Source organism: Falsigemmobacter faecalis (genome assembly GCF_003863335.1).
GTDB classification, from domain to species: domain Bacteria; phylum Pseudomonadota; class Alphaproteobacteria; order Rhodobacterales; family Rhodobacteraceae; genus Wagnerdoeblera; species Wagnerdoeblera faecalis.
This window is the reverse complement of record NZ_RRAZ01000001.1, coordinates 1-106,717: the sequence shown is the minus strand read 5'-3', so window position 1 is coordinate 106,717 and position 106,717 is coordinate 1. Positions and strand designations below refer to the sequence as shown.

Below are 106,717 nucleotides of genomic sequence, written 5' to 3'. Positions count from 1 at the left end.
GCCCATAATGCCTGATGATTTTCTGATCCGCGCGGGCCTTGCAGGCGTCGGCGTGGCCCTGGCGGCGGGGCCGCTGGGCTCTTTTGTGATCTGGCGGCGCATGGCCTATTTTGGGGATGCGACCTCACATGCCGCTATCCTTGGTGTGGCCATGGCGCTGGCGCTGAATCTGCCGGTGCTGGCGGGAACGGCCATTGTGGCGCTTGCCATGGCGGGCACGGTCTCTGCGCTGGCGGGACGGGGCTGGGCGATGGACACGCTGCTGGGGGTCATCGCGCATTCGGCGCTGGCCTTTGGTCTGGTGGCCGCCTCAATGATCCCCGGCGCGCGCATGGGGCTGGAGAGCTGGCTTTTCGGCGATATTCTCGCGGTCAGCCGCAGTGATCTGGCGGTGATCTGGGGCGGAGCGGCATTGGTGGTGGCGCTGCTGGCCTGGCGCTGGCAGGCGCTGCTGACCTGCACGCTGCATGAAGACCTGGCCCAGTCATCCGGTCTGAACCCGGGGCGCGAGCGGCTGATCCTGACGCTGGCGCTGGCGCTGACGGTCTCGGTCTCGCTGAAGGTCATCGGGGCGCTGCTGATTGCGGCCATGCTGATCATTCCGGCGGCGGCGGCGCGGGTCGTGACCCGCACCCCTGAAGGCATGGCCATGGCAGCCTCCGGGCTTGGAGCCGCGGCCGCACTTGGCGGACTTTTCCTGTCGTTTCAGCAAGATACGCCTGCAGGACCCTCGATCGTAGCGGTGGCGGCGGTGATCTTTGCGGTGCTTCTCGCCGGCAGCGCACTGCGGCGGGGACGTTAAACGCCCAGACCCGGTCCGGGACAGCTTAAAGGCGCTGTGCTGCGCGAGACTTCCTGAAGCTGCCGGTTGTGGCCCAGGCCGAGAAACTCTGCCCTCAGCCCGCTGCCCCCGATTTCAAAGCGCCAGCATTGTCTGTCGTTGCCGTTGTCATAGAGAAAGCAGATCTGCCCCGGCTCAGGGTCGGACCAGGTGCCGTATTGGCAGGGGCCACCCTCAAACTGCCAGATCACCCGGCGGTCCGGCAGATATTGCTCTGCGCCATAGGGGATGCCGTGGTTTTGCCACTCCAGGGTCTGCCCGGTCACCGCAGCCTCAAAGCCCGCGCCATCCAGCGCGGCGGCGGGCGCGGCCAGCAGAAAAACCAGGGCTGCGGGCAGATGCATCAGAGCCTCCTGTCGCGGTTGGATCAGAGTGGCAGAGCCTTGGCCCCCATGACCAGTCACATTTCAGCGCGGCAGATGCGGATGCATCACCCGAAACCAAAGGCGCGGCACCAGGGCGAGGGCCGCCATGACCGGCAGGCTGTAAGGCAGCCGCAGCCCCCGCTCTGGCAGGGTCAGGCCGGGATAGGCCCTGAGGGGATTCGCGTGGTGATCGGAATGGCGCGGGGCGTTCAGCATCAGTGCAGATGAGGCCCACTGCGCCGCGTCCCAGGAGTGCTGCGGCCCCACCGCCTCCAGCCGGCCATCGGCAAGCCGCTCCCGGCGCAGGCCGTAGTGCTGGACGTAATCCGACAGCAAAAGCTGCAGCTGCGCATAAGCCGCAAGCCCCGCCCAGATCAGCACCCCGCGCCCGCCCGCAAGGGCAAAGGCCAGGGCCGCCGTGGCAAACGTCAGCCCTGCGTAAATCCGATAGGGTGTGACCGGGCCCTGACGCAGTTCCGCTTCGGCGGCGCGGCCGGCGCGGTATTCTGCGGGCCAGACCCGCAGCAGATAGCGCCAGAACCCTTCTCCGCGCCGCGCGGTATTGGGGTCGCGCTCACTGGCGACATAGCGGTGATGCACCAGCCGATGGGCCGAGGCGTGATGCCCGTAACCGATTGTCGAATAAAGAAGAACCCCAAGCGCGCGCAGGAAGCGGCTGTTGCGGTGGATCAACTCATGCGCGTTGGAATTGGAGACCTGCCCCAGCCAGAGCGCGAAGCCCAGAAACAGCGCCACCCTTGCACCGAGGCCAAGCGCAGGATCGGGACCCGACAGCCGCCAGATCAGCCAGGGCAGCAGCAGAAGATGCAGCCCCCCCAGCACCACACAAAGCGCCGGGGCCGCCGGAAATTCATCCGCCTCCGGCACGGCAGGGGCGGCGCGCGCGGCAAAGCGGTCAAGCACCGCCACCATGCCCGCGATAAAGGCCAGCGCCAGCACCGCCGCAGCACCGCCATAAGCTGCGCCAAACAGCAGCAGAGCCACGGGCAGAAGCGTCATCGCAGAAAACAGCGACAGCGCCCGGCGCGTGGCGGCACTCACAGCAGTCTCAGTCACGGCTTTCACTTTCTGACGGTCCCGGTCTGTTACGGAACCGTCAGTCTCGCAGTCAGTTCCTGCGAAAGCGTTACACGCAGGCCGGATCAGCGCAAGGTCGCGAGAATCCAGTCCAGGGTGACCGGCATGGCGATCATTTCGCTGGAGCCTGCGCGGCGCATCAGCGCCAGCCGCGAGGCGGGCCGCAGCCAGGCCAGCGCCTTCGCGCGTTTGACCAGCGCCTCTGCCATCCCCTCGGGGGCCACCGAAAGCCAGCCCTTCAGCGCCAGCCGCGCTTCCGCATCCCCTTCAAGGCGCAGCGAAAACAGCGAATGCAGCAGCACCAGCATATCCTGGGCCATCAGCTTTGGGCTGCTGTTGTCGCGGCGATAGCGCTCAAAGTCGATCAGCCGCGCCTGATCGCCATCCCAGCAGATGTCGCGCAGCTTGGGGCGGCCATGGACCACACCCGCGGCATGAAAGGCCCCGAGCGCGCGCCCCGCAGCCTCCAGCGCGGGGGCCAGCTCTTCTGCATTTTGCGCGCCGCGCAGCAGATGGGCAACCGGGGTGCCAATCTCGGTGGTGGCGAAGAAATCCGGGCCTTCAGCGCGGATGGCGGGCACCGGAAGCTGTTGACGGGCCAGATCTTTCAGCGCTAGGCGGTCGGCCTCAAAGGCGCGGCGGCTGTTGCCCTTCAGGATCCGCCACCAAAGCGACAGGCTGTCTTCCGTGCGCTTGAGCCAGAGCGCCTCACCGCCGCCACTGACCCGCTGCACCCGCTGGGGCGGCGCTTTCAGCGCCTGGGCCAGTGCCTCGCGCAGCGGGGCGGGAAGGGCGGGATCAAAATACTCGGACACGGGTTGCATAAAGACATCAGATCCAAAAGCAGCCACAAAGGGCCAGGGCCTGCGCCATATAGGCCGGACCAGCCCGATTTTCCACCACCTGCGTGGTTTGGGCCGCTTTCCACCGCGCCAGCCTTGCGCTAGCAGAAGAAAAGCCATCACGACTGAGGGGCAGGCCATGTCATTTTTCGGAAAGCTCAAGGAGCGTCTGTTCAAATCTTCCTCCCGCCTCTCGGACGGGCTTGATGAGATCGTCGCCGACCAGAGCAGCACGGCCGCAGTAGCCGAACCCACGCCCGCAGCCCCCCCGGCGCAGGCCGCGCCGCAGAGTGCCCCGGCAGAGCGCCCGGTCACTCCGGCGGCACCCGCAGCCCGGCCGGAACCTGTGGCTGTCGCTGAGCCCAAGCCTGAGCCGGAAGAGCCTGCTGCAAAGCCCGGCTTCTTTGCCCGTCTGGCCGGAGCCGTCATCCCGGAAGCCGAGCAGCGCCGTCTGGTCGATGATGAGATGCTGGAGACGCTGGAGGATCTGCTGATCCGTGCCGATATGGGGGTCGAGACCGCCGCGCGTGTCACCGCCAATATCGCCGAGGGCCGGTTTGGCCGCCGCATCAGCGCGCGCGAGCTGCGCGAGGCGCTGGCGGGCGAAGTGGCCCGCATCCTGGAGCCGGTGGCCAAACCGCTGCCGATCTATCCCCGGCGTCCGCAGGTGGTGCTGGTGGTGGGGGTCAATGGCTCGGGGAAAACCACGACCATCGGCAAGCTTGCCGCGCAGTTCCGCGCGGCGGGCAAGAAGGTGGTGATTGCCGCAGGCGACACCTTCCGCGCAGCGGCAGTCGAGCAGCTTCAGGTCTGGGGCAAACGCGCTGATGTGCCGGTGCTGACGGCGGCCCAGGGCTCGGACCCGGCTTCACTGGCCTTTGATGCGCTGACCCAGGCGCAGCGTGATGGCGCGGATCTTTTGCTAATCGATACCGCAGGCCGTCTGCAGAACCGTCAGGATCTGATGGAAGAGCTGGCCAAGATCGTGCGGGTGCTGCGCAAGGTGGACCCGGATGCGCCGCATAACACCCTGCTGGTTCTGGATGCCACCACCGGGCAGAATGCCCTGGCCCAGGTTGAGGTCTTCCGCCGCATCGCCGATGTGACGGGGCTGGTGATGACCAAGCTTGACGGCACGGCGCGGGGCGGTGTGCTGGTGGCGCTGGCTGATAAATTCGGCCTGCCGATCCATGCCATCGGCGTGGGCGAGCAGATCGACGATCTGGCGCCCTTTGATCCGGAAGATTTCGCCCGCGCCCTTGTGGGGGCTTCGGACTGAGTAAGCTGCGGCAGCCGCTGTTTTAATGTGCAGCGCCGGGGGCTTTGCGCCCCCGGACCCCCGCAGAGTATTTTGAAAAAGCCAAAGATCAGCCCCTCTGACGCGAAAGGATCACGCCTGTGACTGAGCTGATCCTTGCGCTGGAGGGCACCCCTGAGGGGCGGCAGATCGCGCTGTGGCTGGCGCTGCTGGCGGCCTTTTGTCATGCGCTGATGAGTGCGCTGCAAAAGGGCCGTTTTGACCCCTGGCTGATGCGCGGCGGGATGGATCTGACCTATGGGCTGATCGCTTTGCCGCTGGTGATTTTTGTGGCGCCCTTCCCGGCGCCGCATCTGTGGCCCTTTCTGATCGGGTCTTTTGTGCTGCACAGCCTGTTCAAGCTGGCCCAGGGCGCGGCCTTTTCGCGCGGGGCGTTCACGGTGGTCTATCCCACCAGCCGCGGCACCGGGGCGCTGGTCTCTGTGGCGCTTGCCTGGGTGCTTTTTGGCGAGACGCTGGCGGGCTGGCAATGGGCGGGGCTGGCGCTTTTGATCGCGGGGATCGGGGGTCTGGCGCTTTGGAACCTGCGCTATGTGGCGCTGAGCCGCGAGACCCTGGCCCCGGCCCTGGGTTTTGCGGGGCTGACCGGCGCGATGGTGGCGATTTACACCGGCTTTGACGCCTGGGGGCTGCGCGCTTCGGGCAGTGAGCCCTTCAGCTTCATCGCCTGGTTTTTCCTGCTCGACAGCCTGTTGATGCCCTGGCTTGCGCGGCACCGCTTTCGTGCCCTGCCGCGCGCCGATCTGCGCCCGTGGCTTTTGCGCGCAGTGGCCGGGGGCGCGACGGCCTGGATCAGCTTTGGCTCGATCCTGATCGCCACGCGGATCGGCAATGTGGCCGAAGCGGCGGTGGTGCGGGAAATCTCGACGGTTTTTGCGGCGCTGCTTGGCTTTGTGATCCTCGGCGAGCGCTCGCGCCCGGCGCAGATTGCGCTGATGGGGCTGATCGCGCTTGGGGCCATTGGCGTCAAGGTCTTTGCAACCACTCCGTGACAGCGCCCCCTGTGGGGCGTTATGGTTGAGGGAAAGTGATCGCCGCCCGCTTGTGCCGCCCCGCTGGGACTGCGAGAAAAGCTGCGATCCAGCCGGGAGTGCCATGAAGGATGTCTGAGACAATGTCGGAGAAACGCGCGGTCAGCCCGCTTGTCAAACTGGGGCTGGAGCTGGGTCCGGTGGTGTTGTTCTTCATCGCCTACAGCCGCTGGAAAGATCAGGTCTTCACCCTTGGGGGCACCGACTATTCCGGCTTCATCGTGATCACCGCCGGGTTTATCCCGCTGATGGTGCTTTCGACGCTGGTGCTGTGGAAGCTGACCGGCCATCTGAGCCGGATGCAGATGATGTCGACTCTGCTGGTGGTGGTTTTTGGCGGGCTGACGGTCTGGCTGAATGACGACACCTTCTTCAAGATGAAGCCCACGATCATCTATGCGCTTTTCGGCACCCTGCTGGGGATTGGTCTTTTGCGCGGCGAATCCTGGCTTGCCAGTGTGATGGAGAGCATGGTTCCCATGACCCATGCAGGCTGGATGGCGCTGACGAAGCGGATGTGCGGCTTTTTCTTTGGCCTTGCGGTGCTGAATGAAGGGGTCTGGCGCTTCATGTCGACCGATGCCTGGGTCAGCTTTAAGACCTTTGGGCTGCCGTTGGCGCTGTTTGTCTTCATCATGTCGCAGGGCGGGCTGATCGCGCGCCATCAACTGCCGAAAGATCCGGGGCAGTGATTGCCACCCTTGGCGCGCTCGGGACCGGATTTGCGCTGGTCTATTGGCTGAAAGGCCGCGGCGCTGAGGGCGAAAAGGGGCTGCCGCTGGTGGTGGCCAAGACCGCCTCAACCGCCTGTCTGGCGCTGGCGGGGCTGCTGGCGGGGATCAATCCCTTTCTCACCGCCGGTCTGGCCTTTGGTGCTCTGGGGGATTTTGCCCTGACGCAGAGGGGCCAGCGCGCCTTTCTGGCGGGGCTGGTGGCCTTTGCCATCGGGCATCTGCTTTATATTCCGGGCTTTCTCAGCACCTTCGGGCCCCCCGTGGCACCGCCCCTCTGGGCAGTGGCGCTGCTGCCGCTGTTTCTGAGCACGTTTTACTGGCTTTTGCCCCATGCCGGGGCTTTGCGGCTGCCGGTCATGGGCTATGCGGCGATCATCTGCCTGATGACACTGGCCGCCCTTTGCGCCCCGGCTGAGGGCCCCCGGGGGCTTTTGTGGCCGGGGGTTCTGCTCTTTGTCGCCTCAGATGTGATCCTGGCGCTGCGGCTGTTCCGGCTGAAAGCGCCGCGCGCAAGGCAGATCGCTTCGCTTGCCCTCTGGCCTTTGTATTTCGCAGGCCAGGGGCTGATTTTACTGGCGGGTCTGAACGCTTAATCGCGTTTGCCGAAGAGGGTCTTCTGCGCCTCTTTGCTCATCGGCGCGTTGGAGCGCCTGTCGGCGCCCACATCGCGCCCCGTCGCAAAGCCCGGCCGCGCGGCCAGAGCGTCCAGCCAGCGCTTCAGATGCGGCTTATCGGAGATGTCCTGCTCCTGACGCTCCCAAAGCACCGCCCAGGGCCAGATTGCCATATCGGCGATCGACAGGAAGTCTCCGGCCACAAACTCATGCTTCGCCAGCTGACGGTCGAGGACGCCGTGCAGCCGGTTCACCTCGCTGCGGTAGCGGTCTTTGGCATAGGGCAGCACCTGCGGCGGATCGAGCTGCGGCGCATAGCTGAGGAAGTGATGCGCCTGCCCCGCCATGGGACCCAGGCCGCCCATCTGCCACATCAGCCATTGCTCGACCGCGGCCTGTTCGCGCGCGGTCGAGCCGCCGAATTTCCCGGTCTTACGGGCGAGATACTGCAGGATCGCGCCGCTTTCAAAAAGGCTGATCGGCTGGCCGTCGGGGCCATCCGGATCGGTGATCGCGGGCATACGGTTGTTCGGCGCGATGGCAAGAAACTCCGGCGCGAACTGCTCTCCGGCGCCGATGTTGATGTATTTCACCTCATAGGGCAGCCCCATCTCTTCGAGCGCGATGGAGATTTTCCAGCCATTGGGCGTGGGCCAGTAATAAAGTTCAATGGGTTGAGCCATGGGACCTCCTGATTTGCGCCGGACCGGGAACCCGGCAGGGCCTCGCGGGCTTTTCCCCCGCAGTTCCGGCGTCAGTCAGAAGGAAAGGACGTCAAATGTCGATACTCAATTCTCTGGTCACAGCCCTGACCGGCGGAGGGGCGGGCGGCTCTTCCAAAGGCGGCACGCTGGCCAATATCGCGCGGGTCGCCATGCGAAATCCGCAGCTTCTGGCCGTGGCCGCCGCCATGTTCACCAGCGCCAATAAACACGGCGGCCTTTCGGGGATGCTTGATAAGTTCAAACAGCACGGCCTTGGCGATGTGGCGCAAAGCTGGGTGGGCCAGGGCGAGACCAAAGAGGTCAATGCCGAGCAGATCCGTGAGGTATTTGGCACCGAAGGCATCGAGCGGATCGCGCAGAAATCCGGGGCCTCGCCCCAGGAGACGCCGGATCTGCTGGCCTCGGTGCTGCCGGGTCTGGTGAATATGCTGACCCCTGAAGGCCGCACCCCGCCTCAGACTGAAGCCCCGAAAAGCAGCGAAGATGTGCTGGCGATGCTGCAGAACATGCTCAAAGGGCGCTGAGCCGGCTCAGGCGGGGGCGTGGAGACGCGCCCCGCTTGACCTTCCGGCATGAGGGGCGTAAGCGCGGCATGTGGCGCTTTGTTTCCGGATTGCGGGCCACGTTAAACAAACCGCTAAAGAGGAGCCATGGCCCCGGACAGAAACTGTCCCCGACCCGGCCCCCTCATCTTCCGGAGGCTTGTGTCGAAGGGGATACCTTATGAGCACCGACTGGAAAACGCGCACGAAACTCGTTCATGAGGGCGTTCGTCGCAGTCAGTTTAACGAAATGTCGGAAGCGATCTTCCTGACCCAGGGCTTTGTCTATGACAGCGCTGAGCAGGCCGAAGCCCGCTTCATCAATTCGGACCCGAACGAGTTCATCTACGCGCGCTACGGCAACCCGACCACCCGCACCTTTGAAGAGCGTGTCGCCGCCCTTGAGGGCACGGAAGACGCTTTCGCCTGTGCCTCGGGCATGGCGGCCGTCAACGGCGTGCTGACCGCGCTTCTGAAGGCCGGGGATCACATCGTGGCCGCCCGCGCGCTCTTTGGCTCGTGTATTTACCTGATGTCGGATGTGCTGGGCCGCTACGGCGTGAAGGTCACCTATGTGGATGGCACCGATCTGAACGCCTGGGCAGCGGCGGTGACCGAAGAGACGAAGCTCGTCTTCTTCGAATCGGTCTCCAACCCGACGCTGGAAGTGATCGACATCCGCGCTGTGGCTGAGATTGCCCATGCCAAAGGCGCGCTGGTTGTCGTCGACAACGTCTTTGCGACGCCGGTTTTCTCGGATGCGGTCGCCCAGGGTGCCGATATCGTGGTCTATTCGACCACCAAACATATCGACGGCCAGGGCCGTGCGCTTGGCGGTATCATCTGCTCAACCACCGAGATCATCCGGGGCAAAATTGAGCCCTATATGAAACACGCCGGGGCCGCGATGAGCCCGCATACCGCCTGGCTGATGATCGGCGGTCTGGTGACGCTGGATCTGCGCTGCCGGGCCATGGCTGAATCGGCGCTGACCATTGCCCGCGCGCTGGAAAACCACCCCAATGTCGGGCAGCTGATCTATCCGGGCCTCGAAAGCCACGCGCAGCATCAGCTTTCGATGGAGCAGATGAACGGCTCGGGCGGCACTTTGATCGCGATTGACGTGAAGGGCGGCAAGGAGGCGGCCTTTAAGGTGCTGAACGCACTGACCATTGCCAAGATCTCGAACAACCTTGGTGATGCGAAATCCATCGCGACCCATCCGGCGACCACCACCCACCAGCGTCTGCCGGAAGACCAGAAGGCGCTCCTGGGCATCACCCCGGGCCTGCTGCGCATCTCGATCGGGCTTGAGGATAAAGACGATCTGATCGCGGACTTCAAAGCCGCGCTCGACGCGCTGTGATGACGGACGGCTGCGGGAAACCGCAGCCGTTTCACTTTGCGGCTGCAGGCCTGCAGGTCAGCCCCTGCCCCTCCTCCGGCACAAGCCCGCCGTCTTTTTCGCGCAGCCGGAAGGCAAAAGTGATCCCCGGCCCTGAGGGAAAGGTGCTGCTGCCAGCGTAAAGAAAGATCACGCCATCCTTACGGCTTTCGGCCCTGCCCGCCCCCAGAAGCACGCCGCGCGGGCTTTGCAGGAGGAAGCTTCCGTCGCGGTCCAGGGTCAGGCGGATGTTGCGGCGGGTCTCGCCCTCCTGCCAGCGGCAGTCAAAGGCCCCCTCCGGCAGCGCCTCAGCCGAGAGAGGCCAGAGCAGCAGGAGAAGCGCCAGCGCTTTCATCTGAGGTTCAGCCCTTCCAGCGGATCCGTCAGCACAGCTTTCATCCGCGCCGCCACATAATCAATGAACAATCGCGTTTTCGGATCCTGCAGCTTGCGGTGCGGCGTCAGAACCGAAAGCTGCACCGGCAGCGGCGGGGTCTGTCGCGCCACCGGCACCAGGGTCCCTGCGCGCAGGTGATCGGCCACCTCAAAGATCGGCTTCATCACCACGCCACGGCCATCCAGCGCCCAGCCGGTCAGCACATCGCCATCGTCAGATTCAAAAGGCCCTGTCACTTCAAAGCGTTGCGGGCCTTCAGCGGTCACCAGGGTCCATTGAAACTCCCGCGCTCCGGGGTAGCGCAGGTTCAGACAGTCATGGCCCTGCGACAGCAGATCCGCACCGTTTTCCGGCAGGCCCCGTTTGGCGATATAACTAGGTGCCGCGCAGAGAATGCGCGGGCAATCGGCCAGCACCCGCAGTTTCAGATCCGAATCCTGCGGGATGCCGAGATGGAAGGCGAGGTCCAGCCCCTCAGCCGTGACATCAATCCCGCGATCCGAGAGCCGCAGGCGCACGTCGATCTGCGGCCATTCATCTTTGAACTTTGGCACCAGCGGCGCGATGAGCCGCCGCCCGACGCCTAAGGGAGCCGCGATAAACAGCGTCCCGCGCGGGTTGGCGCCCGCATCGGTGACCGCAGCCTCAGCCTCTTCAATGGCTTCAAGGATGCGGCGCGCGCCGTCATAGAAGATGCGGCCATTGCCGGTGGGTTGCAGCATGCGGGTGGTGCGGTTGAAAAGCCGCACGCCGAGATGCTTTTCCAGTTCCGAAATCCGCGCCGAGGCCACCGCCGGAGAGGTGCGCTGGTCGCGCGCCGCAGCCGACATGCTGCCCAATTCATAGACACGCACGAACATGCGGATGGTGCTGACATAGGACATCGGCAGGCCCCCCGGGCGTCGGTTACGTTTTTCGGTGATTTTTTGAAACTGCCTTGCGATTATCCAAGGTAACGAAAGGGTGTGCAACCGTATACCATCGGAAGCGAAGCGGAGAGGAATGACCATGTATGATCTGATGGTTTTTGGCGCCTGGGCGGAATTTGCAGTGCGCTGGCTGCATGTGATCACGGCAGTCGCCTGGATCGGCTCAAGCTTTTACTTCATTGCGCTGGATCTGGGGCTGCGCAAAGCGCCCGATCTGCCCGAGGGCGCGCATGGCGAGGAATGGCAGGTCCACGGCGGCGGGTTTTATCACATCCGCAAATATCTGGTCGCCCCGGCCTCGATGCCCGAGCATCTGACCTGGTTCAAATGGGAGAGCTATGCGACCTGGATGTCGGGCTTTGCGCTTTTGGTGCTGGTCTATTATCTCGGCGCGAATTTCTATCTGGTTGATCCCAATGTGCTGGATATTCCGGTCTGGGGGGCGATCCTGATCTCAATGGGGTCGCTGGTCTTTGGCTGGCTGGCCTATAACCAGCTCTGCAAAATCTTTGTGAACGCGAATCAGACCGTGGTCATGGTGGCGCTGTTTTTTGTGCTGGTGGCGATGGCTTACTTCTATACCAGCGTGTTTTCGGGTCGGGCGGCGCTGCTGCATCTGGGGGCTTTCACCGCCACCATCATGTCGGCCAATGTCTTTATGGTGATTATTCCCAACCAGAAGATCGTGGTGGCGGATCTGATTGCCGGGCGCAAACCCGATCCGAAATACGGCAAGATCGCCAAGCAGCGCTCGACGCATAACAACTATCTGACGCTGCCGGTGCTGTTTTTGATGCTCTCGAACCACTATCCGCTGGCTTTTGCGAGCGAGTATAACTGGATCATCGCGAGCCTTGTCTTCCTGATGGGCGTCACCATCCGGCATTATTTCAACTCAAACCACGCCCGCACCGGCAATCCGATCTGGACCTGGGGCGCGACGGCGGTGATCTTTGTGCTGATCATGTGGCTGTCCTCGGTGCCCTTCCGGGCGCAGGAGGAGGCCGCGCTTTCGCCGGCGGCGGCGCGGTTTGCGCAGGCCCAGGGCTTTGACCAGGTGGCGGAGATCGTCATGGGGCGCTGCGCCATGTGCCACACCGCCGAGCCCGCCTATGAGGGGCTGATGTGGGCGCCGAAAGATGTCCATCTCGACAGCCCCGAGCGGGTGGCGCATCACGCCCGCGAGATCTGGCTGCAGGCGGGGATGACCCATGCCATGCCGCCCGCCAATCTGTCTTTCATGGAAGACGAAGAGCGCGCTGCGATCCGCGCCTGGTTTCGCCGCGCGGCAGAGGGCTGAGGCGGCTGAAGGGGCCGCTGCGCGGCGGCCTCCGGCGGGAGTATTTTGAAAAAGCCAAAGCGTGCGGGCCTGCCCCCGGTCAGGGGCGGGCGCTTTCTTATTTGAAGCGGGCTTTGAACCTTTGCCAGCGCGATCCGGCGCGGGTGCGGGCGGCAGCGGCGCGGGCATCCATCGCATCCATGCGGTCGGTGACACGGTCGCTCATCGGGTCGATCACGCGTTCGCGGAATTGTGCCAGCATGCGCCAGATCAGGACGACGAACAGAGCGAGGGCGATCAGGATGGAGACGGCGGCCCAGGGGAAGATGGAGACATCGGGTCCGGCGACGGGTCGGATGGAGACCGCATTGGGGAAGATCGAGAAGAACTCATTGCGCCAGCCGTAGTGTTTGACGGCCACCCATTTGGGGTTTTCGGCGGTGGAGTTCAGCGAGGACGACAGCGCCTGAAGATCGAAGCTGTTGAATTTGAAATAGGGCGGCCAGCCCCAGGCGGTGTCTTCATTGCGGTAGACCATGGGTTTGCCGTTGGGCTGGATGGTCTCGATGAAGAAGACATCGCGGGTCATGCCATCGCTGGCCATGCCGCTTTCGGGGGCGGACCAGAAGAAGGAGTTCTCGCCAAAGTCGATGCGCTTGGTGCCGGCGCCGACGATGCGGACCACATCGGTCTGCGGCAGGTTGTAGTGGAGAACTGAGCCGATCAGCAGAACGACCACGAGCAGCAGGCCGCGCAAAAACCAACGCATCGCCAGATCCTTTCAGTTAAAGTTTGTCAGCCAGATCAATACAGCAATTGTCACCGGAGGCACGATCCAGATCGCCCCAAGGAGCCGGCGGCGGGCGGATTTGTCGTAGAGCCGGAGGCCTGCGGCGATGAAATCTTCGCGCCGTCCGGCATGGGGCTTTGCTTCCCAGCGTCGCTCCAGCCGCTCGCGGGCGAGGGAGCGGGCGTAAATTGCGACAAGGACATAGAGAACGCTGAGGACGATCAGCAGAAGGACGAGGAGCCGCAGAAAGCCGATCATGGCTGCCTTCCTTTGCGGCGCACAAACCTGACGGTGAGGACGGCGACTGCCGACCAGAGGGCCAGCCAGAGCAGAAGATCCGCGGCGAGGAAGGGCAAAAGCCCGCCGCCGAAGGCGTCAGATCCGGAGGGTTTGCTGAGCACCACATCTTCCCACCAGAAGACCATGGCGGAGGAAAGCGCGCCGAGAAAGACCAGCACCAGGGCCGGGGTGGTGACGCGCCCGCCCTTGCGGCCAGCGGCCTCAACAAGCGCGCGGAAGGCCGTGACGAGCATCATCAGCGGCATGGCGATGGCGAGAAATGATCCCATGGCGGAGCCTGCGGGGGCCATTGGTGGTCCTTTGCGAATGCGTGCCTTTGCAGCATAGACCCGGGCGGGCCTGCCGCGCCACGGCTTTCCGCAGCCTGCCCCGAGAGAAGGCTTGCCTTGCAAAATCACCTCGCGCATCGTTGCGCCATTATGACCGAAACACGCATCCTTTCCGAGATTACCGCGCGCCGTGACGATCTGATCGCGCTGACGCAGGGCCTTATCCGCATCCCGACGCTGAACCCGCCGGGGCGCAATTATCGTGACATCTGCGACTATCTTGCCGCGCGGCTGGAGCCGCAGGGCTGGAAGGTCGAGTTTATCCGCGCGCTTGGGGCGCCCGGGGACAGTGAGACTTATCCGCGCTGGAACCTTTTGGCCCGCTATGAGGGCGGGTTGCCGGGCGACTGTGTGCATTTCAACAGCCACCATGATGTGGTGGAGGTGGGCCACGGCTGGACGAAAGATCCCTTTGGCGGCGAATTGGAAGACGGCAAAATCTACGGGCGCGGCGCCTGCGATATGAAGGGGGGCCTTGCGGCCTCTGTCATCGCGGCGGAGGCGTTTATTGCCGCCTGCCCCAAATTTAAGGGCGCGATTGAGATTTCTGCCACCGCCGATGAGGAATCGGGCGGCTTTGGCGGCGTGGCTTATATGGCGCAGAAGGGCTATTTCAGCCCTGAGCGCGTGCAGCATGTCATCATTCCTGAGCCTTTGCACAAAGACCGCATCTGTCTGGGCCATCGCGGGGTCTGGTGGGCGGAGATTGAGACCAAAGGGCGGATTGCCCATGGCTCGATGCCTTTCCTTGGCGACAGTGCGATCCGGCATATGGGCGCGGTGCTGGAGGAGATGGAGCATGAGCTTTATCCGCATCTGACCACCAAACACACCGAGATGCCGGTGATCCCGCTGGGGGCGCGGCAGTCGACGATGAATATCAACTCGATCCACGGCGGCGAGGCCGAGCCGGAGCCGGGCTATACCGGCCTGCCCGCGCCCTGTGTGGCCGACCGCTGCCGGATGATCATTGATCGCCGCTTCCTCATTGAGGAAGATATCAACGAGGTGAAGGGCGAGATCACCGATCTGCTGGAGCGGGTAAAAGACAAACGCCCGAGCTTTGACTACTCTGTACGTGACCTTTTTGAGGTGCAGCCCTCGATGACCGATACGGAGGCCCCGGTGGTGAAAACCGTGGCGGGGGCGATCGCGAAAGTGCTGGGTACACAGGCAGAATATGTTGTCTCTCCCGGGACTTACGATCAAAAGCACATCGACCGTATTGGCAAGCTGAAGAACTGCATCGCCTATGGGCCGGGGGTGCTTGATCTGGCGCATCAGCCCGATGAATGGGTGGGCGTTGAGGATATGATCGACAGCGCCAAAGTCATGGCGCTGACGCTGCAGGAACTGCTTTTGTAACGATGCGCGGGCGGCAGGTTCCGCCGCGACCAACAGCAAAAGGGCCCCGGAGAGGCCCGTGAGGAGGATTGATGTTCAACCGTCTGAAGCTTTCCGTGGCCGCCCTGGCGCTGATGGCAGCGCCGGCTTTCGCCGCGAATGACAGCGTGATTATCGGTATTGCCCTGGAGCCGCCGACCCTGGATCCGACCAGCGGTGCCGCTGCGGCGATCCGTGAGGTGACCCAGGTCAATATCTATGAGGGTCTGACCCGCTTTGGGCCCGATGGCTCGATCCTTCCGGCGCTGGCAAAGTCCTGGGACATTGAGGAAAACGGCAAGGTCTGGGTGTTCCATCTCAATGAGGGTGTGAAATTCCACGACGGCACCGCCTTTGATGCGGATGACGTGAAATTCACGCTGGAGCGCACCACGGCCGAAGGCTCGACCAACGCACAAAAGCAGCTTTTCAACGGCATTGAGACCATTGAGGTGGTCGACCCGAAGACCGTGAAGATCACCCTCAAGGCGCCGGATGCGAATTTCGCCTTCAATATGGCCTGGGGCGATGCGGTGATGATGGCCCCGGAATCGGTGGCCGAAAATGCCACCAAGCCGGTCGGCACCGGGCCTTACAAGCTGGGCGAATGGATCAAGGGCGACCGCATCGATCTGGTGGCGAACCCGGACTACTGGGGCGCAAAACCGGCGATCTCAAAGGCGACCTTCAAGATCATCGCCGATCCGACCGCGGCGCTGAATGCCATGATGGCGGAAGATGTCGATGTCTTCCCGATCTTCCCGGCCCCGGAAACTCTGGCGCAGTTTGAGGGCGATTCGCGTTTTCAGGTGCTGAAAGGCACCACGGAGGGCGAGACGATCCTGGGGCTGAACAACAAAAAAGCCCCGCTGGATAACGTGAAGGTCCGCGAGGCGATTGCCCATGCGGTGAACCGTCAGGAGATCATTGACGGCGCGATGTTCGGCCTGGGCACGCCGATCGGCACCCATTTTGCGCCGCACCATCCGGCCTATGTCGATCTGACCGCGCAGTCGGCCTTTGATCCCGAGAAGGCAAAGGCGCTGCTGAAAGAGGCGGGCGTTGAGAACCTGAAGCTGCGCCTGGCGCTGCCGCCGCCGATGTATGCCCGCCGTGGCGGGGAAATCATCGCAGCACAACTGCGCAATGTCGGCATTGAGACCGAGATCTCAAACCTTGAGTGGGCGCAGTGGCTGGAGCAGGTCTTTAAGGGCAAAGACTTTGATCTGACGATCATTTCCCACGTCGAGCCGATGGATATCAATATCTATGCCCGTCCGGATTACTACTTCGGCTACGGCAAACCTGAGTTCGTAGCGCTCCTTGATGAGCTGGCGGTGACCGCAGATGACGCGAAACGCACCGAGCTGCTGCAGTCGGCGCAGAAGATGATCGCGGATGATTATGTCAACGTCTACCTCTTCCAGCTGGCAAAAGCTGGCGTGGCAAAGGCGGGCCTGAAGGGACTGTGGCAGAACTCGCCGGCACCGATTATCGACGTCGGCGCGCTGTCCTGGGACTAAGACACCCGCGTGAAAGATCAAAGGCCGGGGGAGACCCCGGCCTTTTCCTGTCCCCGGCCCCGCCTGCAAGGAGCAGCCATGCTGATTGAGAAACTGACCCGCGAGGGCATTGCCCCCGAGATCACCCGCCCCGATCCGGAGAGTGTCGTCTCAGGCGATCCGGTTCACACCACCTGGAACCGCGATGAGGCCGAGGGGCTTTATGCCGGTCTCTGGCAGTCCACCCCCGGGGCCTGGCGGGTGAATTATGAAGAGTGGGAATATATCCGCATCCATGAGGGCCATTCGGTCCTCACCGGCGATGACGGCAGCCGGGTAGAGCTGCGGGCCGGAGACAGCTGGCTGATCCGGCCCGGCTATTCGGGCGTCTGGGAAGTCCTTGAGACCACGCTCAAGGACTATGTGATCAGGCTCTGATCACACCCCGTTCATTCCTGGACTTTGCGCACGAATTCGGACTTCAGCCCCATCTGGCCGAAGCCCGGGATCTTGCAGTCGATGTCGTGATCGCCATGCACCAGGCGGATGCCACGCACTTTGGTGCCGACCTTCACCATATTGCTTGAGCCTTTGACCTTCAGGCTTTTGATCACCGTCACGGTGTCGCCGTCCTGCAGGATATTGCCCACGGAATCGCGGATCTCGCCCAGGGCTCCGGCCTCTGCGCCGGCGCCGGGCTGCCATTCATGGCCGCATTCCGGGCAGGCCAGCGCTTCGCCGTTTTCATAGGTGAAGTTGGATTTGCACTCCGGGCAGGGCGGCAGGTCTTCGGACATGATGGCTCCTTTCAGGGCGATCTAAAAAGAAACGGCACCGGGTTGCCCCGATGCCGCGAATATCGCTGTGAATGAGCTTACTCGATCACAGTGTTCGGGTCGAGCGCGAGAGCCGCATCGACCGCCTCATCGCCTTCCATCTGACGCGATTCCGCGACCGAGCGGATCCTGACGGTCGCGCGCGGGTCCACCTTGTCATGCAGATCAAGGATGTCCTGGTTATAAAGCCGGATGCAGCCCGCCGAGGTGGCATTGCCGATTGAGGTGAAATCCCCGGTCCCGTGGATGCGGAACATGGTGTCCTTGCCGCCGCGATAGAGATAAAGCGCACGCGCACCCAGCGGGTTCAGCGGACCCGGCTCCATGCCATTGACCTTATCGGCATAAAGCTCGGGCTGGGTGCGGATCATGTTGCGCGTCGGCGCCCAGCGGGGCCATTCGGCTTTGCGGCCGACATAGGTCGTGGCTTTCAGACCACGGCCCTCTTCGCCCACCGCGATGCGGTAGCGGTCTGCCGTGCCATCGGCGCGGACATGATAGAGATATTTGACTTGCGGATCGACGACGATGGTGCCGGGGCGCTCATCGCCGGAATAGGCCACATTGGTGCGGCGGTTCTCCGGGGGCACATATTGCGCGGGCACGGCCGGAATGGTGAAGCCACCGTCCTCGATAGCGCCGTATCCCGGCACCTCCTGAGGGGTAACGGAAGCCGGCGGGCCGCCACAGGCAGCCAGAAACGCCGCGGTGCTTAAGGCACAGACGGCTCGAATAAGAGTGACAGACACGTAATCTATTCCCCCGGGGAAATGAACGTTGGGCAACTGCGCCCATTGCACCGGCTCACACCGGCCCGGTCAAGGGTTGCAAAGCCGCAGCGGCGATGAAAGGCCACAGGCGTTACCCCCGAGCCGCAGCCCGGTTCCGCCGCCCCTCACGCCAGAGCGTGAAAATTCCCGAGGCCACAACGACCGCTGCCCCGAAAAGCGTCAGCGCATCGGGGAAATATCCCGAGATCACCCAGCTGAGCATCAGCGCCCACAAAAGCGCCGAATAGCGGAAGGGCGTGACGAAGCTGACATCCCCGGTCCGCATCGAGCGAATCACCGAGATATAGCCGGTCACAACCGCCAGGGCCGCCCCACAGAGCATCGGGATCGCCGCAACCGGCACCTCGCCCCAGGGCTCGCGGGCTGAGATCACCAGCGAAACCAGCAGGACCCCCGCCGCCGCAAGAAAGGCCACGCTGGCCGAGGGGATGTCTTTCGGCAGCCGCCGGGTGCTTAAATCGCGCAGCACCACAAAGCAGACCGAGATCAGCACAAAGACCGTCGGCAGACCAAAGCCGTCCGAGCCGGGCCGGATGATGATCAGAACGCCGCAGAACCCCGCGCAGATCGCCAGAAAGCGCGGCAGCCCGACCTTTTCCCCCAGAAAGAAGGCCGCCGCCGCCGTCACGGCCAGCGGCGTCGCCTGCAAAATGGCCGTCACAATCGCCAGCGGCAGCGCCACAAGGCCAAGAAAGAAGGTCACCGTAGAGGCCACTTCGGCAAAGGTGCGCAGCCCGGTCAGTTTGCGCTCACGCCAGATGCGGTCGAAATGCAGCCCGCCGCTGACTTTGCCGAGCAGCAGCAGCAGCGGCAGTGTCAGCAGCCCGCGCAGCGCAACAGCCTGATAAAGCGGCATCATCTGTGAGACCTGCTTCATCAGCGAATCGCCGATGGTAAAAGCGGCCATGGCCAGCAGCATGAAGCCGGCGCCCTTCAGATTGTCCCTGGACGCCAGACCTGCGCCTTCCGGACTGCCTCTGCCATTCATCTGCGGATCTTCCCCCTGCCCTCCGCTGAGGCCTAGCATGCCGCTATTTACCCGGCCAGAGCGGTCCCTTTCACAAGGCCGGACGGCGGTATTTCGGCAACGCTGTGGCCCCCGCCTCAGTCAAAGCGGAAGCATTTTTCGCGTGAGGTGGCACCGCGGATCAGCGTCAGGCGGCTCGGTGCCACGCCCATGGCTTTGGCCAGCAGACGCCGCACAGCCTCATTGGCTTTGCCGTCTTCGGGCGGGGCGGAGACGCGGATTTTCAGCCCCTCTGCGCTCTCTTCAAGGGCGTCGCGGCCGCCGCGCGGGGTGACGCGCAGGCGGATTTCGGTGCCAGGTTCAGCCAGGCGGGAAAGATCGGGCAGGCGCATGCCCGGGCATTTTGCCGCGCCTTTCATCTGCTGGCAAGAGAGCGGGTCTAAAATGACGCAACCGCGTTAACCCAAAGCGAGCAGGCGCGGCACCACGACAGCAGGATCAGACCGATGACAGCACAACCCTCCGGGCGCACGGCCCTTGTTCTCGGCTCCGGCGGGGCGCGGGGCTGGTGTCATATTGGCGTGTTGCGCGGGATTGAGGCGCTTGGCCTCAGGCCGGATATGCTGGTCGGCTGCTCGATGGGGGCGCTGGTGGGCGCGGCCTGGGCGGCGGGGCAGCTGGACGCGCTGGAAGATTTTGCCCGCGGCCTGACCCGCAGCCGGGTGCTGCGGATGCTGGATCTGCGCCCGGGCTCTGGCGGGCTGATCGGTGGCGGCGGGATCACGCATCTGCTGCTGGGGGAGCTGGGCCTCAGCGGCAGTTTTGCAGATCTGCCGCTGCCCTTTACGGCTGTGGCTGCGGATCTGGACCTGGGCCAGGAGATCTGGTTGCAGCGCGGCGATCTGGCCCCCGCGATCCGCGCCTCTGCCGCCATGCCGGGCATTCTGGCCCCGCAGTGGCTGGAGGGGCGCTGGCTGATCGACGGGGCTGTGGTCAATCCGGTGCCGGTCTCAGTGGCGCGCGCCATGGGGGCGGCGAGTGTGGTGGCGGTCAATCCGACCACCCGGGTGCTGCGCCCCGCCAGCCATCCCCTGCCCCCGGAAGGAGACACCGCCGCCCCGGCGCCGTCGCGCTTTGCCCGGCTGATCCCGCTCTGGTCTGAGAAAGCGCCTGCCGCCGTGCCGCCGGCCCCGGGCTATCTCACCCTCGTTGCCCAGGCGCTGGACATTATGTCCGAGCGGATCCGGCGCAGCCGCCTGGCCGGGGATCCGCCCGATCTGCTGATCGGCGCGCGGCTGCAGGATCTCTCCGCCCTTGATTTTCACCGGGCGGGAGAGGCGATTGATGAGGGCCACCGCATTGCCGAGCTGCACCGCGATGTGCTGCGCGAATGGCTCAGGCCGTCAGCTTCGACAGCAGGAAAAACACCGCCCCCGCCAGAGCCGCCGTCAGCGGAACCGTGATGATCCAGGCGGTCAGCATGGTCAGCACATGCGAGCGGCGCACCAGCCTGCGGCGGTGCCGCTCTTCTGCCGGGGCGTGGATGTCGTCGCGGATTTTGCGACCCCGCGCGGCCTCGCGCCACTCGCGGTAAAAGCCCAGACCAAAGATCGCGCCCACCGCGATATGGGTCGAGGAGACCGGCAGCCCCATGGCCGCCGCCGCAATCACCGCCACCGCCGTTGCCAGCGCCACGCAAAAGGCGCGCACCGGGTTCAGGCGGGTGATCTCTTTGCCGACCAGCAGCACGAGGCGCGGACCAAAGAGCAAAAGCCCCAGCGCAATCCCCGCGCCGCCAATGGCCATGACCCAGAAGGGCAGGCCCACGGCTTCCATATAGGCACCGCCACCGCCCGCAGAATAGACGCTGACAATGGCCGCCAGCGGCGCCACCGCGTTGGAGACATCCGACGCGCCATGCCCGAAAGACAACAGCGCCGCCGAGATCACCAAAAGCGGAGAGAAGAGCTTTTTCAACGCTTTGCGCTTGTTCGACAGCCCCTCGGCCTGACGTCGCACCAGGGGGCGCGCGAAAGCCCAGGTCAGCAGCGCCACCCCAAGGCCCAGCACCAGCGCCGTGCGCCAGCCGCTGCCGGTATGAACCGCAAGCCCCCTCGCGCCCAGATAGACCGTGAAAGCCCCCGCCATCAGCGCCATCAGAACCGGCAGCCAGAGGCGGGCTGCCGCCAGACGGTCCCCGGCCTCGGCGATGAAGCGGTTGATAAAGGCCAAAAGCGCCGCTGCCAGCACGCCGCCCACCAGGGGCGAAGCCACCCAGCTCAGCGAGATCACCGCCAGCAGCCCCCAGTCCACCGCCTGAGGCCCTGCCGCGGCAATGGCCGCCCCCGCAACCCCGCCCACGATGGAATGCGTGGTTGAAACCGCAGCCCCCGCCCAGGTCGCCAGATGCAGCCAGACCGCCGTGGCCAGCAGCGCCGCCATCATGGCCCGCACAAAAGCCCCCTGAGAGGGAAAGGCCTCTGCGTGAATGATCCCGTCCGAGATCGTCGCCACCACATCGCTTCCCGCGATCAGCGCCCCCGCCACCTCGCAGACGGCGGCCAGGATCAGCGCCCCGCCCAGCGTCAGCGCCCGCGCGCCCACCGCAGGACCGACATTATTGGCCACATCATTGGCCCCGATGGTCAGCGCCAGATAAGCGGCAAGAATTGACGCAAGAATGACCGGCAGCCCGCCGCCCTCTGAGACCGGAACAATGCCCGAGCCCAGCGCCACGATCGCCATAAAGGCCAGCGCCAGCCCCGGGGCCAGCAGCGGCCGTGCCACATGACGCCCCGCAAGCTCCATCGTGCCGATACGGCCGAGGTCTTTATCAAGCGTTTTCCATTGCGGATCGGGCGGCAGAGCCATGGCGGTCTAAGGTCTCCGGGGTCGTCTCAGGGGGCCTGCGACCTTCGGCGAAAGCGCAGCAAAGGGCAAGTGCGGCGGATCAGCCCGCAGGCCGCCCCCCGTCCAGCCGGTCCCGAAGCGTCCCGATCACCTCGCCCAGCGCCTCAACATCGGCGCGGCGCGCGGCCAGATCAATCGGCCACATCTGCCGCTCGCGCCTGCCTGCTTCGGGATAATCCTCGGTGAGCTGGGTGTCGGTCATAACGAAGATCGCCAGATCCGTCGGCACTTCCAGCCCGTCATTGCGCCGCTTGTTCGAGGGGATGCGGGCAAATTCGCCCGGCATCATCCGCCCCGTCGCGCCCGCTTCTTCCCAGGCCTCAATCTCCGCCGCCTCGGCCAGGGTTTTACCGTCCATCGGCCAGCCCTTGGGAATGATCCAGCGCCCGGTGTCGAGGGTGCGCACCAGCAGCACCTCCGGGCCCTGCGGCCCCTCGCGCAGGCAGATGACCCCGGTCTGCAAGGCCCGGGGCCGGAAAATCATACCACGGAGAAATGCCATCAGGCCCAAGGATCTGCCTTTCCGTCCAATACTTTGCGCGCAAATCCGACGGCCCGTGCGATATGGCTTTGCTGCACCGGGTGCTCCATCGGCAGCCGGGTCATCACCCAGCCCACCGAGGCACAGCAGCGCGCCAGTGTCATCACCGGCAAAAGATCCACATCCAGCACCCGCACCGCGCGATACCCCTCACAAAGCGCCTGCACGAGATCCGGCAACCCCGGCTCGGCCAGACTTTGGCTGAGCAGTGTGCCGGGATCATAGGCGCGCAGGCCAAAGCCTGAATCGTCAAAGTCGATCAGGGAATAGCCCTTTGGTCCGGAAAGAACATTCTCGCGCAGCACATCGGCATGGATCAGACCGCAATCGCCCGAAATTTGCGCAGACTTTGCCCTGTCAAAAACAACTGCCTGAGATTTGTGCAAAAGATCGCGCTCTGCCGGGGTCAGCAGCGGATGATCGGTAAAGCGCCCCCAAAGCGGGGCCGCTCCGGCCAGCCCTTCGGCATCCCAGGCGGGCCGGGTGAACCCCTGCGGCAGGGCCAGCCCGTCAGTGGCCTGATGGCAGGTGGCAATCAGACCACCGACACCCGCCATCAGAGCCTCTTTCGCCGCAGCCGTTCCCGCCAGGGGCACAGCCGCCGCGCCAATGGCCGCGCCCTCCACCCAGTCAATCACCGAAGCGAGCCGCCCGCCGGAAAGCTGCTGCAGAAGATCCCCCGAGAGGGCCGGAAGCGGTGCCGGAACCGGCGCCCCTGCCCCCGCCAGCGCCGCGCACCACCACAACTCAGAGCGGATGGCCGCCGGATCCTGATAGCCCCGGCGGTGCAGCCGCAGGGCAGCCGGACGGCCCCCCGGCAGGGTGATGGCATAGACGGCATTCTCCCGCTCGGTGATCGGGCGGGGGTCACGCGCACCCCAAAGCGCCGCGGCCTCAATCGCCTCCGGGCTCATGCCCGCACCGGGGTTTTCTCCAGCGCATCCTGGAGCGCCGCGATCAGCAGATCGGCATTTTCGCGCGAAAACGGCATCGGAGGCCGCATTTTCAGCGTGTTACGGTTGCGCCCGATATTATTGAGGATCACGCCACGCTCCAGCATCGCCTCGATGACATCGGCGACAAAAGCGGTGGCGGGCGCGCCCTCAGGCGTCAGAAACTCCAGCCCGAAGAAGAGCCCCTGCCCGCGCGCCTCTGCGATCCAGGGGTGCGAAAGGCTGCGCAGACCGTCGAGCGTATAGGCCCCGACCTCACGGGCGTTCTGCTGCAACCCCTCCTCCTCCATGACATCCAGCACCGCCATGGCCGCCGCCGCCGAGACCGGATTGCCGCCGAAGGTGTTGAAATAGGCGAAAACTTCACGGAAGGCGCGCATTACATCCGGGCGCGCAAAGACCGCGCCGATGGGATGGCCATTGCCCATCGGCTTGCCCAGCGTCACGATATCGGGCGCGAAACCTAAGAGATCATGGCCCCAGAAGGTCTCTCCCGCGCGGCCAAATCCGGGCTGCACCTCATCGCAGATGATGACGCCCCCCGCCGCACGCACCGCCGCCACGGTCGGATCAAGAAAGCCCTTCTCCACGCAGGGCAGCCCCTCATTGGCGAAAAGCGGACACAGGATCAGCGAGGAAAAGCCAAAGCCCCGCGCCTCCAACCCGGCAATCGCCGCCTTCACGTGACCGGCAAAGGCCTGGGCCTGACCCTCGCGGCTGCCCCCCACCGGGGCCAGGCTGTCGGGCGCGGGGATGCGGATGATGTTCTGCGGATAGCCCCCCACCGGAGGGCGGCGCGACGACAGCCCCGAGGTCAGGGCCGAATTGCCGTGATAGGTATTGTCGGTGGCAATGATCCCGGTTTTGCCGTTCACCGCCTGGGCCATGCGCAGCGCGAGGTCATTCGCCTCTGAGCCGGTGCAGACCATGATGGCCTGACTGGTGCCATGGTGAAAGGTCGCGCCCAGCCGCTCGATATAATCGAGAACGCCTTCATGCAGATAGCGGCTGTGGGTGTTCAGCGTCAGGGCCTGGGCGGTGATCGCCGCAACCACTTTGGGATGCGAATGCCCGACATGGGGGACGTTGTTGTAGCAATCGAGATAGCGCCTGCCCGCTTTGTCCCGGAGCCAGACCCCCTCGCCCTTCACCAGATGCAAAGGATTGCGGTAAAAGGTCGGCACCTCCGGCCCCATCAGCCGGGCGCGGCGCGCGAGCAGATCTTCGGTCATTCGTCTTCGTCCCCCACTTTGGCGCGGTTGGATTTCAACGCGCCCCTTGCCTGTTTCGTGGCCACCCGTCTGCGCTTGCTGGCCAGGGTGGGTTTGGTGGCGATGCGCCGCTTGGGTGCGATCAGGGCCGCGCGAATCAGCTCGATCAGCCGTTCCCGCGCCATCTCGCGGTTGCGGGCCTGAGAGCGGGTCTCTTCGGCCCGGATCAGGATCGCCCCATCGTCCAGCCAGCGCCGCCCCGCCAGCCGCTTCAGCCGGTTTTTCACCGGATCCGTCAGCCCGGGAGAGCGTGCCGCCTCAAACCGCAGCTCAACCGCGGTTTCCACTTTATTTACATTCTGTCCGCCCGGACCCTGAGACCGGGTGAACTGCTCTGACAGTTCCCAGTCTTCGATCCGGATTTCATCCGTTATCCGCAACATACCCCACGCTACCGCGTCTGCACGGGCGGCGCAAAGGCTCTGGCAAAAACGGAGCGGCGGTCCCATATGACCCCCGAAGGAGCCCGCGATGACTGCACAGATGATCCCCGCCTATAACGCTGACGGCCGCCTTGGTCCGGTGGAAAAACTGGAGGTGCACCGCAGAGGCCTGCGCCATCCGGCCATCTCGGTCTTTGTGCGGGCGGGGGATGAAATTCTGCTGCAACAACGGGCCTTTGGCAAATATCACACGCCAGGTCTCTGGGCCAATACCTGCTGCACCCATCCGCATTGGGGCGAAGACATGCGGGCCTGCGCGCTGCGGCGTCTGCAGGAAGAACTGGGGATCACCGGGCTGGTGCTTTCACCGGCGGGCGAGATCGAATACCGCGCCGATGTCGGCGCGGGACTGACCGAGCATGAGGTGGTGCAGATCTTTACGGCTGAAGCCACGCGCGATCTGCCGCTTGCGCTGAATCCCGATGAGGTCGCCTCCATCCGCTGGATGACGCCCGAGGCGCTGCGCGAGGCGATCCGAATCACCCCAGAGGCGTTCACCCCCTGGCTGCGGATCTATATGGACCAGCAGTTCGCCCATATTTTCAGCTAAACGCCCAACAAAAAGGCACCGCAAATTGCGGTGCCGTTTTATTTTATCGATCGGGTGCCGACCTCTGCGCTTAGTCCGCGCCACGGAAGGGCTGCACATATTGCAGCGCCATATCCCAGGGGAAGAAGATCCAGGTGTCCTGGCTCACCTCAGTGATATAGGTATCGACCTGCACGCGGCCCGCCGGTTTGGCGTAAACGGTCGCGAAATGCGCCTTGGGGTAAAGACGGCGCACCAGCTCAATGGTTTTGCCGCTGTCGACCAGATCATCGACGATCAGAATGCCCTCACCATCGCCCAGCAGCTCAGCCTGGGGCGCTTTGGTGACCATGGCTTCCGCGCGATCCTGATGCGAATAGCTTTTGACCGAAATGGTATCGACCACGCGGATATTCAGCTCCCGCGAGACGATCATCGCCGGAACAAGACCCCCGCGGGTGATGCCGACCACAGCTTTCCAGGTGCCGCCTTCGCCAGGGCCGCGGCCGTCCAGACGCCAGGCCAGGGCACGGGAATCGCGGTGGATCTGGTCCCAGGAAATGTGGAACCCTTTTTCATGAGGCAGACGCTCGGGAGCCATAGGATCCTCTCAGGTAATGGCGATATGAAAGGCGCGCAGCCCCGAAGCACCACCATCTGGCCCCGCAGCGGTTCTGACGCCGAAATAAATACGGCGGCTGCCCTCAGGGAGAACAGCCGCAGCAAGGAAGCCAGTCAGGCGACCCCATGCCGGAAGTGTGCCACAGGACCCGCGCCAAGCCAAGCGCCGAGCCATAGTCTGCGGCAAACTGACGGAAAAAATCGCGCCGCCCGCGCCACCAAAAGGCGCGCAGACCGGCAGTTTTGCAGATAAATTGCACCGGCCTGAGCCTTTGCAGATCTTCAACTTGCCCGGGCCAGGGTATAGATCTGAGACATGCGCCTGCAGCCGCGATGGGGGGACGACCATGGACCGCACTGGTATTTTCGCAGGGGACAGCCCCTCAGAGATCGCGCGCCGCTGGCTGGCTGAGGCTGAAAAAACCGAGGTCAATGACCCCAATGCCATCGCGCTTTCCACCGTGGACGAAAGCGGCCTGCCCAATGTCCGCATGGTGCTGCTGAAAGACATCGGCCCCGATGATTTCACCTTCTACACCAATTACAATTCCGCCAAAGGGCGGGAGATTGAGACCAGCGGCAAAGCGGCTTTCGTGATGCATTGGAAAAGCCTGCGCCGCCAGATCCGGGTCCGCGGCCTTGTCAGCCGCGCCGAGGGGCCGGAGGCGGATGCCTATTACGCCAGCCGCAACCTGCAGTCGCGCCTGGGCGCCTGGGCCAGCCGACAGTCAGAGCCGCTCGACTCCCGCGCCACGCTTCTGGCAGAGGTTGCAAAGATCACGCTGACCCATGGTCCCTCTCCGAAACGTCCGCCGTTCTGGGGCGGCTTTCGCATCACACCGCTGGAGGTCGAGTTCTGGGCCGATGGCGCCTTCCGCCTGCATGACCGCTTTCGCTGGCATCGCGCGACCCCGGAAACACCTTGGGAAATATTGCGTCTCAACCCATGATGATGGCGCATCACTCTTTCGCATAGATTGCGCCGGGGCAAACTTTCCTAAACCTGACGCGGTCACTCGTGGTGATTGACCTTGATATGTACATCATGCAAGGGCACAACCACGGAGTGTGAGCTGAGACTGGGGAAAAGGCTCGAACAATGGAAGATAACAGCAAGGTCCTGGAGCGGGAACGAATCCAGGGCCGGGTAAAATGGTTTGATCCGGTAAAAGGCTTTGGCTTCATCGTAACGGATGAGGGCGGCCCGGATATTCTTTTGCATGCGAATGTGCTGCGCAATTTCGGACAGGGCTCGATCGCCGATGGCGCCGAGATTGATGTCGAAATTCAGCGCACCACACGCGGAACGCAGGCAGTTGAGATCCTGGCCATTCGTCCGCCCGAGGGGACCGGGCCGGCGCTGACCGAGGATCTTTCGCCCGAGATGGCCGAACGGATCGGCGATCTTGAGATCGAGGCGGCACGGATCAAATGGTTCGACAAAGGTAAGGGCTTCGGCTTTGCCAATGTGTTCGGACGGTCTGAAGATATTTTTGTGCATATTGAAATTCTGCGACAGTCAGGTTTTGCTGACCTTCAGCCCGGCGAAGCCGTAGGTTTGAGGATCATCGAAGGGAAGCGCGGTCGTATGGCCGTGCAGGTGCTGTCATGGGAAGCTGCGTTACGCGATATCTGACGGGGGCTTTTGTCGCCGTATTTCTGGCGGGCGCTGCTGCTGCGCCTGCCGTGGCCGAGACCTGCCGCCCGGATCTGGTGGAGCTGAAAGGCCCCTCCGGCCAGGCGCGCTTTCGCGTTGAGGTGGCGGACAGCGACGCCACCCGCGCGCGCGGTCTGATGTGGCGCGAGCATCTCGATGCCGGCGCCGGAATGCTCTTCATCTATGAGCGCCCCGGACGCGGGCAGTTCTGGATGCGCAACACGCTGATCCCGCTGGATATGATCTTCGCTGACCCGACCGGCACGATTCGCCATATCCATTCCAATGCACAGCCGAAGGATGAAACTGTCATCGACGGCGGGGATAACGTGCTGGCCGTGCTGGAAATTAACGGCGGTTATGCCCGGCGGATGGGGATTAAGCCCGGCGATGTGATGCGACATCCGGCCTTTTCTCAGGAAACTGCAGCCTGGTCGTGCGACTGACCTTTTCAAGCCGCAATTCCTTCGCTAAGGAGAGCGCAGTCGGGGCGTAGCGCAGCCTGGTAGCGCGACGGTTTTGGGTACCGTAGGTCGAGAGTTCGAATCCCTCCGCCCCGACCATTTATCCTTAAATGATAAAACTGCACCCGGTGCCTCAGGCGCCGGATCTGCGTTTCTGCCACGGTCCTGGCCTGGCCTGCAAACCCCGGTCCATTGCCAAAGGCCGTGGTTGCCGGGCGCCATACCTGGCTTATCCCGGCGCACGCATGCGGTTGGTGGCGCTGACAAGCCCTGCGGCGATCCCCGGCTCTGACATCGCGTGGCCTGCCATCGGGATCATCTGCAACTCAGCCGCTTCCCAGCCCTCCGCGAGGCGGCTCGCCGAGAGCGGCGGGCAGATCATGTCAAAACGGCCCTGCACGATGATCGCGGGCAGATGCTCAATGCGGTGACGGTTTTGCAAAATCCAGCCGTCCGCCTCCAGAAAGCCCGCGTGCTGAAAATAGTGATTCTCCAGCCGCGAGAAGGCGCGGGCATAGTCCCCCGGCACATCGCCTGACGCGATATAACGGGCCGAGGCGAGGGCATTCTCCCAGCCCGCCCAGATCCGGGCGTGGCGGATCTCTTCGCTCAGATGGCCACTGAAAAGGCGGGCGTGATAGGCGGCGATCAGATCGCCGCGCTCTGCCGCGGGGATGGGGGCGGTGAAGCGCGCCCATTCGGCCGGGAAGAACCGCGCCGCGCCGCCGCCGTAGAACCACTCCAGCTCAGCCGCCTCCATCAAAAAGACGCCGCGCAGGATCAGCCCGGTCACGCGGTCCGGATGGATGATGGCATAGACCAGCGACAGCGTGGCCCCCCAGGAGCCGCCAAAGAGCAGGAATTCCGCGATCCCGAGGGTCTCGCGGATCACCTCCATATCCGAGACCAGATGCCAGGTGGTGTTGTTCACCACCGAGGCCGAAGGCTGCGAATGGCCGCAACCGCGCTGATCAAAAAGCACAATCCGGTAGGTCTCAGGGTCGAAAAAGCGCCGCATGGCCGGGCTGCTGCCGCCACCAGGGCCGCCGTGGACCACCAGAACGGGCACTCCCTGCGGATTGCCGCATTGCTCGACATAGATGCGATGGCCGTCGCCCATATCGATCATCCGCCGGTCGAAGGGCTCAATCGCCGGGTAAAGATAATCAAAGGCGGTCGGCTGTGCGGTTGTCCTGTCCATCGGCTCCCCTGTATATCTTTGCTAAAGTGGCCCGATCAAAGCCGCGCCGCAAGGAGCAAGCAGATGAGCAGCACCATCGACCCCGCCGAAGTGGCAAAGTTTGAAGCCATGGCCGCTGAATGGTGGGATACCAACGGCAAATTCCGCCCGCTGCATATGATGAACCCCTGCCGTCTCGATTACATCTGCCAGCAGATCGCCGGGGAATTCGGCCGCGATCTGAAATCGGAAAAGCCCTTTGCGGGGCTGCGGCTTTTGGACATCGGCTGCGGCGGCGGGCTGTTGTCCGAGCCGATGGCGCGGCTGGGCGCGACCGTGGTGGGGGCCGATGCGGCCGAGAAAAACCTGCCGGTGGCGCGGGTCCATGCCGCGCAGTCGGGGCTGGAGATTGAGTATCGCCACACCACGGCCGAGGCGCTGGCGGCGGCCGGTGAGCAGTTCGATGTGGTGCTGAATATGGAGGTGATCGAGCATGTCTCTGATCCGGCAGCCTATCTGCGGGCCTGCCATGATCTGCTGCGCCCCGGCGGGCTGATGGTCTGCTCGACGCTGAACCGCAACCCGAAGAGCTATATGATGGCGATCATCGGGGCGGAGCATGTGATGCGCTGGCTGCCGAAAGGCACCCATGACTGGGCAAAATTCATCACGCCGGATGAGCTTTATGATCTGATCCGCGCCGCGGGGCTGACCCCGGTGGACCGGCGGGGGATGGTTTTCAACCCGATCTCCTGGCGCTGGAGCCTTTCGGCGAAGGATCTGTCGGTTAATTACGCGACCACAAGCCTGAAGCCGCAGGCCTGAGGCGGGCGGCGAAGCGGGGGCTGCCTGCCCCCGCACCCCCGGGAGTATTTCTAAAAAGCCAAAAACAGCAGGGCGGGCGGTGGAAAATGCCTTTCCGCTTGACCTTGACGCCCCTTCTCTGTTGAACCACCTCACCAGAATAGCAGGTGGTTCCCCATGGACGATCAGAACAAAAACCTCATCCTGGCGACGGCACTGAGCTTTCTCGTGATCCTCGTCTGGTTTGTGGTTTTTCCTCCCGCAGACCCGGTGACGGACCCGAATGCTCCCGTGGCTGTCCAGGGTGAGACTTTGCCGCCGGCACTTGCCGGCAGCGCCCCGGGCGAAACCGCCGCCATTCCGGCGCCTGAGACCGCACGGCTGAAGCTTGATACGCCGCGGCTGACCGGTTCGGTCGCGCTGACCGGCGGTCGCCTTGATGACCTGCAGCTGCGCGCTTACCGCGAGAGCACCGACGACAACTCCGATATCGTCCGCCTGCTGCGTCCGATGGAAGGCTCCAATGCCTTTTATGCGCTTTACGGCTGGGCCCCGGGCGGCAGCCTGACCTATGATGATGTCCCGGGCCCGAATACGCCCTGGACGGCCGTTTCGGGCGAGGTTCTGGCACCGGGCACTCCGGTCACGCTGGAATGGGCGAACACCAAAGGTCAGACCTTCCGCCGCGTCTTTGCGGTGGATGAGGACTATATGTTCACCGTCACCCAGTCGGTGGACAACCAGAGTGCCGAGGCGATCCGTCTGGCACCCTATAGCATGATCTCGCGTCACGGCATTCCGGGCGATTATCAGAGTTTCTTCATCTCGCATGAGGGCCTTCTGGAAGTCGCGGACGGCATTCTGACCGAGACCGATTACAGCGAGCTGAAAGACGCCCGCACCTCTGAGACCGAAGGGGTGCCGATGACCTCGACCGAGGTCAAAGAGAGTGGCTGGCTGGGCTTTGGGGACAAATACTGGCTGACGGCGCTGATTCCGTCTTCGAGCCAGCCCTATACTTCGGTTCAGAAGTATTTCCCCGCCCGTGACGTCTATCAGGCCGAGGCCCGTCTTCCGGCGGTGACTGTGGAACCGGGTGCGAGCGCCAGTTCGGAGAGCCGTCTTTATGCCGGTGCCAAGGAATGGGCGACCATCCGCAGCTATGAGAACGACCCGGGCTTTCTTGCGAAGCTGACCGGTGCTGAGGTCGATCCCTCGAAGCAGAAGATTGAGCGTTTTGTCGATTCGATCGACTGGGGCTGGTTCTACTTCCTGACCAAACCGATCTTTGCCGTGCTGCACTGGCTCAATGGTCTGATCGGCAATATGGGCGTGGCGATCATTGCGCTGACCTTCATTCTGAAGGCCCTGGTGCTGCCGCTGGCCTATAAATCCTACGTCTCGATGGCGCGCATGAAAGAGCTGCAGCCGGAGATGGAGGCGCTGAAAGAGCGCGCGGGCGACGACCGGGCGAAGCTTCAGCAGGAGATGATGAAGCTTTACCGGGAGAAGAAGGTGAACCCGGCTGCCGGCTGTCTGCCGATGCTGCTGCAGATCCCGATCTTCTTCAGCCTTTATAAGGTGATCTTCGTCACCATCGAGCTGCGTCACGCCCCCTTCTTTGGTGTGTTCCAGGATCTCTCGATGCCGGATCCGACCTCGATCTTCAACGCCTTCGGCTTCCTGCCCTGGGCGGCGCCTGAGCCGACTTCGATGCTGGCCATGGTCTTCATCGGGATTCTGCCGATCCTGCTGGGCTGCACCATGTGGCTGCAACAGAAGCTGAACCCGGCGCCTGCCGATCCGATGCAGCAGCAGATCTTTGCCTGGATGCCCTGGATCTTCATGTTCGTGCTGGGTGGTTTTGCCTCGGGTCTGGTCGTTTACTGGATCACCAACAACATCATCACCTTCATCCAGCAATACGCCATCATGCGCAGCCACGGCCACCGGCCGGACATCTTCGGCAACATCAAAGCGGCGCGCAAACGCAAATCGCTGCGTGAGGCCCTGGCTGAGAAAGCGGCTGAGGCTGAAAAGGCCGCTGAGAAGAAAAAGAAATAAGGGCCAAAGCCCTGATTTTGAGCCGCGGACGCGAGGGGGTGCCCCCGCGTCCGCTTCTCATTTATAAGACCCCTGACACATTCCGTGCGGCCTCGTCCGCCCAAGCTCTTAAAGGTGCCCCAGGATGAGCCTGAAGTTCCCTCTCGCCCCCGAACCCGAATTTGAAGCCTCAGAAAAAGGCCGTCTGCTTTTTGCGGGTCCGGTGGATTTTCTGAAAGGCGTCGTTGCCATGTCCGGCATGCCGCCGGCCGACCGTATGGAGGTCTGCTTTGCCGGCCGCTCCAACGTTGGGAAATCGAGCCTGATCAACGCGCTGACCGGTCGCAAGACCCTGGCGCGGGCCTCGAACACGCCGGGTCGGACCCAGGAGATCAACTTCTTTACCCTGGGGGAAGAGCGCTATCTGGTCGACCTTCCGGGCTATGGCTATGCCGAAGCCCCGGTCGCCATCGTTGCGAAGTGGCAGGCGCTGCTGAAGCAGTATCTGTCGGGTCGCGCCACCCTGCGCCGGGCTTTCGTGCTGATCGACACCCGCCATGGTGTAAAGGCGGTCGATGAAGAAATCATGAAGCTGCTCAACCGCTCGGCGGTGACCTTCCAGGTGGTGATGACCAAGGCCGATAAGGTCAATGCTGCCACCCGCGAGGCCAATATCGCCCAGGTGCAGGCGGCGCTGGTCAAACATCCGGCGGCCTATCCCGAGATCATCATCACCTCTTCCGAGAAGGGTGAGGGCGTTGAGACGCTGCGCGCCATCATCGCGGGTCTGGTCTGAGACCCGCGGGCTCTGATTAAAAAGAAAGGCCGGGAGAGCGATCTCCCGGCCTTTCTTATGCTCAGCTGCGGGGGGCCGCAGCGCGTTTCAGCCGGTCGTTGATCGCGAGACCGATGCCCGCTGTGGGAACCGGGGCAATGGCGATCCGCCCGCCCGGCCCGGCCTGGCGGTCAGCATCGCGCAGCACGGCAAAAAGCTGTGCGGCAGCCTCATTAAGATCGCCGGTGGGCGAGAGATTGAACTCTGCACCCGTCCCCACGGCTCCGAAGCCGATGAAAACCTCATTCGCCCTGCGGCTCCCGGCGTTCAGGCGCACGAGGGCATCGGGGGCGTAATGCGACGACAGCTGTCCTGGCGCGACCGGGCGGGCCGGATCTTCCTCGGGGCGCAGCGGCAGGGTGCCAAGAACCGCGAGGATCTCTTCGGCGGAAATACCGCCCGGGCGCAGCAGATGCGGCGGCTGTCCGGGGGCCAGAATCGTCGATTCGACCCCCACCCGGCAGGCACCGCCATCGAGCACCGCGGCAATGCGGCCATCAAGCCCCTCAAGAACATGTTCCGCCGTGGTCGGGCTGATACGGCCTGAAGGATTGGCCGAGGGCCCCGCCAGAGGCACGCCCGAGACCTGCAGCAGCGCGCGGGCGACCGGATGGGCGGGAATGCGCACCGCCAGCGAGTGGTTGCCCGCCGTCACCCGCGGCGAAAGCCCCGCATCGGGGCGCAGCGGCAAAACCAGGGTCAGCGGCCCGGGCCAGAAAGCGCGGGCCAGCGCCTCAGCCTCGGGGCCGACTTCGGCATAGCGACGCACGGCGTCGAGATCGGGCAGATGCACGATCAGCGGGTTGAACGAGGGTCGGCCCTTGGCCGTATAGATCCCCGCGACCGCCGCGTCATTGCGGGCATCGCCGCCAAGGCCGTAGACCGTCTCGCTGGGGAAGGCGACAAGCTCTCCCGCCCGCAGCAGTTCCGCTGCGCGAAAGATGCCCGCTTCATCGGGTTTCAGACGTAGGGTCGTAAGCATATCTGACGCCGCGTATCAGTTGCGAGGAACGGGGCAGCGGCTAGTCTGCCCAAAAACACCCGTGCCACAGCCCCGCCGGTCCTGCAACCCGGCAGCCTTCCGGAGGACTCTATGCCCTATCGCGCGCCTGTCGAAGATTTCCGCTTTCTGCTCGATCATGTCGTTGATTTCGCTCAGGTCGCTGCGACCGAGCGGTTTGGGGATGCGACACCGGAGACCGTTGAGGCGATCCTGAGCGGCGCAGGCCGGCTGAGCGAGGAGGTGCTGGCACCGCTCAATCGCAACGGCGATCTGCAGGGCGCGAAGCTGGAAAACGGGGTGGTGCGCGCCAGCCCCGGCTTTGCCGAAGGCTACCGGCAGATCGCAGAGGGCGGCTGGGTCGGCACCTCGGCGGATCCGGAGTTCGGCGGCATGGGGCTGCCGCTGACGCTCAACAGCTGCGTGAATGATATGATGGGCGCGGCCTGCCTCGCGCTGCAGCTGAACCCGCTGCTGACCCAGGGCCAGATTGAGGCTTTGGAGCATCATGCCTCCGACGAGATCAAGGCGCTTTATCTGCCGAAGCTGATCTCGGGCGAATGGACCGGCACGATGAACCTGACCGAGCCGCAGGCCGGATCGGACGTCGGGGCTTTGCGCAGCCGGGCCGAGCCCAATGGCGATGGCAGCTATGCGGTTTCTGGTCAGAAAATCTTCATCTCCTGGGGCGATCATGATGTGGCCGAAAACGTCTGCCACCTGGTGCTGGCCCGCCTGCCCGATGGCGCGCCCGGCACCCGGGGGATCAGCCTTTTCATCGTGCCGAAATATCTGCCCGATGCTGAGGGCAATCCCGGCGTCGCCAACAGCCTGAAGGTCGTCAGCCTGGAACATAAAATGGGCCTGCACGGCAGCCCGACGGCGGTGATGCAGTTTGACGGTGCCACCGGCTGGATGGTCGGCGCGCCGCACAAGGGCATGGCGGCGATGTTTACCATGATGAACAACGCCCGCCTCGGCGTGGGCATTCAGGGCATCTCGGTCGCGGACGGGGCCTATCAGCACGCGCTCGCCTATGCGCTGGACCGGGTGCAGGGCAAGCCCGTGACCGGCACCCATGGTGGCATCATCGATCACCCCGATGTGCGCCGGATGCTGATCGGCATGAAGGCTGAGCTGTTCGCCGCCCGCGCCATTGCGCTGGCCAATGCCGTGGCCATCGATATGGCCCGCGCCACGGGGGACGCCGAATGGGACGCCCGCGCCGCGCTGCTGACGCCGATCACCAAAAGCTACGGCACCGATACCGGCATTGCCGTGGCCCAGGCGGGCATTCAGATCCACGGCGGCATGGGCTTCATTGAAGAGACCGGGGCCGCGCAATATCTGCGCGATGTCCGGGTCACGGCGATCTATGAAGGCACCAACGGCATTCAGGCCGCCGATCTTGTGGCCCGCAAAATGATGGACCAGGGCGAGGCCGCCTTCCGCCTGATCGAAGAGATCGAGGAAGGCGCAGAGGCCGCCCGCGGCCGCCTGCCCGATCTGGCGGGCGCGGTCTGGCTGGCTGCCGAATCGCTGCGCGACGGCACCGAGGCGCTGCTGGCCCAGGCGATGACGGATCGTCTGGCCGGATCGGTCGCTTATCAGCGGGCTTTTGCCCTGGTGCTGGGGGCGCATTTCCACCTGAAAGCCGCTCTGGCCGAGGGCGGCGAGGGGTCGCGCACGGCGCTGGCGCGCAGCTTTATCCTGCGCATGCTGCCGCAGCATGGTGCACTTCTGGCTGAGATGCGCGAAGGTGCGGCAGATCTTTATGCCCATAACATCGAATCACTTGCCTCATGACCCAAAAGACCACCTCCGGCCCGATCCGTTTTCCATTTCCTGACGCGCCGGAGCCTGGTCAGGCCATTGAAATTGCAGAAGGGGTGCTGTGGATCCGCATCCCGCTGCCCTGGGCGCTGGATCACGTCAACGTCTATGCCTTTGACGATGGTGACGGCTGGACCCTGGTGGATACCGGCATTGATACCCGCAAAATCCGCGGGGTCTGGGATGCGCTGCTGGCCGGGCCGCTGGCCTTCCGCCCGGTGCGGCGGGTGCTGCTGACGCATCATCATGTCGATCACGCAGGCCTTGCGGGCTGGTTTCAGGAGCAGGGCGCAGAGCTTCTCGCCTCCCGCACCTCCTGGCTGATGGCGCGGATGCTGCTTCTGGACGTGCAGGAGGTGGCTCCGCCCGAAACAATACGCTTCTGGAAAGCGGCCGGGATGGACGCGGAACGCCTTGAGGCACGCATTGCTGAACGGCCGATGAACACCGCCGATAAATCCGCCCCCATGCCGCTGGGCTATCTGCGTCTGCAGGAGGGGGAGCGCCTGCGCATGGGCGGGCGTGACTGGCTGATCCGCATCGGCCATGGCCATGCGCCTGAGCATGTCACCCTTTGGGAAGAGGGCGGCAGTCTGGTGGTTGGCGGCGATCAGATCCTGCCCGGCATCTCGGCCAATATCGGCATCTATGCCACCGAGCCTGAGGCCGATCCGATCTCGGAATGGATGGCGGCCAACGACAGTTTCATGCCCCATGCCCGGGAAGATCACCTGGTGCTGCCGGGTCACAAAATGCCCTTCACCGGCCTGCCCACCCGGCTGCGGCAGATGAGCGACAATCACCATGGCGCCCTCAACCGGCTGCGCCGCCACCTCAGCGCGCCGCGCAATGCCTGCCAGTGCTTCGTGCCGCTCTTTGGTCGCGAGATCACCGGCGATCAGTTCGGGCTGGCCATGGCGGAATCCGTCGCGCATCTGAACCATCTGTGGAAGGCCGGAGAGGTCAGCCGCACCCTTGATGAAAACGGCGTCTGGCAGTGGCAGATGCTGTAAGTGCAGGCGCGCTCTCGCGGCAACAGAGGCGTTTTTGCGCGGCGAAGGGGTAATGACACAGATGGACTTATCCGCTAGCACTGCGACAGATTGACTGAGGAGATTTCCGATATGGCCGAACACAAACACGGCAGCATGGACACCACCGTCCACCAGGCGACCTTTAACGGTTTCATCAAATTCGCCACCTGGGTGGGGATCATCTCAGCCGTCGTGCTGATCTTCCTCGCGCTCGCCAACGCCTGATCCGGGACAATCTTACATGGTGCGTTTTGTAACGGGTGTTCTGGTGGCGCTCAGCCTTTCGGGCTGTGCGGCCGAACGGGTCTGGGCTCCGGATGAGGCGGTGAAAGCCGCACGCTATGTCCATGCGGGCCCGCCTGAGCTGATGCTGGTCACCTCGATCAACGACCGCTCGGGTGAGGGGGCGCATACGGGGCTTCTCATCAATGCTTCCGAGCGTGTGCTCTTTGATCCGGCAGGCAACTGGGACGACTCCCGCGCACCTGAGCGCCATGACCTGCGCTATGGCATGACCCCGCAGATGCAGGCGAATTACTTCGCCTTCCAGTCTGCAGGTCCCTTCCATGCTGTCATTCAGCGGGTGCAGGTCAGCCCGGAAGTCGCCGAGCGCGCCTATCAGCTGGCCCGCGACAATGGCCCGGTGCCCTCGGCCTTCTGCACTTCGGCCACCTCGAAGATGCTGAGCCAGCTTCCGGGCTTTCAGAGCATCGAATCGACCATGTTCCCGAAAAGCCTGATGGAAAGCTTTGCCGCCCTGCCCGGCGTGCAGACGCAGATCGTCTATGGCTCCCCCGATCAGTCTGAGCCGGACCGCGTGCCGCAGATCTCGCCGGTCATTGCAAAGGCGATCCAGGGCGGCAACTGACGCGCCAGAGGGTCAAAGATGAAGGGCGGTGCCGCAGGGCGCCGCCCTTTTGCTTTCACAGTCCGCGATCAGCCGAAGACGAAAGCCTGCAGCAGGAAGAAGGTCACCGCGCCGCCGACGATCGCCAGCAGCATATTGCGCAGATACCAGCCAAGCGCCCCGGTGACCACGGCCGCGATCAGCCGCGCAGGCTCTAACTCGCCGCCCGCAGCCGCAGGCCAGAGCACGAGAGGCGCCACGATCCCCGGCAGCACGGCCACGGCCGTATAGCGCAGCATCCGCTGAAAAAAGACCGGAAGTTCGCGCGACCCGATCAGCCCCAGAAAGGAAAAGCGCAACAGGAAGGTGCCGACCCCAAGGCCGATGATCAGGAACCAGATTTCCGCGGTCGAATAGCTCATGCCCGCTTCTCCAGCGCCATCTCGGTGAAGGCTCCGGCCAGCATGGCGGTGATCGCCGCCACCAGAATGCCGCTCGACCAGGGCAGCCAGGTCAGCGTCAGCGCCAGGGTGACAGAGGTGAAGGCCGCCACCAGATGCGGGATCGTGCGCAGCATCGGCGCAGTCAGCGCGATGAAGCTCAGCGGCATCGCGAAATCAAGCGCCAGCTCCGGCGGGATCTGCGCCCCGAGGATCGCCCCCACGCCGGTCGCCAGATACCAGAAAGGGGCGACCAGAACGACCGTGCCAAAGAAATAGGCCAGCCGCTCGGCGTTGCTCATCTTCGGGTTGCGCTCATATTCCGCGACCGAAGCCGCATAGGACTGATCCACCAGCAAAAAGGCCACCCAGGCCCGCGACCACAGGCTCAGCCGCCCCAGCCAGGGCGTCAGCGCCGCCGAATACATCGACATCCGCAGGTTCACCGCCAGCGAGGTCGCAAGGATCACAGCGGCGGGCGCATTGTCCTGCATCAGTTGCAGCGCCGTCAGCTGCGACGAACCCGCAAAGACCGCAACCGTGAAGGCCATGACGGTCAGAAGATCCATCCCGGCTTCGGTGGCCAGCACGCCAAAGAGCATCGCAAAGGGCACAATCACCAGCAGGAAAGGCGATGAGATCAGCACGCCCCGCAGAAAGGCGCGGCGCACGGATGGGCCATCTCCGGCTGATCCGGATGTGTTCTGCTCTGCCTGCATTGCCCCCTCCCCACGGGATCTGTAAATCTCGATTAATCCTTCACTCTGAAGAGGGCAATGGGCCACAGAGGCAGTCACCGGTGAACCAGGACATCCGCATCCTTCCGCTGCATTTTCTGGCAGACGGCGCGCGTGACCAGGCCGCGGCGCTGTACTGGCAGGCGTTTCAGGGCAAACTCGGGCGGCTTCTGGGCCGGGGCGACCGCGCTTTGCCGGTGATCCGCGCCGCACTGGATCCGGGTCATGCTCTGGCTGCGGTAACGGCCGGGGGGACGCTGGTCGGGGTGGCCGGGTTTCGCAGTGCCGCGGGCAGCTTTGTCAGCCTGTCCCCGGAGCTGCTGCGGCGCTTTTACGGCCCCGCGGGCAGCAGCTGGCGGCTGGGTGCGCTGCGGCTGCTTGGCGTTGACACCGACAATGAGCGCTTTTTGATCGACGGGCTGAGCGTGTCGCCCGCCTTTCGCAGCCAGGGCATTGGCCGCGCGCTTCTGGAAGAACTCGCCAGCCTCGCCCGAGCCGAAGGCTACCGCGCGATGCGCCTTGATGTGGCAGAGAGCAACCCGCGGGCCCGCGCGCTTTATGAGCGCTGCGGGTTTCGCGTTGTTCAAAAGCAGCGGATGCCCTTTGCCGCCCCGGTCTTCGGGGTCTGGTCCTGCAACATCATGGAGCGCCGCCTCAGCCCATCTGCGCCCTGAGCGCAAGCGCGCCGTCGCGCAACAGCCCCACATCATGGCCGATCGCCACAAAGACCGCGCCGTTTGACAGCGCCTCTTTGCCCGCTGCGGCACCACCGACCAGAATCCCGCCCGCTTTGCCGTGGGATTTGATCCGGCCCAGGGCCTCTGCGATGGCGCTTTGCACCTCAGGTGCGGCCGAATTGCCCGGATAGCCCATATCCGCCGACAGATCCGCCGGGCCGATAAAGACCCCGTCCACGCCCTCAACCGCGCAGATCTGATCCAGCGCCGCCAGACCGGCGCGGCTTTCCACCTGCACCAGCAGGCAGACCTGTGCATTGGCGGTGGTGGCATACTCCGGGATCATGCCGTAACGCGCGCCGCGCCCCAGCATCCCCATGCCGCGCATCCCCTCAGGCGGGTAGCGCATGGCGCGGACCAGATCACGGGCCTGATCGGCGGTTTCCACCATCGGCACCAGCACGGTCTGCGCCCCGATGTCGAGCACCTGTTTGATCAGCCAGGCCTCTCCGATCGGCACGCGGACCACGCAATGGGTGCCGCCCTCAGCAGCCGCCTGAAGCTGCGAAAGCATCAGCGGCAGATCATTCGGCGAATGCTCGCCATCGATCACCAGCCAATCATAGCCGCAGTGGCTCAGCATCTCGGCCACATTGGGACTGCCAAATGAGACCCAAAGCCCGATCTGCGGCTGCCCCGCCTTAAGCGCCGCCTTGAACCGATTTACCGGTGCTGCCATTTTCTTCCCCCCTCCGGGCCAATCGGCCGTCTTCATCCCGGTGTAGAATGGATCGCGCGCAAGATTCTTCGAATTTACTGGCTATATATAGGATTTATTGCGCAAATGCGGGCAGGGGGTGGCCCAGGACGCAAGAATAGCCTATCACCACCGCAACGGGAGCCGGGCCGCAAACCGCCCTCTCCCGGGGTGTCAGCCGAGACAAAGGACGTCAGCAATGGCAGTGGGTGTGTTCGATTCCGGGCTTGGTGGCCTGACCGTTCTTGATGCGGTCAGCAAACGCCTGCCGGAGGTTCCCTTCGTTTACCTGGGCGACAATGCCCATGCGCCCTACGGCGTGCGCAGCCATGACGACATCTATAATCTGACCTGCGCCGCCGTTGAACGGCTCTGGGAAGAAGGCTGCGATCTGGTGATCCTGGCCTGCAACACCGCCTCCGCCGCCGCATTGAAGCGCATGCAGGAGACCTGGCTGCCGAAAGACAAGCGCGTGCTGGGCGTCTTCGTCCCGATGATCGAGGCGCTGACCGAGCGGAAATGGGGCGATAACTCCCCCCCGCGCGAGGTTGAGGTGAAAAACGTCGCGCTTTTTGCGACACCGGCCACGGTGGCCAGCCGCGCGTTTCAGCGCGAACTCGCCTTCCGCGCCATTGGCGTTGATGTTGAGGCACAGCCCTGCACCGGCGTCGTCGATGCCATTGAGCAGGGCGATGAGCAGCTGGCCGAAGCCCTGGTGCGCAGCCATGTGGAGACGCTGAAGCGCCGCATGCCTTATCCGGAAGCCGCCATCCTTGGCTGCACCCATTACCCGCTGCTGGAGGGCGCTTTCCGCAAGGCGCTTGGCCCCGAAGTGAAGGTCTTCAGCCAGGCCGATCTGGTCGCTGAATCGCTGGCCGATTATCTGGAGCGGCACCCGGAATTCATCGGCCCCGGCAAAGTGTCAAAGTTCCTGACCACCGGGGATCCCGAGGGCGTTTCTTCCAAGGCGACGCAGTTCCTGCGCCATCCGCTGCGGTTTGAGGCGGCCTGAACCACAGATACCACGACGCGGCCTTCAGGGCGGCGGCTGCGGCCTTCGCCTTTTGCTTTTTGCTTTTTGCTTTTTCGCGCAGTCGCAAACCCGGCTGTCAGGCCGGGGCACGCAAGTTGCTCTGACGTGTTATAAGGCATGAGTTCTTAAAGGATGACGATATGACCACCATTCTCGGCCTGTCCGGCAGCCTGCGGGCCGGATCTCTCAACACCGCACTTCTGCGCGCAGCCGTTGGCGTGATGCCCGAAGGCGCGCGGCTTGATGCCCATACGCTGCATGGCGTGCCGCTTTTCAACGAAGATGAAGAGACCGCGAAAGGTGCCCCCGCGCCGGTCGCCGCCCTGAAAGAGGCGCTGAAGGCGGCAGACGGGCTGCTGCTGGTGACGCCGGAATATAACAACGGCATCCCCGGCGTTTTCAAAAACGCCATCGACTGGATGAGCCGCAAGCCCGGTGGCACCGATCTTTTCCAGGGCAAGCCCGTGGCGCTGATCGGGGCCTCTCCGGGCGGTTTTGGCACCATTCTTGCGCAGGATATGTGGCTGACCGTGCTGCGCACCCTGGGCATGCGGCCTTATTTTGAAGGGCGTCTGATGGTCTCACGCGCGGGCGATGTCTTTGATTCAGAAGGCCGCATGTCTGATGCAAAGACCGAAAGCCGCCTGCGCGACTTCCTCGCGGGCTTTACCGATTTTGCCCGCCGTTAAAGCGGTCTGCGGGCGGTATAAAGCAGCGTGACAAAATCGCGCTCGACCTGACCGCCGAAGTCGCGATCAACCAGATCGGCGATGGCGCTCAGGAAAGCTGCCCGCGCAGGGGCCGCCATCTGCAGAACCGGCGAGAAACTGCGGCAGAGGTTCACCACTTCTGCCGTGCTCTGCCGGATTTTCCAGTCAAAGCGCTGCGCCCGCGCGCCCTCAAAGCCCGCTGCCGTCAGATTCTGCAACCGCGCCTCGCGTTGCAGGGCATAGGGCACCGCGCCCGAACTGCCCCGCCCGCGCCCCTGGCCCGCGAAAAACGGCTGAGAGGCGCGCTGAAAGTCATCCGGCGCGGCCGGATCGCCAAAGACGGTCCACCACATCGCAAAACCCGCCCCAGGCTTCAGCCAGCGCCGCGCCCGTGGCAGCGCAGTCGCCGGTTCCAGCCAATGCATCGCCATGGCCGAGACGCCGAAATCCGCCGCCGCCTCGGGCAGATCGGCTTCCTCCATCCGCAGGGGGATCACCTCTGCCCCCGGCACTGCGGCCCGCAGCCGCGCGGCCATCCGCGGGTCGGGTTCAATGGCCAGAAGCTGCAGCCCGCGCCGCATCAGCGCGCGCGTGGCAAGGCCGGTCCCGGCCCCAACCTCAAAGCCCCGCAGGCCGGGGCTCAGGTTAAGCTCTTGAAAAAGCGCTTCATAAAGCGCGGGCGGATAGTCCGGGCGACCGGCCTCATAGCCCGCAGCCTCAGCCCCGAAAGGCAAAGAGGAGGCCGAAGCCTCCCCGCTCATTTCGCCAGATGATCGCGGAATTCGGCGACCACTGTCTCATAAACCGCGCGTTTGAAGGGCACGATGCCCGCAACCATCTCTTCCGCGCCGATCCATTTCCAGGAGGAAAACTCGGGATGCTCACTTTCAATCACGATCTGATCGTCGGAGCCTTTGAAGCGGTAGAGATACCAGCGCTGCTTTTGTCCGCGGTATTTGCCGCCCCAGACCTTACCCAAAAGATGCGGCGGCAGATCATAGGTCACCCAATCGTCCGTCCGCGCGATCTCTTCAACCAGATCAGCGGTGACGCCGGTCTCCTCCCACAGCTCACGCAAAGCCGCGTCGCGGGATTTCTCGCCCTTGTCGATGCCGCCCTGGGGCATCTGCCAGGCGGGCACTTCGCTGTCGAGCCGCTGGCCGGCGAAAATCCGGCCCCCGGCATTGATCAAAACCACCCCCACGCAGGGGCGATAGGGCAGATCGCTCATCTTCAGTCTTTCTTCACGGCGGCCATGCCGCGCAGGATGTCGATGGCATAGGCCAGCTGGTAATCATCCTGACGCAGTTTCGCAGCGGCTTCGGCTTTGGCGGCCTCTGCCTCAATCATCTTGCGCTCATCTTCAGACATCGAATCGTTCGACAGCGTGCCACGCAGCTGCGCTTCTGAACGCGACAGACGCGATTTCGGCTCTTCAGTCACCGGGGCATTCGGGTCTTTGCGCGGCTGCGCCACCACGACATCGGGATGCACCCCCATGCCCTGGATTGAGCGGCCCGAGGGCGTGTAATAGCGCGCCGTGGTCAGACGCATCGCGCCATCGCCGCGCAGCGGCATGACCGATTGCACGGTGCCTTTGCCAAAGGATTTCATGCCCACAACGACCGCACGACCATGATCCTGCAGCGCACCGGCGACGATCTCAGAGGCTGAGGCCGAGCCTTCGTTGATCAGCACGACCAGCGGTTTGCCTCCGGTCAGATCGCCGGGGGTTGCGTTCATCCGCTCGCCCTCTGCCGCAGTGCGGCCCCGGGTCGAGACGATTTCCCCCTGTTCAAGAAAAGCATCGGCCACTTTGATCGCCTGGGGCAGCAGACCACCGGGGTTGTTGCGCAGATCCAGCACCACACCGTTGATCTTATCGGCCCCGCCCGCATCCGCGAAGAGCTGCTTCAGACCGTCTTCGAGACCCTTGTAGGTCTGATCGTTGAACGTGGTCAGGCGCATCACCGCAACATCGCCTTCAAGACGGGTACGGGCGACTTTCACCTTGATGCTTTCGCGGATGATCGAGACGTCAAAAGGCTCTGCGGTGCCTTCGCGCACCACGGTGATCACCACCTCAGAGCCGACCGGACCGCGCATCTTATCAACGGCCTGATCCATGGTCAGACCCAGCACCGATTCATTGTCGACATGGGTGATGAAATCGCCCGCCAGAATCCCGGCCTTATCGGCGGGAGTGTCATCAATCGGCGTGACGACCTTCACAAAGCCCTCTTCCTGGGTCACCTCAATGCCCAGGCCCCCGAATTCACCCCGGGTCTGAACCGACATATCCTCATAGGCTTTTTTCGGCAGATAAGACGAATGCGGATCAAGCGAGGTCAGCATGCCATTGATCGCAGCCTCAATCAGCTTTTCGGGCTCAACCTCTTCGACATATTGCGCGCGGATGCGCTCAAAGATGTCACCGAACAGGTCAAGCTGTTGATAGACAGAAGCTTTCTTCGCGGCATCCTGTGCGAGGATGGGTCCCGCAAGCTGCACGGCGATCACCGCCCCCGCTACCGTTCCGCCAAGCGCAGCCAGCACATGTTTCTTCATGGATGCGTCCTCATTCCCTCACATCGGCGAACCACTCGCCGGGATCGACGGGCTGACCGCCCTGCCTCAGTTCCATATAGAGCGTTTCCGAACCGGTTCTGCCAGTGCTCTCAGAGCCGCCCTGCAAAAGATCCCCGGTGCCGTCCGCGCCGCCCATCAGCCCCACGGGCGCATTGCCCGGGACGATGTCACCCACACCACCGTAGATGGTCCCGAGCCCGGCCAGAACCAGAAGATAGCCCGCACCGGGCTCAAGGATCATCACATTTCCGTAGTCGAGAAAGGGCCCGACATAGCGGATGGTCGATGGCCAGGGCGCGGTGACCAGCGCCTGAGGGCGCGTGGCGATCACCAGACCGGGGCGTTCAATCCCCGCGGCATCCGGCTCGCCGAACTGGCGCAGCACCTGGCCGAGCACCGGAAGCACCAGCTTGCCCTGCGAGGCGGCGAATTCCGTCAGCTCGGTATTTGCCAGCAGATCCGGCGCAAGCCCGGTCGCCAGCGCATCCAGCGTATCGGCGTCCGAGATCATCAGCTTCAGCCGCTCAGGATCTTCCGTGAAGCGTTTGGGCAGCGGCGAACGGGCGGCAATCGCCTGGCTTAGCTGCGTGCGGGCGACCTGCGCCGCCTCAAGGCCGCGCTGCAGCGTGGCTCCGGCGGATTTCTGCAAGGCCCTGAGTTCAGAGACTTCTTTCAACTCAGCCCGCAGGGTCTCGACCTCTGCCTGCATCGCCGGAGTGATCTCGGCCAGCATCATGCCCGACCGCGCCGTGCCCACCGGCCCCGAGGGGTGCAGCATCAAAAGCGGCGTCGGATCAGGGTCCATCCCCGACAACACGCCCAGCAGCTTGGAAACCCGCTCGCGCTTGGCCTCAAAGCGCATCTGCAGCGCGGTCTCGCGGATGGTGGCCTGGCGCAAAGCCTCGCGCAGGGTCGAAAGGCCGGTTTCATAGGCCTGAATGGTCCGGGTCAGCGCCGCGACCTGATCGCGGCCGCTTTCCGCCTGCTCCAGCGCCTCAACCGCGCCCAAAAGCCCCTCGCTCGCCGCCCGTGCCTGATCCGAGACCGGGCTTTCCGCAACAGCGGTCCCCCCGGCCATCAGCGCCAGACAGAGAGCCAGCGCCGCCCGCCTCATGCGAGGATCAGGCTCCGTCCGGTCATCTCTTCCGGCTGCGGCAGATCCATCAGCTGCAAAAGGGTCGGGGCCACATCGGCCAGACGGCCATCGCGCAAAGCCACGCCCTCGGGGCCGCCGATCAGAATGACCGGCACCGGGTTCAGCGTGTGTGCGGTATGCGGACCGCCGGTTGCGGGGTCAAACATCTGCTCACAATTGCCGTGATCTGCCGTCAAAAGCATCGCCCCCCCTTTGGCCAGCAGCGCCGGGATCACCCGGGCCAGGCCCCGGTCCACCGAGGCACAGGCCGCCATCGCCGCCTCCAGGCTGCCGGTATGACCTACCATATCGGGGTTGGCGTAGTTGACAACGATCAGATCGTAATCGGCCTCAATCGCCTCAAGGAATTTCTCCGTGACCTCTTCCGAGGACATCTCGGGCTGCAGATCATAGGTCGCCACTTTCGGCGATTTCGGCATGAAGCGGTCTTCGCCCTCTGCCGGGGTTTCCTGGCCACCGTTCAGGAAGAAGGTGACATGGGGGTATTTCTCGGTCTCGGCCAGACGGAACTGGCGCTTGCCCTGTTTGGCGACCCATTCGCCCAGCGTGTTCACGATGCTTTGCTTCGGGAAAGCCGCCTGCATAAAGGCATCATGGTCTTTGGAATAATCCACCATGCCAAAGAGCGTCAGCGCCGGACGGCCCGAGACATCAAAGCCGTCAAACCCGGGCTGGCCCAGCGCCAGCAGGATCTCCCGCGCGCGATCCGCCCGGAAGTTCAGGCAGAAAAAGCCGTCGTCATCCTTCATGCCCGCGTAACCGCCGATCACATAGGGCGTGATGAACTCATCGCTCAGACCGGCCGCATAAGCCGCCTCGACAGCCGCCACCGCCGAAGTGGCAGCCGTGCCCTGGCCCGAGACAAAAGCGCCATAAGCCTGCGAAACCCGCTCCCAGCGGTTGTCGCGGTCCATGGCGTAATAGCGCCCGACCACCGTCCCGACCTTTGCCCCGCGCGGCAGCCCCGCGACCAGCGCCTCCATATAGGGCACCGCCGAGGAGGGCGCGACATCGCGGCCATCGGTCACCGCATGGATCACCACCGGCACCCCCTGCGCGGCCACCAGATGCGCCGCTGCCTGCACATGGGTCAGATGCCCGTGTACGCCGCCATCCGAAATCACCCCCATCAGATGCGCGGTGCCGCCCGTGGCCTTCAGCCCTGCAACCCAGTCCAGGATCGCCGCGTTCTGATTGAAAGAGCCATCCTCGATCGCCAGATCGATCTGACCCAGATCCATCGCCACCACCCGGCCCGCGCCGATATTGGTATGACCCACCTCAGAATTGCCCATCTGCCCCGAGGGCAGACCCGCATCCGGCCCATGGGTCAGAAGCGTCGCATGGGGGCACTCCGCCCAGGCCCGGTCAAACGCCGGGGTCTCAGCCAGCGCCGGCGCATTGGCCGTGCGGTCATCCGACAGGCCCCAGCCATCAAGAATGCAAAGGACAACGGGTTTCGCGCGGGTCATCTTGGGGCCTCCGGTGATCTTCGCCCTTATCTATGCCGCTCCGGTGTCAAAGAAAACGCCCCCTGACGCGAAGTTGCACGAATTTGCTTTCGCCATGCGCTGCAGTGAAAAACGCGCGAGCGGTCTCCCCCTCGCGCGTCCTCTCACATCGGTTTTTGTGGCGGATCGGCCGGGGGCAACCCGTCCTCATCCCCGTCGTCTTCGACCGGAATGGCGTAAGAGCCCGTCATCCAGCGCGCCAGATCCACATCCGCACAGCGTTTGGAGCAGAAGGGGCGATAGCTCTGCTCTGCCGCACGGCCACAGATCGGACATTTGCTCACAGCAGATCCTTCAGCATGGCGCGGTCGCGTTTGCGCTGCAGCTCAAAATTGCCCAGGGGCGTCCAGCCTGCCAGCGTGGTCTCTGCCGCCTCGCCCTTGAAGGCCGCGCGCAGAACCTGCTCAAGCGTGCCGCGGTCTTTCTTCGGCATCGGCGCGAAATCCACCACGATCTGCCCCCCGAGGCCGCGCAGACGCAGCTGCCGCGGCAGATCCCGGGCGGCGGCAATATTGGCCTTCAGACCCGCCGCCAGCGAGGTATCCGGCCCGGTGTTGATATCCACCGCCACCAGCGCCCGCGTGCTCTCCAGCACCATCGAGCCCCCCGCCGGCAGATCCGCCACGACCGAGCGCAGAACGTCGATCGCATCCAGAACACCCGCGCGCTCAAAAGCGCCCTCTTCCTGCATCACCTCATCAGGGGCAGGATCGGTCCACTCGCGCCAGGCCAGCTCATGCGCATCCGGCGCATCCACCAGCAGCTCCGGCTCACCCGAAAGATCCGCCATCACCGCCGTCGCCAGCTCTTTGACCGTCAGGATATCCTCGGCCACGGCCTCTTCCCCCGCAGCCTCCGCCGCCGAGCGGATGATCAGCCCGAGATCCCCCGGCGCGCCTTTCATCGCCTCATCGGCCAGATCCTGCAGATCCTGCCGCACCTCCTCATCGCGGATGCGGCGCGAGATATTGATCCCCGGCGCCCCCGGCGTGGCAATCGCAAGCTGCGACTTAAAGAGAACCCGCAGCGTCACCGGAACGGCCTTGCCCGGCTCCGCCACACCCGAAACCTGCACGATCACCCGCTGACCCGGTGCCAGACCCGAGACCTGACGCAGGAAACCCGATCCACCCGGAAGCTTCACGAAAACCCCGCCCTGGCCCTTGACCAGCCGGTCCACAACCCCGCGCAGAACCGCGCCGGGCTGCAAAGGGCTTTCGCCTTTCGGATCAATGATCAGCTCTTCAAGATGACCATCCACCACCAGCGCAGCCGCCGCGCGGCCATCTTCCATATGGTCAAGAACGACAACACGTCCGATCATGCCTGCCTCCAGAGCGGCACGCCAGCGGCGGCCAGAAGTTGTGCGGTCTCCGCCACCGGAAGGCCAACGACCCCGGTGAAAGACCCCTGCATCCAGGTCACAAAAGCCCCGGCCAGGCCCTGAATGCCATAACCGCCCGCTTTTCCCTGCCATTCATTCGACGCGAGGTAAAAGTTCAGCTCATCATCCGAAAGCCGTTTGAACTTCACCACCGAGACCACGTCCCGCGTCCAGAGCCGCTCGCCTTTGCGCACCGCCACAGAGGTGATCACCTCATGACGGCGCCCGCCGAGCAGCACCAGAAACTTCGCAGCCTCGGCCGCAGAAGCGGGTTTGCCAAGAATGCGCCGGCCCAGCGCCACCGTGGTATCGGCGCAAAGCACGACGTCTTCCGGCCCCGCCGGCACCGCAAAAGCCTTTTCCTGGGCGATGCGGGCACAATAGGGACGCGGAAGTTCCCCCCTGCGGGGATCTTCATCAATGTCGGGGGGCAAAATCGCATCGGGCACCAGCCCGATCTGCGCCAGAAGGTCCTTCCGGCGCGGCGAGGCAGAGCCCAATATCAGCTTCATCTTACTTGAAGCGATAGTTGATCCGGCCTTTGGACAGATCGTAGGGGGTCATTTCCACCTGAACGCGGTCGCCTGCGAGAACACGGATCCGGTTCTTACGCATTTTTCCTGCCATCGTCGCGATCAGTTCATGGCCGTTGTCCAGCTCGACCTTGAACGTCGTATTCGGCAGGAGTTCCTTCACGACGCCGGGGAATTCGAGCAGTTCTTCCTTGGCCATGTTGACTCCATTGGATAGCACCCGCCAAAAAGACTGCGGGCAAGGAGCTAATGAGCTTCCTGCCGGAAATTTTCAAGGGCAAAGGCCCCTCGGCACCGCGAAACGGGCGGATTCGCCGCCCTTCGTGATCATTTGGCTTTTAAAAAATACTCTGCAGGGGGTCCGGGGGACGCAAAGTCCCCCGGCGGTTGCAAAACCGCGCTAGCCTGCGATCACCTCCACCGGCACCGCCACCCGCTCGATCTGCTCAGGCCAGTGCCGGCTCAGCAGCACCACACCATCCTCGCGGGTCTGCCGGATCTGCTCGCGCGTCACCTCCGCCACCACCCAGCCCGGCGCATTCAGCGCGCCCTCGGCCAGAACCCCGGTCTCCGGCCAGCCCGCATCGGGCGGGCCAAAGACCCCCGCACGTCCGGTGTTCTCCTCCACCCCGGCGCACCAGGCCGCCTCACCGACCAGCGGCGCCTGCACACTCACGCATTGGTTCTCCAGCGCCCGCGCCATCGCGCCGACCCGCACCCGCATAAAGCCCGCAAAGCCTTCGGTGCAGCAGGGTGCCAGCAACACCTCCGCCCCGGCCTCCGCCAGCGCCCGCGACAACAGCGGGAACTCACTGTCATAACAGATCACCACACCAATCCGCGCAAAGGGCGTCTCAAAAACCTTCAGCCCCGCGCCCGGCGCAATCCCCCAGTCCTCACGCTCAAAGCGGGTCATGATCTGCTTGTCCTGATGCCCGATCACACCCGACGGCCCATAAAGCACCGCGCGGTTGACCAGCCGCCCCTCCAGCCAGACCGGACCAGAGCCGCCAAGGATATGCACCCCATGCTCTGCCGCAAGCCGTGCCAGAACCCCGGAAGCGGCCTCATGATGCTTTGCCGCCTCGCGCACCGCGAGGTCCTGATCCCCCGCCACCGCGCGCCCGCCAAGCGAGGCCAGCTCCATCGCGCCATATTCCGGAAAGACCAGCAGATCCGCCCCCGTTGCAGCCCCCTCCGCCACCCAGGTGCTGATCTTGACCTCATAACCTGAGAAATCCTCAAAGAAGTCCAACGGATAGGCGGCCGCCGCAAGTTTCATCGCATCCCCCCGGGCGTGCGGAGACATTTCCGACACAGGCCCCATGATTTTCCCCGCTCAGCTTGCACAGCGCCAGGCCCGGTGACAAGGCAGGAGCGCGAGGAACTCCCGGAGAGCCGAGACATGCGCCCGCTGCGCGGCATTACCTACAAACTGATCTCGGTGCTGGTTTTCATCGCCATGGCCTCACTGATTAAACTGGCCTCAGACCATGTCCCCCCGGGAGAGGCGGTCTTCTTCCGCTCTTTCTTCGCGATCCCGGTCATTCTGGGCTGGCTCTGGCTCAGGGGCGATCTGAAAAACGGGGTCAAAACCTCACGCCCGGGCAGTCACTTCTTTCGCGCCCTGGCCGGCACCGCCTCGATGGCGCTGCAGTTTGCAGCCCTTGGCATGCTGCCCCTGCCGGAAGTGACGGCCATTATCTATGCCGCGCCCCTCATGGTGGTGGTGCTCGCCGCCATGGTTCTGAAAGAAAAAGTCGGACCCTGGCGCTACAGCGCGGTGGGCCTTGGCCTTGCGGGCGTTCTGATCATCCTCGCGCCGCGCTTTTCACTCTCCGAAGGCCTCAGCAGCGCACAAAGCCTTGGGGCGGCCATTGCGCTGGCAGCGGCGGTCTTTATGGCCTTCGCGCAGATCTCCATCCGCAGACTGACGGGCTTTGAGCCTGCCTCTACGATTGTCTTCTGGTTCACCATCAACGCCACGCTGCTGTCGCTGCTGTCGCTGCCCTTTGGCTGGGTCATGCCGCCGCCCGAAATCTTCGCGATCCTGGTTCTCGCGGGCTTCCTCGGCGGCATCGGGCAGATCCTGCTGACCTCAAGCTACCGCGAGGCCGAGGCCGCCGTGATCGCCCCGCTGGACTACGCCTCGATGATCTTTGCCCTCGCGATCGGCTGGTTCTTCTTCTCCGAAGTGCCAACCCTGCCGATGCTGGGCGGTGCGGCCCTGGTCATGGCCGCAGGCGTGCTGATCATCTGGCGCGAGCATAAACTCGGCAAAGACCGCAGCAAGGCACGCAAAGCCTCGACCCAGGGCGGCTGAGCGCGCCCCGCAGCCCTGCCACCGAAAAACAGCGTTTCTCCCCTCGGGGAACCGGCGAACCTGAAGGCTCACGGCCGGGGCGCGCCCGCCAAGGGTCGCTGCCGGAAAAGCCGTGAACCCGCAAAAACCCCGGCCAGGGCTTGCCCCCGACCTCTGCAGGGCGTAATCACACCCTATGAACAGCCCGCGCCCGATCTCAACGAGTGTTTATTATCCGCTGCCCTGACGCAGCGGAGCATCTGTTCACACCCCGCTGTCGTCTCTCCTGCCAGAGGCACAGCGCTGATAAGCCCCCCCGCTCCCCCTGGCCCGCCCTTCTTCCGGATCCAGGATCATGCAACACCCCACGCTCGCTCTCATTGGCTTTGGCGCTTTTGGCCGCCTGACGGCAGATCTGCTGAAAGCGCATTGCCGCATTCTCATCTGCGACCCCTCAGAGCCCGCCCGCACCGCCGCCCGTCACGCAGGCCTGCGCGTCATCTCCCTCCCCGAGGTGGCAGAGGCCGATATCGTGCTTTTGTGCCTGCCCCTGCCGCAGTTTGGCCAGACACTCTCCGCCCTGGCCCCCCATCTGCGGCCGGGGCAGCTTGTGGCGGATGTCGCCTCAGTCAAATCCGCCCCGGCCGCGCTGATGCAAAACCTGCTGCCCGATCATGTGGAGCTGCTGGCCACCCATCCGATGTTCGGGCCGCAAAGTGCCGCGGCAGGCACCCGCGGGCTGCAACTGGTGCTCTGCCCGCTGCGCGGCGGATCCTGGCGGCGCCGAGCGGCTTTTTTGCGCAAAACGCTGGGGCTGCGCCTGCTGATAACCACCCCCGACCAGCATGACCGCGATGCGGCGCGCACTCAGGGGCTGACCCATCTGCTGGCCCGCGCCCTGCGTGACCTCGGGCCCGCGCCAAAACTGCGCACCCGCAGCTTTGAGCTGCTCGATCAGGCCTTTGCCATGGTCCGCGATGACGCCCCCGAGGTCTTCGAGGCCGTCACCCGCGACAATCCCCATGTCGCGCCGCTCCAGGCCAGACTCGCAGATCTGCTCGCCGCAGCCTCCGGCTGATTTTGGCTTTTTCAAAATACTCCCGGGCGGGGTCCGGGGAGGGCGGAGCGCCTCCCCGGCGCTCTCCGGCAGCACGGACCCCTGATGCAGGGGACCCCCGCAAATCCCTTTGCGGAATAAAAAACGCCCCCCGGAAGACCGGAGGGCGCTTTACTCACAGGATCAGCGGATCACTCTTTCGAGCGCTCAACATAGCTGTTGTCATCGGTGTTGATGACAATGCGGGTGCCCACACCGATATGCGGCGGCACCATGACGCGCAGACCCGAGTCGGTCATCGCCGGCTTGTAAGACGACGAGGCGGTCTGACCTTTGACGACCGGCTCGGTCTCGGTGATTTCCACGGTGATCTTTTGCGGAACTTCGATCGAGATCGGGTTCGACTCAAAGGTCTTAATCCAGACGCGCATGCCTTCCTGGAGATAGACTTTGGTATCGCCCATCACGTCCGAGCTCACCACGACCTGCTCATAGCTGGCCGGATCCATGAAGTGCCAGCCTTCGCCATCCTCATAGAGGTAGTCGAATTCGCGCTCTTCAACGGTCGCTTTTTCCACCTGCTCGGTGGTGCGCCAGCGCTCCGAGACCTTGATGCCATCCGAGATGCGGCGCATGTCCACCTGGGTCACCGGAGTGCCCTTGCCGGGGTGGATGTTCTGAGCGGTCAGCACAACATAGAGTTTGCCGTCCATCTCGATGACATTGCCCTTACGGATCGACGAGGCGATGACTTTCACGGGTGATAATCCTTGTGATATCCGGAGAACGCGGGGCCACAGCCTGCGCGATTGGCACCGCGCGTAGCGCATTCCGGCCATGATTTCCAGCCGAAAGGCGTTTTTGCCCCCGAAAGGAGCCTAAGACATGGCCGAGACTTCCTGGTGGGATGCCGCCCGACATGCCGACCGCCGTCCCATGCTTCTGGCACGAAACCGCATCCAGTCCGGGCTGCGCCGCTGGTTTGACGCGGCGGGCTTCACCGAGACCGACCCCTGCGCCCTGCAGATCAGCCCCGGCAATGAGACGCATCTGCATGCCTTTGCCGCCGATGCCATTGGCAATGATGGCGAAACGCGGCGGCTTTATCTGCACACCAGCCCGGAATTCGCGCTGAAGAAACTGCTGGCGGCGGGAGAGCAAAAGATCTTCGCCTTCGCCCATGTCTGGCGCAACCGCGAGCGCGGGGCCCGCCACAGCCCCGAGTTTGTCATGCTCGAATGGTACCGCAGCGGCGAAAGCTATGAGGTGCTGATGGAGGATTGCGCCGCCTTTCTCGCCCTGGCCGCCCGTGCGGCGGGCAGCAGCCTTTTGCGCAAAGGCGATCTGACCTGTGATCCCTTCGCAGCGCCCGAGCGGCTGTCGGTCTGCGAGGCCTTTATGACCTACGCGGGCGTCGATCTGCTGGGAACCATGGATGCAGATGGCCTGCCCGATGCCGAAAAACTCCGCCCGCAGCTGCACGCCAAAGGCATGCGCACCGCCGCCGATGACACCTGGTCTGACATGATGAGCCGGGTTCTGACGGCGGATGTTGAGCCGCATCTCGGCCATGGCCGCGCCACCATTCTCGACCGCTACCCCGCCCATGAGGCCGCCCTCGCGCGCCGCTGCCCCGATGATCCGCGCCTCGCTGAGCGCTTTGAGCTTTACGCCTGCGGGGTGGAACTCGCCAACGGCTTTGGCGAGCTGACCGATCCCGTCGAGCAGCGCGCCCGCTTTATCGCCGAGATGGATGAAAAAGAACGCGTCTATGGCGAGCGTTACCCCCTCGATGAGGACCTCCTGAAGGCCCTCGCCCATATGCCCCCCGCGGCCGGGATTGCCCTCGGTTTTGACCGCCTGGTGATGCTGGCCACGGGCGCGCCCAAAATCGACGATATCATCTGGGCCCCGGCAGGCTGAACGGGCGGGCAAGACTTCCCTGAGCGGCCTGCCCGCAAGGGTCCGGATCTCCGGCTTTGCAGCCTGCTGATGACTGTCTCCCCGGAGAGGGTGAACACGCTTCAGCCGCGTCATCTGACGGCGGGCCCTGGCGTTTCGGCCCTGGTGACCGGGCGGGCGGCAGACCGGCTTTGGGTGGCCCATAGCTCTGCCGCGCCCGTCCATATGGCGGCGATTGCCCTGGTGACCGCGTCGCTGCTTTTGCAGCGACGCGGTTGAGTTCAGCGCGCGCTGCGCCAGAGATTATAGAGAAAGGTCAGCGTTCCAAGGACGAGGCCTGCCTCAATAAGCGGCATCACCGGCCCGACCGTCGCCTCCGGCATCCGCTGCGACAGCATCAGCCAGAGCGCGAGCATCAGCGCCAGAGATCCCGCCTGGTGCAGCCAGAAATGCACCTGCGCCAGACGCCCGCCCTCCATCTGCGGGAAGACATAATACAGCAGCCCGAAAATCGTCATCAGGGCAAAGCCCAGCAGATTGATATGGGCATGAACCGGGGCCAGCCGATGATCGCCCGAGGCCCCCATATAGCTTCCGATCATCATGCCCGTGATCAGATAAAGCCCGCCAATTAATAGAAAAGGTCTTGAAACACGCATTCGGAACACCTTCTGAAAGAAGCCCGATCCGTTTCGGACACGAATAATTTACCATATTTTACAGGCACTTTCGCCTGTCATGTGACGGCGCATAAAGAAAACCGGCGGGCACAGCCGCCGGTTGTCAAAGTCATACCCTCAGGCCTGCGCCTCAGTCCTGGCTGCCATCCCAGCCGGAGATGGATTTCGCCTCAAGGAACTCTTCAAGCCCCCAGACGCCGCCTTCCCGCGCGCGTCCCGAAAGCTTCACGCCGCCAAAGGGCGCACCGGCTCCGCGGCTCTCGCCATTCATCTCCACCATGCCTGCGCGCAGCGCGCGACCCAGACGGTTGCGGCGCGCGCCATCCTGGCTCTGGACGTAATTGGTCAGGCCATAGGGGGTGTCATTGGCGATGGCGACGGCCTCGGCCTCGGTGTCAAAAGGGATCATGGCCAGCACCGGGCCAAAGATCTCTTCGCGCTCAATGGTCATGCCCGGCGTCACATCGGCAAAGACGGTGGGGCGAACGTAAAAGCCCTTGTTCATCCCCTCCGGCAGGCCCGGACCACCGGCGACAAGGCGCGCGCCCTCATCAATGCCTTTGGCGATATAGCCCTGGATCTGATCCCACTGGCGTTTGTTCACCACCGGGCCGATGTGTTTGCCCTCTTTGGAGGCCGGAGCCACGGCAGTCGCCTCGGCCACTTCACGGGCAATCTCAACGGCGCGGTCATAGATCGGGCGCTCAACCAGCATCCGCGAGGGCGCATTGCAGCTTTGACCGGAGTTGTTGAACATATGGCGCACACCGCGTTTCACGGCATCGTCATCGGCATCGGCAAAGACCAGGTTCGCGCCCTTGCCGCCCAGCTCCAGCGTGACGCGCTTCAGCGTTTCGGCCGCCGCCAGGCTGATCGCGCGGCCCGCGCGGGTCGAGCCGGTGAAGGAGATCATCTCGACATCCGGGTGTTTCGACAGCACGGCGCCCACGCCCGCGCCATCGCCGTTCACCAGGTTAAAGACCCCGGCCGGGAAGCCCGCCTCATGGACAAACTCCGCAAAGAGCAGCGACGAAAGCGGCGCCTCTTCCGAGGGTTTCAGCACACAGGTGCAGCCCGCCAGCAGCGCCGGCACCACCTTCAGCGTCACCTGGTTCATCGGCCAGTTCCAGGGCGTGATCAGACCCACGACCCCGATCGGCTCCATAGCGATCCGGGCATTGGGCGCATGCGGACCCAGCGGGCGGACCCATTCGATATGATCGAAGGCCTTGATGAAATTACGGATATGCGAAGACCCCGAGGGCGCCTGAGAGCTGCGCGCCATAGAGATCGGCGCCCCCATCTCAAGGCTGATGGCCAGGGCCATCTCTTCGTTGCGCGCCTCATAGATCCCGAGAAGGCGCGTCACCAGGGCAAGGCGCTCTGCCGGGGGGGTGGCCGCCCAGGCCGGAAAGGCGGCTTTCGCAGCGGCCACGGCGGCATTGGTATCGGCCTCCGCGCCCAGCGAGATCGTCGCACAGACTTCCTCTGAGGAGGGGTCAATGACCGGGTAATCCTGCGGCGTGACCGGAGCAACCCAGGCGCCATTGATGTAAAAGTCGCGTTTCTCGATCATAAGACCGGCCCTCCGAAAGTCTGTTGTGCCGGAAATCTGGCAGGGCCGGGGAGATTGTGCAACTGCGCGCTGCGGAACAGGAACAGCCTCCCGAAGTTGTTAAGGGCCTGCTGCAAAGGCTTCCACAGCCCCTTTTGCGGCCTTATTTTCCTGACCAAACCCTCCTGAAAGGACCCGTCATGACGCTGCGCATCAACGACACTGCTCCGGATTTTGTGGCTGATTCCACCGAAGGCCGGATCTCTTTCCACGAGGCGATTGGCGATGGCTATGCCATTCTTTTCAGCCATCCCAAGGATTTCACCCCGGTCTGCACCACGGAATTCGGCGCCGTGGCGCAACTCGCGGAAGAATTCGCGAAGCGTAACACCAAAGTCTTCGGCGTCTCGGTTGACCCGCTGGACGCCCATGAGGGCTGGAAAGCCGATATCGAGAAATACTCCGGCAGGCCGGTGACCTTCCCGATGTTTGCCGATCCGGATCTGCAGATCGCCAAGCTTTACGACATGATGCCCGCAGAATCGGTGCTGCCCGATGGCCGCACCCCGGCGCATACCGCCACCGTGCGCTCGACCTTTATCATCGGGCCGGACAAGAAGGTCCGCGTCATGCTGATCTATCCGATGACCGTGGGCCGCAACTTCCAGGAAATCCTGCGCGCGCTCGATGCCGTCCGCGCCACTGAGGGCGTGCCTTTTGCCACCCCCGCTGACTGGAAGCCGGGCGACAAAGCCATTGTGGCGCTTTCGGTGCCGACCGATGAGGCGCAGCAGAAATTCCCCGATCTGGAAATCGTGCTGCCCTATGTGCGCAAGGCCTCGCTGCCGGCGAACTGATCCCGACTTTCCCAAAGGCCCCGCACCCACTGCGGGGCCTTTGGCGTTCCGGGGCGCAGTGTGCTGCACCTGCCCCCCGTGCATCTGCCGCTCTCCGGGCCTATATTCCTGAGAAGTTTCATCAAGGCAGGACATGGATATGTATTCCACCTCGGCGCATTTCCCCACCACCCATGGCTCGAAATACCTGCAGCAGCTTTGCAAACACCTTGGCCATAAGGTCGAAGTCACCTTTACCCCCACCGAGGCTGAGGCCGATCTGCCCACCGGCCATATGAGCCTGCGCGCCGATGAAACCGGGCTTTTCGCCCGCGTGACGGCCGAAGATCTGCCCGCCATCATCCAGGCGCGCTTTGTCATCGACAAACATCTGGTAACTTTCGCCTTCCGCGATGGATTTTCGGGCTTAGCCTGGGCGCTTGATCCGCAGGGCTGAGCCCCGGCGCATTGCGGCGCGGCGTCAGCCTTGACCCGTCGCCGCTGCGCGGTCAGGGAGAAGGGGCACCAGGATTAAGAAAAAGCCATGTATCCCTTCATCCGCCTTTACAGCGAAGTTTATAAATCGCGCCGCCTGCCGAAGCTGGGGCTCTTTGACGCGCATCGCTCGGTCCTGCACTGCTGGCCGCAGGATATTGACCCCTGGGTTGAGCTGAACAATGGCCGCACGCTGACGCTTTTTGATCTCGGCCGGGTGCCGCTGATCTCGCGTCTGGGGCTGCGCCCGCATCTCAAGGCCAATGGCTGGAGCATGGCCGTGGCGGGGGCCTCGGTGCGCTATCGGCGGCGGGTGAAGATGTTCGACCGGCTGGAAATGGTCTCACGGCTGGCGGGCTGGGACGGCAGATTTCTCTATATCGATCAATCAATCTGGCGGGGTGGCGACTGCACCACGCAGGTGCTGAACCGCACCGCCGTCTCCTCAGGTGCGGGGATCGTTGCCCCCGAAAAGCTGATCCGCGCGGCGGGCTTTACCGATCCCCGGCCTGACCTTCCCGGCTGGATCGCCGCCTGGGCCCGGGCTGAGGCTGAACGCCCCTGGCCGCCCGAAGTCGACCGGATCCGGGGCGGGTAACGCTAAACGGGCGCACAACCGCCACTCCACACGCGGATTTGCGCACAGAATGGTCCCGCCCCCTTTCAATGCGGATGTGGCGGCGATAAAAGAATGCCGCGACCCGATTAATGCGGTCGCGGGTTTCCCTCTAGCACCGGACAGGATCTCCACAGGATGTCGATTTTTTCGGGCCTTTTTTCGTCGGACATGGCCATCGACCTCGGCACTGCCAACACGCTGGTCTATGTCAAAGGCAAAGGCATCATCCTGAACGAGCCCTCAGTGGTCGCTTATCACGTCAAGGACGGCAAAAAGCAGGTCCTGGCCGTGGGTGAAGACGCCAAGCTGATGCTGGGCCGTACCCCCGGCTCCATTGAGGCGATCCGCCCGATGCGCGACGGCGTGATTGCGGACTTCGATTCCGCGGAAGAGATGATCAAACATTTCATCCGCAAGGTTCACAAACGCACCACCTTCTCCAAGCCGAAGATCATCGTCTGCGTGCCGCATGGCGCGACCCCGGTGGAAAAACGCGCGATCCGCACCTCGGTGCTGTCGGCAGGCGCCCGCCGCGCCGGTCTGATCGCCGAGCCGATTGCCGCGGCCATCGGCGCAGGCATGCCGATCACCGATCCCACCGGCTCAATGGTGGTCGATATCGGCGGCGGCACCACGGAAGTGGCGGTCCTGTCGCTGGGCGACATCGTTTACGCCCGCTCGGTGCGGGTGGGCGGCGACCGGATGGATGATGCGATCATCTCTTATCTGCGCCGCAACCATAACATCCTGATCGGTGAAGCCACGGCTGAGCGGATCAAATGCACCATCGGCACCGCCCGGATGCCCGACGACGGCCGTGGCCAGTCAATGACCATCCGCGGGCGTGACCTGCTGAACGGTGTGCCGAAAGAGACCGAGATTTCGCAGGCCCAGGTCGCGGAAGCTCTGGCAGAGCCGGTGCAGCAGATCTGCGACGCCGTGATGCAGGCCCTGGAGGCGACCCCGCCGGATCTGGCGGCAGATATCGTCGACCGCGGCGTCATGCTGACGGGGGGCGGTGCGCTGCTGGGGGATCTCGATCTGTCGCTGCGCGAGCAGACCGGGCTGATGATCTCGGTGGCGGAAGAGTCGCTGAACTGCGTCGCCCTTGGCACCGGGAAGGCGCTTGAATATGAAAAGCAGCTTCGCCACGTCATTGATTACGAAAGCTGAGGCACCCCTGCCCGGCCTGACCTGAGCAAGAGGCCGCTTTGGCACGCGACCGTGATCCGCAAGCCTATACCCGACCCGTCCGGCGCATCCTTGTGGCCGGGCTGGTCCTGTTGCTGCTTGGGGTTTTCCTGCTCTGGCGCATCGACAGCCCCCGGGTTGAGCGCTTCCGCATGGCGCTGATCGACCGCTTTGCGCCCTCGATGGAATGGGCCATGGCGCCCGTCACCTGGGGCAGCGGGCTGATTGAGGGCTTTCAGTCCTACAACCGCATCCATCAGCAAAACCAGGAACTGCGCCGCGAGTTGCAGCAGATGAAGGCCTGGCGCGAGGCGGCTTTGCAGCTTGAGCAAAAGAACGCCAAGCTGCTCGACCTCAATCAGGTGCGGCTTGATCCGAAACTGACCCATGTGACCGGCGTGGTGATTGCCGACAGCGGCAGCCCCTTCCGGCAGTCGGTGCTGTTGAACGTCGGCAGCCGGGACGGCATCCGCGACGGCTGGGCCACGATGGACGGTCTGGGCGTGGTGGGCCGGATCTCGGGGGTCGGGCAGACCGTCAGCCGGGTGATGCTTTTGACCGATGCCTCCAGCCGGGTGCCGGTGACGGTGCAGCCCTCAGGCCAGCGGGCGATTCTGGCCGGGGATAACTCCTCACTGCCGCCCCTGGACTTTCTGGAGAAATCCGACCTCGTGCGCCCCGGCGACCGGGTGGTGACCTCGGGCGATGGCGGGCTGTTCCCGGCGGGGCTGCTGGTCGGCCAGGTGGTGCAGGGCTCGGACCGCAGGCTGCGGGTTGCACCCTCGGCCGATTATCTGCGGCTGGAGTTTCTGCGGGTGCTGCGCAGCTATGAGCATGAAGAGATCGCCGATCCGGGTGATCTGATCTCGCCGCCCCCCGGCACGCTGCCGGTGCCGCAGATCGGGCCAAACACCCCCGAGCCCGCCGATGGCTGAGGCCGCCCGCAACAGTGTCTGGCTCTGGCGGGCGATCTTTGTGGCGGTCTTTGCGGTGCTGTTGTCGCTGCGGCTTTTGCCGTTGAACGCAGAGCCCGGCAAGCTGCCGGGGCCGGATCTTCTGCTGTGCCTCAGCTGCGCCTGGGTGCTGCGGCGGCCCTATCACCTGCCGGTTCTGCTGATCGCGCTTGTGGTGCTCATCGAGGATATGTTCCTGATGCGCCCCCCCGGTCTCTGGGCTGCGGTGGTGGTCATGGGGACCGAGTTCCTGCGCCGCCGCGCCGCCTTCATGCGCGAATTGTCCTGGCTGTCCGAGTGGATGCTGGTCGCCGCCGCCATGTTGGGAATGTTCCTTCTCAACCGCGTTATCATGGCGGTGACCATGCTGCCGCAGCCGGGTCTGGGGCTGACGCTTGTCGAATTCATCTTCACCGCGGCCGCTTATCCGGTGATCATCTTTGTACTGCGCCACCTGGCCGGGCTGACCAAGCCCGCCACGGGAGAGCGTGACAGTCTGGGGAGGCCGCTGTGAAACGCCGCGCCCGCGAAAACGACGAAGCCGCCCGCAAGGTCACCCGCAGGGCGCTGTTTCTGGGCGGCTGTCAGGCCGCTTTCATTGCCGTCTTAGGCGCGCGTCTGCGCTATCTGCAGGTCGATCAGGCCGAGCAGTTCAAGCTGCTGGCCGAGGAAAACCGCATCTCGATCCGGCTGATCCCCCCCGCCCGGGGCCAGATCTTTGACCGCAAAGGCGTGCTGATCGCCGGAAATGAGCAGAACTACCGCGTCACCATCACCCGCGAAGGAGCAGGCGATGTAGAGACCGTTCTGCGCCGTCTCTCCGAAGGGATTCCGCTCAGCGAAGAGGACATCCAGAAGACCATCCGCGAGACCCGCCGCCGCTCGGCTTTTGTGCCCCATATCGTGGCCGAGCGCCTGACCTGGGAGCAGCTGAGCTGGGTTTCGGTCAATGCCCCCGCCCTGCCTGGCGTCACGCCGGAAGTGGGTCTGTCGCGCACCTATCCGCTGGATGAGGATTTCGCCCATGCGGTGGGCTATGTGGGGCCGGTCTCGGAGAATGATCTCGCGCAGCTGGAAAGCCCCGATCCCGTTTTGCAGATCCCGAAGTTTCAGATCGGCAAGATCGGGGTGGAACGGCGTCTGGAAGATGCGCTGCGCGGCAAAGCGGGCTCGCGCCGCATTGAGGTCAATGCCGCAGGCCGCGTGATGCGCGAACTCGACCGCCGGGAGGGGGTGGAGGGGGCCGATATCGTCCTGACGCTGGATGCGCAGATCCAGAACTATGCCCGCATCCGGATGGAAGAACACAGCGGCAGCGCCGTGCTGATGGATGTGCGCAACGGCGATGTGGTGGCGCTGACCTCGGCGCCCTCGTTTGATCCGAACCTCTTTGTGCGCGGCATCTCGAACCCGGATTTCCGCCGGCTGATGGACAATGATCATCGCCCCTTGTCGAATAAATCCGTCCAGGGCGCTTATCCGCCCGGATCGACCTTCAAGATGGTCACCGCCCTTGCGGCGCTGGAGGCGGGGGTCATCACCGCCAATACCACCGTCTATTGCCCGGGCTATTATGAGGCGGGCGGGCGGCGGTTTCACTGCTGGAAACGGGCGGGCCATGGCTCCTGCGATCTGACCAAGGGTCTCGCGGAAAGCTGTGACGTTTATTATTACGACATCTCTCAGCGGGTTGGCATCGACGCCATCGCCGCGATGGCCGAGCGGCTGGGCCTCGGCGTGCGCCATGATCTGCCGATGTCCGCCATCTCGGAAGGGCTGAACCCCAACCGCGCCTGGAAACAGGAAAAGCGCGGCCAGGAGTGGCGGATCGGCGATACGATCAACGCCTCCATCGGTCAGGGGTACGTTCTGTCAACGCCGCTGCAACTGGCGGTCATGACCGCGCGCCTCTCAACCGGGCGGGCGATTGAGCCGCGCCTTGTGCATTCGATCGGCGGGGTGGAACAGCCGGTGGCCGAAGCGCCGCCGCTGGGGCTGACGCCGGATCATCTGCGCAATGTGCAGCGCGGCATGTGGGCGGTGCTCAACCAGCGCACCGGGACCGGCTGGTCCTCGCGCTCGGAAGACAAAGCCATGCTGATCGCCGGAAAATCCGGCACCGCCCAGGTGCGCAACATCTCAGCGGCTGAGCGCGCGCGCGGTGTCATCCGCAACGACCAGCTGCCCTGGAACCGGCGCGATCACGGGCTTTTCGTGGCCTATGCGCCCTCTGACAATCCGCGCTACGCCTGCTCGGTGGTGCTGGAGCATGGCGGCGGCGGCGGCGTGGCCGCGCCCATGGCGCGCGATATTCTGCTGTTTGCGCTCAGCGGTGGCATCCCGCCGCTGAGCGCCTATCCGCAGAACCAGCGCGGGCGCATCGAATCGCATCAGCAAAGCCTGCCGCTCAGGGCTCCGGAAACCTTCTCGGGCACGCGCCCGACCCGCGCCTGAGGGTCCGCAGATGAGCTATCTTGATTACTCCGTCAAACGCGCCCCCACCGGACTGCGTAAATTCCTGCATATGAACTGGGCGCTGGCGCTCTTGCTGGGCACCATCGGCTCAATCGGCGTTCTGATGCTTTACTCTGTGGCGGGGGGCGATTTTTCGACCTGGGCCGAGCCGCAGATGGAGCGGCTGATCATCGGGCTGGTCGCGATGATCCTGATGGGGCTGATCCCGATCTGGTTCTGGCGCAATATGGCGGGGCTCGCTTATGGCGGCACCTTCATACTGCTGGTCGGGGTGGAGCTCTTCGGCACCGTTGGCATGGGCGCGCAGCGCTGGATTGAGCTGGGACCCCTGCGGCTGCAGCCGTCGGAGCTGATGAAGATCGCCCTCGCGATGATGCTGGCGGCCTATTACGACTGGCTGGACCCGAAAAAGGTCTCCCGTCCGCTCTGGGTGCTGGCGCCCCTGCTGATGATCCTGCTGCCGGTCAGTCTGGTGCTGCGCCAGCCCGACCTCGGCACCTCGCTGATGCTGCTGGGCGGCGGCGCGGCCATCATGCTGGTCGCCGGCGTCCACTGGGCTTACTTCGCGGCGGTGCTGGCGATGATCGGGGGGGCGGTGTCCTCGGTCTTTATCGCGCGGGGCACGCCCTGGCAGTTTTTGCAGGATTACCAATACCGCAGGATTGATACCTTCCTTGATCCTTCGGCCGATCCCCTTGGCGCGGGCTATCACATCAACCAGGCGAAGATCGCCATCGGCTCGGGCGGCTGGGCGGGCAAGGGCTTCATGGAGGGCACGCAGAGCCGGCTGAACTTCCTGCCCGAAAAGCACACCGATTTCATCTTCAACATTCTGGCGGAAGAATTCGGCTTTGTGGGCGGGGTGTCGCTTTTGATGCTCTATGCGCTGGTCATCATCTTCTGCATCTGGACGGCCATTCAGGCCCGGGACCGCTTTGCCTCACTGGTGGTGATCGGCATCTCGGCGGCCTTCTTCTTTTACTTCGCGGTCAATCTGGCGATGGTGATGGGGATTGCCCCGGTGGTGGGCAAACCCCTGCCGCTGGTGTCTTATGGCGGATCGGCCATGCTGGTGGTGCTCATGGGCTTCGGGATTGTCCAGAGCGCCCATGTGCACCGGCTCAGATAGATCAGGCCGCGGCCACCACGGCCGGGGCGCGGTTTTCGCGCACCGGCAGATGGACGATCGCCGAAAACGCGCCAACCCCGATGCCGATCCACCATACCAAGGTGTAATCGCCCGTCAGGTCATACATCTTCCCGCCCAGCCAGACGCCGAGGAACCCGCCGATCTGGTGGCTGAGGAAGACGATGCCGTACAGCGTCGCCATATAGCGCATGCCCCAGATATGCGCGACGAGCCCCGCCGTCAGCGGCACGGTTGCCAGCCACAGCGCCCCCATCACCACCGAGAACAGCAGCACCGAGACCGGGGTAATCGGCAGCAGAATGAAGGTCGCCGCCGCAATGGTGCGCAGCACATAGACGCCCGCCAGCAGGTTTTTGCGGCTGTAGCGCGCCCCCAGCCAGCCCGCCGTGATGGTGCCGACAATATTGGCCAGACCAATGACCGAGATCGAGACCGCCCCCAGAATAGAGGTGGTGGTGATGCCGATCCCCGCCAGCATTCCATTGGGCGCAATCGCGCCGCACATCTCCGTCACCATGGCCGGGAAATGCGCGGTGATGAAGCCAAGCTGATAGCCGCAGGAGAAAAAGCCAAGGAAGATCAGGATATAGCTCGGATCTTTCAGCGCCCGGGCCAGAACGACCCCGAGAGGCTCTGCCGGTTCGTTTTCGCCATGGGCGTCGGGTGCATTCAGAAAAGGCACCGCGAGCATCGCCAGCAGGATAACAGCGGCAAAGATCAGAAAGACGCTCTGCCAGGACATATAGCCCAGCAGGATTTCGGCCACCGGTGCGCCAAAGACCTGCCCTGCCGAGCCTGCCGCCGTGGCAATCCCCATCGCCATCGAGCGGTGTTTTTCCGGGGTCGCGCGGCCCACGACGCCAAGGATCACCCCAAAGCCGGTGCCCGCAACGCCAAAGCCCACGATAATCTCCAGCAGCTGATGCTGTCCGGGAGTGATGGCAAAGGCGCTCAGCACCAGGCCCAGCGCATAAAGCGCGCCGCCGATCAGCACCGCCACGCGGTTGCCCAGACGCTCTGAGATGGCGCCAAAGATCGGCTGGCCAAAGCCCCAGGCCAGGTTCTGCAGCGCAATGGCCAGCGAGAACTCTGCCCGGGCCCAGCCGAATTCGCTGGCAATCGGGATCTGAAACACCCCGAAAGAGGCGCGGATCGAAAAGCCGATCATCAAAATCAGGCTTCCGGCGATCAGCACCGGTGTCAGAAGCGGGGGCGAAGCAGAGGCGTGTCGCATGGCAGCAGTCCTTGGGGCGGTTCTGCCGCGCAAGCTGTGCCCGCCTCATGGCCGCGTCAACTGCCTTTCCTGCGCCGCAGAGGCCATGGCGCAGAAAAAACCCCCTGCACGGGCTGGCAATTCCCCCCCATGGGCTCGTATTCTCTCCCTCCGAGGGGAGGGGCGGGGGCTTGCGGTGCGCCCTGGCGGCCCGCAGGCTTTCGAGCGGCTGTTCACAGGCGACCGGGACAGCTCAGTGAAAGACCGCAAAGCGGGGCCTCAGCCCTGGCCCCCAACGGCCGGTTTTGCGGGCGGTAAATTCTGCCGATCCGGGAAATGACCCGCGAACACTATGTCGGGGCGGGGCTTCCGGAGACATCTTCCCGCAGGCACAGTGAAAGTCAGCGCCAGACCTGTTTCAGACGGATGAGACGAGGCTGCTTTTCCGCCTTTGCAGGACACGCCACCGCTTCGTCCGATTTTTACAGCACCCTGCTCAGCGGCGCGTCACAGCACCGACACCATGTGACCGGGCGTGATCCCCTCAGGCGTGATCTCACAGCCAAGGCCCAGCATCTGCACGCCGGCGGCGCGGGCCTCTTCAAAGGCGCGGGCATAGGCGGGGTCGATATCACCGGCGATGGCGATCCGGTCGCAGTCACTGCGCGCCAAAAGATAAAGCATCGCCGCCCCCTCGCCGCGCCGGCGCGCCGCCGTCAGCCCCGCGAGATGCTTTGCGCCGCGCGCGGTGCGGCTGTCGGGAAATTCCGCAAGTCCGGGCTGGCGCGCCAGAGTGACGGATTTCACCTCCAGCCAGAACGGCCCCTCCGGGGTGGTCAGGCAAAAATCGATCCGGCTCTCTTCATCCATCCGCACCTCTGCGCGCAGGCTGCTGAAAGCGGGCAGACCCGCGATGCGGCCCAGCGACAGCGCCTCTGCGACCACACCATTGGCAAGGCCGGTGTCGATCACCGCCAGTCCCCCCTGCGGCAGCTCCGCCAGCTTCCAGCCCCGGGCGAGCTTGTTGCCCGGACGCGAGGGGGCCAGCCAGACCCGCATCCCCGGCTCTGCCAGCCCGGTCATGGCGCCGGGATTGGGGCAATGGACGGTGACTTCCTCGCCACCGGGCAGAACCACATCGGCGAGAAAGCGTTTATACCTGCGAAGCAGACGCGCTTCTGTAAGGGGTCTGGGAAACTGCATAATCCGCCCCTATACCCGAAGGGGTGATCTGGCAAGGAGGGCCTGAGATGACGAATCCAACCGCAGCAATGCTGGTCATCGGCGATGAAATTCTGTCGGGCCGCACCAGGGATGCCAACAGCTATCATCTCGCCGGAGAGCTGACGCGCCATGGCATCCGCCTGATGGAAATCCGCATGGTCGCCGATGAAGAGGCCGATATCGTCGCCGCCCTCAATGCGCTGCGCGACCGCTGGGACCACGTCTTCACCTCCGGCGGCATCGGGCCGACCCATGACGACATCACCGCCGATGCGGTGGCCGCAGCCTTCGGCGCCGGCATCGATGTGCGCGAGGATGCCCGCGCGCTGCTGGCCGCGCATTACCAGCGCTCGGGCCAGGAGCTGAACGCCGCCCGACTGCGCATGGCGCGCATCCCTGAGGGGGCAAGCCTGATCGAGAACCCGGTCTCTGTGGCCCCGGGGTTCACCATCGGCAATGTCCATGTCATGGCGGGTGTGCCCAATGTCTTTCAGGCCATGGTGGCCAGCGTTCTGCCCACCCTGACCGGGGGCGAGCCGCTTCTGAGCCAGAGCCTTTCGGTCCTGCGCGGTGAGGGCGAGATTGCCGAGGGCTTTGCCACCCTTGCCGCCGAATATCCCGACCTCTCGCTTGGCAGCTATCCCTTTCAGCGCAACGGCGCTTATGGCACCAGCCTGGTGATCCGCGGCACCGACCCGGTGCAGCTTGAGGCCGCGATGAAAAAACTGACCGCGCTTTTCGGGGAGCCTGCATGAACACGCCGCAGCTTCAGGACTGGTTTGACGCCCTCGATGCCACCTGGCCGGGCCGGGCGGTGCATGCGCTTGGGCCCTGGCGGATCCGCGAAGGCGCGGGCGGCGGGCAGCGCGTCTCCGCCGCCACCACGGCGGTCGGGGATGTCAGCGACGCCGAGATTGCGGAGGCCGAGGAGTTCCACCGCAGCCTCGGGCAAAAGCCGCTCTTTCAGATCCGTCCCGGCCAGGCGGCGCTGGATGCGAGGCTTGCGGCCCGCGGCTACCGGATGAATGACGCCACCGAGCTGCGCGCCGCCCCGGTGACGCAGTTCACCCCCCCGCCCCGGCTGCGCTCGATCATGCATTGGCCGCCGCTGGCCCTGACCCGCGAGATCTGGCAGGGCGACCACATCGGCCCTGAGCGTGTCGCCGTGATGGAGCGCGTTGAGGGCCAAAAGACCGCCCTGATCGGACGCGACGGCAATGACGCCGACCGGGCCTCAGGTGCCGCCTTTGTGGCCTGCTCGGGTCGGATCGCCATGCTTCATGCGCTGGTGGTGCTGCCGAATATGCGTCGGCGCGGATCCGCCAACTATATGATGTGTGGCGCGGCTGAATGGGCCCAGGATCACGGCGCAGACTGGCTGGCGGTGGCGGTGACACAAGCCAATGCCGGGGCGGCGGCACTCTATACTTCCCTGGAAATGCCGGTTGTGGGAGACTATCACTACCGAAGCCTCTGATCTGGTTGGGGCTTCTTTAATGTGCTGCCGGAACCGCTGCTGGGTCATGAGTTTTACGTTTGTGTTGCGAATAGCGCTGATTGCAGGCCTATTCCTGCTTCCCGTCCTGGCAAAGGCGGCAGGCACGCTTGTCCCTGCCGGGGCTGAGCGTGTGGCCCAGCATCAGGAGCCCTCGGGCAGCTATGCGCTGCCGATCGGACCCTGGGATGGCGGCTCTATGCTGACACGCCACAGCGAAGGTCAGGTCATTCAGACCGCATGGCGCTGGTCTGGCACGGGAAAATCCACCCTCGATCTCTTTGTCCCGCTGCGCGAGAAGCTGCAGGCAGAGGGGTGGTCGCTGATCTATGAATGCGAGGGCCGGGGCTGTGGCGGCTTTGATTTCCGCTATTCCACCCGCGTGCTGCCAGAGCCGGATATGCATGTTGATCTGGCCGACTTCCGCTATCTTGCGGCACGGCGGGGCCGGGGGGAGGAGACTTCGGTCCTGAGCCTGCTGGTCAGCCGCTCTGAAGGGGCGCAGGCGGGCTTTGCGCAGACTATCGAGGTGCAGCCGGCAACTGAGCCCCCGTCGCTTCCCATCCCCGCGATCCCCCTGCCCGTTGCCGCCGGAGAGATCGGCGCCGCGCTGGAGGCTGCCGCAAGGGTCGTGCTGCCGGGCCTCAGCTTTGCCTCGGGCGGGGCGGCGCTTTCGGATTATGACCGCGCGCCTTTGCAGGCGCTGGCCGCCTGGCTTCAGGCCCATCCTGACCGTGAGGTGACCCTGGTTGGCCATTCCGACGCGACCGGCAATCCCGAGAGCAATCTCACCCTCTCGCACCGCCGCGCCGAAAGCCTGCGCCTGCTGATGATCCGCGAGTTTGGCGTGGCAGAGAGCCGCCTGAAAGCCAGAGGCGAGGGCGATCAGACCCCGCTGGCCTCTAATGATACCGCCGAAGGGCGGGCGGAAAACAGACGGGTCGAAGCCATCGTGACCCCGACCCGCTAAAGTTTGCGCACTCAGACACTGGCCGCTGACCGGCCCTGACCCGAGCCTGGCAGATCACCAGGACTCCGGCCCCTTCTGCGCATAGGTCTGCACGAGGAAATCAATGAATGCCCGAACTTTGGGCTGCGTGAAGCGCCCTGGCGGATAGACTGCATAAATTCCAAGCGTCTCTCCGGGCAGCGCGGGCATGACATCTTCCACCAGCCCCTGGCGCAAAGCATCGGCGTAAAGAAACGACGGCAGCAGCGCGATGCCCAGACCCGAGATCGCGGCGTTCAAAAGCGACTGCCCGTCGTTCACCGTCAGCCAGCCGTTGGAGCGGATCTGCCGCTTTTCGCCCGAGGCCGCGGTGATCTTCCAGACATTCCCCGCCGCCTGGCTGGAGTAATGCAGCAGCTTGTGGTCGTTCAGATCTTCCAGCCGCTGGGGCCGGCCGAACTTCTGCAGATAGCCCGGAGCGGCAATCATCCGCTGCGAGGTCTCACACAGCCGGCGGGCGCGCAGGCTGCTGTCCTCCTGCTCACCGATGCGGATGGCCATGTCGAAACCTTCCGAGATCAGCTCCACATAGCGGGTGTTCAGCACCATATTGACGGTGATTTCGGGATATTCGGTCAGAAAATCACTCAAAACCGGCGAGATATGGTTCACCCCGAAATCCGTCGCCACTGAGATGCGCAACAGCCCGGAAGGCGCGCTTTGCATCGAGGTGACCAGCGCATCGGCCTCACCGGCGTCATTCAGCACCCGCCGCGCCCGGTCGTAATAGGCCAGACCAATCTCAGTCGGCGAGACCCGCCTTGTGGTGCGGTTCAGAAGCCGCGCCCCCAGACGCGCCTCAAGGGCCGAGACATGTTTGGAGACCGCCGATTTTGAGATGCCCATTTTACGGGCAGCATCGGTAAATCCACCCTGATCCACCACGGTGGCAAAGGCTTCCATCTCTGTCAGTCGGTCCATCATTTTCCCCTTCGGCGCACCATCGGGCCAGCTCCCTGAATGACGGCAGATTGAGGCCGGAATTGGGAAAGCCCGAGACGAGTCCAGGGAATCTGCCCATGTGCCGCGGCGCAGTGCCACCCCCGCTTCAGGGACCGGCAGAACCCGGAGATCCCCGCGAAGCTGCCCAAATTATCCATGTTTTGCTGAGGCCTGCAGGATCCGCGCATTAAGCGCACCCCGGAAACAGTCTTTGCGGGGCCTGGGGCCACTCTCCACATCTGCGCCACATTCCGGCCCATCTCTTCACCAGATTCGCCCGAAGGCAGGCTGCAGCCGCAGCGGTGGTTGTGCCTGCCCGCCATCCGCCTATAGTCTGAGACCAAGGCGTTCAGGGAGCCTCTGATGAGCATTGTTGAAATCTACACCACCCCCACCTGCCCCTATTGCCAGCGGGCCAAACGGCTGCTGACTGCCAAGGGCGTGGCCTTCACTGAAATCGACGTCAGCCGCGATCCGGGCCTGCGTGAGAAGATGACCCTGCGCGCCAATGGGGGCCGCACCGTGCCGCAGATCTTCATCAACGACCGCCTGATCGGCGGCTCGGATGACATCCATGCGCTGGATGCGGCCGGAAAACTCGATCCGCTGCTGAAGGACTGATCCCATGCGCGCCGCTGTCATTCAGCTCAATGTCGGGGAAGACCCCGCAGAGAACCTTGGCCCCACCCTCGCGCTGATCCGCGAGGCCGTGGCGGGGGGCGCAGACTTTGTGCTGACCCCCGAGTGTACCCATCTGATGAGTGCGCGGCGCGACTGGCAGCAAAAGGTCATCGCCCGCGAGGAAGATGATCTGACGCTGCAGGCTTTGCGCGAAGAGGCGGCAAAATCGGGGATCTGGCTGTTGATCGGCTCGATCGGGCTCCGGACGGAAGATGCGGATGGCCGGTTTGCCAACCGCTCTTTTCTGATCGGGCCGGATGGAGAGATTAAGGCGCGCTACGACAAGATCCATATGTTTGACGTGAATGTCTCGGAAACCGAGGTCTTTCGCGAATCTGCCGCCTATCGCCCCGGTGCGCAGGCCGTGGTGGCCGAGACGCCGATGGGTCCGCTGGGGATGTCGGTCTGTTATGATCTGCGCTTCCCGCATCTCTTTCGGGCGCTGGCGCAGAAGGGGGCGAAAATCCTTGCGATCCCGGCTGCCTTTAACCACATCACCGGGGCGGCGCATTGGGAAGTTCTGCTGCGCGCCCGCGCGATTGAGAACGGCGCCTGGGTGCTGGCTCCGGCGCAGACCGGGCATCACCCGCAGCCGGACGGACCGGGACGGCGGACTTTCGGGCATTCGATGATTATCGCGCCCTGGGGCGAAGTGGTGGCCGATGCCGGCACCGAGCCTGGGGTGATCTTCGCCGATATCTCCATGGAGGCCGTGGAGACGGCGCGCCACCGCGTGCCATCCCTCAGCCATGACCGCCCGTTTTCGGGCCCGTAAAGCATGAGTGACCGCACCGGTGATCTGGCCGTCGCTCTGTTCAGCGAACTCTTTATGGCCGACCAGCTGGCGCGGGCCGAGTTAAGCCGCGCCCTGCCAAAGGGCATGGAGCTGTCGCATTTCTCGGTGCTGAACCTGCTGGCGCGGGCGGGCGAAGAGCGCACGCCTGCGCAGCTGGCCCGGGCCTTTCACGTCACCCGCGGGGCGATGACCAATACGCTGGCGCGGCTCGAATGGGCCGGGCATGTGCATATCCGGCCTGACTGGGACGATGCGCGGCGCAAATTCGTGGCGATCAGCCCGGCGGGACGGGCTGCGCGCGATGCCGCCCTTCAGGCCATTGTGCCGCTGATTGCGGGCACGGTGACCGCGCTTGGCGAGGACCGCGTGCGCGCGGCGCTGCCGGTGCTGCGCGATCTGCGCCAGCGCTTTGGCGGCGAGGAGTAGCGCCCTCTCGCTTGCGAAGCCTTTGGATCCGTGGCCTAGTTCGCCCCAGGCTGACAGGAGGAACGGGATGCGGCTTCAGGGAAAAACGGCGATTGTAACCGGTGCGGGTTCGGGCTTTGGCGCGGGTATCGCGCGGCGTTTCGTGCAGGAGGGGGCGCGGGTCATCCTGGCCGATATCAACCCTGCGGCTGCTGAAGCTGTTGCCGCCGAGATCGGCGGGATCGCTGTGGCCTGCAATGTGGCGGATGGCGCTTCGGTGGCGGCCCTGGCCGAGGCTGCGAAAGCCGCTTTTGGCGGGGCACCGGATATTTTGGTGAACAATGCCGGGGTCACCCATCTGCCTGGGTTTATGGAAGAGATTTCTGAGGCGGATTTTGACCGGGTGCTCGCGGTCAATGCCAAATCCATCTATCTGATGGCCCGGGCTTTTGCCGGGGAGATGAAGGCGCGCCGCTCGGGGGCTATTCTGAATATCGCCTCGACCGCCGGGGTCAGCCCGCGGCCGAAGCTCAGCTGGTATAATGCCTCCAAGGGGTTTGTGATCACCGCGACCCGCGCCATGGCCGTGGAGCTGGCGCCTTTTGGCGTGCGGGTGAATGCGCTTAATCCGGTGGCGGGTGAGACGCCGCTGCTGGCGAGTTTCATGGGGGAAGATACACCGGAGATGCGGGCGAAGTTTCTCTCGACCATTCCTCTGGGGCGGTTCTCGACGCCGGAGGATCTGGCCAATGCGGCGCTTTATCTGTGCTCAGACGAGGCTTCGATGGTGACGGGGGTGGCCATGGAAGTCGACGGCGGCCGCTGCATCTGAGGCGGTACTTTGGGGCGACCCCGGGGGCGCTGCCCCCGGACCCCCGGAGTATTTTGAAAAAGCCAAAGCGCGGGGCGGGGCAGCGGATTTCCTTTGGGTGCGGCTGTCGCTATGGTCGCGCCCATGAGCAGCACTCCGAGCATTATTTTCTCCGACGACCAGGCTGAGGCCTTTGACCGCGTTCAGGCGCTTTTGCTGAAGGCGGGGGTGAATGCTGCCGACGGCATTCTGGATGCGCCCGATGGCAGCGGGGGCGGCGTTCTGGCGGTGACCGGCAAGGCGGGCTCGGGCAAGACCATGTTGCTCTCGCAGCTGGTGAAGGAGCTGACGGAGGCCGGTCTGGAGATCGTCTCTGGCGATTATGAGGGCAGGAAGCGGCGCGAGCGGCGCACGCTGGCGGTGCTGGCGCCGACGAATAAGGCGGCCTCGGTGCTGCGCTCACGCGGGGTGCCGGCGACGACGATTCACCGCATTCTTTACACGCCGATCTATGCGCCGGAATATGAGAAGCTGGCGGAGTGGCTGGCGGGGACCGGCGAGAAGCCGGTGATGGAAGAGCTGACCGAGCAGGCGCTGGAGCGGGCGCGGGCGTTTTTTGAGAATGTGAAATCCATTCCCGGTGCGCTGGCGGCGGCGGGGCTGCGGGGGTCGGATTTCATTCAGGGCTGGAAGCGGCGTGAAGAGCCTTTGGACATCGGTTTTATTGACGAAAGCTCGATGCTGGATGAGCGGCAGTTCGAGGATTTGAAAGAGATTTTCCCGACGCTGGTGCTGTTTGGCGATCCCGCGCAGCTGGCGCCGGTGGGGCTGTCGGGGGAGATGGTTTTTGACCGGCTGCCAAAAGAGCGCCGCGTGCATCTGGAGCGGATCCACCGCCAGCAGACCGACAGTCCGATCCTGGATCTGGCCCATGCGCTGGCCGATCCCGGGATCAGCTTTGAGGATTTTGAGGCCATGGTGGGTGAAGCCGCGCGGCGCGATGACCGGGTGGTCATGGCGGAGCGGGTGGATGCCGATCTGATGGCGCGCTCTCCGGTGCTGGTCTGGCGCAATGCCACCAGGATCCGGCTGATTACGGCCTTTCGGGCCGCCCATGGCGCGCCGGAGACCGAGCTGCTGACCGGGGAGCCTTTGATCTGCGACGGGATTGAGCTGCCCTTGAAGCATCGCAAGAAGCGCATTGATCTGGAGGCGCGGGGCCTGATTAAGGGCGCTCAGGTGATCTATCTGGGGCCGGGCAAGAAGGACGGCTTTGCGCGTCTGCATGTCTTTGGCGCGGATGATCCCCAGGTCTCGGCGGCCTCGATCATCAAGATTGAAAAACCTGATGAGGAAGAACCTTTTATCCCGGCTGCGGCCCGGATGGGGGCTACTTTCCTGCATGGGGCGGCGGTGACGATCCATAAGGCGCAAGGCTCGCAATGGCCTGAGGTGCAGGTTTTTGCGCCCGATCTTTGGGCGGCGGCGCGGGCCGGGCGCTCGGAGGCGGGCTTGCCGCTTTGGAAGCGGCTGGCCTATGTGGCGATCACCCGGGCCGAGAACCGGCTTTACTGGGTGGTGCGCAACCGGTTGGCGCGGCCGAAATATGAGCTGACGGTGGAGGATCTGAAGATCACCGCCCCGGCCACTCTGACGCTGACCTCCGAGAGCGATTGACGCCCTGCCGCCCTCTGCGCCAGCATGGTGGCGGGCGGGGGCCCAGCGGGAGAGCGATCCATGGAGATTACCATCAACCTCACGCGCCCTGAGGGCAGCCCCGGCAGTGGTCCGCTGCGGGTGGGGTGGTTTCTGAACTCTGATAAGGGGGCGGTGCTTTTTGATCCGCCGGAGCGGGTGAGCTTTCGTCAGACCAACCGCAGCCATGCGAAATCGGCGGCGCGCTGTCCGGGCGTGATCCAGCTGGAGAGCCGCTATTTCATGATCCGCTGTCCCTATGATCTGCAGATCGGCTTTGGCCGCGATGAGAAGGGCCAGGCGCATCTGATCAACCGCGCGGGCGCGGGATCGGCCATTCGGGGCAATAAGCTGAGCCAGGTTCTGGCGCTGGTGAGTGAGGCGGAGTGGCGCTACCCCGACCGCCCCACGGTGCAGCTGATGCTGCCCTATTGTTTTGTGGCCGAAGAGATCTGCTATATCACCCAGCTCGACAGTTTTGCCCATTACCGCGCCCAGCCGCTGCCGGGCACCATCTTTGGCGGGCGCTTTCCCATTCATGCCTGGCTGCGGCCGCTGATGTGGGCGATGGAATGGCATGACACCTCGAAAGATCTGATCCTGAAGCGGGGCGATCCGCTGTTTTATGTGCAGTTTGAAGGCGATGGCCCGGACCGCGCCGTGCAGCTGGTGGAGACCGAGCGCACGCCGGAGTTGATCGCCTGGATGGAGGCCATGTCGGGGGTGGTGAATTATGTGAACCAGACCTTCAGCCTGTTCAAAGCGGCTGAGGCTTTGCGGCCCCCGGCGCTGATCCGTCCGAAAGAGCGCGGCTGAGGTCTGGCGAAAAAATCATGCAACCTCAGGCGCATCGGGGTGTTGCATTTCCGAAGGGCGCTCCCAAATCTTAAGGCAAGGCCGCAGGGCCCGTGCCGGGGATCCGGGCGGGCCGGAGCGGTGCTTCACAGCAAGGAGAACCCGATGAACCTCGAAAAGTTCACGGAACGGTCGCGCGGCTTTCTGCAGGCGGCCCAGACGATTGCGATGCGCGAAACGCACCAGCGCCTGGTGCCCGAGCATCTGCTCAAAGCCCTGATGGATGATGACCAGGGGCTGTCTTCCAACCTGATCCGCCGCGCGGGCGGTGCGCCTGAGCGGGTGGCGGAAAGCGTCGATCTGACGGTCTCTCGCCTGCCGAAGGTGTCGGGGGGCAATGGCGAGGTTTACACGGACCAGACTCTGGTGCGGGTGCTGACCGAAGCTGAGGATCTGGCGAAGAAAGCCGGGGACAGCTTCGTGCCGGTGGAGCGCATTCTGATGGCGCTGGCCATGGTGCCCTCACGCGCGAAAGAGGCGCTGGAGGCGGGGGCAGTGACCGCACAAAAGCTCAATACCGCGATCAATGACATCCGCAAGGGCCGCACGGCGGACAGTGCTTCGGCCGAGGATGGCTATGAGGCGCTGAAGAAATATGCCCGCGATCTGACCGAGGCTGCGGCTGAGGGCAAGATCGATCCGATCATCGGGCGCGATGAAGAGATCCGCCGTACCATGCAGGTGCTGAGCCGCCGCACCAAGAACAACCCCGTCCTGATCGGCGAGCCGGGGGTGGGGAAAACCGCCATCGCCGAGGGTCTGGCACTGCGCATCGTCAATGGCGATGTGCCCGAATCTCTGCGCAACAAACGTCTGCTGGCGCTGGATATGGGCTCGCTGATCGCCGGTGCGAAATATCGCGGTGAGTTTGAAGAGCGGCTGAAGTCGATCCTGTCGGAAGTGACCGGGGCGGCGGGGGAGATCATTCTCTTTATTGATGAGATGCATACCCTGGTGGGGGCCGGGAAGGCCGATGGCGCGATGGATGCGGCGAACCTTCTGAAGCCTGCGCTGGCGCGGGGGGAGTTGCACTGCGTGGGTGCCACCACGCTCGATGAATACCGCAAGCATGTTGAGAAAGACGCGGCCCTGGCGCGGCGCTTCCAGCCGGTGATGGTCTCGGAGCCGACGGTGGAGGATACCATCTCGATCCTGCGCGGCATCAAAGAGAAATATGAGCTGCACCACGGCGTGCGGATCGCCGATTCGGCCCTGGTGGCGGCGGCGACGCTGTCGCACCGCTATATCACCGATCGGTTTTTGCCCGATAAGGCGATTGACCTGATGGATGAGGCGGCCTCTCGGCTGCGGATGGAAGTCGACAGCAAGCCCGAGGAGCTGGATGCGCTGGATCGTCAGATCCTGCAGCTGACGATTGAGTCAGAGGCGCTGAAGCGCGAGGATGATGCGGCTTCGAAAGACCGTCTGGAGCGGCTGGAGAAAGAGCTTGCCGATCTGCAGGAGCGCTCCAGCGAGCTGACCGCGCAGTGGCAGGCTGAGCGCGACCGCCTGGAGGGCGCGCGCGAGCTGAAAGAGAAGCTGGAGAAGGCGCGGGCCGAGCTGGATATCGCCAAGCGGGACGGCAATTTCGCCAAGGCCGGTGAGCTGCAATATGGCCGCATTCCCGAGCTGGAGCGCCAGATCGGTGAGGCTGAGGGGCATGAAAGCGCCAAGCTGGTCGCCGATGCCGTGCGCCCTGAGCAGATCGCCGAAGTGATCGAGCGCTGGACCGGGATCCCGACCTCCAAGATGCTGGAGGGCGAGCGCGAGAAGCTGCTGAAGATGGAAGAGGAACTCGGCCGCCGGGTGATCGGTCAGCGTGAGGCCGTTGTGGCCGTCTCCAACGCCGTGCGCCGGGCGCGGGCGGGGCTGAATGATGAAAACCGCCCGCTGGGCTCGTTCCTGTTCCTGGGGCCGACCGGCGTGGGTAAGACGGAACTCACCAAGGCGGTGGCGGAATATCTCTTTGATGACGATCAGGCCATGGTGCGGATCGATATGTCGGAATTCATGGAGAAACATTCCGTGGCCCGGCTGATCGGCGCGCCCCCCGGCTATGTCGGCTATGACGAAGGGGGCGTTCTGACCGAGGCTGTGCGGCGCCGTCCCTATCAGGTGGTGCTGTTTGATGAGGTGGAAAAGGCCCACCCGGATGTCTTCAACGTGCTGTTGCAGGTGCTTGATGACGGGCAGCTGACCGATGGCCAGGGCCGCACGGTGGACTTCAAGCAGACGCTGATCATTCTGACCTCGAACCTTGGCAGCCAGGCGCTGAGTCAACTGCCCGAAGGCTCGGACAGCCGGCTGGCGCGATCGGAAGTGATGGAAGCGGTGCGGGCGCATTTCCGCCCTGAGTTCCTGAACCGTCTTGATGAGACGATCATTTTTGACCGGCTGACCCGGGAGAATATGGACGGCATCGTTGAGATCCAGCTGCGGCGGCTGCAAAAGCGGCTGGAGGGGCGCAAGATTGCCCTGGAGGTCGATGAAGCCGGCAAGGCCTGGCTGGCGGATGCCGGCTATGATCCGGTCTTTGGCGCGCGGCCGCTGAAGCGGGTGATCCAGCGCTATGTGCAGGATCCGCTGGCGGAACTGCTGCTCTCGGGCCAGGTGCTGGATGGGGCGGTGGTGCCGGTCTCGGGCACGGCGGAGGGTCTGACGATTGACGGTCGGCTCTCTGTGACGCCGCCGGATCTGCTCCGTGGCGAGAAGAAGCTTCACTGAAGCCGCAGGGGAGGGCTGCCTGCCCTCCCCTGACCCCTCCCGGGAGTATTTCTAAAAGCCAAAAGAAAGCCCCCCGTGCGCAGTGGCACGGGGGGCTTTTGAAATCAGCCTGGGCCGGATCAGCCGCGGTATTTGCTGAGCACGAGCGTGGCGTTGGTGCCGCCGAAGCCGAAGCTGTTCGACAGCACCGAATCGAATTCGACATTGTCGACGCGGGTGGTGGCGATTTCTTCCGGTTTGATCTCGGGATCAAGCTCGGTGACATTGGCCGAGGCTGCGATGAAGTTATTCTCCATCATCAGGATCGAATAGATCGCCTCATGCACGCCGGTCGCGCCAAGGCTGTGGCCGGTCAGCGATTTGGTCGAAGAGATCGGCGGCACATTGCCTTCGCCGAAGACACGACGGATGGCTTTGACTTCCGTCACGTCGCCAGCCGGGGTCGAGGTGCCATGGGCGTTGATATAGCTGACTTTGCGGCCTTCCGGCAGGGTCGAGAGGGCCTGGCGCATCGAGCGCTCGCCGCCTTCGCCTGAGGGGGCGACCATATCGGCGCCGTCGGACGTCGCGCCATAGCCGGTGACTTCGGCGTAGATTTTGGCACCCCGGGCGAGGGCGTGCTCAAGCTCTTCGAGCACGACGATGCCGCCGCCGCCGGAGATGACGAAGCCGTCACGGCTGGCGTCAAAGGGGCGCGAGGCGGTTTCGGGGCTGTCGTTATATTTCGACGACATGGCACCCATGGCATCGAAAAGGCACGACAGCGTCCAGTCGAGTTCCTCGCCGCCGCCGGCAAAGACGATGTCCTGCTTGCCGAACTGGATGAGCTCGGTGCCATTGCCGATGCAATGCGCTGAGGTCGAGCAGGCGGAGGTGATCGAATAGTTCACGCCCTTGATTTTGAAGGGTGTCGCAAGGCAGGCCGAGTTCGTCGAGGACATGCCTTTGGTGACACCGAACGGCCCGATGCGCTTGGGCGAGCCGCTGTCGCGCACGATGTTATGGGCTTTGTAGAACGACTTCGTCGAGGGCCCGCCGGAGCCCACGATGATGCCGGTACGCTCATTGGAGACATCCTCGGGGGAGAGGCCCGAATCCTTCACCGCCTGATCCATGGCGATGAAGTTATAAGCCGCGCCGTCGCCCATGAAGCGCAGGTCGCGCTTGTCGATATGGTCTTCGAAAACGATCTTCGGCTGGCCGTGGACGCGGCTGCGGAAACCATGCTCTGCATAGTCTTCCGACGCCACGATGCCCGAACGGCCCAGACGCAGGCTTTCGGTCACTTCGGCGGCATTATTGCCGATGGGGGATACGATGCCGATGCCGGTAATGACGACGCGACGCATAGGGATCTCCTTTCCGGAGGAAGTATCAGGAAGCCGAAAGGGCGACTTTCATGTCTTTGACCAGATAGATGATCTCGCCATCCGCCTCAACGCGGCCATCCGCGACACCCATGGTCAGGCGGCGGGTCTGCACGGCTTTGGTGAAATCAACGTGATAGGTCAGAAGCTTACGCTCAGGGCGGACCATGCCGGTCAGCTTGACCTCACCCACGCCCAGCGCATAGCCGCGCCCCAGCCAGCCGCGCCAGCCAAGGTTAAAGCCCGTCAGCTGCCACAGCCCGTCCAGACCAAGGCAGCCCGGCATAATCGGGTTGCCGGGGAAGTGGCAGTCGAAGAACCACAGGTCCGGAGTGATGTCGAATTCGGCTTTGATGTGGCCTTTGCCATGCTCACCGCCATCCGCCGAGACCTCAGTGATGCGGTCCATCATCAGCATCGGCGGAGCAGGAAGCTGCGCGTTGCCGGGGCCAAACAGCTCGCCGCGGGCGCATTTCAGAAGGTCTTCCTTGTCGAAGCTGGTCGGATACACGTGTCTCTTCCTGTTCAGGGTCCAGATTTTTCTGTAACACCGCCCCCCCCGAAAGGGCAAGTGTCGCGGCCTTTTGGCCCCGGAAAGGGGCGACAAAAGAGCCCGTAATATGGGTCCGCAGGGGGGTACGATCAATAGGCGTCTGAGATGCAGACCCGGATGCCGGTGGCAAGCTGCATCTGATAGGCCGGGATCAGCACCTCGGCAGAGGCGGGTTTCACCTCGATAAGGTCATCCACCAGCGTCAGCCAGCCCGCCGCACAGGTGCAAAGCGCCTCGCGGTCGCGGTCGGCAGCGCGCATGTCGCGCAGGGTGGCCTTCAGATCCAGCCCGGGGAGTTTTGTGGCGCCGTCCAGCACCTGACCGCACTGCCAGTAGTCGTCTTTGGTGACATGCAGATCGCCGTAAAAACGCCCGCCCGGCTGGCAGATCAGCATATTGGAGCGGATAATCTCCACCAGGGCTTCGGCGGCGGCATCGCCACCTTCGGCCTCCATGCGGGCTTTTTGTGCCGGATTAAGGCCGAATTCCTCGCCCACGCAGTGGCAGAACTCTGCGCGGTCCCAGCCGAAGGCATCAACGCGCCCGATCAGTTCCGCGGTCCCCGGAACCGGCAGATCACCGTCGGAAATCTGACCGCAGATGCTGCGCCCCAGATCGTAAAGCTGACTGTTCATCGGCGGGGCCGCCTGGGCCACTCCCGCCAGTATCATCAAAATCGCTGCCGCAAATCCGCGCATCGCTGCCTCCGCCTTTCACCGAAGGCCCTTTGCTAAGGGGGGCGACAGGGGACGGGATACCCCTCCTGACGGGCGATCGGGCCGCGGCCGGAGGCCGCATCATCTGTCAGGGGATCAGCGCAGAAGATCCGCGCGGTAGCCATTATAAGCCAGCATATCCCGCGCCGCTTTGCGACGGTCGCCGGGCATCACCCCGCGGTCGAGCACCGAGGCGAAGCTGCCGGAGGGGGTTGCAAAGATCACCGAGCGGCTGTCGTAATCGGCCCAGATCACCCACCAGGCCTCGGCCTCGCCTTCGACCTGCAGCCGCCCGTTGCCGATGTAACGCGCGGTTTTATTGAGCGGCGCGGCACGGCCCGCCCGGCAAAGCTGCCCGCTGAGCCGCAGGCGGTCGCCCTCGGGCGTGATGCTGAGGCGACCGGGCCCGCAGGCCGGAGCGCCGGGGGCGGCGAGATGCGCAGCCTCGGTCCAGGTGCCGTGCAGACGGGCAGGATCGAGCCCGGCGATGGAATAGACCGGGACCGTTTTGTCGTGCAGGCTGACCTGCGGCGGCGGCGCGGCGCTGCAGGCGGCCAGCGACAGGACGGCCAGCAGAGGCTTCAGTCGCGGCATTGTTTCGCCCTCACGCCGTTTTCCATCAGGATCTCATGACAGCCAAAAAGCGGTGAGGCCGGGGCGCAGGTGCCGCTGCGCGCGAGGCACTCGCCCTCACAGTCCAGGGCCGCACGGCATTGTTTTCCGGAGTCTTTATGCAACTGCACGCAGACCCGGGCTTTGCCGCCTGCGGCCTTCAGAAACTCGCCCCCTGTGCGGGTGCAGGCCACTTCTGCTTCCGCCAGTGGCGCGAAAGATGGGGCAGCCGCCGGTTCCTCCCCGCGGCAGGCCATCAGCGCCAGAAGGCCAAGAAGCGCGAAGGCCGCCCGCATCAGAAGGGCATCGGATGCGCGCGGCGCACCGCGGCAATATCGGCCAGCACCTCGGGTGACAGCGTGATCCCGGCCGCGCCAAGGTTGGTCTTCAGCTGCGCCAGCGTCGTTGCGCCGACAATCGGAATCACCGGAACCGGGCGCGAGCGGCAGAAGGCCAGCGCCATCTGGCAGGGGTCAAGGCCATGCTCAGCGGCCACCCGCAGATAGGCGGCAACGGCCGGAAAGACCTGCTTTGTCACCCGACCGCCCAGAGCGGGCGTGGCGACCCGGCGGGTGTTGTCGGGCGTCACATCGCCGGCGTATTTGCCCGATAAAAGCCCGTTCGCCAGCGGCGAATAGGCCAGCAGCGGCACATCTTCATGATGGCACAGCTCTGCCAGATCGGTGTCAAAGAGACGGTTCAGCAGCGAATATTCATTCTGGATCGCCGAGACGCGCGGCCAGCCGTTCAGATCCGCCAGACGCAGCCACTGCGCGGTGCCCCAGGCGCTCTCATTCGACAGACCAAAGGCGCGGATCTTGCCCTCGGCCACCAGGCGTCCGGCCTCGGCCAGAATTTCCTGCATATGGGGGATCACCTCGTCGCGGCGCTGCGCCGAGGGGTCAAAGGCCCAGTTCTGCCGGAAGTGATAGGAGCCGCGGTTCGGCCAGTGCAGCTGGTAAAGATCGATGTAATCCGTGCCGAGACGGCGCAGAGACTCCTCAACACAGCGGCGCAGCACGGCGGGCGAAATCATCTCACCGCCGCGGATGATGTCACGCCCGCCGCCCGAGACTTTGCTCGCCAGCACCACATCGGCGCGGTTGCCACGGGCGGCAAACCAGGAGCCGATGATCTCTTCGGTCCGGCCAATGGTTTCGGCGCGCGCGGGGTTTGTGGGATACATCTCAGCGGTGTCGATGAAGGTCACGCCCATGTCGCGGGCAAGGTCCATCTGGGCATGGCCGTCGGCTTCGGTGTTCTGTGATCCCCAGGTCATCGACCCGAGGCAATATTCACTGACCATGATCCCGCTGCGGCCAAGTGGTAGTCTGCGCATGATATTCCCCCTGCTGCAGTTGCAGCCTAGCCCTCCCTCTCTGCCCCGCCAAGCGGAATTCGCCAAAGCGGGCCGGAGCGGCAGGAGCCTGTCTTCCGGGCGGCGAAAGCGTGCTTATATTGCGAAGGCGGGCGTGGCTGTGTATTTCATCGCCCTTAACTGGTTTTGACAAGGAGATGCGGATGCGTCGTGTCGTCGTTACGGGTCTGGGTCTTGTCACCCCGCTGGCCTGCGGTGTGGAAGAAACCTGGTCGCGCCTGCTTGCGGGGCAATCGGGCGCTGGTCCCATCACCCGCTTTGATGCAAGCAATGTCGTCACTCAATATGCCTGCGAGATTCCGCTGGGCGATGGCAGCAACGGCACCTTCAATCCTGACGACTGGATGGAGCCGAAAGAGCGCCGCAAAGTCGATGATTTCATCCTCTATGGCGTGGCGGCCGCGGTGCAGGCCGTTGAGGATTCGGGCTGGAAGCCTGAGACCGAGGAAGACAAAGAGCGCACCGGCGTCATGCTGGGCTCGGGCATCGGCGGGCTCTCGACCATCGCCGAGACCGCCGTTCTGATCAAAGAGCGCGGCCCCAAGCGCGTCTCGCCCTTCTTTATTCCGGGCGCGCTGATCAACCTGATCTCGGGTCAGGTCTCGATCCGTTTTGGCTTTAAGGGCCCGAACCATGCGGTTGTGACCGCCTGCTCGACGGGCGCCCATGCCATTGGCGATGCCGCCCGCCTGATCGCCTTTGGTGATGCCGATGTCATGCTGGCCGGTGGCGCGGAAAGCCCGATCTCGGAAATCGGCATTGCGGGCTTCAACGCCTGCAAGGCGCTGTCGACCAAACGCGGCGATGAGCCGACCAAAGCCTCGCGCCCCTATGATGCCGACCGTGACGGCTTTGTGATGGGCGAAGGCGCCGGCGTTGTGGTGCTCGAAGAATATGAGCACGCCAAAGCCCGCGGCGCGAAGATCTATGCCGAAGTGCTGGGCTATGGCATGTCGGGCGACGCCTATCACATCACCGCACCTGCTGAAGATGGTGACGGCGGCTTCCGCTCGATGTCGGCGGCGCTGAAGCGGGCGGGGCTGCAGCCTTCGGACGTTGATTACATCAACGCCCATGGCACCTCGACCATGGCTGACACCATTGAGCTGGGCGCGGTTGAGCGGCTGATGGGCGATGCGGCCTCTAAAGCCACCATGTCCTCGACCAAATCCTCGATCGGTCACCTTCTGGGGGCTGCGGGCGCGGTTGAGGCGATCTTCTGCGTGCTGGCGATCCGTGACCAGATCGCGCCGCCGACGATCAACCTCGACAATCCGGCCATCACGCCGAAGCTGGATCTGGCGGCTAACAAAGCCGTGAAGCGTGAGATCAATGTGGCGCTCTCGAACAGCTTCGGCTTTGGTGGCACCAATGCCAGCCTAGTTCTCGGGAAAGTCAAAGCCTGATGTGGAAATCGATCGCCTCCAATGCGCTGACCCTGTTCATCGTTGCACTGATTGCCGTCGCGGGTTTGATTGCCTGGGGCAAGCGGCAATATGAAGGACCGGGGCCGCTGGCGGAGGCGGTCTGTTTCCGGGTTGAACGCGGAGCGAGCTTTGCCTCCTCCGCCGCCGATCTGGAACGTCAGGGCGCGGTGTCTGATGCGCGGATCTTCCGCATCGGCTCGCGCTATGCAGAGCTTGATTCCGGCCTGAAAGCAGGGTCTTACCTGCTGCCCGCCGGGATCAGCATGCAGGAAATCGCCGGAGCCATCACCAGGGGCGGCCAGTCCAGCTGCGGCTCGGAGCTGAACTACCGGATCGGCGTCAATGCCGCTGACGTGGTGCTGCGTGAGCTGGATCCGGCCACGCAGAGGTTCACCGAGGTCGCCAAACGCGATCTCAAAGACACCTCCGAGGTGCCGGCAGAGCTGCAGGCCGCGCTGGATGATACCGGCATCCGCGCCCGGGTGACGGTCGCAGAAGGCACCACCGTCTGGCAGGTTCTTGAGGCGCTGAAAGGCGTGGATCTGCTGAAAGGGGAGGTGAAGGACAGCCCGTCAGAGGGTGCCCTGGCCCCCGACAGCTATGACATCACCCGCGGCATGGACCGCGCGGCCCTGGTGGCGGAAATGGCCGGGCGCCAGACCCGCATTCTCACTGACCTCTGGGCCGCACGCCAGGAGGGGCTGCCCTATAAGGACATCAATGAGGCGCTGATCATGGCCTCGATTGTTGAGAAAGAGACCGGCGTCCCGGATGAGCGTGGCGAGGTGGCGGCGGTCTTTGTGAACCGCCTGCGGCAGGGCATGAAGCTGCAGACCGACCCGACGGTGATCTATGGCGTCACCAAGGGTCAGGGCGTGCTGGGCCGCGGCCTGCGCCGCTCTGAGTTGCAGGGGCGCACGGCCTGGAACACCTATGTCATCGACGGCCTGCCGCCGACCCCGATCGCCAACCCCGGCAAGGCCAGCATTGAGGCGACGCTGAACCCGCCGGAGAGCAAATATCTGTTCTTCGTGGCGGATGGCACGGGGGGGCACGCCTTTGCCGAAACCCTGGCCGGGCATAACGCCAATGTCGCCAAATGGCGCCAGATTGAGGCCGAGCGCGCCCGTCAGGCTCCGTCCTCGGGCAATTGATCCTGAAAAACCCGCCCCTCGTGGCGGGTTTTTTATGCGCCAGGCGGGTTCAGACCGGCCCTCTGCCGGTCTGCGGTGCGATTGGCTTATCGCCCGAAAGGCCCCGACCAACGGGGCTGCCCCCCTGTCTGGCGGATCCTTCGGTGCAAAGGTCAGAAGCGGCCCCCCGGACTTCAGCCTCCGTGAAGCGGCCTCAGGCCAGATCCCAGACCACCCGCAGATTATCCGAGCGCCAGAGCGGGCCGGGATCGGTGAAAGCCAGATCCTCGCGCCCGCCGCAGCGGCGGTAAAAGGCGCGGGCGCTGTGGTTTTGCGCCACCACGGCCAGCGCCGCGCGGCGGTGGCCCGCAAGCCGCAGCGCGCCAAGCGCCTCCTGCAGCAACTGCTGCCCCAGGCCCCGGCCCTGCTGGTCAGGGCGGATATAGAGATGACAAATCTCGCCACAGCCGCCCATAATCTCTCCCGCTCCCGGCGCGGTATGGATCAGGCCGATCAGATCGCCCCCCTCCCGCAGCACCCGCAGCCAATGCGCGGGATGGGCCAGCACGGCCTGCCACTGCGGCAGACGCAGCGCCTCATCGAGGCGCGCGTAAGCCTCTGCCGGGGCGAGATCGCGATAGGTCGCGCGCCAGACGGCGACGTGAAAGGCCGCGAGTTCTTCCGCGCTGACCTCTCTGTCTGGTCTGCCGATATTGTCTGACATTATATTGACCTCCCCGCTGCTTCCGCGCAGACTGTCACAAAGGGGAGAGAGATGCATGGCCGAAGCAGAGCTTCACATCTGGATGCAGGAACATGTGGCCGGGTTTCAGGGCCCGATGCAACTGCACCGTCTGGCGGGCGGGCAGTCCAATCCGACATGGCGGGTGGATACGCCGAACCAAAGCTATGTTCTGCGCCAGAAGCCGCTGGGGCCGGTGCTGCCCTCGGCCCATGCGGTGGACCGTGAGTTTCGCGTGATGCAGGCCCTGGCCGGGACCGATGTGCCGGTCCCCAAGGTCTGGGCGCTTTGCGAGGACCCTTCGGTCATGGGCTCGATGTTCTTCGTGATGGAGTTCATTGAGGGCCGGGTGTTTTATGACCCCCGCCTGCCCGATCAGACACCCGACGCGCGCGCGGCGATCTTTGACAGCATGAACCAGGCTTTCTCGGCGATCTCCACCGTGGATCCCATGGCGGTGGGCCTCGGCGATTACGGCCGTCACGGCGGCTATGTGGCGCGCACCGTCAACCGCTGGGCAAAGCAGTACCGCGCCTCTGAGACCCGCTCGATCCCGGCGATGGATGCGCTGATCGACTGGCTGCCGCAGAACCTGCCGCAGCGCGAAGAAGAGGTGCGGGTGGTGCATGGCGATTTCCGCATGGACAATCTGCTGATCCATCCGACAGAGCCAAAGGTTCTCGCCGTCATCGACTGGGAGCTTGGCACCCTCGGCTGCCCGCTCTCGGATTTCGCCTATCATATGATGACCTGGCGGGTGAGCCCGGATCTCTTTCGCGGCCTTGCGGGTGCCGTTATCCCCGGTTCGGGCATCCCGACGGAAGAGGCTTATATTGCCGACTGGTGCCGCCGGACCGGACGGGATAAACCTGCGGACTTCGACCTTTATCTGATCGTCAATCTGTTCCGGATGGCCGCCATCCTGCAGGGCATTGCCAAACGCGCCGAAGAGGGCACCGCCTCTGATCCTGACGCGCATGAGGTGGGCGCCCGCGCCGTGCCGATGGCACAGATTGCCTGGGACATGGCCCGCCGCTTATGAGTTCATCAAGCCCCGACACCCTGTCGCGCGACATCCTGCGCGGGCTGACCGACGGACAATTCGTCCCCGGCCAGCGTCTGGCCGAGCGCGATCTGATGATCCGCTACAGCGTCGGCCGCTCCACCGTGCGCGAGGCGCTGAGCCGGCTGGCCTCGATGGGGTTTCTTGAGATCGTGCCGCACCGCGGGGCCACCATTCGCCGCCTCACCCGGCGGGAAGCGGCGGATGTCCTGCGGGTGGCGGCTGTTCTCATTGGCCTCACCGCGCGTCAGGCCGCCGAGGCCGTGGCCGCAGGCGCAGACCCCGCGCCGATGCGCGAGGCCCTGGCCGTCTATGTGGCGGCGGCGCGCGCCGACCTCAGCCGCGCAAGGGCGCGCTATTACCGCGCCATGACCGCGCTTGCGGGTAATCGAGAGTTGGAACGCCTGGTCCCCGCCGTGCAGGTGCCCCTGGTGCGGGCGCAGATCGGTGAATATGAGACCAGCTCCGGCGGCGGCCATGAAGCGCTGGCCGGTGCCATTTCTGCCGGTGAGGGCGATCAGGCCGAAGCCATCGCGCATCAGATGATCCGGACCCTTGCAGACCGCCTGCCCGGCCTGCCCGACAGTCTCTTTACGCGCAGCTAAGATTTCTGCTGCCACAGCGGCCGGATGCCGCTATCCATAACAGAGTTTAACCCTCTGGCTTTGGTATGATCACTCTTTCGCCTTATATGACCGGCATCCGTCAGGGCCAGCAGATGATGTTTGCTGATTTTCAGACCGGCGGGCCGATGTGGACCGGAGAGGGTCCGCGCGAAGTGCGTCACGCGATCCGCTTTGACGCGCCTTTTCTGCAGACCCCGGCGGTTCTGGTCGGGATCTCGCTTTGGGACAGCGACCGGCGCACCAATCTGCGCGCCGATCTGACGGCCGAAAACATCACCCCTGAGGGGTTTGACGTGGTGTTTCGCACCTGGGGCGACACCCGGCTGGCCCGGATCCGCGCCGATTGGACGGCCATTGGCGCGGTGCGCGACGAAAACGACTGGCTGCTGGACTAAGCGGGCTCAGCCCTCCAGCCCCAGATGGGCGCGGATCTGCGCGGCCATCTGCCCCGCGTGGGTGATCGGCAGCATATGCCCCGCCCCCTCCTGAACCAGACGCTGCGCCTGCGGGATGCGCCGCGACAGCCCCTCTGAGATCGCGCGGATCACAGCGGGAGAATTGCCCCCTTCGGCCAGCAGAACCGGCACCGGAATGCTTTGCAGACGCCCCGGCTGCAGCATCCCGACACGGTCATCGCGCACCACATCCGCCGCGGCCGGAATCGCATCGATCCGGTCGACAATATAGGCCCGCTGAGAAGCCGGCATCCGCGAGAGCGGCACCCCCGTGCCCCAGAGGGTCTGGAACCACTCAGCAGCGCCTTCGCGATCGCCTGCGGCCAGCCGCGCTTCAAAGGCCTGCTCTTTCGCGGCCCAGTCCTGGGCCTCGGCACTGCCATCCGCCAGCGCCACAGCGAAAAGCACCGGCTCAAAGAGCGTCAGGCTGCGCACCAGATCCGGGCGCTCCAGCGTGACGCGCAGCGCCACCGTGCCGCCAAAGGAATGGCCAAAGAGATCAACCGGCGCGCCGCCGCCGATCTTTTCCAGCAGATCCACCGCCCAGTCGCGCGCCAGATCATGCATCGAGCCGGGCCGCCAATGCGGACTGCGGCCGTGGCCGGGCATATCGGGGGCGGTCAGGCTGACCTCAGCCAGCCCCAGCTCTTCCGCCATGGGCTGCCAGACGCCGCCATGCGCCAGCGAGCAGTGCAGCGCCAGGATCTGACGCGGGCCTTTGCCAAAATGGCGCAGATGCGGCAGCTTCACCGCCGCGGAAGTCAGGGTCTCAGTCATTCACTTCAATCCGCTCAGATGCCGGTCGAGATCCGACAGACGGTCCTGGCCCCAGAACATCTCGTCCCCGACGATATAGAAGGGAAAGCCAAAGACGCCCGCAGCCACCGCCTGCTCAAGATTGCGCTCATAGGTCTCGGCGCCGGTCCAGAGGCCTTTGTCGGCCAGATCGGGATCAAAGCCGTGACGGGCCAGCAGGTCGCGGATCACCTCATCCTCGGCGATATTGCGCTCTTCGGCCCAGCAGGCGCGCAGAAAGCTCTGCACAAGGCCGCCGACATCGCCGCCTGCCTTCGCCGCTGCGATGATCGCATAGGAGGCCGGGGCCGGATTGGTCGGAAAATGCGCCGGATGCAGCACCAGGGCCATATTTTCCCGTGCGGCTGTGCGTCGCAGATCCTGCAGACGGTAAGCCTGGCGCGCCGGATGGCGCTCTGCGAGCATTTTTCCACCCGTGCGGGGAAAAAGTGCTGAGGGATCAACCGGGATATAGCGCAGACTGGCACCATGGCGGGCAGCCAGTTCTTCCAGACGGGTTCCGGCAAGGTAGCACCAGGGTGACATTGGCGTAAAATAATAGTCGATCTGCATGATCCTTACCGCTTTCTGTCCAGGCCCGGGCTTTCGCAAGACCCTAGTCGGGTGATAAGCGGAGTCAATGTTCGAATCCCTCCCGCCATGCCCGCCGGGACTGCAGCCCAAGGACCCCGCCATGCCCGTCATGACTGAACCCAAACTGATTGCCGGCAATGCCAACAAAACTCTGGCGCAGTCGATCGCGCGCCGGATGTCGATGCATCGCGGCATGCAGGTGGACCTGCTGAACGCGCGCATTGAGCGTTTCAACGACCAGGAAGTCTATGTCGAAGTCTACGACAATGTGCGTGGCGAAGACATGTTCATTATCCAGCCGACTTCGAACCCGGCGAATGATCACCTGATGGAACTGCTGATCATGACCGACGCCCTGCGTCGCTCCTCGGCGCAGCGCATCACCGCCGTGATCCCCTATTTCGGCTATGCCCGTCAGGACCGCCGCGCAAAGGCCCGGACCCCGATCTCGGCCAAGCTGATCGCAAACCTGCTGACCGAAGCCGGTGTTGAGCGCGTGCTGACCATGGATCTGCATGCCGCACAGATCCAGGGCTTCTTCGATATTCCGGTCGACAACCTCTATGCCGCGCCGGTCTTTGCGATGGATGTTGAGCATCACTTCCGCGGCCGTCTGGACAATGTCACCATCGTCTCGCCGGACGTTGGCGGCGTGGCCCGTGCCCGCGATCTGGCAAAGCGCCTCGGCTGCGCGCTGGCCATCGTCGACAAGCGCCGCGAGAAAGCCGGTGAGATCGCAGAGATGACCGTGATCGGGGATGTCGAGGGTCAGACCTGTATCATCGTCGACGATATCTGCGACACCGCCGGCACCCTGTGCAAAGCGGCTGAACTGCTGATGGAAAAAGGCGCGGCCGAAGTGCATGCCTATATCACCCACGGCGTTCTCTCGGGTCCGGCTGTTGAGCGTGTGACCAAATCGGTGATGAAATCGCTGGTCATCACCGATACCATCGAGCCGACCGCTGCCGTCAAAGCCGCGCATAACATCCGCATCGTGCCGACCGCACCGATCTTTGCTCAGGCGATCCTGAACATCTGGAACGGCAATTCGGTCTCCTCGCTCTTTGAGACCGAGACGCTGCAGCCGATCTACGAAGGCTTCTACCCGCGCGGCTGAGGCATGGCGCGGACCCTTCTTTCCAAACTCGACAGGGGCGGCCTTCTGGTCGCCCTTCTCGCAGGGGCTGCGGCGGGGCTGGGGCAGATCCCCTGGTCGCTCTGGTCGCTGTCCCTTTTGGGCTTTGCAGCACTTTTGTGGAACGCAGGCCGTGCGCCCACGGCCAAAGCGGCCGCCCTGCGCGCCTGGCTTTCGGGCAGCGCTTATTTCCTTCTGACGCTGAACTGGATTACCGAACCGTTCCAGGTTGAGGCCGAACGCGACGCCTGGATGGCGCCCTTCGCGCTGGCCTTCATGGCGACGGGCCTTGGCCTCTTCTGGGCCGGAGCCGGGGCGCTTTCGGCCCCGTTGCGCCGCTTCATGCCTGCCGCCGGGGCCATGGCCCTGATGCTGGCGGCCTGTGAGGCTTTGCGCGGCCTCATTTTCACCGGTTTCCCCTGGGCGCTTCCGGGCCATATCTGGATCGGCTTTGCGCCGGCGCAGCTGGCCTCGCTCGCCGGGGCGGGCGGGCTGACGCTGCTGACACTCAGCCTTGCAGCGCTTCCGGTGCTGTACCGCGCCCGGGGCCTCGCTGTGGCTCTGGTGCTGCTGGGCGTGGCCTGGGGCTTTGGCCACTGGCGGCTTGCAGAGCCGCTGCCGCCCGCACGCGATGCGGTGATCCGGCTGGTGCAGCCCGATGCCGATCAGGCGCTGAAATGGCACCCCGATTATGCGCGGATGTTCTTTGAGCGCCATCTGGACCTGAGCGCCGCAGCACCAGGTGAGGCCGGTCTGCCGGATCTGATCGTCTGGCCGGAAACCTCGGTGCCGGTGCTGCTGAATGATCCGGGCAGCGCGCTGGATGTGATCCTGGAAGCCACGGGAGGCATTCCGGTCGCCCTTGGCATTCAGCGCGAAGAGGGGTTGCGGTTTTACAACTCGCTTGCCCTGCTTGGCCCCAAAGACGACGGCACGGCTGAGATCCGGGCGGTCTATGACAAACACCAGCTCGTGCCCTTTGGCGAATATATCCCCGGCGGCGACCTGGTGGCGGACTGGCTGGGGGTCTTCTCCTTCTCGCCCGCCGCAGGCTATGGCTATTCCGCAGGGCCTGCGCCTGAACTGATCTCCATGGGCGGTGCACTTGGCACCTTCCAGCCGCTGATCTGCTATGAGGCGGTCTTCCCCTGGTTTCAGCGCGCCACCGCGCGGCCCGACTGGCTGTTGCAGATCACCAATGACGCCTGGTTCGGACTGAAATCCGGCCCCTTCCAGCACCTTGGAATCGCACGGCTGCGCGCCATTGAAAGCGGCCTGCCGATGATGCGGGTGGCCAATACCGGGATCTCTGCGGTCATCGATCCGCGCGGCGGGATTCTGGCCGAACTGGGGATGAAACAGCAGGGCATCATTGACCACGCCCTGCCCGCAGCCCTGCCGCCCACACTTTACAGCCGGATCGGCCCCTCGGCCCCGGTCCTGCTGTGGTGCTTCGCCGCAATGCTGTTGATTTTCACCAGACGCGCCTTCAATCATTGACCCGACAGGGCCAAAGCACTACTGCGACCTCTTACCGTCACAACGGCTTCCTGGCGTGACGGCCTTGTTTTCAATGGAGCACTGAATGTCCCGCGACAACTACGTCTTCACTTCCGAGTCCGTCTCGGAAGGTCATCCGGATAAGGTCTGCGACCGGATCTCGGATTCGATCCTCGACGCCTTCCTGCGCGAAGAGTCCAATGCCCGCGTGGCCTGCGAGACATTCGCGACCTCGTCCCTCGTCGTGATCGGCGGTGAGGTCGGGCTCTCTGATGTGGACCGGCTCCATGACTTCATGGGACGCGTGCCGCAGATCGCCCGCGACTGCATCCGCGACATCGGCTATGAGCAGGACAAGTTCCACTGGAACACCTGCAAGGTCATGAATTTCCTGCACGAACAATCGGCCCATATCGCCCAAGGGGTGGACCGGGACGGTGCAGGCGATCAGGGTATCATGTTCGGCTATGCCGTGGATGAAACCCCGGAGCTGATGCCCGCGCCGATCCAATATGCCCATGCGATCCTGCGCCGTCTGGCTGAGGTGCGCAAATCGGGTGTTGAGCCGAGCCTGCGCCCGGATGCCAAAAGCCAGCTCTCGGTGCGCTATGAAAATGGCCGTCCGGTTGAGGTGACCTCGATCGTGCTGTCGCATCAGCACGCTGATGAGGCCCAGGATTCGGCGGCGATCCGCGCGATTGTGGAGCCCTATATCCGCGAAGTGCTGCCCGCTGAGTGGATCACCCCGAAGACCGTCTGGCACGTAAACCCGACCGGCACCTTCGTGATCGGTGGCCCGGATGGCGACGCAGGTCTGACCGGTCGTAAGATCATCGTCGACACCTATGGCGGTGCCGCGCCCCACGGCGGCGGTGCTTTCTCGGGCAAAGATCCGACCAAGGTCGACCGTTCGGCCGCCTATGCCGCGCGCTATCTGGCGAAGAACGTGGTGGCAGCCGGTCTGGCCAAGCGCTGCACCGTGCAGGTGGCCTATGCCATCGGCGTGGCAGAGCCGCAGTCGATCTATGTCGACACCCATGGCACCGGCCTTGTGCCGGACCAGGTCATCGAGCTGGCGATCCCGAAGGTGCTCGATCTGACCCCGCGCGGCATCCGCACCCATCTCGGCCTCAACAAGCCGATCTATGAGCGCACGGCAGCCTATGGCCACTTCGGCCGCGAGCCCCAGGCCGATGGCGGCTTCTCATGGGAGCGCACTGATCTGATCGAAGCGCTGAAAAAAGCAGTCTGATCCGACTTCAAAAGGCCCCCTCCCGCAGGGGGCCTTTGTTTTACGGAAGCGCCTGCAACGCGGCCTCCGGCAAAGCCTGAGGGGGGAATCGCCCGCAGCATCTTCGCCCTTTCCGGCAGCCCTGCAGGCCCTGCCTTCGGGCAGCAGCGACTGTGAGAAGCCAAATCCGTATAGAGGCGGCTCACCAGACCCGCTCGCACCGTCGTGTCTGAAGAGAGTTCACCAGATCGGCTTCAGCGCCATACCGCCCCGCAGCCCCCCGCTTCGCGCTTAAAGCACCTGAGGAACCGCCCTGCGACCCGGCTCTCCCTTGACCCCGGCGACCGGGCTGATTACCTCCCCCGGACCCCGCCGGAGAGCCAGAATGACCGAAGAGACCCAGACGCCTGCCCGCCGCAACTTCTATGGCCGCGCCCATGGTAAAACGCTGCGCGCCTCGCAGAAGACCTATCTGGCCGAAGATCTCAACGTGCTGCGCCTGAAGGGCATCACCGCTGCCGAGAATCCGGCCCGCGAAAAGATCGACCTTGAGACGCTCTTTCCCGGCACCGGCCCCTTCTGGCTGGAAGTCGGCTTTGGCGGCGGCGAGCATCTGGTGCATATGGCCGCGAAATATCCCGGCATCCGCATCATCGGCTGTGAGCCCTTTGTGAATGGCGTCGCCATGCTGCTGGGCAAAATCCGCGCGGCAGGGGTCACCAATCTGACCATCCATCCGGCCGATGTGCGCGATCTCTTTGACGTGCTGCCGGATAATGTCTTCGACAAAGTCTTCCTGAACTACCCCGACCCCTGGCCGAAAGCCCGCCACCACCGCCGCCGCTTTGTGACGCCGGATTATCTGAACGAGCTTGCGCGGGTGACCAAACCGGGCGCGGAATTCCGCGTGGCGACCGATATCCCGGATTACGTGCGCCAGACCCTGGAAGAAGTGCCGCCTGCAGGCTTCACGCTTGAAAAGCAGGCAGGGCTGAATGAGGCCTGGGACGACTGGATCTCAACCCGCTATGAGCAAAAGGCCCTGCGCGAAGGCCGTGATCCGCATTATCTGACCTTCCGCCGTCACGGCTGAGACAGGCGCTGCAAGACCAGGCGCGGCGTCCCCGCCGCGTCCAACAATTCAAAACGCGCGCCGGTTTCCTGAAAATGGCGCACCTGCGCCAGAGTGCTGAGATAGGCCGCAGCCGCCTCAGGTTCGCCGCGGCCCTCACAGCCACCGGTAACCAGGCGCCCCTCCTGCATCTGCAGATCCGGCAGATCGCCGGTGAAATCCGCAAGCCAGGAGGCGCCGCAGTCCAGATTGCCGACTGCCACCATGGTGCCCGAGGGGGATCGGACGATCAGAAAGCTGCTCTGCGCGCCCGGGCCGGTCAAGGCATCGACGACACGCGCCTCAAAGGGCTGGCCCGACCAGAGCACCAGTTCCGCAGGGCTGAAGGCCAGGCCCGCTGAGGCGATCCCCGACAGCGCAAAGGCCACCACCACAGCCGTTACCCGCATCACCCCCCTCAAACGGAAAAAGCCCCGGATCTCTCCGGGGCCTTTCCTATCAGAATGAGGGGCTGAAATCAGCCGCGCTCTTCGATGATTTTTGCAAGGTGCGGGATCTTGTTGACCATGCCGCGGACCGAAGGGGTATCTTCGAGTTCACGGGTGGCGCGCACTTTGTTCAGGCCGAGGCCACGCAGGGTTGCGCCCTGGATCGCCGGACGGCGAGCAGGCGAGGCAATCTGCTGAACAACGATGGTTTTTTTGGTCATCGTTCAGATCCTTACGCTTCAGCCGCAGCGACTTCGCCGTCTTTCTTCAGGATGTCAGCGACTTTTTTGCCGCGACGCGCTGCCACCGAACGGGGCGAGGCTTCCTGTTTCAGACCGTCGATGGTCGCACGGATCATGTTGTAGGGGTTCTGCGAGCCGAGCGACTTCGCAACAACGTCCTGCACGCCGAGCATTTCGAAGACAGCGCGCATCGGGCCGCCTGCGATGATACCGGTACCCGGAACGGCGGTCCGCATGACGACCTTACCAGCGCCGTGACGACCTTCGACGTCATGGTGCAGGGTGCGGGCATCTTTCAGCGCCACACGGATCATCGAGCGTTTTGCCTGCTCGGTTGCTTTACGGATCGCCTCAGGCACTTCTTTCGCTTTGCCTTTGCCGAAGCCGACACGACCGCGCTGGTCGCCGACAACAACGAGGGCTGCGAAACCAAAGCGCTTGCCGCCTTTAACGGTTTTCGAGACGCGGTTGATCGCTACGAGGCGATCTGCGAATTCCGGAGTCTCTTCGCGCTGGTCGCGACGATCCCGGCGGTTCTCACGTTCTGCCATAAGACAGTCCTTTTCGAATTGGCATCCGAAGATGCCACGTAAATCCAATCCAGGTGAGGGCCCCGAAGGGCCACTCCCGGATCATCGGGAGGGAGCCAAAGCCCCCTCCGCCTGATCAGAACTTCAGGCCACCTTCACGGGCAGCGTCGGCCAGGGCCTTCACTTTACCGTGGAAGAGGAAGCCGCCGCGGTCGAAGTAGCACTCTTCGATACCGGCAACTTTAGCCCGCTCAGCGATAACAGCACCGATTTTGGTAGCTGCTTCGATGTTGTTCTTGCCAACAAAACCCAGAGCGCCTTCGTAGGTCGACGCCGCTGCAACGGTCACGCCGTTCGCGTCGTCGATCAGCTGAACGCTGATGTTCTTGTTGGAACGGTGCACCGACAGACGCAGACGGCCAGCCGACATTTTCCGCAGCTTGTTCCGAACGCGCAGGCGGCGTTTGATGAACAGCTCTCTTTTCGTGTTCGCCATTTTCGCAGCCCTTACTTCTTCTTGCCTTCTTTGCGGAAGACATACTCGCCCTTGTAGCGGATGCCTTTGCCTTTATAGGGCTCGGGCTTTTTCCACTCACGGATGTTCGCGGCAACCTGGCCAACCTTCTGCGCGTCGATACCTTCGACAACGATTTCGGTTTGCTTCGGAGCAACGACGGTGACGTCTGCCGGCGGAACGAAGTTCACGTCGTGGCTATAGCCAAGCGACAGCTTCAGACCGGTGCCCTGAGCGGCGGCACGATAACCAACGCCCTGGATTTCCAGCTCTTTCTTGAAGCCGGTCGAAACGCCGGTCACAAGGTTCGCTACCATCGAACGCGACATGCCCCACATGGAACGTGCACGCTTCGACAGGCCGCGCGGTTTGACGGTGACCGAGTTCTCTTCGAGAATCAGGGTAACGTCGTCCGGAGCGGTGAAGGAACGGGTCCCTTTCGGGCCCTTCACTTCGATGGTCTGACCGGAAAGGGTCGCCGAGACGCCCTTCACCAGTTCGACGGGCTTCTTGCCAATACGAGACATGGAAACCTCCTCAGAACACGGTGCAAAGCACTTCGCCGCCAACATTGGCTGCGCGTGCATTTGCATCGGTCAGGACGCCTTTCGGGGTCGAAATCACAGCAATGCCAAGGCCGTTACGGACCGAAGGCAGTTCCTGTGCGCCGGCGTAAACGCGGCGGCCCGGCTTCGAGACGCGCTTGATCTCACGGATCACGGCGGTGCCTTCGAAGTATTTCAGGCTGATTTCGAGAGCCGGATGGCCATCTTTACCAGTGGTTGCTTCATAGCCGCGGATATAACCTTCCGAAGCCAGAACATCGAGAACCCAGGCGCGCAGTTTCGAGGCCGGGGTCGACACAGTCGACTTGCCACGCATCTGTGCGTTGCGGATACGGGTCAGCATATCGCCGAGCGGATCGTTCATAGACATTGTCCGACTCCTTACCAGCTCGACTTAACCATGCCCGGGATCTGACCGAAGGAGGCCAGGTCACGCAGCATGATCCGCGAAAGTTTAAGCTTACGGTAGTAAGCGTGGGGACGGCCGGTCAGCTGGCAACGGTTGTGCAGCCGGGTGGCCGACGAGTTGCGCGGCAGAGCAGCGAGCTTCAGGGAAGCGCCGAAACGCTCTTCCATCGGCTTCGACTCGTCCTTGATGATCTCTTTGAGAGCAGCACGCTTGGTGGCGTATTGGGCCACCAGCTTCGCGCGCTTTTTCTCGCGTTCGACCATGGATACTTTTGCCATATGTGATGTCCTCCCGCGATCAGGCCATGAAGGGCATGTTGAATTGCTTCAACAGCGCCTTGGCTTCCGCGTCGGTCTTGGCGGTGGTGCAGATGATGATGTCCATGCCGAGGATCTCGTCGACTTTGTCGAAATCGATCTCCGGGAACACGATGTGCTCTTTCAGACCCATGGCGTAGTTGCCACGGCCGTCGAACGAGGTGCCTTTCACGCCGCGGAAGTCGCGGACGCGCGGAAGCGCGACGTTGATCAGACGGTCCAGGAATTCGTACATACGGTCACCGCGCAGGGTCACTTTCGTCCCCAGCGGCATTTCTTCACGGACGCGGAAGCCGGCGATCGACTTTTTCGCGTGAGTGACGACTGCTTTCTGACCTGCGATTTTCGACAGTTCCTCGGAGGCCTGTTTGACCTTCTTGGTGTCTTTAACCGCTTCGCCAACGCCCATGTTCAGCACGATTTTGTCGAGCTTCGGGAGTTGCATCACGTTGGTGTAGCCGAATTCTTCTTTGAGAGCAGCTTTGACGCTGGTCGCATAGAGAGCCTTCAGGCGCGGGGTGTAGGTTGCATCGGTCATCAGATCGCATCCCCGGTGGTCTTGGCGAAGCGAACCTTTTTGTCGCCTTCCATGCGGAAGCCAACGCGGGTTGCTTTACCGTTTGCGTCCAGCAGCGCGAGGTTCGACAGATCGATCGGCATCGATTTCGCGATGCGGCCGCCCTGCGAGGTCTGCGACTGACGGGTGTGACGGATGGCGGTGTTAACGCCTTCGACAACAGCTTTGTTCGCCGACGGGTTCACAGAAGCGATTTCGCCCTGTTTGCCTTTGTCTTTGCCGGTGAGAACGACAACTTTGTCGCCTTTTTTCAGCTTAGCAGCCATATCACAGCACCTCCGGCGCCAGCGAGATGATCTTCATGAAGTTCTTCGCGCGAAGCTCACGAACGACCGGCCCGAAAATACGGGTACCGACCGGTTCACCCTGGTTGTTCAGGATGACAGCAGCATTGCGGTCGAAACGGATGGCGGTGCCATCTTCACGACGAACTTCTTTCGCGGTGCGAACGACGACAGCCTTACGGACGTCACCTTTCTTAACGCGACCCTTAGGAATCGCCTCCTTGACCGACACCACGATGATGTCGCCCACGGATGCGTAGCGGCGATGCGAGCCGCCCAGAACCTTGATGCACTGAACTCGGCGTGCGCCGGAGTTGTCAGCTACATCCAGATTGGTCTGCATCTGGATCATTTGGTTTCTCCCGACCTTCGGAGACAGCTGATCATCACTGCCCCGGGGTTTCGCTCAGTGAAGAACTGAAGCGATGAGGGAGGCTTGAGCGGGTGCTCAGGCCTCCGTCACCACCGTCCAGCGCTTCGTTTTCGAGATCGGTGCACATTCGACGATGCGAACGCTGTCACCAATCTTGAATTGGTTATCCGCATCGTGAGCGCGGTATTTTTTCGACTTACGAACGGTCTTTTGCAGCAGCGGGTGCTTGAAACGACGCTCGACCAGAACCGTAATGGTCTGTTCGTTTTTGTCCGAGGTCACGGTGCCTTGAAGAATACGACGGGGCATCTGGCTTCCCTCAGTTCGCTGCCGCTTGCGCGGCCATTTCGGTCAGAACGGTCTTGATACGCGCAACATCGCGACGCACGGAGCGCATACGAGCAGTGTTATCAAGCTGGTTGGTTGCCTGACGGAAGCGCAGGTTAAACGCTTCCTTTTTCAGGGCGACCAGTTCGTCGCGAAGCTGGTCCGGGGTCTTGGACCGAAGTTCCTGGGCGCTCATTCGCCTTTTCCTTTTCATATACACCAGAGGGCCCCTGCGGCTTATTTCAGGGTGACCTTTAATCTGGTGGATCAAAAAAATCACGCACGACTCCCCACGTAGGGAATCGTGCGATGTGCCTCAATAGGCCCAAGCGGGGGCAGTGGCAAGAGATAGTTTCGAAATCGCCTTATTTTAAAGGCCGTTCGGCGGCTGCCTGCCCGCCGCCACCTGGCGAAAGACAGACCGAAGTCTTCTGCACCGCCTGCAGAACGGCCAGGAACCTTCCCCGGCCGTTGCGGTCAGGCCCGCACCGGCTGCCGGGTGAAAGCATGCATCAGCACGCCGCCCAGCACGGCCCCGATGACCCAGTTATAGCCCGACAGGAAGCTGAACCACGGCACCCAGACGGTCAGGACCGAGAAGATCGCCGCGATCACAAAGGCTTTCACAGCGGCGCTGTTCCAGCCATTCTCATAGTGATAGCGCCCGCGCTCCATATCATAGAGATCCGCAAGATTGAGGTGCTGACGGCGGTGGACATAGTAATCCACGATCATGATGCCAAAAAGCGGCGCCAGGGTTGCACCGAGGGTGTTCACGAAACCCCCAATCCCGAAGTTGCTGATAAAGCCGGTCCAGAAGCCGCCGATAACCAGCGCGAAGCCTGAGGTGATCAGACCGGCCTTGCGAAAGCCGATTCGCTCGGGCGCCAGGCTTGCGATTCCGTTCACAGCCGGGATGAAGTTCGCCACGAGGTTAATCCCGACGGTCGCCGCAAAGAAGGTGATCGCCGCCACCACACTCAGCAGCACGCTGTCGGTCCGCTCAACGATCTCGGTCGGGTTCACCAGCGCCTCACCATAAACCACCGCCGCGCCGCCCGTCGTCAGCAATGCCAGCGCAGAGAACAGGATCATGTTCAGCGGCAGACCGGTCAGATTGCCTTTGATCATCGTCGGCTTGTCTTTGGCATAGCGCGAGAAGTCAGAGAAATTGATCATCACGGCCGCGAAATAAGCCACCATGGTGCCAACAATGGCCACAAAGCCCTTCAATTCGGTCCAGAATGTCCCTTCAGGATTGGCGAAAATGGTCGCCGTAGCCGAGAGCAACTGGCCGTCGGATTTGTTCCACAGCACGATCAGAAGGCCGATCATCACCGCATAAACAAAGGGTCCGGCGATGTTCAGGAAGGTCTCAACCCAGCCCATTCCGCGCCAGAAGATCAGGATATGGAAAAGCCAGACCAGCACGAAAGACAGCCAGTCCACGCCGGACATCCCGAAAATCATCGCCGTATCCTGCACCCCCGTCACAGACCGGATCAGCAGAGAAAGCGCGGTCGAGGCAAAATGGACCTGAACCCCGAACCAGAAGACCGCCACAGTGGCGCGCAAAATCGCGGGCAGCTTGCCGCCCTGTGTGCCAAGGCTGGCCCGCGCCAGCACCGGATAGGGGATGCCGTATTTCTCGCCCGGTGCGCCCGACAGGTTCACCATCCACATGACGAACAGCGCCGCAGCGATCAGCGCCGCAAAGGCCGTCCATCCACCGACGCCGTAGGAAATGAACAGCGAAGCCACCAGCGTATAGCCAAAGAGCGACTGGATATCATTGGCCCAGATGTTGAAAATGGCGAACCATCCCCAGCTTTTCTGGTCTTTGGTTACCGGGTTCAGAGCGTTTCCATCCGGATCCGCCGAGCCCCCCTGCGCATGTTGTGCCCGATCAAGCGATGACATCTTTCCCTCCCAGAAATGTGTACACGCGGCCCGCAGATGGATCTCGAAAATGAAGATAAAAATCCGAACCTGGTAATATCGTTATAAACGATAAGGTCCTTCACGCATTATGCGGAAATTCAAACAGGATCTTTTTGAAACAACCGTGAATAATCCGGCGCCACCACAGGCAGAGCTGCCTGCCGCCCCCCGATCCCTGACACATGAGGGCCGGGCCTGGGCGAATGCGCCCGTCGCGACAGGTTTCACCGATCACGCATGAAAAAGGCCCCCGCTTTCGCGGGGGCCTCTGTTGGTCCGAAGACCAGATCTTACCAGTCTTCGCGAACGACGACGCGCGAGGTGACCGGAAGCTTCATCGCGCCAAGGCGCAGAGCCTCACGTGCGATCTCTTCGGACACGCCGTCGATTTCGAACATGATACGGCCCGGCTTCACTTTGCACGCCCAGAAGTCGACGGAGCCTTTACCTTTACCCATACGAACTTCGGTCGGTTTCGACGAAACCGGAACGTCCGGGAAAATGCGGATCCAAACACGACCCTGGCGCTTCATGTAGCGGGTGATCGCACGACGGGCTGCCTCGATCTGGCGCGCGGTAACACGCTCCGGTTCGGTGGCTTTCAGCGCGAACGAGCCAAAGTTCAGCTCAAAGCCGCCCTTTGCTTCGCCCTTGATGCGGCCTTTGTGCTGTTTGCGGAACTTAGTCCGTTTCGGTTGCAGCATAGTTCACTACTCCCTATCAGCCGCGATCGCGGTCGCGACGCGGACCACGCGGAGCCGGAGCGTCGTTGCCTTCGGCAGCGCGACGGTCACGAGCCTGCGGGTCGTGTTCCATGATCTCGCCCTTGAAGATCCAGACCTTCACACCAATGATCCCGTAAGGGGTCGATGATTCGGACAGGGCGTAGTCGATGTCGGCGCGCAGAGTGTGCAGCGGCACGCGGCCTTCGCGGTACCATTCGGTACGTGCGATTTCAGCACCACCCAGACGGCCAGCCACGTTCACACGGATGCCGAGGGCACCCATGCGCATCGCGTTCTGCACAGCGCGTTTCATGGCGCGGCGGAACGAAACACGGCGTTCCATCTGCTGAGCGATCGATTCGGCGACCAGCTGAGCGTCAACTTCCGGCTTGCGGACTTCGACGATGTTCAGGTGGAGTTCCGAGGCAGTGAACACCGAGAGCTTCTTGCGAAGGGTCTCAATGTCAGCGCCTTTTTTGCCGATGATCACGCCCGGACGTGCAGTGTGAATGGTCACACGGCACTTACGGTGCGGACGCTCGATGATGACGCGCGAAATACCGGCTGCCTTGCATTCCTCGTGGATGAACTCACGCATCTTGAGGTCTTCAAGGAGAAGGTTGCCATACTCTTTCGAGTCAGCATACCAGCGGCTGTCCCAGGTGCGGTTGACCTGGAGACGCATCCCGATCGGGTTGACCTTCTGACCCATTACGCAGTCTCCCCTTTCTGACGCACCTTGATCGTGATCTCGGCGAAGGGCTTCATGATCTTGCCGAAGCGACCACGAGCACGCGGACGGCCACGCTTCAGGGTGATGTTTTTGCCGACCCAGGCTTCTGCAACGATCAGATCATCCACGTCCAGGCCGTGGTTGTTCTCAGCGTTGGCAATAGCCGACTGCAGGCACTTCTTGACGTCGATAGCGATACGCTTTTTCGAGAAGGTGAGGTCGGCCAGAGCCTTGTCAACTTTCTTACCGCGGATCATCGCTGCCACCAGGTTCAGCTTCTGAGGGCTGACCTTGAGCATACGAGCGATGGCCATCGCCTCGTTGTCCGCCACGCGGCGCGGATTTTTTTCCATACCCATGGCTTACTTCCTTTTGGCTTTTTTGTCAGCCGCGTGACCGTAATAGGTCCGGGTCGGCGAGTACTCGCCGAACTTCTGGCCGATCATCTCTTCCGACACAGTCACGGGAACGTGCTTGTGGCCGTTGTAGACGCCAAAGGTCAGACCAACGAATTGCGGCAGGATCGTCGAGCGGCGCGACCAGATTTTGATCACATCCGACTTGCCCGCATCCCGAGCTTTTTCGGCCTTCTTGAGGACGTAAGCGTCGACAAAGGGGCCTTTCCAAACAGAGCGCGACATGGATTAGCGTCCCTTCTTCTTCGCGTGACGCGAACGAACGATATACTTGTCCGTCTGCTTGTTCGAACGGGTACGGGCACCCTTGGTGCTCTTACCCCACGGCGTAACCGGGTGACGACCACCCGAGGTCCGGCCTTCACCACCACCGTGCGGGTGGTCGATCGGGTTCATCGCCACACCGCGAACGGTCGGGCGAACGCCCTTGTGACGCATACGACCAGCTTTACCGAAGTTCTGGTTCGAGTTGTCGGGGTTCGACACGGCACCGATGGTGGCCATGCATTCCTGACGGACCATGCGCAGTTCGCCCGACGAAAGGCGGATCTGAGCGTAGCCACCGTCACGACCGACGAACTGAGCATAGGTACCTGCAGCGCGTGCCAGCTGGCCGCCTTTGCCGGGCTTCAGTTCTACGTTGTGAACGATCGTACCGATCGGCATGCCCGAGAAGGGCATCGCGTTGCCCGGCTTCACGTCGACTTTCGCACCAGCGATAACTTTATCGCCGATGGCAAGACGCTGCGGTGCCAGGATATAGGTAACTTCGCCATCTTCATAACGCACGAGTGCGATGAATGCGGTCCGGTTCGGGTCGTATTCGATCCGCTCAACGGTCGCTGCGATGTCAAATTTACGACGTTTAAAATCGACAATACGGTAGAGACGCTTCGCGCCGCCACCCTTGTGCCACATCGTGATACGTCCGGTGTTGTTCCGGCCACCCGTCTTGGTCAGACCCTCAGTGAGGGCTTTGACAGGACGACCTTTCCAAAGCTCCGAACGGTCGATCAGTACCAGCCCGCGCTGGCCAGGCGTCGTCGGTTTATACGACTTCAATGCCATGGTTTCTGTCTTCCGTCTGCTGGCAGGATTTTATCCCTGCGGTGAAGGGCTCCGTAGATCCCCGTTGTATTTCCGGCTCCGTCACGATCCTGACATGTCGCCATGGCAGAAAAACTTCGGTTTATCCGAAAAGAGCCACGGCCCCGGGTGACCCGGGGCCGTGAGATTCGCCGATCTGATATCAGAGACCGGTGGAGACGTCGATGGTGTTTCCCTCTTCGAGCGTCACATAGGCTTTCTTCACGTCCGAGCGAACGCCGGGGCGGCCGCGGAAGCGTTTGACTTTGCCTTTGGTGATGGTGGTGTTAACCGCCTTCACCTTCACGCCGAACACCGCCTCAACAGCCGCTTTGATTTCCGGCTTCGAGGAATCGATCGACACTTCGAAAACAACAGCACCGTTTTCCGATGCGAGGGTTGCTTTTTCGGTGATGATCGGACGGCGGATGACGTCGTACTGTTCCGGTTTCACGCTCATTTCAGGCGGGCCTCCAGAGCTTCGACACCTGCTTTGGTGATGACGAGAACGTCACGCTTCAGGATGTCGTAGACGTTGGCACCGATCCCCGGGAGGACATCAACGCCTTCCAGGTTACGGGCAGCTTTAGCGAAGTTATCATCGATCGACGCGCCGTCGATGATCAGGGTACGCTTCCAGCCCAGAGCCTCTTTGGCTTTCGCCAGCTCTGCGGTTTTCGGAGCGGACAGAGCCGCAGCCTCAAGAACCACCAGCTCGCCTGCTTTGGCTTTCGCCGACAGAGCGTGCTTCAGGCCAAGAGCGCGGAACTTCTTCGGCAGATCATGGGCGTGCGAACGCGGGGTCGGACCTTTGACCACACCACCATGACGGAAGATCGGCGCCTTGCGCGACCCGTGACGTGCGCCACCGGTGCCTTTTTGGCGATAGATCTTCTTGGTGGAGTACGAAACTTCACCACGGGTCAGGGTCGAGTGGGTGCCGGCCTGTGCTTTCGCACGCTGCCAGCGGACCACGCGGTGCAGGATGTCGGCGCGCGGCTCAAGGCCGAACAGCGCTTCGTCCAGATCGATCTCGCCAGCTTTCGAGCCGTCAAGTTTGATCACATCAAGTTTCATGCTTCACCCCCTTCGACTGCAACTTCAGCAGCCGGAGCAGCAGCAGCGGCACGAATCGCAGCCGGTTTCGGAGCATCGGCGTGAGCCGGCTTCTTCACCGCGTCTTTGATCGTGACCCAACCACCTTTGGAGCCGGGGACCGCACCTTTGACAAGGATCAGACCACGGTCTGCATCGGTCTTGACGACCTGCAGGTTTTGCGTGGTCACGCGGACGGCGCCCATGTGGCCTGCCATCTTTTTGCCTTTGAACACCTTACCGGGGTCCTGGCACTGACCGGTCGAACCGTGCGAACGGTGCGAGACCGAAACACCGTGCGACGCGCGAAGACCACCAAAGTTGTGACGCTTCATAGCGCCTTGGAAGCCTTTACCGATCGAGACACCGGCGATGTCAACAAACTGACCTGCCAGATAGTGTTCAGCGGTGATTTCCGCGCCCACTTCGATCAGGTTGTCTGCCGACACGCGGAACTCGGCCACTTTGCGCTTCGGAGCAACATTCGCTTTCGCGAAGTGGCCGCGCATCGGGGCGGTCGTGCGTTTTGCCTTGGCATTGCCCGCGCCGAGCTGAACGGCCGAATAGCCATCTTTCTCAGCGGTGCGTTGTGCCACGACCTGCAGGTTTTCGAGCTGGAGAACGGTCACAGGAACCTGTTTGCCGTCTTCCAGGAACAGCCGGGTCATGCCCAGCTTCTTGGCGATAACACCAGAGCGCATCTGTTGTTGCCCCCTTATACTTTGATCTCGACATCCACGCCGGCGGCGAGGTCGAGCTTCATCAGCGCGTCCACCGTCTGCGGGGTCGGATCTACGATGTCGAGGAGACGCTTATGGGTACGGATTTCCCACTGGTCACGCGACTTTTTATCGATGTGCGGCCCACGGAGAACCGTGAACTTTTCGATTTGGTTCGGAAGCGGAATCGGGCCACGCACATGTGCGCCAGTCCGTTTCGCGGTGTTTACGATTTCCTGCGTCGAGGCATCCAGGACGCGGTAATCGAAGGCTTTCAGCCGGATGCGGATGGTTTGTCCAGACATCTGATTTCCCTTCGATGGTCAGGTGCGGGCATGCCCGCACCCTTCCAAAGATCAATTACTTGATGATCTTGGCGACGACGCCTGCACCAACGGTGCGGCCGCCTTCACGGATTG

At 63.5% G+C, this 106,717-nt stretch carries 129 protein-coding genes, 1 tRNA gene and 2 riboswitches (1 of these 132 cut by a window edge); of the genes, 59 read left to right on the top strand and 71 right to left on the bottom strand.

Features of this window, described 5'->3' with window-relative positions; genetic code table 11:
• Positions 1-15, top strand: partial view of a metal ABC transporter ATP-binding protein gene (locus EG244_RS00650; RefSeq protein WP_124963073.1) — the final stretch only. It extends 783 nt beyond the left edge of the window; 15 of the gene's 798 nt are visible here — the last part of the coding sequence; the start codon falls outside the window, past its left edge; its stop codon occupies positions 13-15.
• Complete coding sequence (locus EG244_RS00645; protein ID WP_124963072.1) at positions 8-802, top strand: iron chelate uptake ABC transporter family permease subunit; 795 nt, start codon at positions 8-10, stop codon at positions 800-802. Before EG244_RS00650 ends, EG244_RS00645 begins: the two co-directional genes overlap by 8 nt.
• Here EG244_RS00645 and EG244_RS00640 read toward each other — a convergent pair.
• The 3 genes from EG244_RS00640 to EG244_RS00630 form a co-directional block, all read right to left on the bottom strand.
• Complete coding sequence (locus EG244_RS00640; protein WP_124963071.1) at positions 799-1,185, bottom strand: hypothetical protein; 387 nt, start codon at positions 1,183-1,185, stop codon at positions 799-801. The two genes, EG244_RS00645 and EG244_RS00640, sit on opposite strands and share 4 nt — an antisense overlap.
• A 63-nt stretch (positions 1,186-1,248) precedes the next feature.
• On the bottom strand, positions 1,249-2,283 hold the full coding sequence (locus EG244_RS00635) for an alkane 1-monooxygenase (protein ID WP_233588877.1): 1,035 nt from the start codon (positions 2,281-2,283) through the stop codon (positions 1,249-1,251).
• A gap of 86 nt (positions 2,284-2,369) precedes the next feature.
• Positions 2,370-3,128 carry a BUD32 family EKC/KEOPS complex subunit gene (locus tag EG244_RS00630; protein WP_124963070.1) on the bottom strand — a complete coding sequence of 253 codons (759 nt, stop codon included), beginning with the start codon at positions 3,126-3,128 and terminating at the stop codon, positions 2,370-2,372.
• Between the two features lie 157 nt (positions 3,129-3,285).
• On the opposite strand from EG244_RS00630, the gene ftsY reads away from it, so the two are divergent.
• The 4 genes from ftsY to EG244_RS00610 all read left to right on the top strand — a co-directional run bounded on the left by ftsY (position 3,286) and on the right by EG244_RS00610 (position 6,822).
• Positions 3,286-4,425 carry a signal recognition particle-docking protein FtsY gene (gene ftsY / locus EG244_RS00625; RefSeq protein WP_124963069.1) on the top strand — a complete coding sequence of 380 codons (1,140 nt, stop codon included), beginning with the start codon at positions 3,286-3,288 and terminating at the stop codon, positions 4,423-4,425.
• Between the two features lie 119 nt (positions 4,426-4,544).
• Positions 4,545-5,456: an EamA family transporter gene (locus tag EG244_RS00620; RefSeq protein ID WP_124963068.1), complete on the top strand. Its 912-nt coding sequence runs from the start codon at positions 4,545-4,547 to the stop codon at positions 5,454-5,456.
• A 122-nt stretch (positions 5,457-5,578) separates the two neighbouring features.
• Positions 5,579-6,187, top strand: a complete 609-nt coding sequence (locus EG244_RS00615) for an inner membrane-spanning protein YciB (protein WP_124963067.1) — start codon at positions 5,579-5,581, stop codon at positions 6,185-6,187.
• Positions 6,184-6,822, top strand: coding sequence for a lysoplasmalogenase (locus tag EG244_RS00610; RefSeq protein ID WP_124963066.1), 639 nt, complete (start codon positions 6,184-6,186; stop codon positions 6,820-6,822). The genes EG244_RS00615 and EG244_RS00610 overlap by 4 nt, the downstream gene beginning before the upstream one ends.
• Here the strand turns inward: EG244_RS00610 and EG244_RS00605 are convergent.
• The gene (locus EG244_RS00605; protein ID WP_124963065.1) at positions 6,819-7,526 is read right to left on the bottom strand and encodes a glutathione S-transferase N-terminal domain-containing protein; all 708 of its coding nucleotides are present in this window, start codon (positions 7,524-7,526) and stop codon (positions 6,819-6,821) included. The two genes, EG244_RS00610 and EG244_RS00605, sit on opposite strands and share 4 nt — an antisense overlap.
• Here EG244_RS00605 and EG244_RS00600 point away from each other — a divergent pair.
• Both EG244_RS00600 and metZ read left to right on the top strand, forming a co-directional pair.
• Entirely contained in the window at positions 7,430-8,092 is a 663-nt protein-coding gene (locus EG244_RS00600; RefSeq protein WP_124963064.1) for a YidB family protein, read from the top strand. The genes EG244_RS00605 and EG244_RS00600 overlap by 97 nt on opposite strands.
• Positions 8,093-8,152: 60 nt before the next feature.
• Positions 8,153-8,232, top strand: a riboswitch (SAM riboswitch).
• 59 nt (positions 8,233-8,291) lie between these two features.
• A complete protein-coding gene (gene metZ, locus EG244_RS00595; protein ID WP_124963063.1) occupies positions 8,292-9,476 on the top strand; it encodes an O-succinylhomoserine sulfhydrylase in 1,185 nt (394 codons plus the stop codon).
• Between the two features lie 31 nt (positions 9,477-9,507).
• Here metZ and EG244_RS00590 read toward each other — a convergent pair whose 3' ends face one another.
• Together EG244_RS00590 and EG244_RS00585 are read right to left on the bottom strand one after the other, a co-directional pair.
• Positions 9,508-9,849 carry a hypothetical protein gene (locus EG244_RS00590; RefSeq protein WP_124963062.1) on the bottom strand — a complete coding sequence of 114 codons (342 nt, stop codon included), beginning with the start codon at positions 9,847-9,849 and terminating at the stop codon, positions 9,508-9,510.
• Positions 9,846-10,775, bottom strand: coding sequence for a LysR family transcriptional regulator (locus tag EG244_RS00585; RefSeq protein WP_124963061.1), 930 nt, complete (start codon positions 10,773-10,775; stop codon positions 9,846-9,848). The genes EG244_RS00590 and EG244_RS00585 overlap by 4 nt, the downstream gene beginning before the upstream one ends.
• A 124-nt stretch (positions 10,776-10,899) precedes the next feature.
• Between EG244_RS00585 and EG244_RS00580 the strand changes: the two genes are divergently transcribed.
• Positions 10,900-12,120: a urate hydroxylase PuuD gene (locus EG244_RS00580; protein WP_124963184.1), complete on the top strand. Its 1,221-nt coding sequence runs from the start codon at positions 10,900-10,902 to the stop codon at positions 12,118-12,120.
• A gap of 97 nt (positions 12,121-12,217) precedes the next feature.
• Here the strand turns inward: EG244_RS00580 and EG244_RS00575 are convergent, their stop codons facing one another.
• From EG244_RS00575 to EG244_RS00565, 3 genes are read right to left on the bottom strand one after another with little or no spacing between them, the layout of a single operon-like run.
• Positions 12,218-12,868: a DUF1523 family protein gene (locus tag EG244_RS00575; protein ID WP_124963060.1), complete on the bottom strand. Its 651-nt coding sequence runs from the start codon at positions 12,866-12,868 to the stop codon at positions 12,218-12,220.
• Between the two features lie 12 nt (positions 12,869-12,880).
• A complete protein-coding gene (locus EG244_RS00570; RefSeq protein ID WP_124963059.1) occupies positions 12,881-13,147 on the bottom strand; it encodes a hypothetical protein in 267 nt (88 codons plus the stop codon).
• Positions 13,144-13,479: a hypothetical protein gene (locus EG244_RS00565; RefSeq protein ID WP_199737678.1), complete on the bottom strand. Its 336-nt coding sequence runs from the start codon at positions 13,477-13,479 to the stop codon at positions 13,144-13,146. Before EG244_RS00565 ends, EG244_RS00570 begins: the two co-directional genes overlap by 4 nt.
• A gap of 129 nt (positions 13,480-13,608) precedes the next feature.
• Here EG244_RS00565 and EG244_RS00560 point away from each other — a divergent pair, with 129 nt between their 5' ends.
• From EG244_RS00560 to EG244_RS00550, 3 genes are all read left to right on the top strand, one after another.
• Positions 13,609-14,883: an acetylornithine deacetylase/succinyl-diaminopimelate desuccinylase family protein gene (locus EG244_RS00560; protein ID WP_124963057.1), complete on the top strand. Its 1,275-nt coding sequence runs from the start codon at positions 13,609-13,611 to the stop codon at positions 14,881-14,883.
• A gap of 71 nt (positions 14,884-14,954) precedes the next feature.
• The gene (locus EG244_RS00555; protein ID WP_124963056.1) at positions 14,955-16,424 is read left to right on the top strand and encodes an ABC transporter substrate-binding protein; all 1,470 of its coding nucleotides are present in this window, start codon (positions 14,955-14,957) and stop codon (positions 16,422-16,424) included.
• Positions 16,425-16,502: 78 nt separating this feature from the next.
• Positions 16,503-16,841: a cupin domain-containing protein gene (locus EG244_RS00550; protein WP_124963055.1), complete on the top strand. Its 339-nt coding sequence runs from the start codon at positions 16,503-16,505 to the stop codon at positions 16,839-16,841.
• Between the two features lie 11 nt (positions 16,842-16,852).
• Here the strand turns inward: EG244_RS00550 and EG244_RS00545 are convergent, their stop codons facing one another.
• The 4 genes from EG244_RS00545 to EG244_RS00530 all read right to left on the bottom strand — a co-directional run bounded on the left by EG244_RS00545 (position 16,853) and on the right by EG244_RS00530 (position 19,389).
• Complete coding sequence (locus tag EG244_RS00545; RefSeq protein ID WP_124963054.1) at positions 16,853-17,200, bottom strand: zinc ribbon domain-containing protein YjdM; 348 nt, start codon at positions 17,198-17,200, stop codon at positions 16,853-16,855.
• A 77-nt stretch (positions 17,201-17,277) separates the two neighbouring features.
• Positions 17,278-17,892, bottom strand: coding sequence for a L,D-transpeptidase (locus EG244_RS00540; protein ID WP_199737674.1), 615 nt, complete (start codon positions 17,890-17,892; stop codon positions 17,278-17,280).
• 208 nt (positions 17,893-18,100) lie between these two features.
• Positions 18,101-19,018 carry a DMT family transporter gene (locus EG244_RS00535; RefSeq protein WP_158617210.1) on the bottom strand — a complete coding sequence of 306 codons (918 nt, stop codon included), beginning with the start codon at positions 19,016-19,018 and terminating at the stop codon, positions 18,101-18,103.
• A gap of 116 nt (positions 19,019-19,134) precedes the next feature.
• Positions 19,135-19,389 carry a DUF167 domain-containing protein gene (locus EG244_RS00530; RefSeq protein WP_124963051.1) on the bottom strand — a complete coding sequence of 85 codons (255 nt, stop codon included), beginning with the start codon at positions 19,387-19,389 and terminating at the stop codon, positions 19,135-19,137.
• Between the two features lie 114 nt (positions 19,390-19,503).
• Here EG244_RS00530 and EG244_RS00525 point away from each other — a divergent pair, with 114 nt between their 5' ends.
• A complete protein-coding gene (locus tag EG244_RS00525; protein ID WP_124963050.1) occupies positions 19,504-20,460 on the top strand; it encodes a patatin-like phospholipase family protein in 957 nt (318 codons plus the stop codon).
• Here the strand turns inward: EG244_RS00525 and EG244_RS00520 are convergent.
• The 5 genes from EG244_RS00520 to arfB all read right to left on the bottom strand — a co-directional run bounded on the left by EG244_RS00520 (position 20,393) and on the right by arfB (position 25,055).
• On the bottom strand, positions 20,393-21,868 hold the full coding sequence (locus EG244_RS00520; protein WP_124963049.1) for an inorganic phosphate transporter: 1,476 nt from the start codon (positions 21,866-21,868) through the stop codon (positions 20,393-20,395). The genes EG244_RS00525 and EG244_RS00520 overlap by 68 nt on opposite strands.
• A 79-nt stretch (positions 21,869-21,947) precedes the next feature.
• Complete coding sequence (locus EG244_RS00515; RefSeq protein WP_124963048.1) at positions 21,948-22,409, bottom strand: NUDIX domain-containing protein; 462 nt, start codon at positions 22,407-22,409, stop codon at positions 21,948-21,950.
• A complete protein-coding gene (locus EG244_RS00510; RefSeq protein WP_124963047.1) occupies positions 22,409-23,362 on the bottom strand; it encodes a phosphotransferase enzyme family protein in 954 nt (317 codons plus the stop codon). The genes EG244_RS00515 and EG244_RS00510 overlap by 1 nt, the downstream gene beginning before the upstream one ends.
• Positions 23,359-24,633 carry an aspartate aminotransferase family protein gene (locus tag EG244_RS00505; RefSeq protein ID WP_124963046.1) on the bottom strand — a complete coding sequence of 425 codons (1,275 nt, stop codon included), beginning with the start codon at positions 24,631-24,633 and terminating at the stop codon, positions 23,359-23,361. The genes EG244_RS00510 and EG244_RS00505 overlap by 4 nt, the downstream gene beginning before the upstream one ends.
• Positions 24,630-25,055 carry an alternative ribosome rescue aminoacyl-tRNA hydrolase ArfB gene (gene arfB / locus EG244_RS00500; RefSeq protein ID WP_124963045.1) on the bottom strand — a complete coding sequence of 142 codons (426 nt, stop codon included), beginning with the start codon at positions 25,053-25,055 and terminating at the stop codon, positions 24,630-24,632. The genes EG244_RS00505 and arfB overlap by 4 nt, the downstream gene beginning before the upstream one ends.
• An 88-nt stretch (positions 25,056-25,143) precedes the next feature.
• Here arfB and idi point away from each other — a divergent pair, with 88 nt between their 5' ends.
• Positions 25,144-25,665, top strand: coding sequence for an isopentenyl-diphosphate Delta-isomerase (gene idi, locus EG244_RS00495; protein ID WP_124963044.1), 522 nt, complete (start codon positions 25,144-25,146; stop codon positions 25,663-25,665).
• Between the two features lie 70 nt (positions 25,666-25,735).
• Here the strand turns inward: idi and gpt are convergent, their stop codons facing one another.
• Positions 25,736-26,245, bottom strand: a complete 510-nt coding sequence (gene gpt, locus EG244_RS00490) for a xanthine phosphoribosyltransferase (RefSeq protein ID WP_124963043.1) — start codon at positions 26,243-26,245, stop codon at positions 25,736-25,738.
• A 367-nt stretch (positions 26,246-26,612) separates the two neighbouring features.
• Here gpt and pdxH point away from each other — a divergent pair, with 367 nt between their 5' ends.
• The 4 genes from pdxH to EG244_RS00470 all read left to right on the top strand — a co-directional run bounded on the left by pdxH (position 26,613) and on the right by EG244_RS00470 (position 28,485).
• The gene (gene pdxH, locus EG244_RS00485) at positions 26,613-27,215 is read left to right on the top strand and encodes a pyridoxamine 5'-phosphate oxidase (RefSeq protein WP_124963042.1); all 603 of its coding nucleotides are present in this window, start codon (positions 26,613-26,615) and stop codon (positions 27,213-27,215) included.
• A 149-nt stretch (positions 27,216-27,364) separates the two neighbouring features.
• Positions 27,365-27,901 carry a cold-shock protein gene (locus EG244_RS00480; protein WP_124963041.1) on the top strand — a complete coding sequence of 179 codons (537 nt, stop codon included), beginning with the start codon at positions 27,365-27,367 and terminating at the stop codon, positions 27,899-27,901.
• A complete protein-coding gene (locus EG244_RS00475) occupies positions 27,874-28,368 on the top strand; it encodes a DUF192 domain-containing protein (RefSeq protein ID WP_124963040.1) in 495 nt (164 codons plus the stop codon). The genes EG244_RS00480 and EG244_RS00475 overlap by 28 nt, the downstream gene beginning before the upstream one ends.
• A gap of 40 nt (positions 28,369-28,408) precedes the next feature.
• Positions 28,409-28,485 (top strand) — tRNA-Pro (locus tag EG244_RS00470).
• 130 nt (positions 28,486-28,615) lie between these two features.
• On the opposite strand, the gene pip is transcribed toward EG244_RS00470, so the two are convergent.
• Positions 28,616-29,587 (bottom strand): prolyl aminopeptidase, encoded by a 972-nt coding sequence (pip, locus tag EG244_RS00465; RefSeq protein WP_124963039.1) that lies wholly within the window; start codon positions 29,585-29,587, stop codon positions 28,616-28,618.
• 63 nt (positions 29,588-29,650) lie between these two features.
• On the opposite strand from pip, the gene ubiG reads away from it, so the two are divergent.
• The 3 genes from ubiG (at position 29,651) to yihA (ending at position 33,209) form a co-directional block, all read left to right on the top strand.
• Positions 29,651-30,391, top strand: a complete 741-nt coding sequence (gene ubiG, locus EG244_RS00460) for a bifunctional 2-polyprenyl-6-hydroxyphenol methylase/3-demethylubiquinol 3-O-methyltransferase UbiG (protein ID WP_124963038.1) — start codon at positions 29,651-29,653, stop codon at positions 30,389-30,391.
• Between the two features lie 156 nt (positions 30,392-30,547).
• Positions 30,548-32,434, top strand: a complete 1,887-nt coding sequence (gene yidC, locus EG244_RS00455; RefSeq protein ID WP_124963037.1) for a membrane protein insertase YidC — start codon at positions 30,548-30,550, stop codon at positions 32,432-32,434.
• 124 nt (positions 32,435-32,558) lie between these two features.
• The gene (gene yihA / locus EG244_RS00450) at positions 32,559-33,209 is read left to right on the top strand and encodes a ribosome biogenesis GTP-binding protein YihA/YsxC (RefSeq protein ID WP_124963036.1); all 651 of its coding nucleotides are present in this window, start codon (positions 32,559-32,561) and stop codon (positions 33,207-33,209) included.
• A gap of 61 nt (positions 33,210-33,270) precedes the next feature.
• Here yihA and EG244_RS00445 read toward each other — a convergent pair whose 3' ends face one another.
• Positions 33,271-34,230 (bottom strand): L-threonylcarbamoyladenylate synthase, encoded by a 960-nt coding sequence (locus EG244_RS00445; protein WP_124963035.1) that lies wholly within the window; start codon positions 34,228-34,230, stop codon positions 33,271-33,273.
• 111 nt (positions 34,231-34,341) lie between these two features.
• Here EG244_RS00445 and EG244_RS00440 point away from each other — a divergent pair, with 111 nt between their 5' ends.
• From EG244_RS00440 to EG244_RS00425, 4 genes are all read left to right on the top strand, one after another.
• Entirely contained in the window at positions 34,342-36,054 is a 1,713-nt protein-coding gene (locus EG244_RS00440) for an acyl-CoA dehydrogenase (RefSeq protein ID WP_124963034.1), read from the top strand.
• Positions 36,051-37,094 (top strand): MBL fold metallo-hydrolase, encoded by a 1,044-nt coding sequence (locus EG244_RS00435; protein ID WP_124963033.1) that lies wholly within the window; start codon positions 36,051-36,053, stop codon positions 37,092-37,094. Before EG244_RS00440 ends, EG244_RS00435 begins: the two co-directional genes overlap by 4 nt.
• 111 nt (positions 37,095-37,205) lie before the next feature.
• A complete protein-coding gene (locus EG244_RS00430) occupies positions 37,206-37,340 on the top strand; it encodes an aa3-type cytochrome c oxidase subunit IV (protein ID WP_124963032.1) in 135 nt (44 codons plus the stop codon).
• A gap of 16 nt (positions 37,341-37,356) precedes the next feature.
• Positions 37,357-37,983 (top strand): hypothetical protein, encoded by a 627-nt coding sequence (locus tag EG244_RS00425; RefSeq protein ID WP_124963031.1) that lies wholly within the window; start codon positions 37,357-37,359, stop codon positions 37,981-37,983.
• Positions 37,984-38,051: 68 nt separating this feature from the next.
• Here EG244_RS00425 and EG244_RS00420 read toward each other — a convergent pair whose 3' ends face one another.
• Positions 38,052-38,384, bottom strand: a complete 333-nt coding sequence (locus tag EG244_RS00420; RefSeq protein ID WP_124963030.1) for an AzlD domain-containing protein — start codon at positions 38,382-38,384, stop codon at positions 38,052-38,054.
• Positions 38,381-39,121 (bottom strand): AzlC family ABC transporter permease, encoded by a 741-nt coding sequence (locus tag EG244_RS00415; protein ID WP_124963029.1) that lies wholly within the window; start codon positions 39,119-39,121, stop codon positions 38,381-38,383. The genes EG244_RS00420 and EG244_RS00415 overlap by 4 nt, the downstream gene beginning before the upstream one ends.
• A gap of 80 nt (positions 39,122-39,201) precedes the next feature.
• Here EG244_RS00415 and EG244_RS00410 point away from each other — a divergent pair, with 80 nt between their 5' ends.
• Positions 39,202-39,813, top strand: coding sequence for a GNAT family N-acetyltransferase (locus EG244_RS00410; RefSeq protein ID WP_158617209.1), 612 nt, complete (start codon positions 39,202-39,204; stop codon positions 39,811-39,813).
• Here the strand turns inward: EG244_RS00410 and EG244_RS00405 are convergent.
• On the bottom strand, positions 39,794-40,555 hold the full coding sequence (locus tag EG244_RS00405) for an HpcH/HpaI aldolase family protein (protein ID WP_124963027.1): 762 nt from the start codon (positions 40,553-40,555) through the stop codon (positions 39,794-39,796). The genes EG244_RS00410 and EG244_RS00405 overlap by 20 nt on opposite strands.
• A gap of 217 nt (positions 40,556-40,772) precedes the next feature.
• Here EG244_RS00405 and EG244_RS00400 point away from each other — a divergent pair, with 217 nt between their 5' ends.
• Together EG244_RS00400 and EG244_RS00395 are read left to right on the top strand one after the other, a co-directional pair.
• Positions 40,773-41,585: a glutamate racemase gene (locus EG244_RS00400; protein ID WP_124963026.1), complete on the top strand. Its 813-nt coding sequence runs from the start codon at positions 40,773-40,775 to the stop codon at positions 41,583-41,585.
• 161 nt (positions 41,586-41,746) lie between these two features.
• The gene (locus tag EG244_RS00395; protein WP_124963025.1) at positions 41,747-42,295 is read left to right on the top strand and encodes an NADPH-dependent FMN reductase; all 549 of its coding nucleotides are present in this window, start codon (positions 41,747-41,749) and stop codon (positions 42,293-42,295) included.
• Here EG244_RS00395 and EG244_RS00390 read toward each other — a convergent pair.
• The 10 genes from EG244_RS00390 to EG244_RS00345 form a co-directional block, all read right to left on the bottom strand.
• Positions 42,292-43,077: a class I SAM-dependent methyltransferase gene (locus EG244_RS00390; RefSeq protein ID WP_124963024.1), complete on the bottom strand. Its 786-nt coding sequence runs from the start codon at positions 43,075-43,077 to the stop codon at positions 42,292-42,294. The two genes, EG244_RS00395 and EG244_RS00390, sit on opposite strands and share 4 nt — an antisense overlap.
• Complete coding sequence (locus tag EG244_RS00385) at positions 43,074-43,547, bottom strand: RNA pyrophosphohydrolase (protein WP_124963023.1); 474 nt, start codon at positions 43,545-43,547, stop codon at positions 43,074-43,076. The genes EG244_RS00390 and EG244_RS00385 overlap by 4 nt, the downstream gene beginning before the upstream one ends.
• A 2-nt stretch (positions 43,548-43,549) precedes the next feature.
• Positions 43,550-44,884 carry a S41 family peptidase gene (locus EG244_RS00380; RefSeq protein WP_124963022.1) on the bottom strand — a complete coding sequence of 445 codons (1,335 nt, stop codon included), beginning with the start codon at positions 44,882-44,884 and terminating at the stop codon, positions 43,550-43,552.
• A gap of 10 nt (positions 44,885-44,894) precedes the next feature.
• A complete protein-coding gene (locus EG244_RS00375; protein WP_124963021.1) occupies positions 44,895-46,019 on the bottom strand; it encodes a murein hydrolase activator EnvC family protein in 1,125 nt (374 codons plus the stop codon).
• Positions 46,016-47,533, bottom strand: coding sequence for a 2,3-bisphosphoglycerate-independent phosphoglycerate mutase (gene gpmI, locus EG244_RS00370; RefSeq protein ID WP_124963020.1), 1,518 nt, complete (start codon positions 47,531-47,533; stop codon positions 46,016-46,018). Before gpmI ends, EG244_RS00375 begins: the two co-directional genes overlap by 4 nt.
• Positions 47,534-47,676: 143 nt before the next feature.
• Positions 47,677-47,856: a DNA gyrase inhibitor YacG gene (locus EG244_RS00365; RefSeq protein WP_124963019.1), complete on the bottom strand. Its 180-nt coding sequence runs from the start codon at positions 47,854-47,856 to the stop codon at positions 47,677-47,679.
• The gene (locus EG244_RS00360) at positions 47,853-48,896 is read right to left on the bottom strand and encodes a ribonuclease E/G (protein ID WP_124963018.1); all 1,044 of its coding nucleotides are present in this window, start codon (positions 48,894-48,896) and stop codon (positions 47,853-47,855) included. Before EG244_RS00360 ends, EG244_RS00365 begins: the two co-directional genes overlap by 4 nt.
• Positions 48,893-49,468, bottom strand: coding sequence for a Maf family protein (locus tag EG244_RS00355; protein WP_124963017.1), 576 nt, complete (start codon positions 49,466-49,468; stop codon positions 48,893-48,895). The genes EG244_RS00360 and EG244_RS00355 overlap by 4 nt, the downstream gene beginning before the upstream one ends.
• A 1-nt stretch (position 49,469) precedes the next feature.
• Complete coding sequence (infA, locus tag EG244_RS00350) at positions 49,470-49,688, bottom strand: translation initiation factor IF-1 (RefSeq protein ID WP_124963016.1); 219 nt, start codon at positions 49,686-49,688, stop codon at positions 49,470-49,472.
• A 201-nt stretch (positions 49,689-49,889) separates the two neighbouring features.
• On the bottom strand, positions 49,890-50,771 hold the full coding sequence (locus EG244_RS00345; protein ID WP_124963015.1) for a carbon-nitrogen hydrolase family protein: 882 nt from the start codon (positions 50,769-50,771) through the stop codon (positions 49,890-49,892).
• Positions 50,772-50,894: 123 nt separating this feature from the next.
• Between EG244_RS00345 and EG244_RS00340 the strand changes: the two genes are divergently transcribed.
• Together EG244_RS00340 and EG244_RS00335 are read left to right on the top strand one after the other, a co-directional pair.
• A complete protein-coding gene (locus tag EG244_RS00340) occupies positions 50,895-51,812 on the top strand; it encodes a DMT family transporter (RefSeq protein ID WP_124963014.1) in 918 nt (305 codons plus the stop codon).
• Between the two features lie 334 nt (positions 51,813-52,146).
• A complete protein-coding gene (locus tag EG244_RS00335) occupies positions 52,147-52,869 on the top strand; it encodes a prephenate dehydrogenase (protein ID WP_124963013.1) in 723 nt (240 codons plus the stop codon).
• Positions 52,870-53,039: 170 nt separating this feature from the next.
• On the opposite strand, the gene efp is transcribed toward EG244_RS00335, so the two are convergent.
• A complete protein-coding gene (efp, locus tag EG244_RS00330; RefSeq protein WP_124963012.1) occupies positions 53,040-53,606 on the bottom strand; it encodes an elongation factor P in 567 nt (188 codons plus the stop codon).
• Between the two features lie 127 nt (positions 53,607-53,733).
• Between efp and epmA the strand changes: the two genes are divergently transcribed.
• Both epmA and EG244_RS00320 read left to right on the top strand, forming a co-directional pair.
• Positions 53,734-54,771 carry an EF-P lysine aminoacylase EpmA gene (gene epmA, locus EG244_RS00325; protein WP_124963011.1) on the top strand — a complete coding sequence of 346 codons (1,038 nt, stop codon included), beginning with the start codon at positions 53,734-53,736 and terminating at the stop codon, positions 54,769-54,771.
• 69 nt (positions 54,772-54,840) lie between these two features.
• Positions 54,841-55,029 carry a hypothetical protein gene (locus EG244_RS00320; protein ID WP_124963010.1) on the top strand — a complete coding sequence of 63 codons (189 nt, stop codon included), beginning with the start codon at positions 54,841-54,843 and terminating at the stop codon, positions 55,027-55,029.
• 2 nt (positions 55,030-55,031) lie between these two features.
• On the opposite strand, the gene EG244_RS00315 is transcribed toward EG244_RS00320, so the two are convergent.
• A complete protein-coding gene (locus EG244_RS00315; protein WP_124963009.1) occupies positions 55,032-55,409 on the bottom strand; it encodes a hypothetical protein in 378 nt (125 codons plus the stop codon).
• 151 nt (positions 55,410-55,560) lie between these two features.
• On the bottom strand, positions 55,561-57,006 hold the full coding sequence (locus EG244_RS00310; protein WP_124963008.1) for an aldehyde dehydrogenase family protein: 1,446 nt from the start codon (positions 57,004-57,006) through the stop codon (positions 55,561-55,563).
• 179 nt (positions 57,007-57,185) lie between these two features.
• On the opposite strand from EG244_RS00310, the gene EG244_RS00305 reads away from it, so the two are divergent.
• From EG244_RS00305 to rodA, 8 genes are all read left to right on the top strand, one after another.
• Positions 57,186-57,842: a peroxiredoxin gene (locus EG244_RS00305; protein ID WP_124963007.1), complete on the top strand. Its 657-nt coding sequence runs from the start codon at positions 57,186-57,188 to the stop codon at positions 57,840-57,842.
• A gap of 139 nt (positions 57,843-57,981) precedes the next feature.
• Complete coding sequence (locus EG244_RS00300; RefSeq protein ID WP_124963006.1) at positions 57,982-58,278, top strand: DUF2218 domain-containing protein; 297 nt, start codon at positions 57,982-57,984, stop codon at positions 58,276-58,278.
• Between the two features lie 87 nt (positions 58,279-58,365).
• Entirely contained in the window at positions 58,366-58,914 is a 549-nt protein-coding gene (locus EG244_RS00295) for an acyl-CoA thioesterase (protein ID WP_124963005.1), read from the top strand.
• Between the two features lie 156 nt (positions 58,915-59,070).
• A complete protein-coding gene (locus EG244_RS00290; RefSeq protein ID WP_124963004.1) occupies positions 59,071-60,108 on the top strand; it encodes a rod shape-determining protein in 1,038 nt (345 codons plus the stop codon).
• A 38-nt stretch (positions 60,109-60,146) separates the two neighbouring features.
• On the top strand, positions 60,147-61,061 hold the full coding sequence (mreC, locus tag EG244_RS00285) for a rod shape-determining protein MreC (RefSeq protein WP_124963003.1): 915 nt from the start codon (positions 60,147-60,149) through the stop codon (positions 61,059-61,061).
• Positions 61,054-61,593: a rod shape-determining protein MreD gene (locus EG244_RS00280; RefSeq protein WP_124963002.1), complete on the top strand. Its 540-nt coding sequence runs from the start codon at positions 61,054-61,056 to the stop codon at positions 61,591-61,593. Before mreC ends, EG244_RS00280 begins: the two co-directional genes overlap by 8 nt.
• Positions 61,590-63,533, top strand: a complete 1,944-nt coding sequence (gene mrdA, locus EG244_RS00275) for a penicillin-binding protein 2 (RefSeq protein WP_124963001.1) — start codon at positions 61,590-61,592, stop codon at positions 63,531-63,533. Before EG244_RS00280 ends, mrdA begins: the two co-directional genes overlap by 4 nt.
• Positions 63,534-63,543: 10 nt before the next feature.
• Entirely contained in the window at positions 63,544-64,683 is a 1,140-nt protein-coding gene (rodA, locus tag EG244_RS00270) for a rod shape-determining protein RodA (protein ID WP_124963000.1), read from the top strand.
• Between the two features lies 1 nt (position 64,684).
• Here the strand turns inward: rodA and EG244_RS00265 are convergent, their stop codons facing one another.
• A complete protein-coding gene (locus EG244_RS00265; RefSeq protein WP_124962999.1) occupies positions 64,685-65,938 on the bottom strand; it encodes an MFS transporter in 1,254 nt (417 codons plus the stop codon).
• A 486-nt stretch (positions 65,939-66,424) separates the two neighbouring features.
• The gene (gene sfsA / locus EG244_RS00260) at positions 66,425-67,120 is read right to left on the bottom strand and encodes a DNA/RNA nuclease SfsA (protein ID WP_124962998.1); all 696 of its coding nucleotides are present in this window, start codon (positions 67,118-67,120) and stop codon (positions 66,425-66,427) included.
• Positions 67,121-67,167: 47 nt separating this feature from the next.
• Here sfsA and EG244_RS00255 point away from each other — a divergent pair, with 47 nt between their 5' ends.
• Genes EG244_RS00255 through EG244_RS00245 form a run of 3 tightly spaced genes read left to right on the top strand, consistent with a single transcriptional unit; the run spans position 67,168 to position 69,606 of the window.
• Positions 67,168-67,896: a competence/damage-inducible protein A gene (locus EG244_RS00255; protein ID WP_124962997.1), complete on the top strand. Its 729-nt coding sequence runs from the start codon at positions 67,168-67,170 to the stop codon at positions 67,894-67,896.
• A complete protein-coding gene (locus tag EG244_RS00250) occupies positions 67,893-68,618 on the top strand; it encodes a GNAT family N-acetyltransferase (RefSeq protein ID WP_124962996.1) in 726 nt (241 codons plus the stop codon). The genes EG244_RS00255 and EG244_RS00250 overlap by 4 nt, the downstream gene beginning before the upstream one ends.
• Positions 68,619-68,664: 46 nt before the next feature.
• Positions 68,665-69,606: an OmpA family protein gene (locus EG244_RS00245; RefSeq protein WP_158617208.1), complete on the top strand. Its 942-nt coding sequence runs from the start codon at positions 68,665-68,667 to the stop codon at positions 69,604-69,606.
• A 54-nt stretch (positions 69,607-69,660) separates the two neighbouring features.
• Here the strand turns inward: EG244_RS00245 and EG244_RS00240 are convergent, their stop codons facing one another.
• A complete protein-coding gene (locus EG244_RS00240) occupies positions 69,661-70,566 on the bottom strand; it encodes a LysR family transcriptional regulator (RefSeq protein ID WP_124962994.1) in 906 nt (301 codons plus the stop codon).
• Between the two features lie 384 nt (positions 70,567-70,950).
• On the opposite strand from EG244_RS00240, the gene grxC reads away from it, so the two are divergent.
• The 7 genes from grxC to clpB all read left to right on the top strand — a co-directional run bounded on the left by grxC (position 70,951) and on the right by clpB (position 78,554).
• A complete protein-coding gene (grxC, locus tag EG244_RS00235) occupies positions 70,951-71,208 on the top strand; it encodes a glutaredoxin 3 (RefSeq protein ID WP_124962993.1) in 258 nt (85 codons plus the stop codon).
• A 4-nt stretch (positions 71,209-71,212) separates the two neighbouring features.
• A complete protein-coding gene (locus EG244_RS00230; RefSeq protein ID WP_124962992.1) occupies positions 71,213-72,043 on the top strand; it encodes a carbon-nitrogen hydrolase family protein in 831 nt (276 codons plus the stop codon).
• A 3-nt stretch (positions 72,044-72,046) separates the two neighbouring features.
• Positions 72,047-72,490, top strand: a complete 444-nt coding sequence (locus tag EG244_RS00225; protein ID WP_124962991.1) for a MarR family winged helix-turn-helix transcriptional regulator — start codon at positions 72,047-72,049, stop codon at positions 72,488-72,490.
• 67 nt (positions 72,491-72,557) lie between these two features.
• The gene (locus tag EG244_RS00220) at positions 72,558-73,301 is read left to right on the top strand and encodes a glucose 1-dehydrogenase (RefSeq protein ID WP_124962990.1); all 744 of its coding nucleotides are present in this window, start codon (positions 72,558-72,560) and stop codon (positions 73,299-73,301) included.
• Positions 73,302-73,412: 111 nt separating this feature from the next.
• A complete protein-coding gene (locus EG244_RS00215; protein ID WP_124963183.1) occupies positions 73,413-74,957 on the top strand; it encodes an ATP-dependent DNA helicase in 1,545 nt (514 codons plus the stop codon).
• 60 nt (positions 74,958-75,017) lie between these two features.
• Positions 75,018-75,791, top strand: a complete 774-nt coding sequence (locus EG244_RS00210; protein WP_124962989.1) for a hypothetical protein — start codon at positions 75,018-75,020, stop codon at positions 75,789-75,791.
• A gap of 144 nt (positions 75,792-75,935) precedes the next feature.
• Positions 75,936-78,554, top strand: coding sequence for an ATP-dependent chaperone ClpB (clpB, locus tag EG244_RS00205; RefSeq protein WP_124962988.1), 2,619 nt, complete (start codon positions 75,936-75,938; stop codon positions 78,552-78,554).
• A gap of 119 nt (positions 78,555-78,673) precedes the next feature.
• Here the strand turns inward: clpB and fabB are convergent, their stop codons facing one another.
• The 6 genes from fabB to EG244_RS00175 all read right to left on the bottom strand — a co-directional run bounded on the left by fabB (position 78,674) and on the right by EG244_RS00175 (position 83,141).
• On the bottom strand, positions 78,674-79,903 hold the full coding sequence (fabB, locus tag EG244_RS00200; protein WP_124962987.1) for a beta-ketoacyl-ACP synthase I: 1,230 nt from the start codon (positions 79,901-79,903) through the stop codon (positions 78,674-78,676).
• Between the two features lie 25 nt (positions 79,904-79,928).
• Positions 79,929-80,432 (bottom strand): bifunctional 3-hydroxydecanoyl-ACP dehydratase/trans-2-decenoyl-ACP isomerase, encoded by a 504-nt coding sequence (gene fabA, locus EG244_RS00195; protein ID WP_124962986.1) that lies wholly within the window; start codon positions 80,430-80,432, stop codon positions 79,929-79,931.
• Between the two features lie 131 nt (positions 80,433-80,563).
• Positions 80,564-81,172 (bottom strand): hypothetical protein, encoded by a 609-nt coding sequence (locus EG244_RS00190; RefSeq protein WP_124962985.1) that lies wholly within the window; start codon positions 81,170-81,172, stop codon positions 80,564-80,566.
• 114 nt (positions 81,173-81,286) lie between these two features.
• The gene (locus EG244_RS00185; RefSeq protein ID WP_124962984.1) at positions 81,287-81,784 is read right to left on the bottom strand and encodes a lipocalin; all 498 of its coding nucleotides are present in this window, start codon (positions 81,782-81,784) and stop codon (positions 81,287-81,289) included.
• A complete protein-coding gene (locus EG244_RS00180) occupies positions 81,772-82,098 on the bottom strand; it encodes a hypothetical protein (protein WP_124962983.1) in 327 nt (108 codons plus the stop codon). The genes EG244_RS00185 and EG244_RS00180 overlap by 13 nt, the downstream gene beginning before the upstream one ends.
• Positions 82,098-83,141, bottom strand: coding sequence for an aldo/keto reductase (locus tag EG244_RS00175; RefSeq protein WP_124962982.1), 1,044 nt, complete (start codon positions 83,139-83,141; stop codon positions 82,098-82,100). The genes EG244_RS00180 and EG244_RS00175 overlap by 1 nt, the downstream gene beginning before the upstream one ends.
• Positions 83,142-83,323: 182 nt before the next feature.
• Between EG244_RS00175 and fabF the strand changes: the two genes are divergently transcribed.
• Together fabF and mltG are read left to right on the top strand one after the other, a co-directional pair.
• Positions 83,324-84,586 (top strand): beta-ketoacyl-ACP synthase II, encoded by a 1,263-nt coding sequence (gene fabF, locus EG244_RS00170; protein WP_124962981.1) that lies wholly within the window; start codon positions 83,324-83,326, stop codon positions 84,584-84,586.
• Positions 84,586-85,761, top strand: a complete 1,176-nt coding sequence (mltG, locus tag EG244_RS00165; RefSeq protein WP_124962980.1) for an endolytic transglycosylase MltG — start codon at positions 84,586-84,588, stop codon at positions 85,759-85,761. The genes fabF and mltG overlap by 1 nt, the downstream gene beginning before the upstream one ends.
• Positions 85,762-85,954: 193 nt before the next feature.
• On the opposite strand, the gene EG244_RS00160 is transcribed toward mltG, so the two are convergent.
• Entirely contained in the window at positions 85,955-86,464 is a 510-nt protein-coding gene (locus EG244_RS00160; protein ID WP_158617207.1) for a GNAT family N-acetyltransferase, read from the bottom strand.
• Positions 86,465-86,519: 55 nt separating this feature from the next.
• Here EG244_RS00160 and EG244_RS00155 point away from each other — a divergent pair, with 55 nt between their 5' ends.
• The 3 genes from EG244_RS00155 (at position 86,520) to EG244_RS00145 (ending at position 88,566) form a co-directional block, all read left to right on the top strand.
• Positions 86,520-87,524: a phosphotransferase family protein gene (locus tag EG244_RS00155; protein WP_124962978.1), complete on the top strand. Its 1,005-nt coding sequence runs from the start codon at positions 86,520-86,522 to the stop codon at positions 87,522-87,524.
• Complete coding sequence (locus EG244_RS00150; RefSeq protein WP_124962977.1) at positions 87,521-88,150, top strand: GntR family transcriptional regulator; 630 nt, start codon at positions 87,521-87,523, stop codon at positions 88,148-88,150. Before EG244_RS00155 ends, EG244_RS00150 begins: the two co-directional genes overlap by 4 nt.
• Positions 88,151-88,263: 113 nt before the next feature.
• Positions 88,264-88,566: an H-type lectin domain-containing protein gene (locus EG244_RS00145; protein ID WP_233588876.1), complete on the top strand. Its 303-nt coding sequence runs from the start codon at positions 88,264-88,266 to the stop codon at positions 88,564-88,566.
• Positions 88,567-88,572: 6 nt separating this feature from the next.
• Here the strand turns inward: EG244_RS00145 and EG244_RS00140 are convergent, their stop codons facing one another.
• Both EG244_RS00140 and EG244_RS00135 read right to left on the bottom strand, forming a co-directional pair.
• A complete protein-coding gene (locus tag EG244_RS00140) occupies positions 88,573-89,403 on the bottom strand; it encodes an alpha/beta fold hydrolase (protein ID WP_124962975.1) in 831 nt (276 codons plus the stop codon).
• On the bottom strand, positions 89,404-89,994 hold the full coding sequence (locus EG244_RS00135; protein ID WP_124962974.1) for a 2-hydroxychromene-2-carboxylate isomerase: 591 nt from the start codon (positions 89,992-89,994) through the stop codon (positions 89,404-89,406).
• A 121-nt stretch (positions 89,995-90,115) separates the two neighbouring features.
• Here EG244_RS00135 and EG244_RS00130 point away from each other — a divergent pair, with 121 nt between their 5' ends.
• The 4 genes from EG244_RS00130 (at position 90,116) to trmB (ending at position 94,977) form a co-directional block, all read left to right on the top strand.
• Positions 90,116-91,135: a ribose-phosphate pyrophosphokinase gene (locus EG244_RS00130; protein ID WP_124962973.1), complete on the top strand. Its 1,020-nt coding sequence runs from the start codon at positions 90,116-90,118 to the stop codon at positions 91,133-91,135.
• 3 nt (positions 91,136-91,138) lie between these two features.
• A complete protein-coding gene (gene lnt, locus EG244_RS00125) occupies positions 91,139-92,653 on the top strand; it encodes an apolipoprotein N-acyltransferase (protein WP_124962972.1) in 1,515 nt (504 codons plus the stop codon).
• A 31-nt stretch (positions 92,654-92,684) separates the two neighbouring features.
• A riboswitch (SAM-SAH riboswitch) is annotated at positions 92,685-92,734 on the top strand.
• A 4-nt stretch (positions 92,735-92,738) separates the two neighbouring features.
• Positions 92,739-93,905 carry a methionine adenosyltransferase gene (metK, locus tag EG244_RS00120; protein WP_124962971.1) on the top strand — a complete coding sequence of 389 codons (1,167 nt, stop codon included), beginning with the start codon at positions 92,739-92,741 and terminating at the stop codon, positions 93,903-93,905.
• A 364-nt stretch (positions 93,906-94,269) separates the two neighbouring features.
• Complete coding sequence (trmB, locus tag EG244_RS00115) at positions 94,270-94,977, top strand: tRNA (guanine(46)-N(7))-methyltransferase TrmB (RefSeq protein ID WP_124962970.1); 708 nt, start codon at positions 94,270-94,272, stop codon at positions 94,975-94,977.
• Here the strand turns inward: trmB and EG244_RS00110 are convergent.
• From EG244_RS00110 to rpsJ, 22 genes are all read right to left on the bottom strand, one after another.
• Positions 94,968-95,405: a hypothetical protein gene (locus EG244_RS00110; protein ID WP_124962969.1), complete on the bottom strand. Its 438-nt coding sequence runs from the start codon at positions 95,403-95,405 to the stop codon at positions 94,968-94,970. The genes trmB and EG244_RS00110 overlap by 10 nt on opposite strands.
• Positions 95,406-95,473: 68 nt before the next feature.
• Complete coding sequence (rpmD, locus tag EG244_RS00105; protein WP_124962968.1) at positions 95,474-95,665, bottom strand: 50S ribosomal protein L30; 192 nt, start codon at positions 95,663-95,665, stop codon at positions 95,474-95,476.
• A gap of 11 nt (positions 95,666-95,676) precedes the next feature.
• A complete protein-coding gene (gene rpsE / locus EG244_RS00100) occupies positions 95,677-96,237 on the bottom strand; it encodes a 30S ribosomal protein S5 (protein WP_124962967.1) in 561 nt (186 codons plus the stop codon).
• A 115-nt stretch (positions 96,238-96,352) separates the two neighbouring features.
• On the bottom strand, positions 96,353-96,712 hold the full coding sequence (gene rplR / locus EG244_RS00095) for a 50S ribosomal protein L18 (RefSeq protein WP_124962966.1): 360 nt from the start codon (positions 96,710-96,712) through the stop codon (positions 96,353-96,355).
• An 11-nt stretch (positions 96,713-96,723) separates the two neighbouring features.
• A complete protein-coding gene (gene rplF / locus EG244_RS00090; RefSeq protein WP_124962965.1) occupies positions 96,724-97,257 on the bottom strand; it encodes a 50S ribosomal protein L6 in 534 nt (177 codons plus the stop codon).
• Positions 97,258-97,267: 10 nt separating this feature from the next.
• Positions 97,268-97,666: a 30S ribosomal protein S8 gene (gene rpsH, locus EG244_RS00085; RefSeq protein WP_199737671.1), complete on the bottom strand. Its 399-nt coding sequence runs from the start codon at positions 97,664-97,666 to the stop codon at positions 97,268-97,270.
• A gap of 11 nt (positions 97,667-97,677) precedes the next feature.
• Positions 97,678-97,983 (bottom strand): 30S ribosomal protein S14, encoded by a 306-nt coding sequence (gene rpsN / locus EG244_RS00080; protein ID WP_124962964.1) that lies wholly within the window; start codon positions 97,981-97,983, stop codon positions 97,678-97,680.
• Between the two features lie 19 nt (positions 97,984-98,002).
• Positions 98,003-98,563, bottom strand: a complete 561-nt coding sequence (gene rplE, locus EG244_RS00075; RefSeq protein WP_124962963.1) for a 50S ribosomal protein L5 — start codon at positions 98,561-98,563, stop codon at positions 98,003-98,005.
• Entirely contained in the window at positions 98,560-98,865 is a 306-nt protein-coding gene (gene rplX / locus EG244_RS00070) for a 50S ribosomal protein L24 (RefSeq protein WP_124962962.1), read from the bottom strand. The genes rplE and rplX overlap by 4 nt, the downstream gene beginning before the upstream one ends.
• Position 98,866: 1 nt before the next feature.
• The gene (gene rplN / locus EG244_RS00065) at positions 98,867-99,235 is read right to left on the bottom strand and encodes a 50S ribosomal protein L14 (protein WP_013066055.1); all 369 of its coding nucleotides are present in this window, start codon (positions 99,233-99,235) and stop codon (positions 98,867-98,869) included.
• A 96-nt stretch (positions 99,236-99,331) separates the two neighbouring features.
• On the bottom strand, positions 99,332-99,565 hold the full coding sequence (rpsQ, locus tag EG244_RS00060) for a 30S ribosomal protein S17 (protein WP_124962961.1): 234 nt from the start codon (positions 99,563-99,565) through the stop codon (positions 99,332-99,334).
• Positions 99,566-99,575: 10 nt separating this feature from the next.
• Positions 99,576-99,779 (bottom strand): 50S ribosomal protein L29, encoded by a 204-nt coding sequence (rpmC, locus tag EG244_RS00055; RefSeq protein WP_124962960.1) that lies wholly within the window; start codon positions 99,777-99,779, stop codon positions 99,576-99,578.
• A gap of 281 nt (positions 99,780-100,060) precedes the next feature.
• Complete coding sequence (locus tag EG244_RS00050) at positions 100,061-101,503, bottom strand: NCS1 family nucleobase:cation symporter-1 (protein ID WP_124962959.1); 1,443 nt, start codon at positions 101,501-101,503, stop codon at positions 100,061-100,063.
• 311 nt (positions 101,504-101,814) lie between these two features.
• Positions 101,815-102,228 (bottom strand): 50S ribosomal protein L16, encoded by a 414-nt coding sequence (gene rplP, locus EG244_RS00045; RefSeq protein ID WP_124962958.1) that lies wholly within the window; start codon positions 102,226-102,228, stop codon positions 101,815-101,817.
• 16 nt (positions 102,229-102,244) lie between these two features.
• On the bottom strand, positions 102,245-102,961 hold the full coding sequence (rpsC, locus tag EG244_RS00040) for a 30S ribosomal protein S3 (protein WP_124962957.1): 717 nt from the start codon (positions 102,959-102,961) through the stop codon (positions 102,245-102,247).
• Positions 102,961-103,341: a 50S ribosomal protein L22 gene (rplV, locus tag EG244_RS00035; protein ID WP_124962956.1), complete on the bottom strand. Its 381-nt coding sequence runs from the start codon at positions 103,339-103,341 to the stop codon at positions 102,961-102,963. The genes rpsC and rplV overlap by 1 nt, the downstream gene beginning before the upstream one ends.
• A 3-nt stretch (positions 103,342-103,344) precedes the next feature.
• On the bottom strand, positions 103,345-103,623 hold the full coding sequence (rpsS, locus tag EG244_RS00030) for a 30S ribosomal protein S19 (RefSeq protein ID WP_124962955.1): 279 nt from the start codon (positions 103,621-103,623) through the stop codon (positions 103,345-103,347).
• A 3-nt stretch (positions 103,624-103,626) separates the two neighbouring features.
• Entirely contained in the window at positions 103,627-104,466 is an 840-nt protein-coding gene (gene rplB, locus EG244_RS00025; RefSeq protein ID WP_124962954.1) for a 50S ribosomal protein L2, read from the bottom strand.
• Between the two features lie 181 nt (positions 104,467-104,647).
• Positions 104,648-104,944, bottom strand: coding sequence for a 50S ribosomal protein L23 (locus EG244_RS00020; protein ID WP_124962953.1), 297 nt, complete (start codon positions 104,942-104,944; stop codon positions 104,648-104,650).
• A complete protein-coding gene (gene rplD / locus EG244_RS00015) occupies positions 104,941-105,561 on the bottom strand; it encodes a 50S ribosomal protein L4 (protein ID WP_124962952.1) in 621 nt (206 codons plus the stop codon). The genes EG244_RS00020 and rplD overlap by 4 nt, the downstream gene beginning before the upstream one ends.
• The gene (rplC, locus tag EG244_RS00010) at positions 105,558-106,280 is read right to left on the bottom strand and encodes a 50S ribosomal protein L3 (RefSeq protein WP_124962951.1); all 723 of its coding nucleotides are present in this window, start codon (positions 106,278-106,280) and stop codon (positions 105,558-105,560) included. The genes rplD and rplC overlap by 4 nt, the downstream gene beginning before the upstream one ends.
• Before the next feature lie 14 nt (positions 106,281-106,294).
• Entirely contained in the window at positions 106,295-106,603 is a 309-nt protein-coding gene (rpsJ, locus tag EG244_RS00005; RefSeq protein WP_124962950.1) for a 30S ribosomal protein S10, read from the bottom strand.
• Between the last annotated feature and the right edge of the window lie 114 nt (positions 106,604-106,717).

Bases quoted from the DNA above. Each gene is read 5' to 3' on its own strand.
- EG244_RS00305 (WP_124963007.1), top strand. From the start codon at position 57,186: ATGACGCTGCGCATCAACGACACTGCTCCGGATTTTGTGGCTGATTCC.
- EG244_RS00335 (WP_124963013.1), top strand. From the start codon at position 52,147: ATGCAACACCCCACGCTCGCTCTCATTGGCTTTGGCGCTTTTGGCCGC.
- EG244_RS00320 (WP_124963010.1), top strand. From the start codon at position 54,841: ATGACTGTCTCCCCGGAGAGGGTGAACACGCTTCAGCCGCGTCATCTG.
- trmB (WP_124962970.1), top strand. From the start codon at position 94,270: ATGACCGAAGAGACCCAGACGCCTGCCCGCCGCAACTTCTATGGCCGC.
- EG244_RS00345 (WP_124963015.1), bottom strand. From the start codon at position 50,771: ATGAAACTTGCGGCGGCCGCCTATCCGTTGGACTTCTTTGAGGATTTC.
- EG244_RS00240 (WP_124962994.1), bottom strand. From the start codon at position 70,566: ATGGACCGACTGACAGAGATGGAAGCCTTTGCCACCGTGGTGGATCAG.
- rplB (WP_124962954.1), bottom strand. From the start codon at position 104,466: ATGGCATTGAAGTCGTATAAACCGACGACGCCTGGCCAGCGCGGGCTG.
- EG244_RS00420 (WP_124963030.1), bottom strand. From the start codon at position 38,384: ATGAGCTATTCGACCGCGGAAATCTGGTTCCTGATCATCGGCCTTGGG.
- EG244_RS00375 (WP_124963021.1), bottom strand. From the start codon at position 46,019: ATGAGGCGGGCGGCGCTGGCTCTCTGTCTGGCGCTGATGGCCGGGGGG.
- EG244_RS00430 (WP_124963032.1), top strand. From the start codon at position 37,206: ATGGCCGAACACAAACACGGCAGCATGGACACCACCGTCCACCAGGCG.
- EG244_RS00605 (WP_124963065.1), bottom strand. From the start codon at position 7,526: ATGGCTCAACCCATTGAACTTTATTACTGGCCCACGCCCAATGGCTGG.
- EG244_RS00145 (WP_233588876.1), top strand. From the start codon at position 88,264: ATGATGTTTGCTGATTTTCAGACCGGCGGGCCGATGTGGACCGGAGAG.
- arfB (WP_124963045.1), bottom strand. From the start codon at position 25,055: ATGTTGCGGATAACGGATGAAATCCGGATCGAAGACTGGGAACTGTCA.
- EG244_RS00380 (WP_124963022.1), bottom strand. From the start codon at position 44,884: ATGAAGAAACATGTGCTGGCTGCGCTTGGCGGAACGGTAGCGGGGGCG.
- rpsH (WP_199737671.1), bottom strand. From the start codon at position 97,666: ATGTCTATGAACGATCCGCTCGGCGATATGCTGACCCGTATCCGCAAC.
- rplC (WP_124962951.1), bottom strand. From the start codon at position 106,280: ATGCGCTCTGGTGTTATCGCCAAGAAGCTGGGCATGACCCGGCTGTTC.
- epmA (WP_124963011.1), top strand. From the start codon at position 53,734: ATGGCCGAGACTTCCTGGTGGGATGCCGCCCGACATGCCGACCGCCGT.
- yidC (WP_124963037.1), top strand. From the start codon at position 30,548: ATGGACGATCAGAACAAAAACCTCATCCTGGCGACGGCACTGAGCTTT.
- rpmD (WP_124962968.1), bottom strand. From the start codon at position 95,665: ATGACCAAAAAAACCATCGTTGTTCAGCAGATTGCCTCGCCTGCTCGC.
- EG244_RS00475 (WP_124963040.1), top strand. From the start codon at position 27,874: ATGGGAAGCTGCGTTACGCGATATCTGACGGGGGCTTTTGTCGCCGTA.
- EG244_RS00215 (WP_124963183.1), top strand. From the start codon at position 73,413: ATGGTCGCGCCCATGAGCAGCACTCCGAGCATTATTTTCTCCGACGAC.
- infA (WP_124963016.1), bottom strand. From the start codon at position 49,688: ATGGCCAAGGAAGAACTGCTCGAATTCCCCGGCGTCGTGAAGGAACTC.
- rpsS (WP_124962955.1), bottom strand. From the start codon at position 103,623: ATGTCGCGCTCTGTTTGGAAAGGCCCCTTTGTCGACGCTTACGTCCTC.
- rplF (WP_124962965.1), bottom strand. From the start codon at position 97,257: ATGTCTCGTATTGGCAAGAAGCCCGTCGAACTGGTGAAGGGCGTCTCG.
- rpmC (WP_124962960.1), bottom strand. From the start codon at position 99,779: ATGAGCGCCCAGGAACTTCGGTCCAAGACCCCGGACCAGCTTCGCGAC.
- EG244_RS00385 (WP_124963023.1), bottom strand. From the start codon at position 43,547: ATGAGCGATCTGCCCTATCGCCCCTGCGTGGGGGTGGTTTTGATCAAT.
- EG244_RS00255 (WP_124962997.1), top strand. From the start codon at position 67,168: ATGACGAATCCAACCGCAGCAATGCTGGTCATCGGCGATGAAATTCTG.
- EG244_RS00645 (WP_124963072.1), top strand. From the start codon at position 8: ATGCCTGATGATTTTCTGATCCGCGCGGGCCTTGCAGGCGTCGGCGTG.
- EG244_RS00445 (WP_124963035.1), bottom strand. From the start codon at position 34,230: ATGCTTACGACCCTACGTCTGAAACCCGATGAAGCGGGCATCTTTCGC.
- EG244_RS00640 (WP_124963071.1), bottom strand. From the start codon at position 1,185: ATGCATCTGCCCGCAGCCCTGGTTTTTCTGCTGGCCGCGCCCGCCGCC.
- ftsY (WP_124963069.1), top strand. From the start codon at position 3,286: ATGTCATTTTTCGGAAAGCTCAAGGAGCGTCTGTTCAAATCTTCCTCC.
- EG244_RS00295 (WP_124963005.1), top strand. From the start codon at position 58,366: ATGTATCCCTTCATCCGCCTTTACAGCGAAGTTTATAAATCGCGCCGC.
- metK (WP_124962971.1), top strand. From the start codon at position 92,739: ATGTCCCGCGACAACTACGTCTTCACTTCCGAGTCCGTCTCGGAAGGT.
- EG244_RS00400 (WP_124963026.1), top strand. From the start codon at position 40,773: ATGGCAGTGGGTGTGTTCGATTCCGGGCTTGGTGGCCTGACCGTTCTT.
- pip (WP_124963039.1), bottom strand. From the start codon at position 29,587: ATGGACAGGACAACCGCACAGCCGACCGCCTTTGATTATCTTTACCCG.
- EG244_RS00155 (WP_124962978.1), top strand. From the start codon at position 86,520: ATGGCCGAAGCAGAGCTTCACATCTGGATGCAGGAACATGTGGCCGGG.
- rplP (WP_124962958.1), bottom strand. From the start codon at position 102,228: ATGCTGCAACCGAAACGGACTAAGTTCCGCAAACAGCACAAAGGCCGC.
- EG244_RS00310 (WP_124963008.1), bottom strand. From the start codon at position 57,006: ATGATCGAGAAACGCGACTTTTACATCAATGGCGCCTGGGTTGCTCCG.
- EG244_RS00530 (WP_124963051.1), bottom strand. From the start codon at position 19,389: ATGCGCCTGCCCGATCTTTCCCGCCTGGCTGAACCTGGCACCGAAATC.
- EG244_RS00615 (WP_124963067.1), top strand. From the start codon at position 5,579: ATGTCGGAGAAACGCGCGGTCAGCCCGCTTGTCAAACTGGGGCTGGAG.
- EG244_RS00440 (WP_124963034.1), top strand. From the start codon at position 34,342: ATGCCCTATCGCGCGCCTGTCGAAGATTTCCGCTTTCTGCTCGATCAT.
- EG244_RS00545 (WP_124963054.1), bottom strand. From the start codon at position 17,200: ATGTCCGAAGACCTGCCGCCCTGCCCGGAGTGCAAATCCAACTTCACC.
- rpsQ (WP_124962961.1), bottom strand. From the start codon at position 99,565: ATGCCCCGTCGTATTCTTCAAGGCACCGTGACCTCGGACAAAAACGAA.
- EG244_RS00505 (WP_124963046.1), bottom strand. From the start codon at position 24,633: ATGACCGAAGATCTGCTCGCGCGCCGCGCCCGGCTGATGGGGCCGGAG.
- EG244_RS00175 (WP_124962982.1), bottom strand. From the start codon at position 83,141: ATGCGCAGACTACCACTTGGCCGCAGCGGGATCATGGTCAGTGAATAT.
- EG244_RS00425 (WP_124963031.1), top strand. From the start codon at position 37,357: ATGGTGCGTTTTGTAACGGGTGTTCTGGTGGCGCTCAGCCTTTCGGGC.
- EG244_RS00565 (WP_199737678.1), bottom strand. From the start codon at position 13,479: ATGGCCCCCGCAGGCTCCGCCATGGGATCATTTCTCGCCATCGCCATG.
- mltG (WP_124962980.1), top strand. From the start codon at position 84,586: ATGTGGAAATCGATCGCCTCCAATGCGCTGACCCTGTTCATCGTTGCA.
- EG244_RS00630 (WP_124963070.1), bottom strand. From the start codon at position 3,128: ATGCAACCCGTGTCCGAGTATTTTGATCCCGCCCTTCCCGCCCCGCTG.
- EG244_RS00515 (WP_124963048.1), bottom strand. From the start codon at position 22,409: ATGGCATTTCTCCGTGGTATGATTTTCCGGCCCCGGGCCTTGCAGACC.
- EG244_RS00560 (WP_124963057.1), top strand. From the start codon at position 13,609: ATGACCGAAACACGCATCCTTTCCGAGATTACCGCGCGCCGTGACGAT.
- EG244_RS00300 (WP_124963006.1), top strand. From the start codon at position 57,982: ATGTATTCCACCTCGGCGCATTTCCCCACCACCCATGGCTCGAAATAC.
- lnt (WP_124962972.1), top strand. From the start codon at position 91,139: ATGGCGCGGACCCTTCTTTCCAAACTCGACAGGGGCGGCCTTCTGGTC.
- EG244_RS00525 (WP_124963050.1), top strand. From the start codon at position 19,504: ATGACAGCACAACCCTCCGGGCGCACGGCCCTTGTTCTCGGCTCCGGC.
- EG244_RS00570 (WP_124963059.1), bottom strand. From the start codon at position 13,147: ATGATCGGCTTTCTGCGGCTCCTCGTCCTTCTGCTGATCGTCCTCAGC.
- EG244_RS00535 (WP_158617210.1), bottom strand. From the start codon at position 19,018: ATGAATGGCAGAGGCAGTCCGGAAGGCGCAGGTCTGGCGTCCAGGGAC.
- rplX (WP_124962962.1), bottom strand. From the start codon at position 98,865: ATGGCTGCTAAGCTGAAAAAAGGCGACAAAGTTGTCGTTCTCACCGGC.
- rpsJ (WP_124962950.1), bottom strand. From the start codon at position 106,603: ATGTCTGGACAAACCATCCGCATCCGGCTGAAAGCCTTCGATTACCGC.
- EG244_RS00245 (WP_158617208.1), top strand. From the start codon at position 68,665: ATGAGTTTTACGTTTGTGTTGCGAATAGCGCTGATTGCAGGCCTATTC.
- rpsC (WP_124962957.1), bottom strand. From the start codon at position 102,961: ATGGGTCAGAAGGTCAACCCGATCGGGATGCGTCTCCAGGTCAACCGC.
- EG244_RS00510 (WP_124963047.1), bottom strand. From the start codon at position 23,362: ATGAGCCCGGAGGCGATTGAGGCCGCGGCGCTTTGGGGTGCGCGTGAC.
- EG244_RS00415 (WP_124963029.1), bottom strand. From the start codon at position 39,121: ATGCAGGCAGAGCAGAACACATCCGGATCAGCCGGAGATGGCCCATCC.
- EG244_RS00180 (WP_124962983.1), bottom strand. From the start codon at position 82,098: ATGCGGGCGGCCTTCGCGCTTCTTGGCCTTCTGGCGCTGATGGCCTGC.
- metZ (WP_124963063.1), top strand. From the start codon at position 8,292: ATGAGCACCGACTGGAAAACGCGCACGAAACTCGTTCATGAGGGCGTT.
- EG244_RS00395 (WP_124963025.1), top strand. From the start codon at position 41,747: ATGACCACCATTCTCGGCCTGTCCGGCAGCCTGCGGGCCGGATCTCTC.
- rplD (WP_124962952.1), bottom strand. From the start codon at position 105,561: ATGAAACTTGATGTGATCAAACTTGACGGCTCGAAAGCTGGCGAGATC.
- EG244_RS00130 (WP_124962973.1), top strand. From the start codon at position 90,116: ATGCCCGTCATGACTGAACCCAAACTGATTGCCGGCAATGCCAACAAA.
- gpt (WP_124963043.1), bottom strand. From the start codon at position 26,245: ATGGCTCCCGAGCGTCTGCCTCATGAAAAAGGGTTCCACATTTCCTGG.
- rplV (WP_124962956.1), bottom strand. From the start codon at position 103,341: ATGGGTATGGAAAAAAATCCGCGCCGCGTGGCGGACAACGAGGCGATG.
- EG244_RS00050 (WP_124962959.1), bottom strand. From the start codon at position 101,503: ATGTCATCGCTTGATCGGGCACAACATGCGCAGGGGGGCTCGGCGGAT.
- EG244_RS00135 (WP_124962974.1), bottom strand. From the start codon at position 89,994: ATGCAGATCGACTATTATTTTACGCCAATGTCACCCTGGTGCTACCTT.
- EG244_RS00435 (WP_124963033.1), top strand. From the start codon at position 36,051: ATGACCCAAAAGACCACCTCCGGCCCGATCCGTTTTCCATTTCCTGAC.
- pdxH (WP_124963042.1), top strand. From the start codon at position 26,613: ATGGACCGCACTGGTATTTTCGCAGGGGACAGCCCCTCAGAGATCGCG.
- idi (WP_124963044.1), top strand. From the start codon at position 25,144: ATGACTGCACAGATGATCCCCGCCTATAACGCTGACGGCCGCCTTGGT.
- yihA (WP_124963036.1), top strand. From the start codon at position 32,559: ATGAGCCTGAAGTTCCCTCTCGCCCCCGAACCCGAATTTGAAGCCTCA.
- EG244_RS00225 (WP_124962991.1), top strand. From the start codon at position 72,047: ATGAGTGACCGCACCGGTGATCTGGCCGTCGCTCTGTTCAGCGAACTC.
- clpB (WP_124962988.1), top strand. From the start codon at position 75,936: ATGAACCTCGAAAAGTTCACGGAACGGTCGCGCGGCTTTCTGCAGGCG.
- EG244_RS00590 (WP_124963062.1), bottom strand. From the start codon at position 9,849: ATGAAAGCGCTGGCGCTTCTCCTGCTGCTCTGGCCTCTCTCGGCTGAG.
- sfsA (WP_124962998.1), bottom strand. From the start codon at position 67,120: ATGCAGTTTCCCAGACCCCTTACAGAAGCGCGTCTGCTTCGCAGGTAT.
- EG244_RS00150 (WP_124962977.1), top strand. From the start codon at position 87,521: ATGAGTTCATCAAGCCCCGACACCCTGTCGCGCGACATCCTGCGCGGG.
- EG244_RS00280 (WP_124963002.1), top strand. From the start codon at position 61,054: ATGGCTGAGGCCGCCCGCAACAGTGTCTGGCTCTGGCGGGCGATCTTT.
- EG244_RS00585 (WP_124963061.1), bottom strand. From the start codon at position 10,775: ATGTCCTATGTCAGCACCATCCGCATGTTCGTGCGTGTCTATGAATTG.
- EG244_RS00360 (WP_124963018.1), bottom strand. From the start codon at position 48,896: ATGATCGGACGTGTTGTCGTTCTTGACCATATGGAAGATGGCCGCGCG.
- EG244_RS00110 (WP_124962969.1), bottom strand. From the start codon at position 95,405: ATGCGGGTAACGGCTGTGGTGGTGGCCTTTGCGCTGTCGGGGATCGCC.
- EG244_RS00555 (WP_124963056.1), top strand. From the start codon at position 14,955: ATGTTCAACCGTCTGAAGCTTTCCGTGGCCGCCCTGGCGCTGATGGCA.
- EG244_RS00520 (WP_124963049.1), bottom strand. From the start codon at position 21,868: ATGGCTCTGCCGCCCGATCCGCAATGGAAAACGCTTGATAAAGACCTC.
- EG244_RS00290 (WP_124963004.1), top strand. From the start codon at position 59,071: ATGTCGATTTTTTCGGGCCTTTTTTCGTCGGACATGGCCATCGACCTC.
- fabF (WP_124962981.1), top strand. From the start codon at position 83,324: ATGCGTCGTGTCGTCGTTACGGGTCTGGGTCTTGTCACCCCGCTGGCC.
- rplN (WP_013066055.1), bottom strand. From the start codon at position 99,235: ATGATCCAGATGCAGACCAATCTGGATGTAGCTGACAACTCCGGCGCA.
- EG244_RS00210 (WP_124962989.1), top strand. From the start codon at position 75,018: ATGGAGATTACCATCAACCTCACGCGCCCTGAGGGCAGCCCCGGCAGT.
- EG244_RS00405 (WP_124963027.1), bottom strand. From the start codon at position 40,555: ATGGCAGCACCGGTAAATCGGTTCAAGGCGGCGCTTAAGGCGGGGCAG.
- EG244_RS00355 (WP_124963017.1), bottom strand. From the start codon at position 49,468: ATGAAGCTGATATTGGGCTCTGCCTCGCCGCGCCGGAAGGACCTTCTG.
- EG244_RS00160 (WP_158617207.1), bottom strand. From the start codon at position 86,464: ATGTCAGACAATATCGGCAGACCAGACAGAGAGGTCAGCGCGGAAGAA.
- EG244_RS00265 (WP_124962999.1), bottom strand. From the start codon at position 65,938: ATGCGACACGCCTCTGCTTCGCCCCCGCTTCTGACACCGGTGCTGATC.
- EG244_RS00550 (WP_124963055.1), top strand. From the start codon at position 16,503: ATGCTGATTGAGAAACTGACCCGCGAGGGCATTGCCCCCGAGATCACC.
- EG244_RS00190 (WP_124962985.1), bottom strand. From the start codon at position 81,172: ATGCGCGGATTTGCGGCAGCGATTTTGATGATACTGGCGGGAGTGGCC.
- EG244_RS00020 (WP_124962953.1), bottom strand. From the start codon at position 104,944: ATGAGCGTGAAACCGGAACAGTACGACGTCATCCGCCGTCCGATCATC.
- ubiG (WP_124963038.1), top strand. From the start codon at position 29,651: ATGAGCAGCACCATCGACCCCGCCGAAGTGGCAAAGTTTGAAGCCATG.
- EG244_RS00185 (WP_124962984.1), bottom strand. From the start codon at position 81,784: ATGCCGCGACTGAAGCCTCTGCTGGCCGTCCTGTCGCTGGCCGCCTGC.
- rodA (WP_124963000.1), top strand. From the start codon at position 63,544: ATGAGCTATCTTGATTACTCCGTCAAACGCGCCCCCACCGGACTGCGT.
- EG244_RS00230 (WP_124962992.1), top strand. From the start codon at position 71,213: ATGCGCGCCGCTGTCATTCAGCTCAATGTCGGGGAAGACCCCGCAGAG.
- EG244_RS00340 (WP_124963014.1), top strand. From the start codon at position 50,895: ATGCGCCCGCTGCGCGGCATTACCTACAAACTGATCTCGGTGCTGGTT.
- EG244_RS00140 (WP_124962975.1), bottom strand. From the start codon at position 89,403: ATGACTGAGACCCTGACTTCCGCGGCGGTGAAGCTGCCGCATCTGCGC.
- fabB (WP_124962987.1), bottom strand. From the start codon at position 79,903: ATGCGTCGCGTCGTCATTACCGGCATCGGCATCGTATCCCCCATCGGC.
- gpmI (WP_124963020.1), bottom strand. From the start codon at position 47,533: ATGACCCGCGCGAAACCCGTTGTCCTTTGCATTCTTGATGGCTGGGGC.
- EG244_RS00220 (WP_124962990.1), top strand. From the start codon at position 72,558: ATGCGGCTTCAGGGAAAAACGGCGATTGTAACCGGTGCGGGTTCGGGC.
- grxC (WP_124962993.1), top strand. From the start codon at position 70,951: ATGAGCATTGTTGAAATCTACACCACCCCCACCTGCCCCTATTGCCAG.
- rpsE (WP_124962967.1), bottom strand. From the start codon at position 96,237: ATGGCAGAACGTGAGAACCGCCGGGATCGTCGCGACCAGCGCGAAGAG.
- EG244_RS00480 (WP_124963041.1), top strand. From the start codon at position 27,365: ATGGAAGATAACAGCAAGGTCCTGGAGCGGGAACGAATCCAGGGCCGG.
- EG244_RS00580 (WP_124963184.1), top strand. From the start codon at position 10,900: ATGTATGATCTGATGGTTTTTGGCGCCTGGGCGGAATTTGCAGTGCGC.
- rplR (WP_124962966.1), bottom strand. From the start codon at position 96,712: ATGGCGAACACGAAAAGAGAGCTGTTCATCAAACGCCGCCTGCGCGTT.
- EG244_RS00390 (WP_124963024.1), bottom strand. From the start codon at position 43,077: ATGAGCGGGGAGGCTTCGGCCTCCTCTTTGCCTTTCGGGGCTGAGGCT.
- EG244_RS00250 (WP_124962996.1), top strand. From the start codon at position 67,893: ATGAACACGCCGCAGCTTCAGGACTGGTTTGACGCCCTCGATGCCACC.
- rpsN (WP_124962964.1), bottom strand. From the start codon at position 97,983: ATGGCAAAAGTATCCATGGTCGAACGCGAGAAAAAGCGCGCGAAGCTG.
- EG244_RS00575 (WP_124963060.1), bottom strand. From the start codon at position 12,868: ATGCGTTGGTTTTTGCGCGGCCTGCTGCTCGTGGTCGTTCTGCTGATC.
- EG244_RS00315 (WP_124963009.1), bottom strand. From the start codon at position 55,409: ATGCGTGTTTCAAGACCTTTTCTATTAATTGGCGGGCTTTATCTGATC.